The organism is Peribacillus sp. P4_D6 (assembly GCF_056401795.1).
The window spans coordinates 1-85703 of the sequence record NZ_JBFUIQ010000007.1; the positions used below are offsets into that span (position 1 = coordinate 1).

At 41.6% G+C, this 85703-nt stretch carries 73 protein-coding genes, 3 pseudogenes and 2 riboswitches; of the genes and pseudogenes, 27 read left to right on the forward strand and 49 right to left on the reverse strand.

Going from position 1 to position 85703, the window contains the following annotated elements:
* On the reverse strand, window positions 1-1155 hold a 1155-nt coding region (locus AC1DVB_RS04440), incomplete at its 3' end, for an amino acid permease (RefSeq protein WP_477588304.1).
* A gap of 507 nt (window positions 1156-1662) precedes the next feature.
* Window positions 1663-1741: riboswitch (glycine riboswitch) on the forward strand.
* 187 nt (window positions 1742-1928) lie between these two features.
* Here AC1DVB_RS04440 and AC1DVB_RS04445 point away from each other — a divergent pair.
* From AC1DVB_RS04445 to AC1DVB_RS04455, 3 genes are all read left to right on the forward strand, one after another.
* Window positions 1929-3269 (forward strand): amino acid permease, encoded by a 1341-nt coding sequence (locus tag AC1DVB_RS04445; RefSeq protein WP_214806731.1) that lies wholly within the window; start codon window positions 1929-1931, stop codon window positions 3267-3269.
* Between the two features lie 277 nt (window positions 3270-3546).
* The gene (locus AC1DVB_RS04450) at window positions 3547-3747 is read left to right on the forward strand and encodes a DUF3311 domain-containing protein (RefSeq protein WP_048685209.1); all 201 of its coding nucleotides are present in this window, start codon (window positions 3547-3549) and stop codon (window positions 3745-3747) included.
* The gene (locus AC1DVB_RS04455) at window positions 3744-5222 is read left to right on the forward strand and encodes a sodium:solute symporter family protein (RefSeq protein ID WP_096338936.1); all 1479 of its coding nucleotides are present in this window, start codon (window positions 3744-3746) and stop codon (window positions 5220-5222) included. The genes AC1DVB_RS04450 and AC1DVB_RS04455 overlap by 4 nt, the downstream gene beginning before the upstream one ends.
* A 135-nt stretch (window positions 5223-5357) precedes the next feature.
* On the opposite strand, the gene AC1DVB_RS04460 is transcribed toward AC1DVB_RS04455, so the two are convergent.
* The 6 genes from AC1DVB_RS04460 to AC1DVB_RS04485 form a co-directional block, all read right to left on the reverse strand.
* Window positions 5358-5564: a hypothetical protein gene (locus tag AC1DVB_RS04460; RefSeq protein WP_318269823.1), complete on the reverse strand. Its 207-nt coding sequence runs from the start codon at window positions 5562-5564 to the stop codon at window positions 5358-5360.
* Between the two features lie 465 nt (window positions 5565-6029).
* Window positions 6030-7514: an argininosuccinate lyase gene (gene argH / locus AC1DVB_RS04465; protein ID WP_095678654.1), complete on the reverse strand. Its 1485-nt coding sequence runs from the start codon at window positions 7512-7514 to the stop codon at window positions 6030-6032.
* 15 nt (window positions 7515-7529) lie between these two features.
* The gene (locus AC1DVB_RS04470) at window positions 7530-9218 is read right to left on the reverse strand and encodes an ABC transporter permease (RefSeq protein ID WP_477588308.1); all 1689 of its coding nucleotides are present in this window, start codon (window positions 9216-9218) and stop codon (window positions 7530-7532) included.
* A complete protein-coding gene (locus AC1DVB_RS04475) occupies window positions 9215-10327 on the reverse strand; it encodes an ABC transporter ATP-binding protein (RefSeq protein WP_095678656.1) in 1113 nt (370 codons plus the stop codon). The genes AC1DVB_RS04470 and AC1DVB_RS04475 overlap by 4 nt, the downstream gene beginning before the upstream one ends.
* A gap of 15 nt (window positions 10328-10342) precedes the next feature.
* Entirely contained in the window at window positions 10343-11422 is a 1080-nt protein-coding gene (locus tag AC1DVB_RS04480; RefSeq protein ID WP_477588310.1) for an extracellular solute-binding protein, read from the reverse strand.
* Window positions 11422-12648, reverse strand: a complete 1227-nt coding sequence (locus AC1DVB_RS04485; protein ID WP_477588312.1) for an ROK family transcriptional regulator — start codon at window positions 12646-12648, stop codon at window positions 11422-11424. The genes AC1DVB_RS04480 and AC1DVB_RS04485 overlap by 1 nt, the downstream gene beginning before the upstream one ends.
* Before the next feature lie 255 nt (window positions 12649-12903).
* Here AC1DVB_RS04485 and AC1DVB_RS04490 point away from each other — a divergent pair, with 255 nt between their 5' ends.
* Window positions 12904-15411: an NEW3 domain-containing protein gene (locus tag AC1DVB_RS04490; RefSeq protein ID WP_477588314.1), complete on the forward strand. Its 2508-nt coding sequence runs from the start codon at window positions 12904-12906 to the stop codon at window positions 15409-15411.
* 243 nt (window positions 15412-15654) lie between these two features.
* Here AC1DVB_RS04490 and AC1DVB_RS04495 read toward each other — a convergent pair whose 3' ends face one another.
* The 4 genes and pseudogenes from AC1DVB_RS04495 to AC1DVB_RS04510 form a co-directional block, all read right to left on the reverse strand.
* On the reverse strand, window positions 15655-16389 hold the full coding sequence (locus AC1DVB_RS04495; RefSeq protein WP_477588316.1) for an amino acid ABC transporter ATP-binding protein: 735 nt from the start codon (window positions 16387-16389) through the stop codon (window positions 15655-15657).
* A complete protein-coding gene (locus AC1DVB_RS04500) occupies window positions 16386-17030 on the reverse strand; it encodes an amino acid ABC transporter permease (RefSeq protein WP_034305627.1) in 645 nt (214 codons plus the stop codon). The genes AC1DVB_RS04495 and AC1DVB_RS04500 overlap by 4 nt, the downstream gene beginning before the upstream one ends.
* 73 nt (window positions 17031-17103) lie before the next feature.
* Window positions 17104-17880: a transporter substrate-binding domain-containing protein gene (locus tag AC1DVB_RS04505; RefSeq protein WP_057278641.1), complete on the reverse strand. Its 777-nt coding sequence runs from the start codon at window positions 17878-17880 to the stop codon at window positions 17104-17106.
* Between the two features lie 521 nt (window positions 17881-18401).
* A pseudogene (locus tag AC1DVB_RS04510) lies at window positions 18402-19175 on the reverse strand (YjiH family protein); the annotation flags it as partial.
* A 17-nt stretch (window positions 19176-19192) separates the two neighbouring features.
* Here AC1DVB_RS04510 and AC1DVB_RS04515 point away from each other — a divergent pair.
* Window positions 19193-19357, forward strand: a pseudogene (locus AC1DVB_RS04515) (nucleoside recognition domain-containing protein); the annotation flags it as partial.
* A 151-nt stretch (window positions 19358-19508) separates the two neighbouring features.
* On the forward strand, window positions 19509-20561 hold the full coding sequence (locus AC1DVB_RS04520) for a potassium channel family protein (RefSeq protein WP_057278638.1): 1053 nt from the start codon (window positions 19509-19511) through the stop codon (window positions 20559-20561).
* Between the two features lie 263 nt (window positions 20562-20824).
* On the opposite strand, the gene AC1DVB_RS04525 is transcribed toward AC1DVB_RS04520, so the two are convergent.
* The 6 genes from AC1DVB_RS04525 to AC1DVB_RS04550 all read right to left on the reverse strand — a co-directional run bounded on the left by AC1DVB_RS04525 (window position 20825) and on the right by AC1DVB_RS04550 (window position 28313).
* Window positions 20825-22330, reverse strand: a complete 1506-nt coding sequence (locus AC1DVB_RS04525; RefSeq protein ID WP_034305633.1) for a malate:quinone oxidoreductase — start codon at window positions 22328-22330, stop codon at window positions 20825-20827.
* A 595-nt stretch (window positions 22331-22925) separates the two neighbouring features.
* Complete coding sequence (gene coaA, locus AC1DVB_RS04530) at window positions 22926-23846, reverse strand: type I pantothenate kinase (RefSeq protein WP_095678659.1); 921 nt, start codon at window positions 23844-23846, stop codon at window positions 22926-22928.
* A gap of 95 nt (window positions 23847-23941) precedes the next feature.
* Window positions 23942-24235, reverse strand: coding sequence for an RNA polymerase alpha subunit C-terminal domain-containing protein (locus tag AC1DVB_RS04535; protein ID WP_191929811.1), 294 nt, complete (start codon window positions 24233-24235; stop codon window positions 23942-23944).
* Between the two features lie 152 nt (window positions 24236-24387).
* A complete protein-coding gene (locus AC1DVB_RS04540) occupies window positions 24388-25785 on the reverse strand; it encodes an amino acid permease (RefSeq protein ID WP_057278635.1) in 1398 nt (465 codons plus the stop codon).
* Between the two features lie 332 nt (window positions 25786-26117).
* A complete protein-coding gene (locus AC1DVB_RS04545) occupies window positions 26118-27077 on the reverse strand; it encodes an L-threonine 3-dehydrogenase (RefSeq protein WP_053533708.1) in 960 nt (319 codons plus the stop codon).
* A gap of 45 nt (window positions 27078-27122) precedes the next feature.
* A complete protein-coding gene (locus tag AC1DVB_RS04550; protein ID WP_053533707.1) occupies window positions 27123-28313 on the reverse strand; it encodes a glycine C-acetyltransferase in 1191 nt (396 codons plus the stop codon).
* A 374-nt stretch (window positions 28314-28687) separates the two neighbouring features.
* Between AC1DVB_RS04550 and AC1DVB_RS04555 the strand changes: the two genes are divergently transcribed.
* Window positions 28688-28819 carry a hypothetical protein gene (locus tag AC1DVB_RS04555; protein WP_477588321.1) on the forward strand — a complete coding sequence of 44 codons (132 nt, stop codon included), beginning with the start codon at window positions 28688-28690 and terminating at the stop codon, window positions 28817-28819.
* 510 nt (window positions 28820-29329) lie between these two features.
* On the opposite strand, the gene AC1DVB_RS04560 is transcribed toward AC1DVB_RS04555, so the two are convergent.
* Window positions 29330-29596: an SDR family NAD(P)-dependent oxidoreductase gene (locus AC1DVB_RS04560; RefSeq protein ID WP_477588323.1), complete on the reverse strand. Its 267-nt coding sequence runs from the start codon at window positions 29594-29596 to the stop codon at window positions 29330-29332.
* Between the two features lie 191 nt (window positions 29597-29787).
* Between AC1DVB_RS04560 and AC1DVB_RS04565 the strand changes: the two genes are divergently transcribed.
* Window positions 29788-30687, forward strand: coding sequence for a 3-hydroxyacyl-CoA dehydrogenase (locus AC1DVB_RS04565; protein WP_477588325.1), 900 nt, complete (start codon window positions 29788-29790; stop codon window positions 30685-30687).
* Window positions 30688-30858: 171 nt separating this feature from the next.
* Here AC1DVB_RS04565 and AC1DVB_RS04570 read toward each other — a convergent pair whose 3' ends face one another.
* The 5 genes from AC1DVB_RS04570 to AC1DVB_RS04590 form a co-directional block, all read right to left on the reverse strand.
* On the reverse strand, window positions 30859-31386 hold the full coding sequence (locus tag AC1DVB_RS04570) for a YehS family protein (protein ID WP_477588327.1): 528 nt from the start codon (window positions 31384-31386) through the stop codon (window positions 30859-30861).
* Between the two features lie 117 nt (window positions 31387-31503).
* Entirely contained in the window at window positions 31504-32889 is a 1386-nt protein-coding gene (gene rlmD, locus AC1DVB_RS04575) for a 23S rRNA (uracil(1939)-C(5))-methyltransferase RlmD (RefSeq protein ID WP_057278632.1), read from the reverse strand.
* Window positions 32886-33770: a DNA-3-methyladenine glycosylase family protein gene (locus AC1DVB_RS04580; protein WP_057278631.1), complete on the reverse strand. Its 885-nt coding sequence runs from the start codon at window positions 33768-33770 to the stop codon at window positions 32886-32888. The genes rlmD and AC1DVB_RS04580 overlap by 4 nt, the downstream gene beginning before the upstream one ends.
* A gap of 122 nt (window positions 33771-33892) precedes the next feature.
* Complete coding sequence (pdaA, locus tag AC1DVB_RS04585; protein ID WP_057278630.1) at window positions 33893-34678, reverse strand: delta-lactam-biosynthetic de-N-acetylase; 786 nt, start codon at window positions 34676-34678, stop codon at window positions 33893-33895.
* Window positions 34679-34814: 136 nt separating this feature from the next.
* The gene (locus AC1DVB_RS04590) at window positions 34815-35000 is read right to left on the reverse strand and encodes a hypothetical protein (RefSeq protein ID WP_034306471.1); all 186 of its coding nucleotides are present in this window, start codon (window positions 34998-35000) and stop codon (window positions 34815-34817) included.
* A gap of 111 nt (window positions 35001-35111) precedes the next feature.
* Here AC1DVB_RS04590 and AC1DVB_RS04595 point away from each other — a divergent pair, with 111 nt between their 5' ends.
* Complete coding sequence (locus AC1DVB_RS04595; protein WP_164468808.1) at window positions 35112-35249, forward strand: hypothetical protein; 138 nt, start codon at window positions 35112-35114, stop codon at window positions 35247-35249.
* A gap of 49 nt (window positions 35250-35298) precedes the next feature.
* Here the strand turns inward: AC1DVB_RS04595 and AC1DVB_RS04600 are convergent, their stop codons facing one another.
* Together AC1DVB_RS04600 and AC1DVB_RS04605 are read right to left on the reverse strand one after the other, a co-directional pair.
* The gene (locus AC1DVB_RS04600; protein ID WP_034305659.1) at window positions 35299-36867 is read right to left on the reverse strand and encodes a fumarate hydratase; all 1569 of its coding nucleotides are present in this window, start codon (window positions 36865-36867) and stop codon (window positions 35299-35301) included.
* Window positions 36868-37158: 291 nt separating this feature from the next.
* Window positions 37159-37344: an SE1561 family protein gene (locus AC1DVB_RS04605; RefSeq protein ID WP_034305661.1), complete on the reverse strand. Its 186-nt coding sequence runs from the start codon at window positions 37342-37344 to the stop codon at window positions 37159-37161.
* Window positions 37345-37494: 150 nt separating this feature from the next.
* Here AC1DVB_RS04605 and yfkAB point away from each other — a divergent pair, with 150 nt between their 5' ends.
* On the forward strand, window positions 37495-38622 hold the full coding sequence (yfkAB, locus tag AC1DVB_RS04610) for a radical SAM/CxCxxxxC motif protein YfkAB (protein ID WP_095678661.1): 1128 nt from the start codon (window positions 37495-37497) through the stop codon (window positions 38620-38622).
* Between the two features lie 33 nt (window positions 38623-38655).
* Here the strand turns inward: yfkAB and AC1DVB_RS04615 are convergent, their stop codons facing one another.
* Together AC1DVB_RS04615 and cax are read right to left on the reverse strand one after the other, a co-directional pair.
* The gene (locus AC1DVB_RS04615) at window positions 38656-39468 is read right to left on the reverse strand and encodes a YfkD famly protein (protein WP_034305665.1); all 813 of its coding nucleotides are present in this window, start codon (window positions 39466-39468) and stop codon (window positions 38656-38658) included.
* Window positions 39469-39929: 461 nt separating this feature from the next.
* Window positions 39930-40988: a calcium/proton exchanger gene (gene cax / locus AC1DVB_RS04620; protein ID WP_057278739.1), complete on the reverse strand. Its 1059-nt coding sequence runs from the start codon at window positions 40986-40988 to the stop codon at window positions 39930-39932.
* A gap of 188 nt (window positions 40989-41176) precedes the next feature.
* Here cax and AC1DVB_RS04625 point away from each other — a divergent pair, with 188 nt between their 5' ends.
* Window positions 41177-42343: an MFS transporter gene (locus tag AC1DVB_RS04625; RefSeq protein WP_057278627.1), complete on the forward strand. Its 1167-nt coding sequence runs from the start codon at window positions 41177-41179 to the stop codon at window positions 42341-42343.
* A 331-nt stretch (window positions 42344-42674) separates the two neighbouring features.
* The gene (locus AC1DVB_RS04630; RefSeq protein WP_057278626.1) at window positions 42675-44594 is read left to right on the forward strand and encodes a heavy metal translocating P-type ATPase; all 1920 of its coding nucleotides are present in this window, start codon (window positions 42675-42677) and stop codon (window positions 44592-44594) included.
* A gap of 229 nt (window positions 44595-44823) precedes the next feature.
* Here AC1DVB_RS04630 and AC1DVB_RS04635 read toward each other — a convergent pair whose 3' ends face one another.
* Both AC1DVB_RS04635 and AC1DVB_RS04640 read right to left on the reverse strand, forming a co-directional pair.
* The gene (locus tag AC1DVB_RS04635; RefSeq protein ID WP_057278625.1) at window positions 44824-45663 is read right to left on the reverse strand and encodes a YihY/virulence factor BrkB family protein; all 840 of its coding nucleotides are present in this window, start codon (window positions 45661-45663) and stop codon (window positions 44824-44826) included.
* Window positions 45664-45679: 16 nt separating this feature from the next.
* Complete coding sequence (locus AC1DVB_RS04640) at window positions 45680-46072, reverse strand: YtxH domain-containing protein (RefSeq protein ID WP_477588332.1); 393 nt, start codon at window positions 46070-46072, stop codon at window positions 45680-45682.
* A 231-nt stretch (window positions 46073-46303) separates the two neighbouring features.
* Here AC1DVB_RS04640 and AC1DVB_RS04645 point away from each other — a divergent pair, with 231 nt between their 5' ends.
* The 4 genes from AC1DVB_RS04645 (at window position 46304) to AC1DVB_RS04660 (ending at window position 48649) form a co-directional block, all read left to right on the forward strand.
* Window positions 46304-46528 carry a DUF1128 domain-containing protein gene (locus tag AC1DVB_RS04645; RefSeq protein ID WP_057278623.1) on the forward strand — a complete coding sequence of 75 codons (225 nt, stop codon included), beginning with the start codon at window positions 46304-46306 and terminating at the stop codon, window positions 46526-46528.
* Between the two features lie 97 nt (window positions 46529-46625).
* The gene (locus AC1DVB_RS04650) at window positions 46626-47891 is read left to right on the forward strand and encodes a molybdopterin molybdotransferase MoeA (protein ID WP_095678663.1); all 1266 of its coding nucleotides are present in this window, start codon (window positions 46626-46628) and stop codon (window positions 47889-47891) included.
* Complete coding sequence (mobB, locus tag AC1DVB_RS04655) at window positions 47879-48394, forward strand: molybdopterin-guanine dinucleotide biosynthesis protein B (RefSeq protein WP_477588335.1); 516 nt, start codon at window positions 47879-47881, stop codon at window positions 48392-48394. The genes AC1DVB_RS04650 and mobB overlap by 13 nt, the downstream gene beginning before the upstream one ends.
* Before the next feature lie 12 nt (window positions 48395-48406).
* Window positions 48407-48649, forward strand: a complete 243-nt coding sequence (locus AC1DVB_RS04660; protein WP_034305676.1) for a DUF2164 domain-containing protein — start codon at window positions 48407-48409, stop codon at window positions 48647-48649.
* Window positions 48650-48689: 40 nt separating this feature from the next.
* Here the strand turns inward: AC1DVB_RS04660 and map are convergent, their stop codons facing one another.
* The 6 genes from map to AC1DVB_RS04690 all read right to left on the reverse strand — a co-directional run bounded on the left by map (window position 48690) and on the right by AC1DVB_RS04690 (window position 53622).
* Window positions 48690-49436 carry a type I methionyl aminopeptidase gene (gene map / locus AC1DVB_RS04665; RefSeq protein WP_034305678.1) on the reverse strand — a complete coding sequence of 249 codons (747 nt, stop codon included), beginning with the start codon at window positions 49434-49436 and terminating at the stop codon, window positions 48690-48692.
* A 106-nt stretch (window positions 49437-49542) separates the two neighbouring features.
* Entirely contained in the window at window positions 49543-50058 is a 516-nt protein-coding gene (locus AC1DVB_RS04670) for a type 1 glutamine amidotransferase domain-containing protein (protein WP_230134649.1), read from the reverse strand.
* A gap of 127 nt (window positions 50059-50185) precedes the next feature.
* Window positions 50186-50461, reverse strand: a complete 276-nt coding sequence (locus AC1DVB_RS04675) for a late competence development ComFB family protein (protein WP_057278620.1) — start codon at window positions 50459-50461, stop codon at window positions 50186-50188.
* 45 nt (window positions 50462-50506) lie between these two features.
* The gene (motB, locus tag AC1DVB_RS04680) at window positions 50507-51262 is read right to left on the reverse strand and encodes a flagellar motor protein MotB (RefSeq protein ID WP_268564041.1); all 756 of its coding nucleotides are present in this window, start codon (window positions 51260-51262) and stop codon (window positions 50507-50509) included.
* Complete coding sequence (motA, locus tag AC1DVB_RS04685) at window positions 51255-52046, reverse strand: flagellar motor stator protein MotA (protein ID WP_239860165.1); 792 nt, start codon at window positions 52044-52046, stop codon at window positions 51255-51257. The genes motB and motA overlap by 8 nt, the downstream gene beginning before the upstream one ends.
* Before the next feature lie 478 nt (window positions 52047-52524).
* A complete protein-coding gene (locus AC1DVB_RS04690) occupies window positions 52525-53622 on the reverse strand; it encodes an AbrB family transcriptional regulator (RefSeq protein ID WP_454862351.1) in 1098 nt (365 codons plus the stop codon).
* Between the two features lie 276 nt (window positions 53623-53898).
* On the opposite strand from AC1DVB_RS04690, the gene mreBH reads away from it, so the two are divergent.
* From mreBH to AC1DVB_RS04715, 5 genes are all read left to right on the forward strand, one after another.
* The gene (gene mreBH, locus AC1DVB_RS04695; protein WP_057278618.1) at window positions 53899-54906 is read left to right on the forward strand and encodes a rod-share determining protein MreBH; all 1008 of its coding nucleotides are present in this window, start codon (window positions 53899-53901) and stop codon (window positions 54904-54906) included.
* A gap of 264 nt (window positions 54907-55170) precedes the next feature.
* Window positions 55171-55734: a tyrosine-type recombinase/integrase gene (locus AC1DVB_RS04700; protein ID WP_063577433.1), complete on the forward strand. Its 564-nt coding sequence runs from the start codon at window positions 55171-55173 to the stop codon at window positions 55732-55734.
* A gap of 52 nt (window positions 55735-55786) precedes the next feature.
* Window positions 55787-56284 (forward strand): cation:proton antiporter regulatory subunit, encoded by a 498-nt coding sequence (locus AC1DVB_RS04705; protein WP_034305691.1) that lies wholly within the window; start codon window positions 55787-55789, stop codon window positions 56282-56284.
* A 6-nt stretch (window positions 56285-56290) separates the two neighbouring features.
* Entirely contained in the window at window positions 56291-57517 is a 1227-nt protein-coding gene (locus tag AC1DVB_RS04710) for a cation:proton antiporter (protein WP_063577434.1), read from the forward strand.
* Window positions 57518-57884: 367 nt separating this feature from the next.
* A complete protein-coding gene (locus AC1DVB_RS04715) occupies window positions 57885-58751 on the forward strand; it encodes a YihY/virulence factor BrkB family protein (RefSeq protein WP_057278615.1) in 867 nt (288 codons plus the stop codon).
* Window positions 58752-58799: 48 nt separating this feature from the next.
* On the opposite strand, the gene AC1DVB_RS04720 is transcribed toward AC1DVB_RS04715, so the two are convergent.
* The 4 genes and pseudogenes from AC1DVB_RS04720 to ribE all read right to left on the reverse strand — a co-directional run bounded on the left by AC1DVB_RS04720 (window position 58800) and on the right by ribE (window position 62217).
* On the reverse strand, window positions 58800-59966 hold the full coding sequence (locus AC1DVB_RS04720) for a DHH family phosphoesterase (RefSeq protein WP_034305698.1): 1167 nt from the start codon (window positions 59964-59966) through the stop codon (window positions 58800-58802).
* 407 nt (window positions 59967-60373) lie between these two features.
* A complete protein-coding gene (ribH, locus tag AC1DVB_RS04725) occupies window positions 60374-60844 on the reverse strand; it encodes a 6,7-dimethyl-8-ribityllumazine synthase (protein ID WP_048685088.1) in 471 nt (156 codons plus the stop codon).
* 77 nt (window positions 60845-60921) lie between these two features.
* Window positions 60922-61560, reverse strand: a pseudogene (gene ribB, locus AC1DVB_RS04730) (3,4-dihydroxy-2-butanone-4-phosphate synthase); the annotation flags it as partial.
* Window positions 61561-61578: 18 nt separating this feature from the next.
* Window positions 61579-62217 (reverse strand): riboflavin synthase, encoded by a 639-nt coding sequence (gene ribE / locus AC1DVB_RS04735; protein ID WP_034305702.1) that lies wholly within the window; start codon window positions 62215-62217, stop codon window positions 61579-61581.
* Window positions 62218-62364: 147 nt separating this feature from the next.
* Window positions 62365-62496, reverse strand: a riboswitch (FMN riboswitch).
* A gap of 202 nt (window positions 62497-62698) precedes the next feature.
* Here ribE and AC1DVB_RS04740 point away from each other — a divergent pair.
* The gene (locus AC1DVB_RS04740; protein WP_328118857.1) at window positions 62699-63436 is read left to right on the forward strand and encodes a TspO/MBR family protein; all 738 of its coding nucleotides are present in this window, start codon (window positions 62699-62701) and stop codon (window positions 63434-63436) included.
* Here the strand turns inward: AC1DVB_RS04740 and megL are convergent.
* The 4 genes from megL to putP form a co-directional block, all read right to left on the reverse strand.
* Window positions 63433-64608 (reverse strand): methionine gamma-lyase, encoded by a 1176-nt coding sequence (megL, locus tag AC1DVB_RS04745; protein WP_477588340.1) that lies wholly within the window; start codon window positions 64606-64608, stop codon window positions 63433-63435. The two genes, AC1DVB_RS04740 and megL, sit on opposite strands and share 4 nt — an antisense overlap.
* A 226-nt stretch (window positions 64609-64834) precedes the next feature.
* Window positions 64835-65971, reverse strand: coding sequence for a DEAD/DEAH box helicase (locus tag AC1DVB_RS04750; protein ID WP_057278610.1), 1137 nt, complete (start codon window positions 65969-65971; stop codon window positions 64835-64837).
* 47 nt (window positions 65972-66018) lie between these two features.
* Window positions 66019-67086, reverse strand: a complete 1068-nt coding sequence (locus AC1DVB_RS04755) for an ATP-binding protein (protein WP_477588343.1) — start codon at window positions 67084-67086, stop codon at window positions 66019-66021.
* Between the two features lie 375 nt (window positions 67087-67461).
* Window positions 67462-68931, reverse strand: coding sequence for a sodium/proline symporter PutP (gene putP / locus AC1DVB_RS04760; RefSeq protein ID WP_057278608.1), 1470 nt, complete (start codon window positions 68929-68931; stop codon window positions 67462-67464).
* Window positions 68932-69088: 157 nt separating this feature from the next.
* Here putP and AC1DVB_RS04765 point away from each other — a divergent pair, with 157 nt between their 5' ends.
* Window positions 69089-71134 carry a molybdopterin oxidoreductase family protein gene (locus tag AC1DVB_RS04765; RefSeq protein ID WP_057278607.1) on the forward strand — a complete coding sequence of 682 codons (2046 nt, stop codon included), beginning with the start codon at window positions 69089-69091 and terminating at the stop codon, window positions 71132-71134.
* 271 nt (window positions 71135-71405) lie between these two features.
* Here the strand turns inward: AC1DVB_RS04765 and AC1DVB_RS04770 are convergent, their stop codons facing one another.
* The 3 genes from AC1DVB_RS04770 to AC1DVB_RS04780 form a co-directional block, all read right to left on the reverse strand.
* Entirely contained in the window at window positions 71406-72926 is a 1521-nt protein-coding gene (locus AC1DVB_RS04770; protein ID WP_063577441.1) for an aldehyde dehydrogenase family protein, read from the reverse strand.
* A 218-nt stretch (window positions 72927-73144) separates the two neighbouring features.
* Window positions 73145-74578 (reverse strand): aldehyde dehydrogenase family protein, encoded by a 1434-nt coding sequence (locus tag AC1DVB_RS04775; RefSeq protein ID WP_034306540.1) that lies wholly within the window; start codon window positions 74576-74578, stop codon window positions 73145-73147.
* Window positions 74579-74596: 18 nt separating this feature from the next.
* Window positions 74597-75922, reverse strand: coding sequence for an aminotransferase family protein (locus AC1DVB_RS04780; RefSeq protein WP_048685056.1), 1326 nt, complete (start codon window positions 75920-75922; stop codon window positions 74597-74599).
* 382 nt (window positions 75923-76304) lie between these two features.
* On the opposite strand from AC1DVB_RS04780, the gene rpoN reads away from it, so the two are divergent.
* Window positions 76305-77663: an RNA polymerase factor sigma-54 gene (gene rpoN / locus AC1DVB_RS04785; protein ID WP_454862348.1), complete on the forward strand. Its 1359-nt coding sequence runs from the start codon at window positions 76305-76307 to the stop codon at window positions 77661-77663.
* A 119-nt stretch (window positions 77664-77782) separates the two neighbouring features.
* Here rpoN and bluB read toward each other — a convergent pair whose 3' ends face one another.
* The 3 genes from bluB to dacB form a co-directional block, all read right to left on the reverse strand.
* Entirely contained in the window at window positions 77783-78424 is a 642-nt protein-coding gene (gene bluB, locus AC1DVB_RS04790; RefSeq protein ID WP_098186482.1) for a 5,6-dimethylbenzimidazole synthase, read from the reverse strand.
* 91 nt (window positions 78425-78515) lie between these two features.
* Window positions 78516-79121 carry a uridine kinase family protein gene (locus AC1DVB_RS04795; RefSeq protein WP_095678673.1) on the reverse strand — a complete coding sequence of 202 codons (606 nt, stop codon included), beginning with the start codon at window positions 79119-79121 and terminating at the stop codon, window positions 78516-78518.
* Window positions 79122-79591: 470 nt separating this feature from the next.
* Entirely contained in the window at window positions 79592-81013 is a 1422-nt protein-coding gene (dacB, locus tag AC1DVB_RS04800) for a D-alanyl-D-alanine carboxypeptidase/D-alanyl-D-alanine endopeptidase (RefSeq protein WP_477588353.1), read from the reverse strand.
* Window positions 81014-81316: 303 nt separating this feature from the next.
* Here dacB and AC1DVB_RS04805 point away from each other — a divergent pair, with 303 nt between their 5' ends.
* The 3 genes from AC1DVB_RS04805 (at window position 81317) to AC1DVB_RS04815 (ending at window position 85476) form a co-directional block, all read left to right on the forward strand.
* Window positions 81317-81811, forward strand: coding sequence for a PH domain-containing protein (locus tag AC1DVB_RS04805; protein ID WP_063577446.1), 495 nt, complete (start codon window positions 81317-81319; stop codon window positions 81809-81811).
* Complete coding sequence (locus tag AC1DVB_RS04810) at window positions 81811-83283, forward strand: PH domain-containing protein (protein WP_477588348.1); 1473 nt, start codon at window positions 81811-81813, stop codon at window positions 83281-83283. The genes AC1DVB_RS04805 and AC1DVB_RS04810 overlap by 1 nt, the downstream gene beginning before the upstream one ends.
* Before the next feature lie 198 nt (window positions 83284-83481).
* Window positions 83482-85476, forward strand: a complete 1995-nt coding sequence (locus AC1DVB_RS04815) for a methyl-accepting chemotaxis protein (RefSeq protein ID WP_477588350.1) — start codon at window positions 83482-83484, stop codon at window positions 85474-85476.
* Window positions 85477-85703 lie beyond the last annotated feature (227 nt).

Genomic DNA, 85703 nt, shown 5'->3' on the forward strand with positions numbered 1-85703 from the left:
ATTTACCTTTCTGAACTTAAGCTCACTGATAAGTAAGACAAACCATGGAATCATCCCAGGCAAAACACTCGCACTGTACACATAAAGGAATACTTGCGGCGGTGCAAGGTAATTCAGGATAACCCCGATGCCCAACCCTAATAGTACAGCGATCGTGCAATATGCCGGAACTCCATTTTTAGATACTTTAGCAAAGATTTTCGGAGCTTGGCCATTCAATGCCAGTGTGTAAAGCATACGACCTGCACTGAAAATCCCACTGTTGCATCCAGACATTGCCGCAGTGATTACCACAAAATTAATGATGCCTGCCGCTGCAGTGATACCTATTTTGGCAAAGGTCGAAACAAACGGACTGCCTAAGTCACCCAGTTGATCCCAAGGGAATACTGTCACGATGACGAAAATGGCACCAATATAGAAAATTAAAATGCGCCATATAATTGATTGGATCGCTTTTGTTACGGTCTTCGTTGGGTTTTTCGCTTCCCCGGCTGTGATGCCGATAAGCTCAACGCCTTGATAGGAAGCCACGACAAGTGAAAGAGCAAAGAAGAATCCTGTCCATCCTCCCGTAAAGAAGCCGCCATTTGCCCATAGATTCGATAATCCAAGCGCATCCCCGCCATTGCCTATTCCAAAGAAGATAAGGCCCAGGCCGGCAACGATCATCAATATAATCGTTATGATTTTTATAAGTGCAAACCAGAATTCAAATTCCCCGAATGATTTAACGGAAATGAGGTTGGCCGCCCCCAAGATGATCATGGCCACTACACCTGGTATCCATGCCGGTAACTCCGGGAACCAATATTGCATATACAGCCCAACCGCAATGATTTCGGACATTCCGACGATTACCCATTGAAACCAATTGCTCCAAGCAGTCATATAACCTGCCAAAGGATGTATATAACTGCTCGCAAAGGTTGCAAAAGAACCTGTAGTCGGTTCTAAATAAAGCATCTCACCCATGGAACGCATGATGAAAAATATAAAAATACCTGCAATGGCATAAGCAAGCATTACAGAGGGCCCGGTCCATTTGATCGTGCTCGCAGATCCCATGAATAACCCGACTCCGATGGTTCCGCCCAAAGCTATCATTTGAATGTGACGTGCTTCCAGCCCTCTCTTTAATTCCTTGTTCGACATGATTAACTCCTCCAGATGCAATATCGGTAATGCTTTTCTATCCTTACCACGAACTTATTAATTATTGCAGTTAGAAATGCTCTATCGAAAAAATATCAATAACACTTCATTTATGTTTTCTTATCTTATAATAGTAAATATTCTGTAAAAATACAATTGTATTTTTGAAATAAACAGTTACCAATAATATCTTGCTGATTTTTCTAATCTAAAAATATCATTTTAAAAAAATGATGTTCAGTATTTTATTATAGTGATCGTTCATAATGAGTAGAAAACAATCACTTCTGCTTAGACCTTAAGTTAAATGCGGACCACTATTAAACTACAGATAATGCCTGATTCACTTCAAAAAATTTGTTGACCTACCGAAAAATAGATGATAGAATTCCAATATTATTTTATAAGCATAATGAAATGATCAAGCAGTGGAAAATCATCACTGACTGACATTTCTTCACAACCGCATACAAGCAAGCGATGAATGCTATGGATGACACTATAGCAGGAGCAGCTTCTGGAGAGACTGTACAAGATGCAGCGCCGAAGGATTCACAATCTCAGGCAAAAGGACAGAAGAGTAACGAATGATATATTGTTATTCTGAGCCCTTTAAGAGATTGGTATTATCCAATCTCTTTTTTTATTGTCCATTTTGTGATTGGACTAAAACAACAAATGGGAAAGGCAAACTGGACGACAATCACGTCCCTCTCTCCAAGACCATGCAGGTAACATTCACTACCAAGACTATAAAAACGGGGGCGTACGAATTGGCTAAACAAGAATTAAAAAGAGATTTAAAAAATCGACATGTACAACTGATTGCAATAGGAGGAACCATTGGCACCGGTTTATTTTTAGGTTCCGGAAAAGCCATACAATTAGCAGGTCCTTCCATATTATTCTCTTATATGATAATAGGGATTGCCTTGTTTTTTGTGATGAGGGCCCTGGGGGAATTGCTTTTATCCAATGCAGGGTACACATCATTCACTGAATTCGCAACTGAATATGTCGGTCCATGGGCCGGCTTCGTGACCGGTTGGACATATTGGTTTTGTTGGATCATGACCGCAATGGCCGATATCATAGCTGTCGGTGTTTATATGCAATATTGGTTTGATGTCCCTCAATGGATTCCGGCTCTGCTTTGTCTGGTCATTCTGTTAGGATTGAACCTATTGACCGTTAAGATCTTTGGCGAATTGGAATTCTGGTTTGCCATCATTAAAGTAATCACGATCATCGCCTTGATCATCGTAGGAATTTTCCTTCTGATCCTCGGCTTCAATACCAATACCGGAACGGTTTCCCTAACGAACCTTTGGAATCATGGCGGCATGTTCCCCAATGGCATTTCCGGATTCCTGTTATCTTTACAGTTGGTCGTCTTCTCATTTGTCGGTGTCGAATTGGTCGGGGTTTCTGCAGCAGAAACGGCGAACCCGCGAAAGAACATTCCATCTGCCATCAATAAAATCCCTGTCCGGATTTTGCTTTTCTACGTTGGTGCACTATTCGTCATTCTCTGCGTCAACCCATGGACACAACTGGATGCCACAAGCAGTCCATTTGTAGAGGTCTTTGCGTTAATCGGCATTCCAGTCGCTGCAGGGATCATCAACTTCGTCGTTTTGACATCCGCTGCTTCTGCATGCAACAGCGGTTTATTTTCAACGAGCCGAATACTTTATACGTTAAGCAGGAATGGTGAAGCCCCAGCTAAGCTGGAAAAATTAAATAAACAGGCTGTTCCGGGCAATGCCTTATTCACATCCACAATCGTTGTATCAATAGGGGCATTATTAAGCAAGCTGATACCAGAACAGGCATTTACTGTCGTGACTACCATCAGTGCCATCTGTTTCATATGGGTATGGAGCATTATCTTGATCTCCCATATCAAATATTCGAAAACAAGGCCTGACCTAAGAGCCGAATCGACTTTCAAGGCTCCTTTTACACCTTTTGTCAATTACGTCATTTTAGGCTTATTCCTGTTCATCCTTATTGTTATGCTATTCGCTGAAGCTACACGGCTATCACTGCTCTTGACCCCAATCTGGTTCATCCTCTTGGTGATACTATATAATTATCGAAAAAAAAGATAGCTAAAGGAAATAAAGCCTTGAACGCAATATGAATTCAAGGCTTTATCTGCATATGAACATATTAGGCCTTCGGCTTTCTGCACACTTTTGCTAAAATATATCAGGCAACTGCATTAAATTTTATATCAAAATAGTGTAAGCTAATATATATTATCGGACCTTTCCCGTCATGTATGAATTTTCCATCCGGTTTGGTTCACCCATCCATCAGTGGCATTGAAGAATAAACCCCCATTGGTGGGCGTTTCACTTTATTTAAAACGGAGGGGGTTGTTTAATGAAGATTATATATATTCTTACACTAGTTCCTTTTATAGGCATACTGGGATTTCTACCTTTTGTTAATAAAATAGAACCATATGTATTAGGGATGCCTTTCAATATGTTCTGGATGGCTATGTGGGTGGTCCTTACCTCTGCCATACTCGGCATCATGTATAAGCTGGATCCCAGGAATCGGGAAGGTGACCAGGAATGAATATTGCTCTCTTAATCATTTTAGCATTTTTACTTCTATCGATATTTTTAGGAATACGCTCTTCAAAAGGAAAAGATATGGACTTGGAACAATGGACGGTGGGCGGACGCGGTTTTGGTGCGATATTCGTCTTTCTGCTGATGGCCGGGGAAATCTATACGACCTTCTCCTTCCTTGGCGGCAGCGGCTGGGCTTATGGCAAGGGCGCACCCGCTCTATATGTTCTAATTTACATTACTTTGTCTTACGTATTATCCTATTGGCTCCTGCCGGAAATATGGAGATATGCCAAAGAAAATAAACTGATGTCTCAATCCGATTTCTTTGTAAGCAAATATAAGAGTCCCAGTTTAGGAATTTTGGCTGCACTTGTCGGTGTGGTGTCGATGATTCCAGTGATCGTCGTGCAGCTGAAAGGATTGGGGATCATTGTCTCGGAAGCATCTTATGGTGCCATCTCAATGTCTGAGGCAGTTTGGATGGGGGCGATCAGCCTTACCATTTATGTGATGATCTCCGGTATCCACGGTTCAGTTTGGACCGCGGTCATTAAAGATATCATGATGGTCGCCATAATAGGATTTTTGGGGATTTATCTGCCGATTCATTACTTTGGCGGATTTCAGCCGATGTTTGAAGCGGTTGATGCCGCCAAGCCTGGTTTTCTAAAGTTCCCTGATCAGGGGCTTAGCGTATCATGGTTCATCTCCACGGTAATATTGCTCGTATTCGGTTTCTATATGTGGCCGCAAGTTTTCAGCGCTGTTTATTCAGCACGCAGCGGCAAGGTATTTCGAAAGAACGCCATCATCAGTCCTTTATATACACTCATGCTGTTATTCGTCTTTTTCGTTGGGTTTACAGCTATATTGAAAGTGCCCGGACTCGTTGGGGCAGATGCGGACCTCTCATTGCTGCGCCTTTCGATCGAGACCTTTGATCCATGGTTTATAGGCATAATCGGCGGCGCTGGATTGTTGACCGCATTGGTGCCGGGATCCATGCTTTTGATGAGCGTCGCTACACTGCTCGCGAAAAACGTTTATAAGGAATTTGCACCTGACGTATCCGATCGCCATATTGTACGATTGGCAAAGTTCCTTGTGCCAATCATTGCCCTTATAGCCGTCTACTTCACCTTAAACGGCGGCGAAACGATGTCGGCATTAATTCTTATGGGATACAGTCTCATCACACAGCTCTTCCCATCCCTTCTCTTTAGTCTGAAAAGGAATAATCCGATCAATAAATTTGGCGCAATCGCCGGCATCATTACCGGATTGGCCATCGTAATCTGCATTACACTCAGTCAATCGACAATAGGGACCTTGTTTCCATCCTTGCCGCAAGCAGCAAAAGATTTGAATGTGGGAATCATTGCATTGGCAGTCAATTTCATTGTGATGATCACGGTGAGTATTGCTTTCAGAAAGCACGCGGTTCAGTTGGAACCTAAATCCGTTAACGATATATGAAGCAAATTTTGAAACTGGTTATGGATCAATAAACATTGGAGGCTCAGTCAAAAGACTGAGCCTTCCTTATTCTCGGCTTCCAAGCATAGTGTCCTTTATCTCAATATTGTTTATGGGAAACCTCATTTTAGACTATTAATCTTTTCTGTTTATAAACAAATCCCCTATTTTAACTAATAAATACAACGAAAAAATAATCATCAAGGTTCTGGATACTACCAGGCCATCAATAGCTAAATCATATCCACCTCTTAATAAGACTTCCGGATTCAAACAAAAAGCAATCGATATTACGAAAGCTATTAAAATCAGGATAACACCGAACTGAGATCTATTTGACATTAACATTCCCTCACATTATATATTTTCCAAATAACAGCATTGTTTTTAGGAATAATCTACATTCATGGTCACTGGGGATGACTCAGTTGCATTAAAAATCCAAAATAAATAGCCACCCTGATAAAGAATGACTATATATCATAAAATATGAAGCTTTCTCAGTAAAATGCATCGTATTGCTTCCGAGCCAACAAAAAATACTCTCTTCAGAAGGTTCGGGCTTTTATTCGTGAGTTAGGAGCAAATACTCGTGAGTTTTATGCTTTTACTCGTGAGTTTGGAGCAAATACTCGGGAATTTCATGCTTTTACTCGTGAGTTTGAAGCAAATACTCGTGAGTTTCATGCTTTTACTCGTGAGTTTGGAGCAAATACTCGGGAATTTCATGCTTTTACTCGTGAGCTTGGAGCAAATACTCGGGAATTTCATGCCCGTTAAAGCTCATTTTCTTTTTAGCCCATACCTTCAGTAATCCACTAAAGCCTTCCTGCCATCATTCAATTCTTTGATCACTTTCTTATATTTCTGCAACTCTTGTTCCAGTTTTTGTTTTCTATTTAAAATCATTCTCGTAACCTCTTTCGGGGAGGGCCCGCCTTGAATGCTTCTGATTTCCACAAAATATTCGGGAGAGATTATTTTTTTCCATTCATCTTCTGCTATGTTCACTGATACGAATTCATTGATGATCTTATTGATTTCTTGTGTGTCCCAATCATATAGCTCTTTCCCTTCACTAATCGATTTTTTTGCAATATGACTGGCTATGGAATGGGCTTTTCTAAAGGATATGTCGTAATCTCTTGAAAGGGTATCCGCTAATTCAGTAATCGTTATACTGGATTTTGCGGCCATTTTCTTTGTATGTTCTTCATTTACTTTCAAAGTCGACATGACGGCATACATTAGTTTCATGACACGGCCTGCATTCGAAAAAGCCCGATATAAATGTGGCTGTAAATCATCTTCCGTATCGACGATATCACCAAATGGTGTATTGTGAATCATATTCATTGCAGCAAGTGCATCACCATACGCACTGCTTGCAATCGAACGGGAATGTTCAATGGAGACAGGATTCCTTTTTTGCGGCATGATGCTGCTCACTTGAACATAAGGGTCCGCCACGTGAAATGTACCAAACTCCCTTGTCACATGCTGCAGGAAATCTTGGATCCACCTTCCGGTATTGACCATGCACGTCATGATGGCAGTTGCGGTTTCCAATAAATAATCTGCCCCGCCAATCGAGTCATAGGAATTTTCAATCACCGAATCAAACCCAAGCAGTTCAGCCGTACGGTTCCGACTGATCGGAAAACCGGTGGTCGTTAACGCGGCTGCACCCAAAGGGGATTGGTTAACCGTTTCATAGGCTGCCCATAACCGGCCAATATCCCTTTGAAGTACATCATAAATGGCTAAAAAGTAATGTCCTATTGTAGTCGGCTGAGCCGGTTGGGTATGCGTGTAACCTGTAATATAGGTTTCTGTATGTTTTTCAGCCTGCACCAAGAATGCTTCACTCAATTGGTTTGCATAGTTAATCAATTGGAGCAGATGACCTCTCAAAACAAGCCGGTACATTGCAACTCCCATATCATTACGACTGCGGCCGATATGAATCTTCCCTGCAAGTTCATGGCCGATTTCCTCACCGATCTTTGCCTCCATCATGAAGAATAAGTCCTCGAATTGGGGCTGATAGGTCAACTGCGCGAGATCTGTTTGGGCCACTTTCCGAATCCCATCAAGCATGGTTTTCGCCTCTTCATCTTTAATGATCTTTTGTTCCGAAAGCATGATGACATGTGCCCGATGAATATCGAACATTGCATCAAATAAGTAATCTCTTTGATCATTAAAAACAGGCATCAGAAGCTCTCTAACATAGGTTTTTCCGGGAAAGACACTACCTTCATTTTTGATAAATTGTTCAAGCCTGCTCATCTTTGAACCTCCGATTTATAAAGCTTTTTCCGCTTTGATTCCAAAAAACTTGTTCGAAATAAAGAGAACGATTACAATCAGCGTGATTTGAATCATCCCATAGGCAGCGGCCTGCCCCATATTGAACATCCGAAGCTGATTCATGATTTCAATGGATATGGGCCTGTTTGAAATCGTGTACAACAGGACCGAGGTCGGGAATTCCCCCACAGATTCGATAAATGCCAATAATGTCCCTGATAAAACACCAGGCATAATAATAGGAAATATGACTTTTCTGAAGGTATAAAACCACTTTGCCCCCAAGTTTCTGGCTGCTTCTTCAATCGAGTCATCCAGCTGCTCCAGAACGGCATTAGTCGAACGGACAACGAGCGGAATATGCCTGATGAAATAGGCAAGCGGCAAAATCCAAAATGTTCCTACCAAAATTTGACCAAAGGAAAAAACGCTAGGTTCATTGAATGCAAATATCAAGTTCATCCCTATGACCGTTGCAGGCAACGCCCAAGGAATCATGACTAGAATATCGACAAAGCTTTTCCCGACGAATTTCCGTTTGACAAGTACATAGGACGCTATGACCCCAAACACCAGATTTGCCAACGTAGCAATAAACGCCATCAGTAAACTATTTCTTAACGGCTTGAAGATATTAGGGTCTTCAAACAAAAGCCTGTAATTTTCAACATTAAATACTGTGGGATACGTTTGAAATGTCCAGGTTCCATCCGGCACAAGTGAAAGCAAAAGAATCGTAAAGTGCGGTAAAAGCAGAATAATTACGCCGATGACCCCAGTTACGACCATCACCCATTTCATAACCGGGTTCTTCACTTCACTCCTGTGTGCCCCAATCCCTTTCGAGGCCATTCGATAATCCTTCCTATTCTGATACCAACGCATGAATAATAGAAATGAAATCGAAACGATGGATAGAATGACCGATTGGGTAGCGGCAATTTCCATATCACCATTGATTTTTGAAAAATAAATTTGCAGGCTCAACACCCTGTATCCGCCAGCCAATAAAAACGGGGCACTGAAAGAAGCCATCGATATCATGAAAACAAGTAAAGAGGCGGCAACGATTGCAGGTGTCAATAATGGAAATGTCACCTTCCAAAAAACCTTTATTTTATTTGCTCCTAAGTTATAAGCGGCTTCTTCAAGTGAAGGATCTATTTTATTGATTGCAGCGGATACGGTCATATAAAAATAAACATACATCGTATAGGCATGCACGATAAGAATTCCCGGTACCCCGCCAATCTTGAATGGAACCTTATCGAGACCGAACAGGTCCTTGATGGCATTTGGAATCAATCCCGATTCTCCATATAAAAACATAAAGGCCATAACCCCTACCAATGATGGAAGGACAATCGGCAAAATCGCTGCTGATGAAAAGAAGCTTCTGCCGGGAAAATCGTAACGGTTAAAAATGAAAGCGAGCGGAATGCCAATCAAGGCACTGACCAATACACTCAAAAAGGATATATAAACAGAATTCCAAAGAGCCACTAAGTTCGTTTTCGATTCCTGTACGAAGAAGTCCTGATAATTTCCAAGGGATATCGTTCCGTCTTTTTGCAGACTTTCAATAAAGGTCCTCAATGACGGGTAGAGTACATATGCTATGAGAACCAATACAACTGGAATAAGGAGCCAAACCGTCAATCTCGTATCACGATTTTTAATCATGGCGCATCACCGCTTATGACAGGGATAAGACGCAGCTGTTTCTCGGGAAGCTGGACATACACTTCCTTTCCTTGATAAAAGTATCCAAAATCATGGGTGTTAAATACGTCGACCCTTAGTAACACGTCTTGAACATCCACCATGACATTCACAACAGACCCAAAGAATTGGACGGAATTTATATTACCTTTAAAGATATTCGTTCCTTCTTCGATCACATCCAGAATCCTGATTGCTTCAGGACGAATCGAAACAGCAAGGTCAGCATCACTCTGTATGATTGAAATTCCGTCCCTAGCTTGATTTTCCACCTTCAATTTAATCGGTTTTTCACTATTCTTAAGGACAAGCTCTATATTATCTTGTTGAACTTTTTCAACTTGAACGGGCAAAAGATTAATCTCGCCTATAAAACTCGCCACAAAATCATTGGCCGGCCGATTATAAATTTCTGTTGGCGTCCCGACCTGGTGACATACACCATAATTGAACACAGCGATTCGATCACTCATGGATAATGCCTCAGCCTGATCATGAGTGACATAAATGGTGGTAATCTTATAATCACGCTGCAGCCTTAAGATTTCCACTCTCATTTCATCACGAAGCTTGGCATCCAGATTACTTAATGGTTCATCCAGCAGTAATATTTCCGGTTCAATGACCAGTGCTCTCGCAAGGGCCACCCGCTGCTGCTGTCCTCCGCTTAACTGGCTCACTTGACGATCCGAGTAGCTCTCCAGCCTGACCTTTTGGAGGGCATCCAGCACTCTCTTCTTTAAGTCAGCAGAAGAAACCTTTCTCACACGCAAGCCAAACGCTACATTTTCAAAAACAGTCATATGGGGAAAGAGGGCATAGTTTTGAAAAACCATGCCTGTATTTCTTTTCTCCGGAGGTACACGCGTCATATCTTTGTCGCCAAATCGGACGACACCTTTAGTTGGATAATAAAAACCGGCAATCATCCGAAGTGTTGTCGTTTTACCGCAGCCGCTTGGACCAAGAAAGGTAAAAAACTCACCTTCTTTGATGTCCAGATTTAACTGGTCAACAGCTATCGTTTTCCCGAAGGCTTTTTGGACATTCTCTATTTTTATTGACGCCATCCAAACGACACTTCCTTATTCTTTAATTTCTTTATCTCCGCTTTTAATATTTTCATCCCAGTATTTCATCCACTCGTCACCTTTTTCCTGGAATGCATTCCAATCAATATCCATCGCTTTAATTTCCGTTTCCGTGATCCATTCAGGTAAACCCTTCACATCACTTCTGGTCGGAATCCTGTAAAATTCTTCTGCTAATGTTTTCGCGGCTTCTTGTGAATTCACGAACTCATAAAAGGCTTCAGCCGCTTTTGGATGCTTGGCACCTTCAACGATGGCGATACCTTCTGTCAATACTGGCGTTCCGCTTTCTGGAATGACGAACTCAAATGGATAATTTTTATTTTCTTTCAGCATGACGACATCCGGCATTGCCCAAACGGAAAGTGAGCCCTCTCCTTTGGCTACCTTGTTATACATCATTTCCGGATTCGCTGAATATTCCTTCGTGTTTTGGTCGAGCTTCTTTAACCAGTCATACCCTTCTTTCGGATCATTTGTATCCTTATACGTACGATAGATCATCGCAGAAAAAATTGTCCTCATCGTTCCGGAGGCTAACGGATAGCGGATGATGATTTCGTCTTTCCATTTCGGATCAAGCAGCTCATCCCAATCTTTCGGTACCTCGTCTTTTGATAATTCTTTGCTGTTATACATGATGACTTCCGGTGTCTGGCTCGTTCCTGTCCAATACCATTCCGGATCGCGGAATCCTTCATCGAGACTATCGGAATAGCTAGGCTTATAAGCGGCCAGCAGCCCATCATCCTTTGCTTGATTGAAGTTCGTGGAAGGTGCACCCCACCAAACGTCTGCCTGCGGATTACTTTTCTCAGAACGAACACGGTCAAGGATTTCCTGAGACCCCATATCAAGCCACTCAACATCAATACCATACTGATCTTCGAACTGCTTTTCGAATTTTGATAAAATATCTTTGCCATGCGGTGAATAAACAACGATTTTATCTTCGAGCTCACCCTTTTCGCCAGCATCCGAATTCGTTTTCGTATCTGTACCGTTACATCCCGAAATTAATAGTGCTGCCGAAAAGGTCAGTACTGAAACAAGCGACTTTTTCCTATTTTTCATTAATATTCCCCCTCATCGCGAAAATTCAAAATGCCATCATGTTCCCTTAAAAATAGGGAAACCGCTCCAAGCACCCCTGCGTCTTCTCCCAGTTGTGAAGTTTTCATTTCTACTAAACTTGGAAGATATCGATCAACGACCTCCCGAATTCTAGGTAAAATGTATTCAGCAGAATTTAATACACCACCTCCTAAAATGATCACTTCCGGATTTAGCAAACTAGCCGCATTGACAATTCCGCAGGCTAAATGTTCGATGGCTTCATTTATGATGGCCATAGCTGCAGTGTCTCCTTTTTTTGCTGCCAAAAAAGCATCCTCCCCCGATAGTTCGGAAGATTTGGCCCGTTCGAATAAAAAATGGTGAGGATCCTTGAGGACCTCCCTGGTGAAGTGACCGCCAATCGACTTGCCTCCAGCGACACTTTCCAAATAGCCGTATCTATGGAAAATCGGCTTGAATTCACGTTTTATATCCTCTTTGTCCGTCACCATATATCCCATTTCCCCAGCGGCACTGGAAGCTCCTCTGTATAACTGGTTATTCAAGATGATGCCGCTTCCGATTCCCGTGCCAACCGCAATGAACAGTAAATTCCGCTTATTTTGTGCATTACCCAGCCACTGTTCACCTAGTGCAGCCGCGTTTACATCATTGTCCAGAAAGATGGGGAAATCAAAATAACGCTTCGCTTCTGCTATAAATGGATATTGTACCCAGCCTAAACTCGGTGCCTCTATTACTAATCCGCTTGCCGTTTGCGTAATGCCAGGGATCCCGACTCCCATCCCCAATATCCTTTCCTTCGCAATCTGATTCTTTGCAACTAACCGCTCCGTTTCAATCGCCATTTGTTTAAGCAGCCCTGAATTTAAATAAGTGTTTGTTGAAAAACTAGTGTCAGCAAGGATGTTGCCGCTTAAATCGCTTAAAACGATTTTCACTTTCGTCCCGCCTATATCGACACCGATGATATAGGCAGCCTTTTCATTAAAAAAGAGCTGGATGGGCCTCCTCCCGCCTTGAGATGAGGATACTCCTATTCCTTTCTCGAATACCCATTTCTCCTGTATAAGTTCATCCACAGCCTGTGAAACAGTTGGTTTACTTAGCTGAAGCTTAACGGCGATTTCAGCTCTTGAAATGGGTGAACATTCTTGGATGCATTGAATGATTCTTTTTTTATTTACATATTTTTGATGACTGGGTGTCCTTTTAAAACTCATCACATCACGGCCTTACATTATTTAGTTAGTAAATCTTCCTAATTAAGTAAAAATATAACTTAAATAATTTCAACGCACAAGTTTTTTTCGGAACATTTAAAATGTTCAACTTTTAATAGTTACTTCGAATTATTTACATTTATAACCATTGGTGCTATTTATTAGATAGGTTTTTTTATCTGGTTAGTTAGAAAACATTACTAACCTACATTTTTTTTAGGTGTTTTATAAAAGTTGAAGGGGGTTAAAAGAAGAATGAAAAAAGCTTTGTTATCGTTGTTTTCCCTTTTGTTGGTTCTTGCATCATTGCCACTTGGAGGCAGCGCTGCAAATCCTGATGATACCAACGTCGAATTATGGAATGCGGTCAAGCCGCTCGAAACGACTGTGACATTCTTGAACAGCGGTGCCCATCCCGATGATGAACGCAGTGACTTTCTCGCTTATCTATCGAGAGGGTTAGGGGTGAAAACATCCAGCCTGATTGCAAACCGTGGTGAGGGAGGACAAAATGAAATTGGGGATGAACTGGACAACGCTCTTGGAATCATCCGTTCGAGGGAAATGATAGAAGCTGCAAAAATCACCGGGGTTAAAGCCTATCATCTAAGCGAAACGACCTCTGATCCCATTTATGATTTCGGTTTCTCTAAAACACCAGAGGAAACATTACAAAAATGGGGCGAGGAACTCACATATGAACGGCTTATCCGCTTTATTCGGACGTATCAGCCAGATATATTGATGCCATCCTTTCAAAATGATGATACCCAGCATGGACATCATCGAACAATGACAATCCTAAGTGAACGTGCCTTTACGGATGCCGCCGACCCAACTGTGTTTCCACAACAATTGAAACAAGGTCTATCGGTATGGCAAGTGAAAAAGTTATATTTGCCCGTTTCCTCGGCAGATCAAGCAACCACTTCGATAGAAATCGGTAAATATGACCCAATATACAAAATGACTTACCCACAGCTTGGAGAACAATCCCGCTATCTGCACAAAAGCCAAGGCATGGGTTCTGATATCCCTGCAGCACCGCGCCAGATCCATTTGGATTTGAAGCAAAGCGCGGTTGATACAAAAAGCGAGTCGGACCTTTTTGCAGGTGTACCTTACAATTTTACTGAATGGGCTGAAAAACTCCCCCGCTCAGCTTCAAAATTAAAAGGTGAATTTAGGTACCTGCAACGGAATCTGGACGCTGTTATTGAGTCTTATCCCCATGCTAAACGTGTTTTTTCAACATCCCAAAAAGCTCTTTCCAATGTTCGTTCAATGACTGCGCAAGTCAAAAAGGCAAAGCTAAGCCCTGCCATCAAAAACGACTTGCTTCATAAGCTCTCATTAAAAGAAGAGCAATTGGAAAACGTCAGTTATGTTTCCTCAGGGCTCGAGGTTCAAGCTGAAGCAGCTTCAAAGATTCTTACTAAAGGTCAAAATACGTACGTAACCATAACCATGAAGAATAACGGGAAACAAACATTGAAAAAAGTCGCTGCTGCATTGAACGTGCCTAAAGGATGGAAGACAAAAATAAAATCAAAAGATGTCAATCTGGCACCTAATAAATCAGTGACAATGACCTACCTGGTTGAAGTCCCTGAAGATGCAGCTTATTACCATGCCTATGATGAATCAACCATTACGACCAGCATTTCTTATAAATACGGGAGCACAAAAACTTCCATCAAGGAAGAATTGGATGGAACGATCGCCGTCCTTCCCGACGTTGCCCTTACCTTATCTCCTGAAGATATCGTCGTAAATACAGCAGATGTAAAAGAGGAAATCCCAGTGGCGGTGACCTTGAAAAACTATACAGAAGGAAAAGCATCAGCAAAGGTCGCTTTAAAAGTCCCTGAAAATTGGGGAGTTCATCCCCAAAATGCCACTGTATCATTTAATGAAAAATCAGAAGAAAAACAAGTGAAGTTCACCCTCATACCGCCTAAGGCCATCCAAAATGGTGAATATCAGGTGAAGGCAGCTGCCACTGTCAATGGGAAAACCTTTGATTCGACCATTCAGGAAATTTCCTATGACCATATCGGAACATTCTATTACCAATACCCAGCAGCTATCAATACCGTTGCATTTGAGCTTTTGAAGCCAGCTTCATTAAAAGTGGGGTACATTGAAAGCGGATTCGATAAAGTGGCAGATTACTTAAGCAATGCAGGGCTGAACATTACGAAGTTAACTGAAGCTGATTTAGCTGAAGGTGATTTAAGTCAATATGACACGATCGTTACAGGCATCCGTGCCTATCTATCAAGGGAAGATTTAAAGGCAAATAACGCGCGCTTACTTGAGTATGTGGAAAACGGCGGACATCTCGTCGTGCAATACCATAAACCGGGTGATGGATGGGATGCATTGAAGACGGCTCCATATCCTCTTACCCTCGGGAATCCTTCGATTCGCTGGCGGGTAACCGATGAAAGAGCCACAGTAAACGTGTCGAAACCAGAATCGGCGCTTTTTACCTATCCAAATAAAATAACAAGTGATGACTGGAGCAATTGGGTCCAAGAAAGAGGATTGTATTTCCCAATGGAATGGGATGAACGGTATGAAACATTCATTTCCATGGCTGATCCGAATGAAGAACCATTTGATGGCGGTATCCTTATGGCTAAATACGGTAATGGCACCTACCTCTATACCAACCTTGTCCTATACAGGCAAATTCAAGGCCAGGTCCCAGGCGGATATCGAATCATGACGAACTTGATTAGTTACGGTGCCAAATAAATAAAAAGAAACCTATGCATGTGTTAAATGCATAGGTTTCTTTTCTGTGACGTTTGCCCGATTGAAGCTGATATGAATAAAAACATCTCCTGACTGATAGGTTCCTGCTCTAAAAACAAAAAAAGTTATGCACAAAGATGAGGGAAAGGCTATGCGTTTGGGGTTTCCCCTCATTTCCCGCATTGCTTTGTCCACACTTTATGCACAACTTCATTCATGACTTACGATCTTAAAAAAATCCCGTTAAAGCACTTTGCTCAAGAATGCTTTGGTTCTTTCGTGCTGAGGGTTACCGAATAATTCATTCGGCTCATTTTCTTCCACGATATACCCTCCATCCATGAATATCACCCGGTCCCCGACTTCCCGGGCAAAGCCCATTTCATGCGTAACGACGACCATTGTCATTCCTTCTTTAGCAAGTTGTTTCATTACCTCCAAAACATCACCGACCATTTCAGGGTCAAGGGCAGAAGTCGGTTCATCAAATAGCATGATCTTCGGATTCATCGCCAATGCCCTTGCGATGGCGACCCGCTGTTTTTGTCCGCCGGAAAGTTCCCCCGGATAGCTACTTGCTTTTTCCTTTAGACCAACCTTATCCAATAACTCAAGCGCTAATCTTCCTGCTTCCGCTTTATCGGTGGCACGAATTTTAATAGGGCCCAAGGTTATGTTCTCCAAAACGGTCTTATGTGGAAATAGATTGAAATGTTGAAAAACCATTCCAACTTCTTGCCGGACTTTGTTTATATTGATTTTCCTTTTAGGATCGGTAATATCATGTCCGTTAATGACCACCTCGCCGCCGGTAACTTCCTCAAGGAGGTTCAGGCAACGCAGGAATGTACTCTTTCCAGATCCAGAAGGGCCTATTACGCAAATTACTTCCTTTTCCTGCACTTCTGCATTTATATCTTTTAAAACCTCGACAATTCCAAATGATTTTCTTAGGTTTTTTACTGTAATGATGCTCATCGAACTTGTACCCTCCTTTCTATGAAATTAGCAATTAGGGTTAACAAATAGATGATGATAAAGTAAATTACACCCACGGCCAGCCAAACCTTGAATGCTTCAAAGGTTGCCGAAGCTTGAATCTGACCTTGCTGGGTTAAATCGGCTATACCAATTACGGATAATAGAGAAGTGTCCTTCAAGCTGATGATCGATTGATTCGTAATGGTAGGGAGCATCCTTCTAAAGGCTTGCGGAAGTACGACATATCTCATTGTTTGAGCTCCAGTGAACCCGATGGATCTTGCCGCCTCCGTTTGCCCTTTATCGATTGATTGTATCCCCGCCCTTATTATTTCAGCAAAATATGCTCCTGCATTGATTGCAACGGTGATTATTCCGGCTGTTGTACTGTCCAAAGAAATCAAATTCAATGAATTCACACCAAAATAGATAAAAAATAACTGAACGATGAACGGTGTCCCTCGTATTGCATCCACATAAACCTTTGCAATCCAGTTCAAGATTTTGATGGGGGCAAGTCGCAGCAAAGCGACAAGTAAACCAATCAAAAAACCTAGGATAATGGCAATCACAAAGATATAAAGTGTCACCTGAAGTCCTTTTAATAAAAGAGGCAACGCCGCAACAATTATATCCATTTCTTTCACCCCTTTGAAAAAGAAAGCGCGCCATAAGCGCGCCTAATGAGCTTTAATCTATTGTTTATTAACCTTATTCACCAAGATACGTTTTTATTATTTCATCATATGTGCCGTCTTTTTTAAGATTGGCAAGACCATCATTTATTTTTTTCAATAAATCCCCGTTTTGCCCTTTCAATACAGCAATTCCATATTGGTCACCATTCAAACGGTCACCTACGATTTTCAACCCAAGATCTTTTTGGGCGATTGCATATGAGATGACAGGATAATCTTCTATAAGGGCATCCGCATTACCGTTGGCCACTTCCTGGAACATCGCTGGACTATCATTGAATTGAACAACTTTGATTCCTAGTTTCGTAGCATTATCCTGTGCATATTTAGCACCTGTTGTTCCTTTTTTCACTGCTATGGTTTTTCCTTTAAGATCCTTAACGGTTTTAGTGCTTGTATTATCTTTCTTAACAACTATTGTTAACCCTGCATCAAAATACGGTGTTGAGAAATCCACTACCTTTTTTCTTTCCTCTGTAATGCTCATTCCTGCAATGGCCACATCAAGCTGATTGGCTTGCATAGCCGGAATGATTCCACCGAAATCCATTGGAGACAATTTGATTTTGAAATCCTGGTCTTTCGCGATTGCATTGATCAATTCGATATCGATACCTTTATAGTCGTTCCCCTCTTTAAATTCAAAAGGAGGATAAGTCGTATCCACACCAACTTTATATACCTTTTCAGGTTTCTTTTCCTCACCTGCATTTTTTCCTTCATTGGTTCCACAAGCCGAGATAAAGATAGTTAAAATCAAAAACATACTCAATAAACCAAGTTTCTTCATTTAAATCACTCCAATTCTTAATTATACGTGATAATAAATAATTCTCCCTATAATATAGCATAAGAATAAAGTATTATAATATGAATTTTTAGAATAAATATTATTTTCTTTAAATAATTTTTATGGACGTTTTTCCTAATATTGTTACAGTGATGGAAAACACAAAAAGGCTATGGGATCCTTCTCGATAAAAATAGCCGATCATGTCATCAATACCTGTAAAACAAGACCATTGAAGGGTGGTATTCACAAGGGTTCCTTTGGTCTTCCCTAATAGGAGATGCCTCATTAGTTGGATAAGAAAAAAACTAAATCAATTAACTTTTGGATCCTTTTAAACTAGAATATAGGAATTGTTTTTTTTTCGCCTCCACTCCCCCTGATTCAAATGTCCCGCACAACCGTGAGTCCTACCATGTCTACTTCTATCAAAAAGGCCAACCAGTAATTTTTACTGGTCGACCTTATAATACGAACGCATCCGTTCGATTTGTGATCGAATTAAGATTCATTGATTTGCACTAAAGCAGCAATATTGCGATGGGTGCCGTAATAATTAACGTGATGAGTGTCCGTTCAAACCAGATAACAATCAACTTCGTAATGCTGATCGGGATTTCGGTTGATAGGATACAAGGTATCGCCGCTGAAAAGAACAATATGGATGAAACAGAAACCACGGCAATGATGAACTTAGTTACCAGTGGTGCATCAACTACAAGAAGCGCCGGCAGGAACATTTCTGCAATTCCTATAGCTGAAGCTTTTGCAGCCAAAAATGGTTCAGGTATTTGCAATGCCCAGGTAAATGGGTAAAAAAGATAGCCAAGTAAATTAAATACTGAAGTGTACTCCGCTAATACAAGGCTGATGAGACCAACGGATAAAATGGACGGCAGAATGCTCATTGTCATAAGAAAACCGTCCTTTAAGTTTTTCCATAAATTTCTGCCAAGACTTACTTAATTATTTGCTCCTACCATCGCACTGTTCCAGACACTTCGGAAAAGTCCTTGTTTGAAAACTTCTTCTGGGTCCGCATTATCCGAATAATATTCGTCGCTCATTTTATTTATTGGACAAAAACGTACGGTAATGGCAAGGTACGTGATCGCTAAAGAAACCCAAAAGAAAAGCGACCAGAGGTCCATAAGCCCGAGGGTTTTTGCTACAACGATCATAAACGACGTTGCTGAAACCGTTGAAAAGGCAGTTGCAATAATAGCTGCTTCTACAAGGGTGTATTTTCCTTCTTTATATAGTCGATTCGTAATAAGCATACCAATGGAATAGCTCATACCTGTAGGTCTTGTCGTTCCTTTTGGCGCTGCTCATTGGATACGGGCTTCTCGAATTTTTAGGTGTACTGATGCAGCCGATCATGAGGCCGATATTTAAAACGCCAGGGCGTTCAGCTGTTGATATGGTTGCTGATTTAGCAGGAGTGTTCCTGCCCCTTTTGTGCATAAGAAACAGAGCTAAACGTCACACATCCAACCAAACTTTCTTTTATATGCTTTTTTGCTCCCAACTTGGGAATAAATAGTTCATACACTTACGTTTAATTATCTGTTAAATTGGGGAAATATAATTCAATCGACGATGACTTTATAACTAGGATGGGTATGATGAGAATTAAGGTAAAAAAAATAATATATTACCTGATTAAATTAAGAGGGAAAATCTTTATACCATTTGCCATTTTATACATATTAGTTGCAGCATATATTGCTTTTTCTATAGAGCCACAGACGTTCGAATCATATTTAACTTCAGTTTACTGGGTTCTTACAACGCTTGCTACGGTTGGTTTTGGTGACTATGCACCGGTCACAGATCTTGGAAAAGCATTTACCATCGGTCTATACATAACGGGTATTGGGCTTGTTAGTCTTTTTATTGGAAAAATCATTAAATCTGTATATCTTATCGAAAAACGTAAAGTTGGTGGAAAAATGAAATATACAGGTAAAAATCATATCATTCTGATTGGATGGAGTGAAAAGTCAAAATCAGCAATTCAAGAAATTTTTAAATCTGATGAAACCATTGATATTGTTATCATTGATAACCTGGAAAAATCACCCATGATGGAGGAGCGTCTGTTTTATGTTCGCGGGGATGCCACCGATGAAGAAACATTACTCCGTGCAAATCTGCCTAAAGCAAAAGGCGTTATCATTTTTGCTGACCAAATAACACAAGATAATTATGCTACAAAGGATCCGTTACTTGTCGATGGAAAGACATTATTAGTTGCCACTGCCATAACGTCCATTGAAGAAAAAACCAATACGCCAATACACGTCACCGCTGAGGTAATCAATCAAAAGCATATTCGTTTATTTGAGCGTGTAAAGGTGGATGAGTTTATTCCTACACAAGAAATGATCTCCCACGCAGCAGTACGATCATTATTTTCTCATGGAGTCACTCACATGTATTCAGAACTCATGAGCTCAAAGTATGAAGAGGCGATGTATGAGATTTCTAAACAAGATGAATGGCGAACCTATCGTGATGCATTCATGGACCTTCTAAATAAAGGGGCCACACTGGTAGCAGATCGTGGTGATCTTAACATAAACCAAAAATTAGATGCACGAATTCCTGATGATGCACAGCTTTTCATTATTTGCGATAAAGAGACCATTTCCAAAATAAATTCAAAAATACATTAGAATCAGGAATCTTTAGGGATGCTATAATAGCATCCCTCAGTTTGTAGGCAAAAGGGTTTTATCTAAAGTTAAAACTAAGTTGATTGGAGCGGGTGTTCGGGCCTCCTGCTTAGAAAAGCGAGTGCATCTCGTTCCCAATCAACTTGCCTGCAAATATGCATCCTTAAATGAATAAGCTTTTAAAACAAAAAAAGAACCTTCAATCAAAGATCGATTAAAGGTTCTGTTATTTTTAATTTCAATGATGCTTCGATATCCAAAAATTAACTATAAACTAGCTCTTTTTTTTTGCTCAGACCAAGCGTCTCTGATGTTGAAGTTTGAATTTCGTGCAAAAGCTCTGTATTTTCCATTAGTGACTCTCCATAAGAAGGAATCATTTCTTTAATTTTCGGTTCCCACTCTTTCATGCGTTGCGGGAAGCATTTATTAATTACCTCAAGCATAACGTGAACAGCAGTAGAAGCCCCTGGAGAAGCACCTAGCAATGCTGCAATAGAGCCATCGGATGCACTTACAACTTCCGTACCAAATTGAAGTGTACCTTTGCCGCCTTCAGCAGTATCTTTGATAACTTGTACACGTTGGCCAGCTACTACTAAATCCCAATCCTCGCTCTTAGCGTTCGGGATGAACTCTCGTAACTCTTCCATGCGCTGTTCTTTCGATAACATAACTTGCTGGATCAAGTATTTTGTCAATGGCATCTCTTTTGCACCTGCCGCCAACATAGTTAAAACATTATTCGGTTTTACGGAAGTTATTAAATCGAACATTGAACCTGTTTTTAAGAACTTCGGTGAGAAGCCTGCAAATGGTCCAAATAGCAACGATTTTTTATTGTCGATAAAACGTGTATCAAGATGCGGAACAGACATTGGTGGTGCACCAACTTTAGCTTTTCCGTATACTTTCCCATGATGCTGTGCAACAACTTCCGGATTATTACATACCATGAAGTATCCACTTACCGGGAATCCTCCGATATGTTTCCCTTCAGGAATGCCGGATTTTTGCAGTAAATGCAAGCTTCCGCCCCCGCCTCCGATAAAGACGAATTTAGCATTATGACGTTCTACGCTACCGGTATCGACATTACGCACTTTTAATTCCCATGAGCCATCACTGGCACGTTTAACATTATCAACACTATGTTTATATTTGATATCGACGTTTTGAGCCTTTAAGTGGTCAAACAACATGCGTGTCAGAGCACCGAAGTTAACGTCTGTACCGTAATCAATTTTTGTTGCCGCTATAGATTCATTCGATGGACGGTCTTGCATAATAAGTGGAATCCATTCCATCAGTTTTGCTGGGTCATCGGAATACTCCATACCTTGGAACAGAGGATTTTTGGACAGCGCTTCAAAACGTTTCTTTAAGAACGCTACATTGTTATCCCCTTGCACCATACTCATATGAGGCAATGGCATGATAAAGTCTTGCGGATTATCAATCAGCTTACAGTTTACAAGATACGACCAAAACTGCAATGAAACTTGGAACTGTTCATTTATTTTAATTGCTTTGCTAATATCTATAGATCCGTCAGCTTTTTCGGATGTATAGTTAAGCTCGCACAGCGCAGAATGTCCCGTACCCGCATTATTCCATTCGTTAGAGCTTTCTTCTCCTGCGTTTGCAAGCTTCTCAAATACTTTGATTTCCCATTCCGGTGCTAACTCTTTCAGTAATGATCCCAAAGTCGCGCTCATGACTCCGCCGCCAATTAAGATAACGTCTGTTTGTTTCTGTATGTTGCTCATTATAACCTTCCTTATCCCCTATATTTGCAAAAAAGATGTAGGCGCTCCTGCTTAGGTGTCAAAAAAAGCCCGGCACGAACTAGGAACACACCTTTTCTGTCTCCTTATAACTATATCATAATCTATTATTATTATTTCATAGATTAAAATATTCTACTATTACTTTTTTTGTTAAAATGTTGATTTTGAAAAGAAATTAGCTTAAACTTATCCGCCCCGATAGTCGCATTAAAAGATTTCTTCAGCAACTCCCCATCATTGAAGGAAGAAACTGTTAGTGAAATAATATTGACAGATTCAAAAAAGCCAGGAAAATACACATTTATTGACAAAAACAGAAGGAAAATTAGAACTTTCTGTAACCATTTCCCTAAAAAACTAGGGCCTTCCTGAAATTGCTAAACTCTTAACTTTTTAACTAGTATCATAAATTCCACCCAATTATTAGATATTATAACAATACCAATAATTACTGAAAATTAAACCAGTATAAGGTAATATCACCGGTAATATTCTTAATTTTAAGACTTATCTCATAGTCCCTCATTAATATAATTTCTTAACTTATTGCTATTACAAAAAAACATTATTTCTCTTATTTTCGCAAAAAGATATTTTCAACTTTATGTTCCGACCCTTTTTTCAAGATGAGTTTTGCCCGTCCTTTTGTCGGCAGTATATTTTCATGTAAATTTTTCAAATTAATTTCTTCCCAAATTTGAGTCGCTTTTTTTATGGCCTGTTCTTTAGAAAAGTCAATATAACGATGGAAATAGGATTCGGGACTTTGAAATGCAGTCTTTTGAAGTAAAAGGAACCTTTCGACATACCACCGCTCTATGTCGTTAACATCTGCATCTACATAGAGTGAGAAATCAAAAAAGTCACTGACGAATACTTGATTTTCCTTGTCAACTTGAAGAACATTAACACCTTCCACTATTAAAATATCCGGATTACAGATCGTCTGCACTTCATTTGGCAAAATGTCATACTTCAAATGTGAGTAGATTGGAACTTCCACTTTATTTTTTCCCGCTTTTACATCTCCGATAAGATTGATTAATTCTTGGGTATCATAACTTTCAGGAAACCCTTTTCTTTTCATCAATCCTTTTTCTTCCAAAAGATCATTTGGGTACAAAAAACCGTCGGTAGTGACAAGACCTACGTTTCTGTGATTATCCCATCTGGATAATAAAGTCTGAAGCAACCTTGCAGTCGTACTCTTTCCTACAGCAACACTCCCTGCAATCCCAATGATATAAGGTACTTTTTTAGCATCAGTTTTTAGAAATGAAGAAGTGGCTGTGTTAAGCTGCTGAGATGCCTCAACATGTAAATTGATCAAACGGGTCAAGGGCAAATAAACCTCTTCCACTTCCTGAATGGATATTTCTTCATTTATTCCTTTTAAGTTATCCAATTCTTCTTCAGTTAAAGGAAGAGGGGTATGGTTTCGCAAAGATGCCCACTTTTTTCGATTGAATTCAAAATAGGGAGTATAGGAACTCATGATTTTTCGTTACCTCACTTTTTAGAGTTACTATCAGTTTAACAAGGATGATGTCCATAAAAAAGAAGTTCCTGATCCCTTATTCACTAAATTGATTAAGCTTTGAATGATAACCCACCTGTCTCCAAAGCTTCCCTAAGTTTCGGTAAAGAAGCTGGTCCCATACCGTGGAATTTCAAAATCTCTTTTTCACTATATGCTGATAGCTGTTGTAAAGAGGTTACCCCATTGCTTTCCAATGCACGTCTGGCAGGTGCCGAGAGCACTGAAAGGAATCCTGTATCAGGTTTTCGTTCCTGCTCACATACAGGGCAGGTCGGACAATCGCTGGATTTATAGTATTTGTGCCCCTTTTCGCAAGTCCTCAAATTCTTCTTTGAAGTGGTCATTGTCAATTTCTCCTTTTCTTAAGAATTTTAAGTACAAACATAAAAAGTTCACCATTCACAATGAAGCAACCATTTTAATCCATTTTATCATTAATTTCATTGGAAAAGGGCTGCCGCAGCAACCCTTTGCAAAACGCAAAGTGAATGATGGATTAACCCACTTTGTCCTCCTTCTTAGCCTCCGTTTGAGCATTTGCTTGTACACGCTTGTCTATTCCAAAAGCGAAATAACTGATTGCTACGATAGCCAGAAAACCTATTCCAACCATAAGAGATATACGTGTGTCATCATTAAACCACATACCGATCAATACCATGATCAAGAAAGCGATGGTCAGGTAGTTTGTAACAGGTGCAAACGGCATCTTGAATGGATGATTGTGCATTTCAGCTTTTTTGACCTTCCTGAATTTAATTTGACTGATCAGAATGACAAACCATGGAATCATTCCAGGAAGTACACTCGCACTGTATACATGCACAAATAAATTTTCTGGTGCAATATAACTTAAAACAACCCCAATCGCTAAACCGACGATCACTCCGAACGTACCGAATAAAGGGACACCGCTATTAGATACTTTTGCAAAGAACTTTGGCGCTTGTCCATTCACCCCTAATGTGTAAAGCATGCGTCCTGCACTGTAAATACCACTATTGCAGCCAGACATTGCAGCCGTAATTACGACAAAATTAATGATTCCGGCTGCTGCCGTGATACCAACCTTCGCAAAGGTCGCAACAAATGGACTGCCAATCGAACTTAATTGATCCCAAGGGTAAACGGTTACAATAATGAAGATCGCACCGATATAGAAGATTAAAATACGCCAAATGGTACTTTGAATCGCTTTGGTTATCGTTTTTTGCGGATCTTTTGCTTCACCAGCCGTAATCCCGATTAATTCTACACCTTGATAAGCGGCAACCACCAGTGAGAGAGCAAAGAAGAAGCCCTTCCAGCCACCTGTAAATAAACCGCCATGTTCCCAAAGATTCGATAACCCTAAGGCTTCCCCACCGTTACCGATCCCAAAGAAAATCAGTCCAAACCCTGCAACGATCATTAAAATAATCGTTACGATTTTAATCAGTGCAAACCAAAATTCAATTTCCCCAAAGGACTTAACGGAAATCAAGTTCGCTGCTCCAAGAATCACCATTGCAATTAAACCTGGAATCCAAGCAGGGAGATCAGGGTACCAATACTGCATGTACGTCCCCACTGCAATAATTTCTGCCATCCCGACGATAACCCACTGGAACCAGTTACTCCAAGCTGTCATATACCCTGCCAATGGATGAATGTACTTATAACCAAATGTTGCAAATGAACCTGTACTTGGCTCTAAGTACAACATTTCCCCCATTGCGCGCATGATCAAGAATATAAATAAACCAGAGATCGCATAAGCTAACATTACAGACGGACCTGTCCATTGAATCGTGCTGGCTGAACCCATGAATAAACCGACACCAATCGTTCCGCCCAAAGCGATCATCTGAATATGACGACCTTTCAAGTCCCTATTCAAATCTTTGTTTGCCATTCCATTTCCCCCTACACTACTAATAGTCGAAATTTTATGCAAGATGCTTATTACACTCCCTAATTAGTATAGAAATGATATAGCAGGCACCACTTTATTTAATCTTTCTTAAAGCCGCCTCATAAAATCACTCTTCACTTTTAAGCATTCCTGACAGTTGGAAAGATTACTATCCATTTTCATGTTAATTCTTTCTTCTGTCCGAGGTGCCATAGAAAGCGCTTACTTTTTACCGGTTATAACAAGTTCACCCCTTAAACGTAAAAATTCCCCTGTATAAAATAACTCGAATAAAAGAGTTTTGCAACTCTTTTATTCGGCTGGCAGGTTTATTACGCTGTTACCAAAAGGGACTTTAATCTCAGCTTTAACAACATATCATTGGTCATTTTCTCCAAATCATATTCCGCCTTGAATCCCCACTCTTCCTTTGCACATGTTGAATCAATTGTATTTGGCCAACTGTCTGCAATGGATTGTCTTACAGGGTCGACTTCATAATTCATGACAAATTCCGGTATATGCTTTTTAATTTCGGCAGCAATTTGCTCCGGATCAAAGCTCATGGCAGAAACATTGAAAGAATTCCGATGTTTCAATTTTGATGCATCTGCCTCCATTAAAGCAATGATGGCAGCTAAAGCGTCCGGCATATACATCATGTCCATATACGTTCCCTTATCAATGTAAGAAGTATATCGCTTGTTTTTAATCGCTTCATAGTAAATTTCAACTGCATAGTCGGTAGTTCCGCCGCCAGGAGGCGTGACATACGAAATCAGTCCCGGGAATCGAAGCCCCCTCGTATCAACACCAAATTTATGATGATAATAATCACATAATAACTCTCCGGATACTTTATTCACGCCGTACATCGTATTCGGCCGTTGAATGATGTCTTGCGGTGTCCAATCTTTAGGAGTGGTTGGACCAAACGCACCAATGGAACTAGGTGTGAATAATTGGCAATCGAGTTCTCGTGCCGTTTCCAAAGCATTGACCAATCCGCCCATGTTTAAATGCCAAGCTAAAAGCGGCTTCTTTTCAGCTGTTGCCGACAATAAAGCGGCCAAATGTATAATCGTATCCACTTCATGTTTTTTTGCCATGTTAAACATCGCTTTTTCATCCGTAACATCCAAAACTTCAAATGGACCTGATTGAGCAACATCGCTGTCCGTTTTTCGGATATCTGTCGCAATGATATTGTCAGCTCCATAAACCTCTCTCATTTTTAGCGTCAGTTCTGAACCAATTTGACCTAAAGCTCCCGTTACCAAGACCTTTTTCATCAAAAATCCCTCCCCATGTTTTAAACTCTGAAACAAGCAATCTACTTATATGATCGACATCTCTTTTCCTACTTTTTCATAAATGGCCAATGCGCTATCCAACATCTCTTTTGTATGAGCCGCAGTAGGCATATTCCTCACTCTTCCTGTACCTTTTGGAACGGTAGGGAATACGATGGATTTAGCATACACACCTTCTTCATTCAGCCTCTTGCTGAATTGCTGCGTTTTTGCTTCATCACCTATAATGCAAGGCGTAATCGGTGTTTCACTCTCCCCGATATCAAACCCTAATTCTTTTAGGCCTTTTTTCAAGTAATCGCTATTTTCCCAAAGCTTATTTTGAAGTTCTGAGCTATTCATCAAAATATTGATGGCTTCTATGCTAGCTGCAACTGCTCCCGGTGTGGCAGCCGTTGAAAATAAAAATGGACGGCTTCTCACCTTTAACCAATCAATCAAATCTTTCTTTCCTGCTACATAGCCCCCCACAACACCAATGGCTTTGGATAATGTTCCAATTTGGAAATCCACTTTATCCGACAACCCAAAATGCTTAACCGTTCCTGCACCATTACCTAATACACCCGAACCATGCGCATCATCAACATACGTAATTAAGTCGAACTCTTCGGCAATCTTCACAATTTCAGGAAGTTTGGCTATATCCCCATCCATCGAGAACACTCCGTCGGTAATGATCATGATCTTGTTATACAATCCGGACTCCTTTGCTTGACGTGCTTTTGTCCGTAAATCGTCCATGTCGGAATGGATAAAGGGAATGATTTTTGCCTTGGATAGTCGGCATCCATCAATGATTGAAGCATGATTCAGTTCATCTGAAAGAATGGCATCATTTTTATCCATCACTCCTGAAATCGCTGCCATATTACAGTTAAATCCAGATTGATAAGCAATGGCTGCTTCTGTATGCTTAAACTCGGCGAGCTTTTCTTCCAATTTGACATGAATATCTAACGTTCCGTTGATCGTACGAACGGCACCTGCACCGACACCATATGTTTTCGTCGCTTCTATGCAAGCCTCTATTAATCGTCTATCTGTTGCTAAACCTAAATAATTATTGGATGATAAATTAATTAGCTCCCTGCCCGCAATCGTGATAACCGGACCATTAGCACCTTCCACTGGATCAATAACGTTGTAAAGTCCCTTTTCTTTTAAATCTTCCAAATTTTCTTTCAAAAATTCATTTAATATTTCACTTGACATTTAATATACCCCCTTATTGATGGTTGGAATAAATGCAGGATTTTTTTATGTTTTACACCTATTTTAAAAATATTGTATTTTTTCCCTTTTTTCCAAAAATACACGTGTCTTCTCCAAAAACACACACAGTATTAGTGCAAATCCCTTTATACTAAGTGTTATAACACTCATAATAATGGATAATTTTAATGTTGTCCATATTGTGTGGACAAAAAAATTTGAATTTTTGTAGTTCTTACAATCAACATCCGCCTAAAATGCGTTTATATCAATGAAAACACGAAGAGAATTTCATCAATTTTCCAAGGCAAACGATGTTATATCTACTGGTTTTTTGGAGACCTTAACCATTAACCTAATTAAGGAGGGGTATAGTGAAAACGGAAGATGAAAAAACCGCAGAAGGTCTAAATGAGATTTTTGAGATTATCAATGCAAAAGGTGACATTGGAGAATTAAAAGAAATCATCCAAAAACCTGATGAACAAACAAATGAAGACAAGTAAACCAAGGGGAGACCTTTCAGTTTGTTGACAAAAGGAAGTTCAGAATGGTTCATTCCTGATCATGAACTGTTTTTGGGGCTTTTTTCCCTCCCCAGGCAATCGCTTTCCTCGGGGGGCTTTGCGCCTGAGGGGTCGCTTTTTTAAGCAGGAGTCCCGTTCACCCGCTCCAATCAACTGGATTGTTTTTTAAAGATAAAAACCGCAGGCAAACCCGAGTTCTTCCAATTCGTCCATAGTCAGCAAGGGGATTAATTATCCTCTTTTTTGTCTGTTTTACATTGTACTAATGGACGCTTAAGTCCATTACAACAATACAAAATGAGCTGATGATCAGCTCGGATATTGAATTGAATCACACGTCCAAAAAACAAAAAAGTCATGCAAAAGAATGGGATAAAGGGGCTAAGAATAAGGATTTTCCCTATTTCTCTTCCTTGTCCACAATCGATGCATAACTAACAAAATTACTCCTCTACTGCACTAATCCTATGACAATAATGCTCCCATAAATCAGATTTCCATGTCCCACCGTTCCGCATTTGCAACAAATACATCAAAGTCATGATTATCAATTCTTGCTCGATCACGTTCATTTGTAATATCCAATTTGAAGACTTCTATATCCAAGCCCCGTTCCCGCACCTCCCTCATAAGATCCGTTTTCTGGGAAGTGATTTCCGTTGTGGCAATTACACGGTGCCCCTGCTTTGCTAACCCGAGTGCAGCTCCTCTTCCAAGCCCGCTGCCCGCTCCAGTAATGAAAATTGTTTTACCCATCTTTCATTCATCAAGCTTCTCTATGTCTCTTCTTCCCATAAACGAATGGTAAAAACCATTTAAAATGGTCTGCGTGTTTATCCATTCTTTTAAAAGGAAAAAAACTATATCAAGTTTATTCCTGCATCTATATTCAAGTTAAGCGCATAATTAACAAGTAGAGATATCCAGAGAAATAAAGGAGAATGACTATGAATTATCAGAATATCACGATTGCCGGCAGCGGCGTTTTAGGTAGTCAGATCGCATTTCAAACTGCAGTCAAAGGGTTCAACGTGTCAGTTTATGACATCAATGATGAAGCATTAGAACGTGCAAAAGATAGGATCATTAATTTGAAGCCCTACTATAAAGAAGACCTTGGAGCTGCGGAGGAAGATCTTAATGCTGCTTATGCCCGCATATCTTTCCACAGTGATTTATCTGCGGCAGTTGCCAAAGCTGACCTTGTGATTGAAGCGATTCCGGAAGTGGTTCAAATCAAAACGGATTTTTACACAGAGTTAGGAAAAGTCGCTCCTGAAAAAACAATTTTCGCTACAAACTCTTCTACATTATTACCAAGCCAATTTGCCGAAGCGACAGGCCGCCCAAAAAAATTCCTGGCTTTACACTTCGCTAATGAAATCTGGAAAAACAATACCGCAGAAATCATGAAACATCCTGGAACGGATAATGAAGTGTTCGAGGAAGTGATCGAATTTGCAAAAGCGATTGGAATGGTTCCTCTGCCTTTACATAAAGAGCAGCCAGGCTATATATTGAATTCCTTATTGGTTCCTCTTTTGGATGCTGCCCAAATGCTCTTATTAAAAGGAGTGGCTGATACGGAAACCATCGATAAAACGTGGATGGTCGCAACAGGAGCACCTCTTGGACCTTTCGCCATTTTAGATGTGGTAGGAATCAATACCGCTTATAATATTTCACTTGCAAAAGCGAAAGCGACAGGTGATCCAGAAGTTGAAAAGCTGGCTAACCTATTGAAAACGGAGTATATCGATAAAGGGAAAATCGGAAGAGAAGCAGGAGAAGGCTTCTATAAATATCCTAACCCCAATTTCGCAAAACCAGACTTTTTAAGAGGCTAATGAACTCGTATTTACTATGCAGAGGGTGTCCTGGGGGTGCCTTCTGTTTTTAAATGATTTCTCACTTCCTAATGTCTTCGAATAGAAAAAGACCCTGAAATCGGAAAAGTACTTTTCACGAAATCAAGGCCTAAATATCATGATGTGCACCATAAAAACAGTACCGAACCCTTATCCCCTATATCTCAAAGTTAATCCTTTTAAGAAATTCCTGGCGTATCGATCTCCGCACTCTTTATAATTCCTATGACCCACTTTTCTTAATATAGCGCTTAATTCCCCTTTGGTTATCATGACTCCTGCTTCTTCCAAAATATCAATCATATCCTCACTGGTTAATGATAATGCTATTTTCAGTTTCTTCAGAAGGATATTATTTACACTTTCCTTATGCTTTACAGCCAGTGCCTGACTTTGAGGCTGACCAGGTTTTGGCTCTTGTCTCCCTCTTTTAAAAATGATCAAACCATTTAAAAAGGACTCTAGCATCATGTTATTGCAGTTTACCCCATCATCAGCTTCATCCAAATCATCATATTCTTCATATTCATCATAATAATCATCTTTTGGTTTTGTGAGCATCTGCATGACTTCTTCCATTGTCACTTCGATCTCCCCAAGTTTAAATATCTCAACCATATCTTTATTTTTAATATCCAACGCATATCTTAATCGAATTAATATATCATGATTATGCATCCAAAACCCTCCTATGTATTTCTCGATTTTCACAGTACTTTCATTATTTCACAAATGGTTGGAAATAAACGCAGATTAAAATCCGAGAACCTTTTACAGATTCCCGGATCACTCTGCTTATTCTTTAATCAGCTTCAATGAGGTTACTACTTCCACATGGCTCGTTTGCGGGAACATGTCCACGGGCTGCATGGCCTCCACTCGATATGATGAGCCCAGTTCTTGTAAGTCCTTCGCCAATGTGGACGGGTTGCATGATACGTACACTATGGTTTTCGGTTTAACTTTCAAGATTGTCTGCAGTAAAGATTGGTCACAGCCGGATCTTGGCGGGTCGACGACCAGTACGTCCGGTTTCCAGCCTTCTTTGGTCCAGCGTGGAAGGATATTCTCGGCTTTGCCTGTTTCATAGTATACATTGTTGCGTTTATGTTTTTTGGCATTTTTCTTGGCGTCCTCAATGGATTCTTTGATGACGTCCATTCCTCTGACTTCCTTGGCGTTTTCAGATAGCCATAGCCCAATGGTTCCAACACCGCAATAAGCGTCAACCACTTTTTCCGTGCCGGTTAAGGCTGCTGCTTTTTTCACTTCATCATATAAGCGAACAGTTTGAACCGGGTTAAGCTGGAAGAATGTACGGGCCGATAGTTCGTATGATAGGTCACCCAATGTTTCGTTGATGACTTTTTCGCCTGCCAGGTGAATCGTTTTTTCGCCAAAGATCAGTGATGTGTCCCGGTTGTTGATGTTTTGTACGACCGATTTCACTTCTGGCAATTGGTCACGAATTTGTTTTAGCAACTGATCTTTTTGTGGAATTTCCTCCGCTCCCGTAACAAGGACAACCTGGACTTCACCTGTTTCAAATCCTACCCGTGTAATGACAGTACGGATGACACCTTTTCTTTTTCTTTCGTTATAAATCGAGATGTTCAGGTTCTTCAGTATCTTTTTCACTGTACGTGTTACCTTATTCGTTGCCTTATGCTGTACAAGGCAATTCGGGATATCGATCAGTGTATGGGAATTCATGCCATAAAGGCCTGCAATCAACTTGCCATCTTTTTGGCCAACTTGGTACTGACTTTTATTGCGATAATTCCAAGGATCTTCCATGCCGATCGTTTCTTTTATATTTAATGAAGAAACTGGGAATTTTGAATGACGTTCCATCGCTTGAATGACGATATCGCGTTTTTCAACAAGCTGCTGGTCATAGCTCAAATGCTGCAACTGACAACCACCGCATTCAGCGTAAACTGGACATGGCGCAGCAATGCGATGCGGTGATTCTTTACGGATGGTTTTTATTTTCGCCTCGGTGAAGTTTGGCTGAACCTTTGTAACCAAAGCTACAATTTCCTCACCAGGTAATGCTCCTGGGACGAAGACGACTTTCTTTTTGAAATAACCGACTCCCTCTCCGTTAATTCCCAGCCGTTTAATCGTAAGGGGAAGGGTTTGATTCACTTCTAGTTTTGTATCTTGAATGTTTGTCATTTCTTTTCACTCCGTTTTTCAATGCTTCTCCACAAATAGAGGGAAGCGTAGCTTAGATATGGAGCCCATTTCACACTATAGGACTCCATTTCTTCTTGGGTTGGCTTTTGCGGTAAGCCATATAATATTTTCAAGGCATTTTGAATGCCAATGTCGGCTTTAGGAAATAGGTTCGGCCGGCCAATTCCAAAAAGCAGGAAGTTTTCAGCCGTCCATCTACCGATACCGCGTATTTTTATTAGTGTATCCATAACCTCTTGATCGGATAGCTTTTCCATTATATCAAGGTTGAGATGGCCCTGAATGATCTGCTCGGAAAGTCCGATGACGTATTCCGCTTTCCGGCCACTGAATTGAATGGCTCTTAATTGCTCGATTTGTAGTTGGGCGGTTGTTTCCGGTGTCGGATAAAACCAGGCGCCTTCCATCTGGAAGCCGAAGGTTTTAACGAATCGTTCCGTGAGCGTATGGGCAAAAGATAAGTTCAATTGCTGATGTATGATGCATTTCACGAGGCAACTGTAGTAATCGAAGTCCAAGACGATGGCAGTACCGCGGTGCTCTTCGAAGATTTCCCGCAAATCGGATTCCCGGAAGTGCCGGGAAACGCCTTCCAATGGCTCATGCCAATGAAAAACCTTTTTTAACCGTTCGATTGCTTTTGACTTGTACACCTCTGATTGACCTTTGATGATAAAAGATGGTTCATCGATATTTCCTATTGCCTGAACCTGCAAAACGATCGGTTCTTTTTCTATATATAGCGGAACTTTTACCGTCCTGTTAGTAAAATCAACTACCTGAAGTGGGTCTAACGATAATCGTTCGAGAACAAGATCGAAATTATAGGGTCCTTGAACCTGTAATTTTTCTGTCCACACAAGCGATCCATCCTTTAGCAGTTTTCCACGTATTATAGCATGTTTCCTGAAATATTACTTGAAATTGAGAAGAATGGATAAAAGCGGGACCTGAAATATCACGACAGGACCCGCTTCTCATTTTAATAAAGCATTCGGTTCGGCAACTGTTTCTCAATCATTAATTCATCAAGGCTACCAAAAGTGTACCCCTGTTTTTCAAGATCCGTCAGAATCGAGTCCAATGCTTCCGCATTATCCTTCGATACGGTATGCAATAATAAAATCGCGCCGGGATGAATCTGCTTAAGCACTTCATCATGTGCAAAAGCAGCACCCTTTTGTTGATCTACAATCCAGTCCCTATATGCCAGTGACCAGAAGATGTGGTAATACCCTTCTTTTTTTGCGACCCTCATTGTTCTCTCATTAAATACGCCACGAGGCGGCCTTAAATAGTTCATTCCCTTTTGCCCCGTTAATTTTTCCGTTGCTTCTTTTACCCGCTCAAGTTCGGTGCGGATCACATCGTCCGTCACGCTGGTCATATCCGGATGGTTCCATGAATGGTTTCCTACGATATGCCCCTCATTGGCCATACGGACAACAAGCTCAGGTGCCGTTTTTAAGTAATGACCCGTGACAAAAAAAGCTCCAGGAGCACCATGTTTCTTCAGAACATCTAAAATCTGGGCCGTATAGCCATTTTCATAACCGTTATCAAAGGTTAAATAAACGACTTTTTTCTTTGTATCCCCCTTATAAATCGCTTCATATTCAGGCAGCATTTCATTGAATTTTTTTCCGGCATCGGCAGGTGTACCATTTTTCCCTTTATTGAACCCCCAATTATAGGATTCTGCAAAAGCTGGACTGGCCAAAGAGCATATCAAGCATATAAAAGCGGATAAAATCACCATTTTTTTCATTGGAACATCCCCCATGTCTTTTTTCTTATTGTTTGGAACATGGAGATTTATATGCATGATATTGTGAAGGTCGAATTCCTTCCGCAAAACAAAAAAAAGGCCCTTCCTCCGAAAAGGATAGGCCTCCATGTTCTGTTTATCCTTTAAATAACGCTTGTGCCGCCTTCCAAATAATGGCGATAGCGAAAATGAGAACGATTACAATTCCGACTACGTCAAGGAATGTTTCAAGACCGGAGAAAATCGTGTTTGCCACAGGAAGTTGGATGAAAGCAAAACCAGTTATCATGGCGAAAAAGAATAAGATGTAGTTATTCTGCATGAAAATCCCTCCTTTCTCTTCTAATGTATGTGCAACCATTCCAAAAGATTGTACTTTTCTGAGGTAATTTTCGCCTTTTTTTTCATATACATGTACCAAGGGGGGAATGTAATGCTGGAATGGGTTATCACTCTTGGCTTTGTTGGTTGTCTTGGTTTAAGTGGTGGAGTGTTTGTTCATTTTGTGAAAAGCGGATTGAATTTGGAGGATTCATCAAGGATCGATCCACTGCCGGAAATCAAAGAGTAAGATATGCAAAAGACGCTCAACCTTTTGGTGAGCGTCTTTTGCCAAACATTTATTTAAATACCGGTTCTTTGAATTGTGCCAATTTTTCCAATGAAGATTGCTGAACGTCTTTATGCAGGCTGTTTCCATGTGAATCCATGGTAACTACTGCAGTGAATCCTTCAACATTCAGATGCCACATTGCTTCTGGAATACCAAATTCAGTGAAGTTCACACCCTCGACGGATTTGATGCAGTCTGCATAATATTGAGCAGCCCCGCCGATTGCATTTAGATAAACGCCGCCGTGTTCACTTAATGCTTCTAGTGTTTTTGGTCCCATTCCGCCTTTACCGATAACTGCACGGATGCCGAATCGCTTCATGATATCGCCTTGGTATGGTTCTTCACGAATACTTGTTGTAGGTCCGGCGGCYTTCACATGCCATTTGCCCTCTTCATCCTTCAGCATAACTGGTCCACAGTGATAGATGATTTGTCCATCCAGGTCGATTGGTGCAGGATTTTCAGATAAGTGCTTGTGGATGGCGTCACGGCCTGTATACATTCTGCCATTAATATGAACTACGTCACCCACTTTTAATTCACGGATTTGTTCTTCCGTGATTGGTGCTTGCAGGGTGATTTCACGGGAAGCTTCAACGTCCGATTCTGCAGCGGCTGCCACTTCATCCTTCGCTGCTTTTTCTGCTTCCAGAGCAAAGTCGATTTTCTCGCCTTCTTGATACAACCACTCATTGATTTCGCCTGTTTCAGGATTGACTTTCACTCCTAAACGGCGGAACGCCCAGCAGTTGTAAGCAACGGATACGAAAAAGCTTGCCGGAATACGGTGCATGACACCGATTTTACATCCAAGCAGTGTAGTTTCGCCGCCAAAGCCCATCGTGCCGATGCCCAATTCATTAGCAGTCTTCATGATGTAATCTTCAAGTTGACGAAGATCTTCATTCGGATTCACATCTTCATTACTGCGGAAAAGTTGAGCCTTAGCCAGATCATATCCGGATGAACGGTCCCCTCCGATACCCACGCCGATGAAGCCGGCACTGCAGCCTTGTCCTTGTGCTTGGTAGACAGAGTGAAGGATACATTTACGGATTCCGTCCAAATCACGGCCCGCTTTTCCCAATCCTTCAAGTTCCATAGGCAGACTGTATTGGATGTTTTTATTTTCACAGCCGCCGCCTTTTAAGATGAGACGAACATCAATATAGTCTTTTTCCCATTGATCGAATTTAATGACAGGAAGACCTTCCCCAAGGTTATCCCCGCTATTTTCACCCGATAAAGAATCAACTGCGTTTGGACGAAGTTTTCCGCCTTTTGTCGCTAAAATGATTGCATTTCGAATTGCTTTTTTTATTTCAAGTTGGTTCACGCCAACTGGAGTTTTTATTTTGAAAGTCGGCAGACCCGTATCCTGGCAAATCGGTGATACATTGTCGTCAGCCATTGTAATATTATTCGTGATGGTGGTCAGGCTCAATGCAGAACGAGTACCTGCATTTTCACGTTGTTTTGCACTTTTGACCGCACGACGAACATCCTTTGGAAGATTCGTTGAAGTTTCAACGATAAGACTGTACATACTTTCTTGGAATTTTTGAATATCCAAATTTCTCTTCCCCCTCTTATTTCCCCTAGATTAGATTTAATCATTTCCCTGCTTCTCTATAAATAGTGAATGATTCACACCCGTTTTATTATACATCTAACATAATCTTTCGAAAACAAGTAATTATTTTTCTTAATGAACAGCAATTTAGAGAGAAATGAGTAAAGCGCCAGAAATAGCCCATATGTTAAATTTCATCACCAAACATTTCCATCAAAAAAGGACGACGAAGTTTCTCGTCATCCCTTCATGAATATTAACATTGAAAAAATCATACTATCGAAACAGATATTAGTCTTCGCGGGTTTTGAATTGTTCCACTTTGCCTTCCAAATCATCTATCATGCCGATTAAACGGTCTATATCTTCCAACTCCGTATTTTCCGGTTCGATATGATCAAGAACTTCCATGAACATCGTGAGGCGTTCTTTTAAGTATGTTAATTGTTCGTTTTTACCTGTAATGGATTTTCCCATGAGGCACTCTCCTTCCGTTCTTCTTTCATCGTAACGAAATCTGCTTGAAAGTGCAATGGCAAGCTATAAATGCAGCTCTCCGCCATTTGACAATTTTTGTCCCCATTGTTCATAATGGGTTAGTGCATTATTACGTAAGGAGTTTTAAATATGTCAATAATCAAGCAAGATCTTTTAACACCAATTACACCCAAGTATGATCCTTGGGAAGCATATATGGACGTTGAACAATATGGAAAACTCAGCCTTACCAATGTGGAGTTCACCACCACCACCCTTTGCAATATGCGTTGTGAGCATTGTGCCGTCGGTTACACACTCCAGACCAAGGACCCGGATGCACTGCCTCTGGAATTACTGATCCAGCGCCTTGATGAGATCCCTTTGCTTCGCTCGCTCAGCATTACTGGCGGGGAACCGATGCTTTCAAGAAAACAAGTGAAGAATTATGTTTTGCCTCTATTGAAATATGCCCGTAGTCGCGGGGTCCGGACACAAATCAATTCCAATTTGACCCTTGACTTGGAACGGTATGAGGAAATCATTCCTTATTTGGATGTTCTCCACATTTCCCATAATTGGGGAACGATCGATGAATTCATTGATATCGGCTTTGCCATGATGGACCGAAAACCATCCCGGGAACAGCGAAAGAAATTATTTGATAAAATGATCGAAAATTCCCGTGCGCTGACAAAGGCTGGTGTACTGGTATCTGCGGAAACGATGCTTAATAAACGTACATTGCCTCATCTTGAGCATATACACAGGCAGATCGTCGATGAAATGGGATGTCAAAGGCATGAAATTCATCCGATGTATCCAAGCGATTTCGCTTCGGCACTTGAAACTTTATCACTGGACAAAATGCGTGAAGCGATTCATCATTTGCTTGATATCCGAGATGAAAATGTTTGGATGCTTTTCGGTACCCTGCCATTTTATCCTTGCAATAACAGTATAGAGGATATTAAGCTGCTTCAACGCCTTTATGGTTCACATAAAGTGACTGTGCGAAATGATCCTGATGGACGATCACGGTTGAACATCAATATTTTCACCGGGGAAGTGATCGTGACCGATTTTGGGGACGCGCCTACATTAGGGAATATCAAAGATCAGCCCTTGACCGAATCCTATGAAACATGGATGAATTCGAAACTGGCCAATGAATTGAATTGCCACTGCCCGGCAGTCAAATGTCTAGGCCCGAATGTACTCGTCAAAAATGCATACTACCCGAAAGAGGACTTCAGGATCAGAAAGTCAACCATATGAAGAAAAACTCGCCAATCCGGCGAGTTTTTCAATTTACCTGGGTTGCTGTGAGACTGTAAAACTGAAGGAAACATGGTCCTGAACCGGTATCCATGCACCGATGCCTTGGGAAGTGATGTTCTTTATCGTAATGGTTCTTTTATTTCCTTTTAGGTTCAAATACACTTCCCCATATGTGACCTTGCCTTTTTCATTTACGGCGGAAGCAAAACTGGATAAGTAACCAATCCTATTTGACGCAACATTGTATACTTGATCTTTTTTCGTACCAGCTCCAATGATCGTTTCAAAAGCCAAAGGCAAATTCGTTTTCTCGGTGGCTTTTAACAGCATCATCTTTTGAACATCCTCAGCCTTAGGAATTTTCGCCGTCAGACCGCCACTCACTGCCTTCTGACTTTCCTGGACATAACGGATCTTATATGGAACTTCACCGCCGCGATTATCATAGTAATTCGTATTGATTTTTTGGTATTCCCAGTTTGGTGCCGTTTCCGAAGACTCATAATTCAAGGCCCAATGACCAAGGTAAATGGTCGCCCTGTATCCAAAGGCAAGCGGGGCCTTTGCAATTGCGGATTCATTCAACATTTGGATGAGTTCTGGATTTTCAATCTTGATATCCGACGATTCGATCAATTGTTCGGCAAGATTACTTGGCTGCAGCATCGGAAGATCCTGGGTCGGGTTCGGATACGTATTCTCCTTTGCAATATTCAATACGGAAGGAGGAATATTCACCTTATTCGGATTTGCTTTGACTTCTGGTATATCTGCTGCAAAACTTACATTCGCCTGTATGAAGGCAATTAGGGCAATCATCGTAATAAGAATAGTTCTTCTCATGCTGTCGCACTCCTTTTGAGGGGTTCAATCATTTGTTTATAGATTTTGTTTTTAGCCAACATTCTATACATTTCATTCAGATTTCAACTTTGTAATGAATTTGTAAAGTTCAGAATATTTACTTTTCTTTTCAAATCGGTTATACTTAATTTACATTATAAAAAGGAGGCGAAATCGTTCATACCTATTAAACCTTCAGGAGGTATGCTTATCGAACAATCCATGACACCCTTTTAAAGGATGACAGAAAACGAATTCGCCAATACTTAAATCTGATGTAAAAGGATGGTGTGACACTCTAGAATATTTTCTCAACTTTTACAAAAGCATGATGAAAAATTTTGGAATAACTTATGAATGGTAATTTACTAATATAGAAATGACTCTGCTAAATCTAACCTGAGCAGAGTCATTTTTATTTTATTAAAAGAAAGACCTTCCACATCGGAAGGCCTGCATTCTTATAATAAATAAAATCCAATTCCCATAATGAAGTAAGCGGCCAATAAGGTAAGGCCTTCAAACCAGTTCGTTTCCCCGTCATTGGAAATCATGATCATCAAGAAGACTGCTGTAACCATGGAAATCAGTTCTGGCAGTGTGAAGACGAGCGGCATATGCGTTGGATACATTAACGAAATAAGTACGAGTACAGGAGCTACGAACATCGCTACTTGAAGCGTGGAACCGACGGCTATCTCCACTGCGACATCCATTTTGTTTTTATAGGCCATCATGACGGCGGACGCATGCTCTGCCGCGTTACCTACGATTGCAACGATAATGACACCGATGAATAACTCCGACCATCCGAAGGTTTCCCCCACTTCGCTGAACGTATGGACGAGTTTTTCCGATACGTACGCAACGGCCAATGTAGCGGCAGCAAGTATTATAATTGCCTTTTTCCTGCTCCACTCCGGTACCTCCTTTTCATGTTCCTCGGGTTTCTCCGTATGCTGATATACCCCGCGGTGAGTAACCAACTTAAAGAATAATGCAGCAAGGTATAATAAGATCAATATAATGGAAATTCCTACACTTAACGACATCGTGCTTGATTCACTCATGTCTTGTGTGAATACTTCCGGTATGACAAAGGCTACAATAACCGCAAAAATCAATAGACCGGCATTATGCCTCGCATCGAATACATTAAACTTCTGCCGTTTGTATTTAGTCCCTCCGACAAAGAATGAAAGACCGGCCACCAACAATAAGTTCCCTAATACCGAACCAGTCAAAGAAGCCAACACGACCCCAACAAGCCCCGCCTTTAATGAAAAGATGGATATGATCAATTCCACCGCATTCCCAAAGGTTGCATTCAAAAGACCGCCAATCCTTGGTCCCATGACGATCGCTAAGCTTTCAGTCGCCCGGCCCATGAAGCCTGCAAGCGCGACGATTGTTAAGCAATATACGATGAACATGATCACACTCGGCCAATGCAATAATGACCCGATGACTGATATAGGGACGCCCAGCAGGACAAGTCCCAAAAATATTTTATTCACGATACTTCTCCTCACAATCTATAGTTCTTTTTATGTAACAAAAACTATCATACAAAATCTTCGGGCGATGACAAAGGAAAATTTTATCATCTTCTCTCTTCTTGTCAATATTTACCCAAATTTCTATTGCTTAATCCTCTTCCTAAGATGTAACATCAAGAAGGTATACATTTCTTAGGAGACATGATTTTATGAATAACAAATTGCTTTTTAGCGTTTTAATCTTAATTGTCGGCATATCGGGGTTTTCTCAAGGGATGCTTCTGCCGATCATTGCCATCATTTTTGAAAATGACGGAATTAGCTCATCACTGAACGGGTTTCATGCAGCCTCGCTTTATATTGGAATTCTGTTGATTTCCCCTTTTATGGAAGCACCGCTCCGCAAATACGGATATAAGCCATTGATCATATTTGGCGGGATAACGGTCATTCTATCGCTTGCCTTATTTCCAGTTTGGAAATCATTCTGGTTTTGGTTTGTCCTTCGTTTCTTCATTGGTATCGGGGATCATACACTTCACTTTGCTACCCAGACATGGATTACTGCCATTTCACCAATAAAGAAGCGCGGAAGGAATCTTGCCATTTATGGACTTTTCTTCAGTCTTGGCTTCATGGTAGGCCCGCTGATGACGAAGCTTCTCGAGATTAATCAGTCTTTGCCTTTCATCATCACATCCATACTTAGCCTTCTCGCCTGGTCTGCTGTTTTCCTTATTAGAAATGAACTTCCTGAACAGGATGATTCTGAAAGCACATCATTCCTGGGCACACTCCAAAGGTTTACGAAAGTAAGCCGCATAGCTTGGGTCGCATTTTTACTTCCGTTCACATTTGGCGTGCTTGAGGCATCATTGAATAGCAATTTCCCTGTATTCGCCCTGCGCTCCGGAATCGATTTAACGGCAGTTTCCATCATCATTCCGGCATTTTCCGCAGGGACCCTGCTTACCCAGATTCCCTTAGGGATGATCAGTGACCGTTTTGGCCGGCGAAAGACCTTGCTGACGATCCTTTTTTCAGGGTTTGCGATATTCACGCTTGCAGGGATTTATTCCGATTCAGTGCTTGGTCTATTCATCTGCTTTATGTTTGGCGGAATGATGGTTGGTTCGACTTTCTCGCTGGGAATCAGTTATATGGCAGATCTTTTGCCTCGAAACCTATTACCTGCAGGAAATTTATTATGCAGTATTTTCTTTAGTCTCGGCAGCATCGGCGGTCCATTTTTTGGCGGTCTGGTCATTGAACATATCAAAGGCGGGAATTTTTTCTACATGATCAGCATCATGCTTATCCTTGTCTTCATTTCATTGGCCATGTTTAAGGAGAAAATGCCTGCTTCAGTAATGTAATATAGTTTATTATCTGGACTACTTCTTTTATTATTCAATTTGAACGGATTTATCAAAAGTGCCTGTATATTGGAGATTCGATACTTTATATTTTTTACTAGATTAGAATCATTCTTCTTTATTTCTGAATAGGATATGTGGTAATATAATATTAACAAAAGGGACATCACCTTAATAAACCTTTGAAAACATTGCTGTCATCGCAATTACGGTGGCAGCTTTCATATTTTATCCAGAGAAATGACGTTGATTATCTTTCTCAATTAGATATAAAGTAAATGATAATCTATATCATTTACACAAAATAGAGAAGAATGTGGGAGGGAATCTTATGACTACAGATACTAAACATTTAACCCAACCGGCTACATGCAAAAACACTTGGTTGGAAAAAGCAAAACCTCATTTAGAACTTATTGCTGCATTATTCAGCGGTTTATTAATAGTTTTGGGCTGGGCCCTTTCAAAGAACGGAATGGAGTCCGCTTCCATCGTCATTTACTTAGCCTCTTTCTTGATTGGCGGATATGCCAAGGCAAAAGAAGGCATAGAAGATACGATTGCCGACCGGGAGTTGAATGTTGAGATGCTGATGATTTTTGCGGCCATCGGTTCTGCTGTCATCGGATATTGGACGGAAGGTGCCATATTGATTTTCATCTTCGCTTTAAGCGGCGCCCTTGAGACATACACGATGAATAAGAGCCATAAAGAAATTTCGGCACTTATGGACTTGCAGCCTGAAGAAGCACTGCGCGTAACTAACGGATATGAAGAAACCGTGTCCGTTTCCCAACTGCATGTCGGGGATCTGATTTTAGTGAAACCAGGAGAAAGAGTTCCTTCAGATGGAAAAATCACGGACGGACGTACCAATATCGATGAAGCCGCCATTACAGGCGAATCCATACCAGTCAGTAAATCATTGGATGATGAAGTTTTCGCTGGAACGGTTAATCTCCGTGGTACGATTACCGTGGAAATCACAAAACCGGCAAGTGAAACTTTATTTCAAAAAATAATCACTCTCGTTCAATCCGCACAAAGTGAAAAGTCGCCTTCCCAGCTGTTCATTGAACGGTTTGAAGGAACTTATGTAAAAGTGGTATTGACGGTCGTCGGTTTGATGATGTTCGTACCCCATTTCCTATTGGAGTGGAGCTGGACCGAAACATTCTACAGAGCGATGATCCTGCTCGTTGTCGCTTCTCCTTGCGCCCTTGTGGCCTCTATTATGCCTGCTACACTTTCAGCCATTTCAAATGGTGCTCGTCATGGCATTTTGTTTAAAGGCGGCATCCATCTTGAGAATCTAGGTAACCTGCAGGCAATTGCTTTGGATAAAACCGGTACATTGACAAAAGGAAAACCAGAGGTAACGGATGTCATTATCCGCGAAGGTTTAAACGAAGAAGATTTCTTATTTCACATTGCATCTGTTGAAAATTATTCGAACCACCCTTTGGCAACTTCGATCGTTCGTTATGCCAAAACAAAATTGCAAAGAGATATCATTAAACCGGTTAACATGGAAGATATCTCCGGTAATGGGGTTCAAGCATACATCAATGGCGTGCTTTGGCAAGTCGGAAAAGCTGATTTCGTCGGTCGCAGTGAAGCAGAACGATTCCAAAATGGCATTTCGCAGACATTGGCTGAACAAGGTAAGACAATTGTGTATGCTAAAGATGATCACGGAATTGCCGGTATACTCACTTTGAAAGATGTCGTGCGTGATGAAACCGTGACAGCCATCGATGCTTTGAGGAATGAGGGCATCCATACCGTCATGCTGACAGGCGATGGTGAAAAAACGGCTAAAGCGATTGCCTCGGAGAGCCATATTGATGCATATATTGCCGAATGCCTGCCAGAAACGAAAGTGACTGAAGTGAAAAAGCTTAAAGAACATTTTGGCACTGTAGCGATGGTTGGGGATGGAATCAATGATGCACCTGCTCTGGCAACAGCATCTGTTGGAATTGCAATGGGTGAAGGAACGGATGTTGCCTTGGAAACAGCGGATGTCGTTCTGATGAAGAATGACCTGCCGCGCATCGCGGAAGCAGTCAAATTATCCAAGAAGATGAATCGGATCATCAAACAAAACGTCATCTTTTCCATTTCGGTCATCATGATCCTGATAGCATCCAATTTCCTTCAATTCCTGGACCTCCCATATGGCGTCATTGGCCATGAAGGAAGCACAATCCTCGTTATACTGAACAGCTTAAGACTTTTAAGAAACTAAACCATGAAAAAGGAGCCATCCAAGGCTCCCTTTTTTATGTTCATTTAATGATATCCGTTCTTACCGTTTGCAGAACCTGATGTTTTATGGTTCGAACCTTTATTTTTTCCTTTTTGTTTTGTGCCGCCATCCTTTTTACTCATGAAAGAACTCCTCCTCTTTAAAAGTTGTCATTTCTTGAATAGTATCCGCAGCATGATAATCCGCTATTACGGAAACTCCAGGAAGCTCATGCACATTCTGGCTTTTTCCTTTCACTAATGAGCGCATTTATTTCCCCGCCCAGTATGATGATAAGGCCCGATAAATAAAACCAGACCATTAATACGATTATCCCTCCAAGACTTCCATATGTTGCGGAATAATTAGCGAAGTTCTCCACATAAAATGAAAACAAAAAAGAAGCCAGGCTCCATCCTGCCGTTGCAAAGATTGCACCAGGCAGTACGGTTATGCACTTTAGCTGAATGTTGGGCGCAATCCAATAAAGGATGGTGAACACAATTAAAAATACAAGCGTACTGACCACCCAGCGAAGTTGGTTCCAAATCGTAAGAAACTCATCGGATTGTCCAATTTCGGCAAATAGGAACACTCCAATCTGTTTTCCGAATACCGGCAGCAATAAAACGACAATAAAAACAAAAATCATCGCTAAAGTGAGAAGAATCGACATTCCCCGGGAAATAAAGAAAGTTCGACTTTCTTTTACACCATATGCATGGTTAAATGCTTTAATGATTGCATTCATCCCATTCGATGCCGACCATATCGTTCCTATAACACCAAACGACAATAAAGTCCCATTCGCTTCCAACACTTCCGATAGGTTAGCTTCAATAATTTTCATCGAATCGTCTGGTGCATATGTACGGACGGTATTTAATATATCTTCTTGTGAAAATGGCAGATAGGCCAATAAAGTGAATAAAAAAATAAGCAACGGAAACAGGGAAAGTAAGAAGAAATAAGACAGCTGTGCGGCAAGCCCCGACACATCATCGACCTGTAACCGTTTTACCAAAGTCTTGAAGAATGAGCCTTTCAGCCATTCTTTTTTATTGGCCATACCCCCACCCCATTTTCTAATTTAAGGAAATTCGTTCGTGGTTTCTAGAAGACGGCTCTTCTTCCTCTGCTGTAAAAACTTCCTTCGTCTCCATCACCACTTGGGCAACTTGTGATGGAATATCTTTCATTTCCTCAACCTTTTGGGAAATGAAGGATACATCTTCGGAAATTTTTTCAACAGTGGAACGGACCTTGAATGATGTTTCACGTACTTGTGTAAGCACCCCATTGGGATTCTTCACGAATTMCTTCATATTACTCATGCAGCTTTTGCTGTTTTCCAATACAGAATAACGCGTTTGCTTGTCAAAAAGGCTTATTGCCGCCCCAGCTAACGCCCCAATAAAGACCGCTTGCATAAACTTACTTTTCTTGGCACACTTATATTCTTCTCGAATGTTGCTCATATATTCTCCTCCTCGTCATATATTAGTTGATGGATAATGGTAGCTCTCTCCATTATACAATGTTTAAAAAAGTTTTTTCCTATCTTTTCCCAAACTCTCTCACTTTAAAACGCAAAGATCACCAAGATTATCGGGGGTCAAGCTTCATATCCCACCCGAATACTCATTGACTTCCAGCGGTAATCATGCAAAGATGAAAATAATTTAGGAACGTATGAAAGGATGAAGGAAATGGATTTAAGACAAAACACAGCCGAAAGTGTCGAGTTTATGATCGAGGCAATCAAGGATAAATTAAAAGTAATGAACTTCGGTGCAATCAAATCAACTCATTTTGATATTGAAATGTACGAAGAACTGCACGATATTTATACAATGGTGATGAAAAAAACGAATTTCAGCGTCCGTGAAATGGAAGCGATCGCTGAAGAACTTGGAAGACTGCGTAATAAGTAACATTCAAATCCTCCCATACCGGTGAGGATTTTTTTCATTTTCAAAAAAATTCTGCTACATTTGATATAGAAATTGAAAACGGACAGGAGTTGTAGGCATGGTAGAAAGAAGAACGCCCATCAGCATCGCAGAAGCAGTGGAAAAAGTGATGAAGCATAAATTAACAGGACATGTGGAACTGATTCCCATCGAGGAAAGCCAAGACCGCTTTTTGGCTCAGGATATTGTAGCTACAAATGATGTTCCGCATTTTAACCGCTCCCCATATGATGGATTCGCCCTCAGGTCCAAGGATACTTCTGAAGGTTCCATAAATAACCCCCTCGAGTTCGAAGTGGTGGAAGAGTTGGCTGCGGGTATGGTATCGACTATTCCCGTTCAAAAAAATCAAGTGGCAAGAATCATGACTGGAGCCCAAATGCCAGCTGAGTGTGATGCCGTAATCATGCTTGAACTTACGAAGGAATTCGAAAAGGACGGAAAGAAGTACATATCATTTAAACGCTCACTTAAGGAAGGCGAAAACGTTTCTTTTCAAGGCGAGGATGCAAAGAAAGGCGATGTTCTTGTAAAAAAAGGAACAGCGATCAATCCAGGGATCATCGGCTTGCTGGCAACATTCGGTTATGCCGAAGTGCCAGTTGCCAGGAAGCCTGTCGTCGGATTATTCGCTACGGGATCGGAACTGCTTGATGTTCATGAACCGTTGCAGCCTGGGAAAATCCGCAACAGCAACTCACATGCCATCTCCGCCCAAATTCGGAGGGCCGGGGGGGAAGTCCGTTTTTATGGAAAGCTTAAGGACGAATTCGAATTAAGCTACGAGGCCATTTCAACTGCGTTGGAGGAAGTGGATTTGCTCATTACAACAGGAGGAGTTTCTGTCGGTGATTTTGACCTTCTCCCGGATATTTATCAAAAGATTGGCGCCGATGTATTATTCAACAAAGTGGCCATGCGCCCCGGCAGCGTGACGACCGTAGCGGTATATAATGACAAATTTTTATTCGGTTTATCCGGCAATCCATCCGCCAGTTATGTCGGCTTTGAACTATTTGCAAGACCGATCATCCGCACCATGCTGTTCTCGGAATATCCGCATTTAAGAAAAGAGACGGCCCAATTGGCAGAGGACTTCTTAAAACCCAATCCATTCTCACGTCTGCTTCGCACCCGATTATTTTATGAATCCGGCCAGTTGAAGGTAATTCCAAGCGGTGTGGATAAATCGAATATTACAACAAGCTTGGCAGGTGCCAATTCACTGACCGTTTTACCTGGGGGGACACGTGGTTTCCAAACGGGAGACTTCGTGGACATCCTGCTCCTCGATGATCAGGAAGGTTCCAAATGGCCTTGGTGAAGCCCTTTATTTTTCAGGTGGTTGGCTACCAAAATAGAGGAAAAACGACCTTCATAACGAATTTAATCAAAAAGCTGCGCGAAGTAAAATTAGAGACAGCCGTTTTAAAACATCATGGACATGGCGGAAAACCAGATGTTACAGGCACGAAGGATTCCAATAAACACTTTCTTGCCGGGGCGGCCGCTTCACTTGTTGAAGGAGATGGAACAATCGAGCTGCTCGGCAAATTCAGGGGGAGCGCCCCTATCACTGAGCTGATTCAATTACTTTGTCTATTTCTCCCTGATGTGATTTTAATTGAAGGGTATAAGCAAGAGGATTTTCCCAAGGTCATTTTAATCAAGGAAGAAAGTGACCTCCCGTTATTGGAACGGCTTACCAATGTCAAGGCAGCGGTGGCTTGGCCCGAATGTCTTGAGCGAACCAGGAATCATGCTTCAGTACCTGTCTTCCCTTTGGATTCGGATCAATTCATTACATGGTTTTTAGAACAAATATGAAGGAGTGGGACAATGTTCATTCAATTCCCCATAGAAAAACGCCGTAAAATGATCGAAAGTATCCAAGAATATGTTTATCAGGAACATGGGAAGGAAATCGGTGAAATTGCTGCAGAAAATCACTTGCAGTTCATTTTCGAAAATATCGCTCCCTTTATTTACAATGAAGGGATCAAAGATGCTAAAAAAGTCATGGAGGACAGATTAGGAAATATCGAAGAGGATTTGTATTCATTGGAACGCCCCATTGATTAAAATGAAAAACAGCATCATAAACGATGCTGTTTTTTAATGTTCATTGTTCGGTTAGAATCAACGGACCGTTTTTCGTTATGGCAATCGTATGCTCATATTGAGCCGAGTATTTCCCATCTGCTGTGGATGCCGTCCATCCATTCGGATTCCGGCTTGCTTTATATGTACCTACGTTTACCATTGGCTCGATGGTGAATACCATTCCTTCCTTAAGACGCGGACCTTTATTCGGCAGTCCATAATGCGGAACCTGAGGCTCTTCATGAATGACATTCCCTATCCCGTGTCCGATGAAATCACGAACGACAGAGAAGCCTTCCGCTTCGACATATGTTTGTATGGCATGACCTATATCTCCAATCCGATTGCCTTCCACACATACTTCAATTGCCTTATATAAAGATTCCTTCGTCACATTCACTAAATGTTCGGTTTCCTTTGAAACCTTACCGACCGTATACGTCCAAGCAGAGTCAGCAAGGGCCCCATTATAATTGACGACCATATCAATCGTTACGATATCTCCGTTTTTCAAAGGGGTCTTACGAGGGAAACCATGACAGATTTCTTCATTTATGCTGGCACATGTCGCATACTCATACCCTTTGTAACCCTTTTGTTCCGGCTTCGCACCATGTTTTTTTAAGAATCCTTCAACAAATTCTTCTATTTCCCATGTTGTCACACCAGGAACAATCAACTTTGCAATCTCCCTATGACAAGCTGCCAAAATTTTACCCGATTCATGCATCGCTTGAATTTCACGTGCAGATTTTAATACGATCAATCGTGACACTTCCTTTTTTATTCGTCTCTCCTTTTATTTTACTGCAAAGATTGAAGTATATGAATCCTTTAAAATGAAAAATCCCGGCAGCCGCCGGGAATTTTCATTATTTCAATAGATTGAGCGATTCCCGGTTAAATGCCGCTAGATCTTCAGGAGTCCTGCTGGTTACAAGCTGGTTGCCGCAAACCACAACCTCTTTGTCCAAATATGTGGCACCTGCATACTCCATATCGACTTTAATGGATGTATACCCTGTTGCGTGGCGTCCTTCAAGTGTTTTGGCCGTAATCAGCAACTGCGGTCCATGACAGATCGCAAATACAGGCTTTTTATCATCCATGAACGATTTTGCGAAAGATACGAAGCGTTCGTCAGCACGCAGTTGATCAGGCGAGAACCCACCGGGGATGAATAACGCATCGAAACTTTCCGGTTTCACCGAGTCAATGCTTTCATCAATTTCGACTTCCACCTCCCCTTGTTTCCCTTTAACCGTTTTCCCTTTCACCATTTCAATCGTCGTTACCTTATGGCCAGCTTCTTCAAATGCTTTTGCCGGTTCACTATACTCCGAGTCCTCAAACATATTCGTTACTACACATGCGATTTTTTTACCCATAATCATTCATCTCCTCAATTTTTGATCGAATGAACCTACTTTGCACTTTATTTATGTTCCCTCTTACACTATAAATAAAACACATAATTAATAGTTGACCCTTTGTCCATGAATAAAATACCGCGAATCAATGTTTAGGATACTGGCCAACAACGTGTATCGCATTGATGATTCTTTTATTGATCCATTTCCTGTTTTCTTCTGTATTCAAATTCCCAAATATCCTAATCCGACCTACTTCCGTGGTTACATAGTAATTAGGCAGGTTATTCAATGATAATGTGATGATGTCATTTTTACATTTCCTGCACGAACAAAATGTTTGGTATTCTATACCTGACATTAAAACCTGCACCCATGTCACAACGATTTCTTCCATCACATTTGTGTATTCTCTTTCCATATATTCTCCTTCAAAAAGAAAAACCCATCCATTCCTGACAGGTTTTCACTCATTTATCACTGTCCGTGGAACAATTAGGATTTCAACTCTCCGGTTTTTCGCCCTTCCTTTTTTCGTTTCATTGGAAGCAACCGGCTTGAATTCCCCATGTCCTTTAGCACTGAACATTTCGGGATCCAAATCCTTATTTTCGAGGAGAAGTTTCATAAAATTCACAGATCGCATCACACTCAGGTCCCAGTTGGATTCATACTTGGAATTTTTGATAGGAATATTATCGGTATGTCCGCTTACGATGATGTTTCTGGGTAAGTCCATGACCAGTAACCCCGAGATTTCTTTAGCCATTTTACGGTTTTCACTCCTCACCTCGGCCACACCCGATTCGAACAGCACGTTTTCCCTAATTGAAATCAACATACCTTCATCCGTAAGGTTCGTTCCCAATTTATCCGTTAAATCATTTTTTTCGATATAGGCATTTACGCGCTCCTGAACTTCCGTAAGTTCTTCCTGCTCGTTTTTCCCTAGCTTCTCAAGATCTTCTGCACCTGTTCTTTGTTCGGGTGACGTCGGCTCATTGCTGGGGGAATCACTTGGAAAATCCATAAAACCCGTTCCGCTTGTAAAAACCTGGTTAAATACATTGGACAACTGCTGGAACCTTACTGCATCAACCGAACTTGAAGCGAACAAGACGATAAAAAGCGCAAGAAGCAATGTTAAGATATCGGCATAGGGAACCAGCCATGATTCATCGATATGCTCTTCATGCCTTTGTTTCTTTTTGCGCCTAGCCATTATCTCTCACATCGCCTTCCAACCACTTTTTACGATCTCCAGCAGGCAAATATGATGTTAATTTCTGTTCGATCGTTCTCGGCGCTTCCCCTTCGATGATCGATAAAATCCCTTCAATCATCATTTCTTTGATCCTGACTTCCTGCTGCGATTTCCGTTTGAGCTTATTGGCAAATGGATGCCATAACACATACCCCGTGTAAATCCCCATCAAGGTCGCGACGAACGCTGCAGATATGGCATGTCCCAATGCCTCTGTGTCAGCCATATTCCCCAATGCAGCAATCAGCCCGATTACGGCACCCAATACGCCAAGCGTCGGTGCGTATGTACCGGCTTGACTGAAAATCGCCGCCGCACTTAAATGACGTTCTTCCATCGCGTCTATTTCCTCTGCTAAAATATCACGAATATAATCGGCACTCTGACCTTCGACTGCAAGGTTCAGGCCATTTTTCAAAAAGGCATTATCCACCTGATCCGAAATGCTTTCCAAGGCTAATAAGCCTTCCTTCCTGGCAATGACCGCCCATTCCGAAAAGGTCTTTATTAAATCTTCCGGCTTTGTCAATTTTTGTTCAAAGAATAAAATCTTGAATATTTTTGGCAGTCTTTTTAATTCCGACAAAGGGAAAGCCGTTACGACAGCAGCTATCGTCCCTACAATGATGATCAAAATAGCCGCCGGATTAATCAGCGCCGTTACACTAACACCTTTCAACACCATTCCGACTAAGATGGCCACTATACCAAGAACTACGCCCAAAACTGATGTTATATCCATAATACTCACCCATTCATTTAAAGTCTCTTCTCCTCCTTATATCGGATGAAGTCAAAAAAAGTGAGGATTATTTTACTATTCAGTTTCAATTTTCATTTAAATCCACCACCTTATTGCCTGCATGAGCTTATCAACAGCACAAAATATTCCTTCAAGAATGGAACCTCAAGCATGTTCCGTACATGATTTTCTCATAACATCTGGAATATACTCATTTACTCGTTGTTTTCACGCTTTTATTCGTGAGTTTCACACTTTTACTCGTGGGTTTCGTGCTTTTACTCGTGAATTTCATGCTTGTACTCGTGAGTTTCATGCTTTACTCGTGAGTTTCACGCTTTTACTCGTGAGTTTCACACTTTTACTCGTGGGTTTCGTGCTTTTACTCGTGAGTTTCATGCTTTTACTCGTGAATTCCGCATATCGCTGACATTTTTTCTCACTCTTCAGTTTTTCCGCAAGAAAAGGACAAAGCCTGTCAGCTTTGTCCCTGTTCTTGTTTTCCATGATTTCTTCCGGCCAGCCATTTTATGATGGGGGACAGAAAAAATAAAATGAATAAGATCCTGAATAAATGAAAGCTTGTGACAACGGATAAATCCACATGCACAGACATGGCTGTGACTGCCATTTCGGCGACGCCGCCTGGGGCCATGCTCAAAAAAAGTTCATTCGCCTGTAAAGATAGGGTCGGGGCAAACTGAATGGAAAGATAATAGCAAAATCCAATCAATAGGACATTACTGACGAATACGGCTCCGAACATCTTTCTGAAAAGTCGGGGATTATCTACCTTCAGTGTGTAGCCTAAATGTGCGCCGATCAACAATTGCGACAGGTTCAACCAAAAGTCAGGAATCTGAGGGGCACCTGGGCCTGCTAAATTGAATAGTGCTGCGGCCATGAGAGGTCCTAGCAAAAAAGGCAGCGGAAAATTGGCTTTCTTTGTGATGAAAATGAACACTATCAAGGTTAACAACATCATGATGGCTAATTTCCCATCATATTCAAAAAAGAAAAACGGCCGCTCCGTTACGGCCATTACCGCACCTGGTTCAACTGACATTACATGAGTCACAATCCAAGGGACAATGGAAATTACCAGGATGACCCGCAGTGTTTGCATGAAACCTACAACCGTTTCATCACTATCCTTCATTTCCTCACTTAAGACCACCATCTGGGAAAGACCTCCCGGGAAACTGCCAAGCATGGATGTGCTCAAGGATAAGTTCATTCGTTTTCCGATAAACCAGCCAGTCAACACTGTAAATGAAATGATTGCGATTGTCGTAAAAAGCATTACAGGCAGATATTCAATCATCTCATTTAACGATTGTTTCGTGAATGAACTGCCCAATTGTAAACCTAGAATGACCAATCCCGTACTTCTAAAGGTTTTAGACCAATATAAGTACTTCCTTAACTTCACTTTCGCAATCATCACGACGAATAATGGTCCTAGCATCCATGGCAGGTATATGCCAAGGCTATTAAACGCGTAACCACCCAGGAATGCTAGAAAAGCAGTAAAAATGATTCTAAAACTCTTACTCTCGATTAAATTTGCACTCACAAAATTACCTTCTTTATCTAAGCGGTTTTTCATCTATATCTTAACATAAAATAAGTTGGTTCAAAGCTGTCATCCACGCTTGTTTTCGACTGAAGCGAGGAGCGCAGCAGTGATACCTTCTTCAGTGCACTTTTTTATATTTAATCATGTTTTCGCTCCATGAAAAGAATCAGCATGGCACTTCCACCATTTACTAGATTTCCCACCCCCACAAACTCGCAATAAAAGGTAGAATAATATATATAGGGGGTCAAACTCTTATGGAGGGGTGACTAGATGTTATCAAATACAGAAATAGGCATTGACTTAGGAACTGCAAATACGCTAGTTTACAGTAAAAATAAAGGAATCGTATTTAATGAGCCATCTGTGGTGGCCATTGATATAGAGACTAATAAAGTATTGGCAGTCGGTGTTGATGCAAAAAACATGATCGGGAAAACACCCGGCAATATCGTGGCAATCCGTCCGCTTAAGGATGGTGTCATTGCGGATTTTAATGTGACCGCGCAAATGCTTAAGGAAATCATGAAAAAAGCAAGCAAGGCCCTAGGTTTATCGATTCGCAAACCTAGTGTAGTGGTCTGTACACCATCAGGTTCCACTTCGGTTGAGAGAAGGGCCATTCAGGATGCAGTCAAAAGCTGCGGAGCGAAACAGGTCCACCTTATCGAGGAACCGGTAGCGGCAGCAATAGGTGCAGGCCTGCCTGTCGAAGAGCCCGTTGCCAATGTCATCGTTGATATCGGCGGCGGAACGACTGAAGTCGCAATCATTTCTTATGGCGGCGTCGTTTCCTGCAATTCAATCAGAATTGGCGGAGATCAATTGGATGAAGATATCAGCCAATATGTCAGGAAAAAACATAATGTGCTGATTGGGGAAAGAACAGCCGAGGAAATAAAAAAAGAAATCGGCTACGCACTCGTTGAACATTCCGTGATCACCATGGAAGTCAGGGGCCGCGATCTTGTAACAGGGCTACCAAAACCGATTACAATATCATCCACTGACGTCCAGGAAGCCATCCAGGAATCGCTTCTTCATATACTGGAAGCAATAAGGGCCACTTTGGAAGATTGTCCTCCTGAATTGAGCGGCGATATCGTCGATCAAGGAGTCATCTTATCCGGCGGGGGTGCACTTCTCAACGGGGTACAGGAATGGCTGACGAATGAAATCGTCGTCCCTGTCAAACTTGCGGATAACCCGCTTGAATCAGTTGCCATCGGAACCGGGCTTTCACTTGAGGTCATTCACAAATTACAAAAAGCCGTGTACTAAAAAGATTAGGAAACCCCAACTTGGGGTTTCTTTTTTTATCATTCCAGACCGATTCCCCCCCATGATGCAAACACAATCTCCACATTAAATAACTTCCCGGAAATATTTTACCTCGTTTGAGCAGAGAATAAGGAAAAGGATTTTTTACGTTCGAAAGCAAGCATTACTGATTGGGTAGGCATCACGTGCAGAACTAATTGCATGCAATGTTACATAACTTGTGTTATAATATAATTATGTTACATTGGTAAGAGGAGAAGATCTATGGAATATGTAGAAGCCTTTAAGGATATCAATCAAATCAGCAAAATAAAAACATACTTACGCGCTCACTCCAGTCGGGATTATTTATTGTTTGTACTCGGCATCAATACAGGTATGAAGATAAATGAAATGCTCGAAATCACCGTCGCCAGCGTTCTGGATGAAACGGGCAAAATCAAGGAGTTCTATGAGCAACGGACGGAAACTGACGAAGTCAACCAAATTTATTTGAACCTGAAAGTCCGTACCGCCCTACAAGAATACCTTAAAGGCTCGAAGGTTATCGAAGGTCAGTTTTTATTTCTTTCCCCTAAGACAAAAAAGCCGATTACACGTCAACAGGCGCACCGAATCATCCATGATGCTGTGGAAGGTGCAGGGCTTACAGGCAAATTCGGAGCAAGTTCGATGCGTAAGACTTTTGGCTACCATGCCTATAAACAAGGCGTGTCTCTGGCCTTGATACAGAAGCATTACCATCATTCCAGTCCATCGGAGACATTAAAATACATCGGTTTATCCAAGGAGAAGAAATTCAAGACGAATATTGACGTTAACTTATAAACATTCTGCTATCTTCTATTAACTCTAACCAACATTTTAAGGAGGAATTCCAGTGAAAATTAGAGAAAGTGAACTTCCTGGTATTGGCCAAAAATTCGAAATCATAACGAGAAATGATGAAAAGTTAGTAATCGTCATTCACGATGATGGCCGTCGGGAATTATACCATTTTGATAATGAACATGAGGACGTCATATCGAGCATCACCCTTAATGATCAGGAATCCCGGCAACTGGCTTCCATCATAGGCGGCATGGTCTATAAACCACAAGCACTTGAAACAATTGAAATGTCCTTGGGTGACTTGGTGATCGAATGGTTCAAAGTCGAACCCGGTTCAAAGGCCATCAATCAAACGATCGGTTCGATTGATATCAGGAGCAATTATAACGTGACCGTCATCGCCCATTCTAAAAAAGGCAAAAAACAACTGAATAATCCTGGTCCAGACTCCATCATCGAAACAGGCGACACCCTTGTAATATCCGGTGAAAGAAAAGATATTCGTAACCTGATAAGAGAATTATTGACCGACGAAAGGAGTGACTAAGCTCATATGGATCATTTAGTCTTTGAAGTGGGAACTGCCCTACTTCTAGTGGCATTAGCCGCTCTCGTTGCAGGTAAATTCAAAATATCAAATGTTCCGTTATTAATTATCATCGGGATGCTCGTTGGACCCCATGCCCCGCACTTCGGATTAATTGACCTGCGTTTCATTGAAAGTGATGAAATCATAGCATTCCTCGGTCGTGTCGGTATTTTATTCCTTCTGTTTTACCTTGGGCTTGAATTTTCCGTCAAAAAGCTTATGAAGTCAGGGAAAAATATCGTGACCGGCGGAACCTATTACATTTTAATCAACGTGGGAATGGCCTTGCTGTATGGTTTCCTGCTCGGTCTTCCATTAAAAGAGGTCCTGATATTAACCGGGATCATCAGTTTTTCTTCAAGTGCCATCGTGGCAAAGGTACTTGTGGACCTTAAAAGGACCGGTAACAATGAAACGGAGTTAATCCTTGGCATCATCATGTTTGAAGATATCTTCCTCGCTGTTTATTTATCAGTCGTATCTGGATTGGTATTAAGCTCTTCTGGTTCCGTTTGGGGAACATTACTTTCTACATTTATCGCGATTGGGTATATGCTGATATTTTTCGTTATCGCCCGGAAAGCATCTGGGGTCCTTAACAAATTATTCAATATAACCTCCGATGAGATTTTTATCATCGTCGTGTTCGCATTACTATTCTTCATCGCCGGTTTCTCGGAAACGATTCATGTTGCGGAAGCCATTGGTGCTTTACTGCTCGGCCTGGTCTTTTCTGAAACGGAGCATAGCGACAGGATCGAGAAACTTGTCATTCCCTTCAGAGACTTCTTCGGGGCCATATTTTTCTTCAGCTTTGGCTTGAGTATCGATCCGACGACCCTTGGCGGAGCTGTCTGGATGGTTCTTGGTGCCGTCATCATCACCATAATCGGTAACTTTGCAGCTGGTATGATTGCCGGACGCAAATCCGGTTTATCTCACAGAGCTTCCGCAAACATCGGTTTAACGATCGTTTCACGCGGCGAATTCTCCATCATTTTAGCCAACTTAGGCATTGCAGGAGGTTTAATGCCTATACTAACCCCGTTTGCAGCACTTTATGTTTTAACCTTAGCGATTCTTGGGCCCATCCTTACAAAAGAATCCAAACACATCTATAATATCCTAAATAAAGTATTCAAATGGACCCCTCCGAAGGTTCAAAAGAAACAGGAAAAAGAAGTCCAATAGAAGAAAAAGGCCGGAAATTGCTTTCTGGCCTTTTTTCTGCTTACCTTTCATAACTCACTAACATGATAATACTTGTAAGAAAGCGGGCATAAAATCATACCTAGTAGTAGTATGGTTGCCGTACTTGAAGTTTCAACAGCACCTATTCACAGTTATTCTAGAAATTTTCGAGATTGAGGGATATTTCTTTACTGAGGATTTAAAACTTGCCTCTCTCCAAATTTGTTTTACGGGCTATGCCATTGTCACAAGCTTCTACAAGTGCCCGGATTAGAGGTTTCAATTTCTTTTCTTTTGAGGATTAACTTACATGAACAAAGGGAATAGAAGCAGATAACCTAAGTAACTATTCAGGAGTGATGCCCAGATGAATAAGTCGATCCAATTTTCAAAGAAACTTATTAAAGAAATAAAGGAAGATCGTGTGACCGGGCTGGCAGCAGAACAAGCTTATTACTATTTACTGGCACTATTCCCTTTGCTCATATTACTGCTGTCCATATTACCTTATCTGAATATCGATATTCAGACAGCCCTCGACACGATAAAAACCTTCATGCCTGCGGAAACGATGGAAGTCATCGAGAAAAATATCATCAACATATTATCTGAACGGAACGGCGGCTTACTGACCTTTGGTATCCTTGGAACGATATGGTCCGCATCCAACGGAATGAACGCGTTCATCCATTCCATGAATATCGCCTATGATGTGGAAGAAACAAGGAATTTTATTAAAGCCCGCTTCATTTCCATTATACTGACATTAGGCCTGGTTGTAGCATTCATCGTCATGTTAGGTCTCCCCGTCTTTGGAAAGGTCATCATCGAATTATTACAGCAGGTCATTCCGATCCCAGAAGAAACGCAAATCTTATTCAGCTTATTACGGTGGGTCATCGCGGTTGTGGTCATCTCACTTGTCCTGGCCTTTTTATATCGCTTTGCACCTAATAAAAGTTTTCCCATTAAACATGTCATCCCTGGCGCAGTTACCGCAACTGTACTTTGGCTGGGAATATCACTTGGATTTTCATTCTATGTCAGTAACTTTGCCAACTACTCTTCCACTTACGGCAGTTTAGGAGGCGTCATCATCTTGATGCTATGGCTGTATTTGAGTGGTCTGATTTTTGTGATTGGCGGAGAAATCAATGCAATTCTCCATCGCCAAAATTCCATTCCAAAAAAACAGTCACGCACGATCGTTCATCCTGTCCCGCTTAAAAGATAAAATCAAGATTGAAAAGCGGCTGTCCCATTCGGACAGCCGCCTTTCTAATTAACCCTTATTGACAAACTCTTCATATCTTTCATCATGGGCCAGCCATGCAGCGTATTTCCGCTTCATGTATTTTTCCGCTTCCGCAAATGTATCGAATGTTTTTTTCTGTTGTTTTCCGTTGATTTCAACAATCCATTCCTCTTCTTCATCTTCATAGATGAATATATCCTGTTTGTCTCTTGTTGAATATAGGCAACCCTCTGGGGATCCTTTTACATTCAATTGATTCTTATGTGCGTCTCGTTTAAGGGGCTCGGCATAGAAGGTCTTTTCGACATATTGGCTATATGCCTTTTCGGACATCGTACAACCGGCGGCTTTTTGGTGGCCGCCACCATCGTACTTGCCAGCAACTTCAGAAACATCTATATCATCGTGGATTGTCCGGAAGCTGATTCTTTTGCTTCCTACCATCAGGATGGCTATATAATCCAGATGTGAGAACTCTTTCGACAATTCATTTCCCAATTCCGAGTGGTATGACTCTGCATGGACCACACCAGCTGTATGGGGACCGACCGTAGCTTGATAAACTTCTCTTTTTTTCCTGTTTATGTACCGATCCACTCGACTCTCTTCAACATTCAGAAGCGTTTGCTCCACTTCGTCAAAAGTGAAACTTTCAGCCGTGGACAGCTTATTTGCGATTTTCATTTCGAATTCCTCTATCGGAATCATGAAAAACAGGTCATTCAATCGCTTTGCCGTTGTATTTTTATTGACTTCCCATTCCCAAGTATCATATTGACGGACCAATTCAACGAATTCAGCGACAATGGTTGAAGGTTCCAGCAATTTATTTTCAACTGCATACTGATAGAATAATGATGTGGCTGCCGTCTGTTTACCATCTTCCTGTTCGACAGTTACAGATGCCCAATCATGTTCGTTCAAATGCAGTGCTGACTTATGATGATCGATTAGCAGCGCCTTGCCTCCATCTTCCACAAACTGAGTAATCATTTTTTCATTATCTTCATCAACCGATAGATCAGTAACGATTAATGTATCTTCAATCTTGGCCTGTTCAAGAAATGCGCCTACATTCTGATTAAGGCGACCAATTGAATTATAACTAACCACTACTTCATCTCCGAATGCCAGCTTTGCTACAATGCCGCACCCGACTCCATCCAAATCATTATGTGTAAAGAGATGGTACACACAAACCCCTCCTAATAACTAATAAATTTACTTTTCCCTAAAGACATGAATTTCAATTGCAATCTTTACAATTGTAGCATAATCATATCTGCATATTTTATCATGCTTCCATTACGTGACGCTTTTGTTCGTTTTTTTTTCCGATGAATTACCTAATGATTCCTTATTCCCCATAATTTATAATAATAAATAATGAAAAAACACATTACTTTGAAATCAGGGTATTTCCAGTGAAGGAGTTTCGGTGAGTGTCGAAGAGCAGCATTAGCTAATCGATCAATGGCTAACTTTACGAACTTTAAAGAATAGCCAGATGGTTGAAGAAAGTTGACTCAATCAAACCACGATCCGGCACATCAAAAAAAAAGCCGCAGGAATGTTATTCCCCGCGGCTTCCTTATGTGAAATCACTGTTCAATCAATTTTCCAAGGTTGGCCATTTCAATTGCACTAACGGCCGCTTCATAGCCTTTGTTACCTGATTTTGTTCCAGCACGCTCAATGGCTTGTTCAATATTCTCAGTTGTCAGCAAACCGAAGATAACCGGTACACCTGTTTCCAAAGAAACGGAAGCCATGCCTTTAGCTGCTTCATTGCAGACATAATCATAATGTGAAGTAGCACCCCTGATTACCGTTCCAAGACCGATTACCGCATCATATTTACCTGTATTCACAAGTTTCTTAGCAATTAAAGGAAGTTCAAAAGCTCCCGGGACCCACGCGATGTCAACATCATTCTCATCAACGCCATGACGCTTAAGACCATCCAATGCCCCTCCTAAAAGCTTGCTTGTGATAAACTCATTAAATCTTCCTACCACGATTCCTACTTTCAATCCTGATCCGATTAATTGTGCTTCAATAGTTTTCCCCATGTCTAATTCCTCCTAATTTTTAATAACAATAATTTTTTCATGTTAAGATTTCATACCTTAAAAATCTTTCAAGCTTTCGGGAAGTTCATTTCAAGTTCCTGTTTCCCGATTGGATCATTATGTTGAAGATACCGAACCAAATCGGCTATCGTAATGAACTTCAGGTTGAATTTATCAGCGATGACTTCTAAATCGGATACGCGGGCCATCGATCCATCTTCATTCATGATCTCACAAATTACACCGGCTGGAGCGGCACCGCATAACTTCGCCAAGTCCACCGATGCCTCCGTATGTCCTGCCCTTCTTAATACGCCGCCTTCTTTAGCGACTATCGGAAAAGTGTGACCAGGCCTTTGGAAATCTTCTGCGACCGAATCTTCATTAAGAAGCTCAAGGATGGTCAAGGACCGTTCAAAAGCACTGATTCCTGTAGAGGTGCTTTTATGATCGACACTTACCGTAAAAGCAGTGCCATGATGATCGGTATTTTCGCCTACCATAGGATGCAGTTTCAATTTTGCTGCCAGTTGTTCAGTGATGGTCGTACAAATCAAACCACGTCCATGAGTCGCCATGAAATTAATCGTTTCCGGTGTCGCCTTTTCGGCCAACACTACAAAATCCCCTTCATTTTCACGGTCTTCATCATCGGACACGATAACTACCTTGCCAGCCTTCAAATCTTCTATTGCTTCTTCTATTGTATGGAACATCATTACACCGCCCTTTTATTAGAATCCATGCTCTGCCAAAAACTCTAAATTCAGTCCTGGTTTTGGATTGCCATTTTTCATTTGATGTATTATATATTTCCCTATCATGTCGTTTTCGATGTTAACGATATCGCCAGCCGCTTTTTGTCCCAATATGGTGTCCTGATGAGTCAATGGAATCAATGAAACCGTCAAAAGGTTCCTTTCGATCCCAAATATCGTCAAGCTTGTTCCATCAATGGCCACGGAACCTTTTGGAATGCAAAAGGCACTAAGCCCTTCTTCCAGTTGGATTACATAATATACGGCATTTTCTTTCCGTTCTTTTTTTATGATCGTTCCGGTTCCGTCGATATGACCTGAAACAAAATGACCGCCAAACCTTCCCTGTGCACTCATGGCTCGTTCGAGATTAACAGGTGATCCCAATTTTAACGTCCGGATCGAGGAAGCTTTGACCGTTTCCGGCATCACGTCGACCGTAAATAAACTTTTCGTGAAGGACGTTACCGTTAAGCAGACCCCGTTGACTGAAATACTATCCCCCAGATGCACATCTTCAAGGATTTTTTCAGAACGAATCGATAACTCCATACTGCTTTTTCCTTTTTTCAAGGAATGTACGGTACCGATATCCTCAATGATTCCCGTAAACATGTTTTTCCCCCTTTTATAAAATATAAAAAACCCCTTAGGATGACCTAAAGGGTTAGCAGGAGAAATGAGTGAAAAAAATTGTATACCTAAAAAGCCCAATATTTTCATTTTTTGAAAAATTAGGCGTACGTATACACTTGGGTTCCACACGTCCTTCTCCCATCCAGACTGTACTGTCGGCTTTGGAATCTCACCAAATCCTGCCTTTTAACAGGCTCGCGGGCTTAGAATTTCTTCATCACCGCCGGTTGGGATTTTCACCCGACCCCGAAGGACTAAAATAATATGAATCTTTGAATATTTTATCACCATAAAGTGAAGATGTAAAATTTCTAACCTTAAATGGTTCAATTGTTACAGGAACTTCCTATCTTTATGTAAAAATGATCCCCATTAACCCCGATGTGCTCCAAAAAGGTTAGGCAGGCTAAATATGTGGAATAGGATTAGAGAGTCACACTTCATATAAGGAGGAAGCTTAATGCTTATTTTCATCATCAACCTGATTTTCTATCTGTTCGTCGTCACGATGAATTTTTTAGCCAATTTCCTGCCATTGAACGGCCAGACATCAGGAGAGATTTCCGATAAACTTCATGTCGTTTTCACTCCTGCCGGATATGTATTTTCCATATGGGGCTTAATCTATTTCCTGCTCGCCATCTGGGTATTCAGGCAGTTTTTAAGTAAACATCAAAACAGCCCTGCTTATAAGGCATCCTTCCCTTGGTTCGCTTTTAGCTGTGTCCTGAATGGCGCTTGGCTTTTAGCTTGGCACTATGAACACTTTTTGTTATCCGTATTCATCATCATTGCTTTGTTGGTTACTTTAATGGTCATTTATACAAGCATAAAAAAAGCGGGACACACTACTTTCGACCTATTTCCGTTTTCCGTCTATACAGGCTGGGTAAGTGTTGCAACGATCGCTGACATTTCTTATTACCTAACCTATATCAAATGGGACGGTTTTGGGGTTTCCAATTTAACCTGGACGATCGTCCTGCTGATTGCAGCAACAATCCTGGCCTTTGTCTTCGCAGGTAAAAACCGGGATTGGTGCTATCCTCTCGTATTCGTTTGGGCGTTCATAGGCATCGGGATACGAAATAGCTCCGCCTATCCTGTAATCACGGACATTTCTTATATCCTCGCTGCCATCACTTTTATCATATCCATAACCATCTTCATAAAAAGTAGAAGGAATAGGGTAGCCTAAAATGCTTGCTGAAGATCTTGCCATACATCCTGCCAAGCTTCTAGGCCAACTGAGAGACGGACCAGCTGGTCACTGATGCCCATTTGTTCCCGTGAATCTTCAGGAACGGCAGAGTGCGTCATGGTAGCGGGATGCTGGATCAATGTTTCGGCATCCCCAAGACTTACGGCAATTTTAATTAGATTCAATTTATTGAGGAATTCCTGTGCATCCTGTTTTGTGCCATGCAATTCGAAAGAGATAAGGCCGCCGCCATGTTTCATCTGTTTTTGCATGATATAATGATCCGGGGAAGCTTCATCACCTGGATAATATACCTTTTTCACCTTTGGATGTTTCTTAAGTTCATGAAAGATTGCCATTGCATTGGCCGAATGACGGTCCATCCTGACGGGCAAGGTCTTTAACCCCCGCAATAGTAGCCAGGCGTCGAATGGTGAAATGATTCCACCGATATCTTTCTGTGTAGTCCCAGCTATATGATTCATGAATTCCTTTTTACCGACGACAAGTCCCGCAACGACATCCCCATGCCCGCAAAGATATTTCGTAGCGCTATGAAGGACGATATCACAGCCATACTCAAGCGGTCTCTGTAGGTAGGGCGTCGAAAATGTATTATCGACTACGACCGTCACATTATTTTCCTTCGCAACTTTCACCACCATCTGTAAGTCAATCATTTTCATCGTCGGATTGATCGGGGTTTCTACATAGATGCAGGTCGTTTCCGGCCGGATCATTTTCCTAAGCTGTTCTTCAGTATCCATTTCACAAAAATCATGAGTGATCCGGTATTTATTTTTCATTAGCTGCAGAAGGCCAAATGTACAACCATATACCCCCTGTGAGCAGAGGATGTGATCATCTGTTTTAGTTAACGCAAAAAGTACTGCTGAAACGGCAGCCATACCTGAACCGAAAGCAAGGCCAGCTTCCCCGCCTTCCAGTGCGGCAATCTTTTCTTCAAGCACTTGTACCGTTGGATTTCCAAGGCGAGAATAAATATATCCATCTTCGATACCGGCAAAACGCCTCTCCCCTTGCTCGGCATTTTCGAAAGTGAATGTTGAGGTTTGGAATAAAGGTGTTGCCAAGCTTCCCAAATGCTTCTTCGAGTCATATCCTTCATGGATGACTGCCGTTTCAAATTGTTTATACTTTCTTGTCATACCGTTTCCCCCTAACCTATGTCTATTGCTATCATATGTCAAAAACCCATATAAAGGAAGCGTTTTCATTCATGATTATTACCCATAAATGAACCCTGAATTTAGTAAAAATAAGCTTCATTCTGTTCAGTTGGATCCTGCAAATTGAGCACCTCTTTTAATTTTTAATTCTAACTTGAACTCCCAAAAAAAGGGACAGCCGCCATGGCCGTCCCTTTTTTGCGAATCATTCATCGACTACGATGTTTCCACCATAGAAGGTTACTCTCGTTAATGGTAACTCCAGTTCACGAGCCATTTTTTTCAACTCTCGCTCTTCTCTTTCCGTTACGATTGAAATGACCGTGCCATCTGCACCTGCACGCCCAGTTCTCCCGGATCTATGGATATATTGTTCGATATTGTCAGCCATATCAATATGAACGACCGCAGTAAGGCCTTTAATATCGAGCCCCCTTGCCGCTACATCCGTTGCTATCAGCATCGGGGATTTTCCGGAACGAAGCTTGCGCAGTGCTTTCTCCCTGTCGACTTTATTGGATTCACCGTGAAGCACGCCCATTTCAATACCTTTATAACTCAGCTTTTCATGTAAGACGCTAAGCTCCGCAATATCATTCAGGAAGGCAAGTGCCTTCACATCTTTAAGTCTTGTGATTTTCTCGAGAATCTTGGACTTCTCCCGTCTCTCAACAACAAAGTAAAGATGGTCCACCTTGGATTCCATTTTTTCATTTTTATCGACCTTGATCATTTCGGGTTCATTCATGAATCCCCTGGCCGCTTTTTCCGTTTCCTCTGGCAGGGTTGCTGAAAATACCATGATTTGTCGATCTTTTAGTGTTGTTTTGATAATATTATTGATCGTTCCCATATGCTCTGGAATGATCAATTGGTCTCCTTCATCAAGTACTATCGTCTTAACTTCATGCATCTTCAGTTTCTTTTGGGCAATCAATTCGTAAATCCGCCCCGGTGTTCCAGCAATCACCTGTGGACGCTTCTTCAGTTTGTCCAACTGCCTTTTCACATTAGCACCGCCGATGAATGCTGCACCCATTATGCCGCTTCCCTCTGACCAAATGCGAATTTCTTCATTGATCTGCATGACCAGTTCCCGTGATGATGCCAGGATCAAAGCTTGGGGCGATTTTTTTTCAGGATCAATCTTTTCCAGCAATGGCAGTAAATATGCCAATGTTTTTCCTGTACCTGTCGGTGATTCGGCCATGATATCCTTTCCCTCGACAATCACGGGGATCGCTTTCGTTTGTATCGGGGTAAGTTGTCCGAATCCGGACTTTTTCCAGGCTTCTTGTATATATGGTTTTCTATCGTTTATTAATGCAGGTAATTCGCTCATATCGTTCTCCTTTAATATAAAACTTTTCCTATCTTTCATAGTACCATTTATTCTTGTCCAGTAGCCAACGGAATACGAATTGTAACCGTCGTCCCTTTGTTTATCTCACTTTCAAAATCCATTTCCCCGTGAAGGCGATGAACGATTTTCCGGCAAATTGCAAGCCCGATCCCTGAACCTTTTTCCTTCGTCGAGTAAAAAGGTTCACCAATCCGTTCAAGGCGCTCGGGTCCCATTCCCATGCCATTGTCACTCACGCTGACTACAGCATGTCCATCGATGATTTGCAGCGATATATCAATTTCCCCATTATCTTCGATCGCTTCAATGCTATTCTTGACGATATTGATTACCAACTGTTTAAGTTCAATTGAATCAGCCATAATATAAATCGGTTCGGCGGTTTTAATCCTTAGCCCCATTTCGATATTATTCAAATTCGTTTCTGCTTTCATCAACGTGAATACCTGTTGTAAACTGTCGGCAAGATCGATCCTGCAGAATGCGACATCCTGTTTCTTCCCGAGAACCAAAAGTTCACTTGAAATAATATTGATTCGGTCAATTTCCTTCAACATGATATCAGAATGCAGCGGGTTCACTTCCTGGGTCATATCCATTAACTGTACGAATCCTTTTAAAGATGTCAGCGGATTCCTTATCTCATGTGCGACGGCTGCAGCCAGATGTCCGATAACAGATAGTTTTTCAGACATGATCATTAATTCCTCTTCGCGCCGCAATTCGGTGATATCCCTTACGATGGCATATACTCCAAGCATTTCCGAGTGGACGATGATCGGTAAAAAAGTTACACGGATTATCCGTTGTTCATCACTGCTATTCTGTATGGTCGTTTCGAATTTTACAGCCTCCCCTTGAAGGGACTGTAGAAAGAATTCAGCTACTTTATCACTTTCATTCCAGTTGATGAGATGATTCGCATTCTCGCCTTTCAAATTTTCACTATGATGACCTAACAGTTTTTCTGCTTCCGGGTTTATCGAAACGACATTTCCTTCGAGATTCAGCTCAAGGACACAATCCGGGTTATGCTTGAACAGCGACCGATACTGTTCATCCTTCAGAATGAATTCCTGTTGGGACCTCAGCATTTTCCCCGTCCAATACCTGATTATGAAGTATAGGAAAAGTCCGGTTATGAATATGAACATCCACCCTTTGGAATGTTGAAACATTGCATATATCTGAACATCTGACCTTGCCTGCGTCATAGAGATGTAATCCGTAATGATAATCCATAAGACCCCAATGAATATATATATAAAAGCCACTTTACATGCAATTTTATGAGATTGGTTCATATTTTTTCCTTTGTATTGTTTTTTGGTTTATTATTCCCAAATCACTCAAAAAAAGCCCTCATGTTTTCAACATAAGGACTCTATCGATATTGTAACATATATATAGTAATCATTGTTTTATATCGTTAAAAAATCCAGCAGCATTACTACTGGATTTTCAATAAATCAAGAGAGGTCTTTAATGGCTTGATTGAATTCTTCTTCGATATCTTTTGTAGGCTTGGCCGATAGTAAGCTGAAAACGACCACCGCTATTGAACCTGCGATGAAACCAGGAATGATTTCGTATATTTCAGCAAACCTATCAATCATATCCCAGACGATCACGGTTGCCGTACCGACAATCATTCCCGCCAAGGCTCCCCATTTCGTCATCCGTTTCCAGTACAGGCTTAACAAAATGACAGGACCGAATGCCGCTCCAAAACCAGCCCATGCATAACCAACCAATTTAAGGATCGTACCGCTTGGATTAAAAGCCAATAATAGGGCAATGGCAGATATCGCCAATACACCAAACCGACCTACCAGCACTAATTCCTTATCAGATGCGTTCGGCCGAATGAACTGCTTATAGAAATCATCTGTCAGAGCACTTGCCGATACTAACAGCTGTGATGCAATCGTACTCATGACCGCTGCTAAAATCGCAGCCAACAAGAAGCCTGTAACTAAAGATGGAAACAGTTCTTTAGCTAATATGATGAAGACGGACTCAGCATTCCTATCCCCTAAAGGACTATTTGTCAGGTTAAAATATGCTATCCCTACCAATCCGGTGAACATCGCTCCAACAATAGCAAAAATCATCCATCCCATGCCGATTCGCCGTGCACTTTTCAATTCTTTAACAGATGAGACCGCCATGAAGCGGACGATTATATGAGGCTGCCCGAAATAACCAAGCCCCCATGCCAGAAGAGATATGATGCCAATGGTTGATGTTCCCTCAAAAACATGCAATAAATTCGGGTTAATCGATTTTATTTCATTGAAGGTAGGATCCCAGCCCCCAATATTTACAATCGTGACAACTGGTACTAGAATTAAGGCAATGAACATGATTGTACCTTGTACGAAGTCCGTCCAGCTGACAGCCAGGAATCCGCCAAATAATGTATAAAGAATAACAACGCTTGCCGTCAGCCAGATACCCCACCGGTAATCTAAATTGAAAGCCGTACGGAAAAGCTCACCGCCTGCCACCATGCCTGAAGAGGTATAAAAGGTGAAGAAAATTAAAATGACCGATGCTGATACCACTTTTAAGACGCGGGAGCCATCTTTAAACCGATTTCCCAAAAAGTCGGGAATCGTAATCGAATTGCCGGCAATTTCCGTATATGTCCGAAGCCTTGGTGCCACAAATAACCAGTTTAAATAAGAGCCTGCACACAGGCCGATGACAATCCAGCCTGCACTCAACCCGCTTATGTACATCGCACCAGGAAGACCCATCAACAGCCAGCCACTCATATCGGAAGCCCCTGCACTCAATGCCGTTACAGCCGGCCCCAAGTTCCGGCCGCCAAGCATGTAATCGGTTAAGTTAGCCGTTTTCCGATAGGCCAAATAACCAATTAAAAGCATACCTGCCATGTATATTGCAATTGATATTATAATTCCATATTCCAAAAATGAATCCTCCTATTTATAGGTTAATTTTCATCTTGTAAGCTTATCAGAAAAAAAAACATATGTTAAGAAGTTCTTGCACCTTTCAACGATTTCACTTTCAATATAAGTAAGAAAATTCATTTTATTAGAATAAATCATTTAGGAGGAATACGCCATGCAATCCTATATCAATCAGCCAGATGGAGTCTTTCCCTCTGTTTGTTCTCTTGACTGTCCTGATCAATGCGGTTTACTGCTGCACAAAAAAGATGGGAAAATCATTAAAGTTCAAGGAGACCCTGATCATCCAGTCACAAAAGGGAATATTTGCAACAAAGTCCGCAACATGACTGCCCGCCTATATGACCCCAATCGCTTAAAACAGCCCTTAAAGCGCATCGGTCCGAAAGGAAAAGGGAATTTCGTTCCAATCAGCTGGGAAGAGGCCATTGACACAATCACTTCCAAATGGAAAGACTTGATCGAAATGCATGGACCGGAAAGCATACTTCCTTACAGCTTTTACGGAAACATGGGCAACCTCAGCGCCGAGGGGATGGATCGCCGCTTTTTCCACAAACTCGGCGCAAGCATGCTCGAGCGTTCCATCTGTAATGCGGCAGGCTCAGTCGGATACAGCTATACAATGGGTGGTTCATTCGGCATCGATCCAGAAGAAACGATCCATACGAAGCTATTCATCATGTGGGGCATCAACGCTGTGAGCACAAATATGCACCAAGTGACGCTTGCCCAGCAAGCCCGAAAAAACGGGGCCAAAGTAGTTGTCATTGACGTTCATAAAAACCAAACTGGCAAGTGGGCAGATTGGTTCATTCCGATTCTGCCTGGCACCGATAGTGCACTTGCCCTCGGATTAATGCATATTCTTTATGCCGAGAATCTAGTCGACCAGCCCTTTCTCGATGAATACACAGTGGGTGCTGCTGAATTGCGCGAACATGTCCGCCAATATGACCCTGCCACCGTCTCCGCGATAACTGGCGTTCCCATTGATGACTTATATGAACTTGCCAGGATGTATGGCACCACAAGCCCATCATTCGTTCGGATAGGCAATGGCCTGCAGCACCATGACAATGGAGGCATGGCGGTACGTACCATTGCCTGCCTGCCTGCCCTTACCGGCCAATGGATGGAGGAAGGCGGCGGAGCCATCAAAGGGAATTCAGGATATCTGGCATTTAATATAAATGCCTTAAGACGTCCTGATTTATTGCGAAATAAAGCTACCCGGACCATTAATATGAACCAAATCGGCCAAGCTCTTATGGAAAAAGAAAACCCGATTCGCTCTATGTTTGTATACGGCTCCAACCCAGCACTTGTCGCTCCGAATGCAAATAAGGTGCAGGAAGGTCTAATGCGGGAAGATCTATTCACAGTGGTACATGATCTATTCTTAACCGAAACGGCCATGTTTGCCGACCTCGTCCTTCCTGCCACGTCATCTTATGAAACGGAGGATTTTTATAATTCATATTGGCATAATTACGTCCAAATACAAAAACCTGTAGTCGAAAAATATGGCGAATCGAAATCGAATGTTGAATTGTTCAAACTGTTGGCTGCTGGAATGGGATTTGGGGAACAAGCATTTGGAGATTCAGAGGAAGATATGATACGGCAGGCTCTGGATTTTCCCGACAACCCGCATTTGGAAGGCATCACCTATGACTCCCTTTCAAGGAATCAATTTGTCAAAGCCAAAATGCAGCCGATGTTCCCAGGCAAACTCCCGACACCAAGCGGTAAAATCGAACTTTATTCCGAACGGATGAAGCGGGATGGATTCGAGCCATTGCCCACATATACGCCTATCATAAAAGACAGCGACCTGCCATTTTTATTCATTCCGGCACCTAATCACAATTTCTTGAATTCAACCTTTTCTAATAATGCCAAACATATCTCCATGGAAAAGGAACCGAAACTGCACATGAATGCCGCTGATGCCAAAACAATGGGGATAGCCGCCGGAGATATGGTTAGAATCTGGAACGGTCGCGGTGAATGCTTGCTTACCGCTGCTCCCGGTGAAAATGTGTTACCAGGCGTTCTTGTCAGCCAAGGCTTGTGGCAGAATACGCCCGAAACAAAGCAACACATCAATTCCCTTACCCCAGATCGCCTCGCGGATATGGGTAATGGCGCCGTTTTCTTTTCAGGACGGGTTGATCTTGAAAAAGTCCAACAATAGTAAAGAAATATTTAGCAATCTTTGAATATATCTGCGGTTTTCGGATTATATCTCCGATTTTCGGCTTTTTATCTGCGTTTCTGGGATTATATCTCCGATTTCGGATTTTTATCTGCGATTCTCGGATTATATCTCCGATTTCGGATTTTTATCTACGATTCTCGGATTATATCTCCGATTTCGGATTTTTATCTCCGATTCTCGGATTATATCTCCGATTCCATAGAAAAAAGGCTGTTCCCCAAGGAACAGCCTTTTTTCGTCAAGCTATTTACTCTTCATCAAACCAGCCTGTTGGCTGGATATCCAAGTTATTATTGATTTGCTTCACTTCAGTGTAAGCTTCGTAACCGAAAGTTCCCAGTTCGCGTCCATTTCCACTTTGCTTGAACCCTCCCCAAGGAGCTTCGTTATAAGTCGGATGATATGAGTTTATCCACGTGATGCCGGCACGCACTTTTTTAATGACACGGTACGCTTTTGAGATATCATTCGTGAACACCGCTCCCGCTAAACCATATTTCGTATCATTGGCAAGTCGAAGAGCTTCCGCTTCATCCTTGAACTTTTGAACGACAAGCACCGGTCCAAAAATTTCTTCCTGTACAATCCGCATATCCGGTGTCGTATCAACAAAAATAGTAGGTTCGACAAAGTAACCTTTATCCATGCCTTCTTCTTTAATTCGATTTCCACCGACGATTAATTTGGCACCTTCTTCTTTTCCGATTTGGATATATGATAATATTTTGTTCATATGGGCTTCTGAAACGATAGGTCCCATCTGGCTGTTTTCATCAGAACCTGAACCTACTTTGATTTTTTTCGCCTTCGCAGTAAGACTTGCAATGAACTGATCGTAAATGGACTCTTCCAATAGTAAACGGGAGCCTGCTGAGCACACTTGTCCTTGATTACAGAAAATCCCGTATAGAGCATAATCAACTGCGGTCTCAAAGTCAGAATCCGCAAATACGATATTAGGCGATTTGCCGCCGAGCTCCAATGTGACTTTCTTTAGGTTACCCAGCGAAGCCTCCATGATCTTACGTCCTGTTGCCGTGCCTCCTGTAAAGGCTACTTTATCGATTTCCTCATGCTCTGCAATGGCTTGTCCGACAACTGGCCCCGCTCCTAACACAAGATTCGCAACACCTTTTGGCAATCCTACCTCATCCATGATTTCAAATAGTTTGACCGCCGTCACCGGAGTGACCTCAGATGGTTTGAACACAACGGAATTTCCTGCAGCAAGCGCCGGAGCAAGTTTCCAGGCTGACATCATTAGTGGGAAATTCCAAGGAACGATCTGCCCGCATACACCGATCGGTTCCCTTACGACCATCGCTTGCTGGCCGTCAGGAACTTCAAAAGTCTGACCTGTCGGTTTTGTGGCCAACCCTGCATAATATCTAAAACATGCTGCCGAATCAGCTATATCAAAACGAGCCTCACGCAATGGTTTCCCATTATCCAATGTTTCCAACGCAGCTAGTTCTTCAGCTTTTTCTTCTATTTTGTCGGCTATTTTGAATAAAATGCGAGCTCTTTCGACGGCAGGAGTTCCCCACCAACCACCTTCATAGAAAGCATATTTTGCTGCCTCGACCGCTGCATCCACATCTTCCTGTGTTCCTTCCGCTGCTTTGGCAATAACTTCCCCCGTGGCCGGATTCAATACATCCCTCTTCTCACCCGAAGTCGAATTCACCCATTCCCCATTGATGAACATCTTTAAGTCCAATGCTCCCGTTCCTTCTTTTTTCGTATTATTTTGCAAAGTTTCCTGCATGTAATTTCCTCCTCTGTTTTAAGTTATCTACCTATATATAAATATGAGCAAGATTCATGCCAGTTTGAAATTTTAGGTAACTCACGTTTTATTGCCCTTTCCAGTCATATTTAAATTCAGTCGTGAATTACCTATTCATTTTTGCATAATTCATAGGCAAAACTTCTTCCAAGTTTCACAGAAAAAAAGAGATGAGCAGCTGCTCACCTCTCTTCTGATTAATTCCGATTAATAATGACCAATTTCATTTCCGTCATTTCTTCAATGGCATATTTCAATCCTTCGCGCCCAGTCCCGCTTTTTTTGACTCCGCCATATGGCATGTTGTCAACACGGTAAGTTGGGATATCATTAATAATGACACCGCCGACTTCCAATTTTTCTGCGGCAGAAAGAGCTAGATTGATATTTTCTGTGTAAATCCCGGCCTGCAATCCGAATTCGGAATCATTGACAAAGTCAATCGCTTCCTCCACGGAAGAAACCTTATTGATCAAAACTATTGGAGCGAAGACCTCCTGGCAAGATACCTTAAGCATGGCATCCACTTCCAGCAACACAGTGGGATGCAGGATATTACCTTCAGATTTACCTCCTGCTGCAACTATCGCCCCGTGTTGTTTAGCTTCACCGATCCAATCTAGGCTTCTCTGTACATCCCCGGCGCTGATCAATGCTGAAATATCCACAGACGGGTCCAAAGAATCTCCCAGTTTCAAGCCATTCGTTGCTTCCGTGAATTTTTTGACGAACTCATCATACACCTCTTCATGAACATAAGCGCGCTGTAAGGAAATGCAGACCTGTCCTTGAAAAGCGAATGCTGCCGATACACAGCGTTGGATGATTTTATCAATATCGATCCCTTTATCCACGATGACAGCCGCATTCGAACCTAGTTCAAGACTCACTTTCTTTAACCCGGCCTTATTACGGATCCCGATTCCTACAGCCGGACTTCCTGTAAATGAGATGCTCTTCACCCGTGAATCGGTGACTAATTTATCACCGATTACCGAACCGCTTCCAGTAACTAAATTAAACGCACCTGCCGGCAAATCCGTTTCGGCCAATAATTCAGCAAGAAATAGTGAAGATAGCGGTGTTTGGCTCGCAGGTTTCAGGACGAGTGTATTTCCGGCAGCAATGGCCGGGCCCACCTTATGGGCAACCAGGTTCATCGGAAAATTAAATGGCGTAATCGCACCCACAACGCCTAGAGGCTCACGGACCGTGTATCCTATCCTTCCTTCTCCGTCAGCTGTGGCATCCATCGTCAATGTTTCTCCATGAATCCTTTTTGCTTCCTCTGCTGCAAATTTATATGTGGCAATCGTCCGGGATACTTCAACCATTGCCGTTTTAATCGGTTTCGCTGCCTCTTTTGCAATAATTTCAGCTGCCTCATCTTTGCGGCTTTCCAAAAGGCTCGCAAGCTTTTCAAGTATGGCAGCGCGTTTATGACTAGGTAAAGCTGCCATCGTTTTTCTAGCTTGATAGGCTGATTCTATGGCCAACTCGACATCTTCAAGGCTTGCCGAGGGAATCTCCGCTAGGACCTCCCCGCTATAAGGGGACTTTAGTGTCGTGAACTTTTCAGCTTCTTGCCATTTACCATTAATGTATAATTTCTTTTTCAGCGTTTCCGTCATGACCATCACTTTCACCTCTTATAAAATTTCTTTTTCGACTGCAGTAAATGTCTCATCAAGGATTTCAATCATTCTTTCGACTTCTGCTTTAGTAATGATTAAAGGCGGTGCGAATACGAGTGTATCTTGATCAAACGTAACTGAACGGCAAATCAAACCATTCTTCGCAGCTTCAGCAACAAGTCTTGGAGCAAGCTGTGTCTCAAAGCCTTCACCTGTTTGTTTGTCCTTTACGATGGAGATGCCCCCAATTAGTCCAAGTGCCCTCACATCACCAACAATCGGATGTTTGCTTTGGAGCTTCTTAAAGCCGGCAAGCAACTCTTCACCACGCTGTTTCGAGTTTTCTATAAGGTTTTCACGTTCAATTATTTCAATATTTTTCAAAGCAACCGCACATGCCATCGGATGGCCACTGTATGTGTAGCCGTGTAAAAGCGTACCTTTTGAAAGGGCAATGAAATCCTGATGCATCTTATCATTCAGGACGACCCCGCCTAACTGTGCATATCCGCTCGTCACACCTTTTGCAAAGCACATCATGTCAGGCACAACACCAAAGTGTTCAATCCCAAAATAAGTCCCTGTTCTTCCGAAACCTGTAATGACTTCATCCGTCACCATCAAAATGCCGTATTCATCACAAATTTCCCTTACTTCCTTAAAATAGCCTTCAGGAGGAAGGTTCACGCCACCGGCCCCTTGAATCGGTTCAGCGATAAAGGCCGCAATCGTTTCCGGTCCTTCCTGTTCTATGACCTTACGCAACTCCTCAATGGAGGAACCGTCCACATGATAAAAATCAGGTGCGATTGAATTCGTGAAATCCCGGAACGGCTTCAGGCCAGTCGCACTTGTAGCTCCCATTGCCACTCCATGATAGGATTTCGAGCGGGAAATGATTTTTTGACGATTAGGCTGCCCTTTCAAAAGCCAGTAATGACGAGCAAGTTTGATCGCCGTATCATTCGACTCCGATCCACCTGAAGTGAAGAAAACTGCATTCAAATCCCCAGGCGCGATGGATGCGATTTTGGCCGCCAAACGGATTGCCGGCTCATTGCTGAAAGTGGCGAAACTTGAGGTGAAAGCTAATTTGGCCATTTGTTCCTTCGCGACTTCAGCCATCTCTTCTTGTCCATGTCCAATATTCACATTCCAAAGTGAAGCCATGCCATCAATGACAGTCCTGCCCGTGACATCCGTAAGATATATTCCCTTCCCTTCCTTAAAGATGAAACTTGGACCATCTGCCTGCTGCTGTTCGATTGCCGTGGTCGGATGAATAAAATGCTTTTTATCCAAATCGATTAATTCCTGAATACTCGTAGTCTCTTTAATCATGTAAAAAACACCCTTCTCATGTAATGGATTTTTTCAAGCTAGTTTATTTTTATATTTATAGATGTAGCAAGATGCATGCCAAATTATATGAGCCTGATATTAAAGGTATTCAAGTTAAAACGATTCATATATAAATCAATAGGAGTATGTGTTGATTCATATATAAATCATTTGATTCACATCCGAATCGTTCAACTCCCATTCATTTGATTAACTACTGAATGACAAGCATTTTTTTGAATCCCCCTCTTTATTTCTAATTGATGTTACAAAACCTGACACACAATATTGAATTTTCGGAAGATTTGTATTATTATCATGTTAATATTTTTTCATTCCTTTTGAGCCGCTATGTTAATCTAAATGAAAGAAGTTGATATATATGCAGGTAGGATTTGAACTGTACCAAAAACAAACCTTGAAGTTGTCATTAACCCCTGAATTACAGCAATCGATCAATATCCTTCAATATTCCACCCATGAACTGATAGATTTCCTGAACCGACAGGCTTACGAAAATCCCGTTCTCGAAATTAGCTTTAAAGAACCCCCCTCATCGCACAGTATTCGTACAAATAAAATAAATTCTCAGATACGCGGTTCTTCCTCTAAAAGTAAAGGTTTCAACGGAGACAATGATTACAACCCTATCAACAATCATTCAGTCAGCACAGAAACACTTGAAAGGCATTTACTGGAACAATTGAGTTTACTAAGTTCATTGAATGCATTTGAAAAGAAGATTCTCCAATTTTTGATTGGTAACTTAAATGATTATGGATTTCTAGAATTGGATGTCCATTGGACTGCTTCGCATTTTTCCGTACCCGTGGAAGAAATCGAAAATATGATTCAAATATTGCAATCCCTTGACCCAATTGGAGTCGGTGCTAAAGATCTGACCGAATGTTTACTCATTCAGCTGCGTGAGCATGAGAATCACAATGAATTGGCGTATAAGATCGTTAAAAAGCACTTAGAAGATTTAGCAGAAAAACGCTACAGAAAAATTGCCGCCCTTCACCAAGTGACCGTTCAGGAAGTACAAGAGGCCTCGGATTTCATCCGTACGTTAAACCCGCGTCCTGTCAGTCACTTTTCCGTTGATATGACTCATTACATCGTTCCGGACGTTTACGTGGAAAAAGATAAAGAAGGTTTTCTGATAACGGTCAACGATAGCTGTACACCTAAACTTTCCATCAATCCTTACTACAAGAACCACGTCGCCATCAATTCTGTTAATCCAGCTAAAGATTATATAAAAGGGCACATAAATGATGCCCAATTACTGTTAAAAGGGATCGAACAAAGGCAAATGACGCTTTACAAAGTGACCGCGTCAATCGTGGAGGAGCAGCATGAGTTTTTCATGAAGGGAATTACAGGATTAAAACCTATGACACTGAAGGATATTTCGGGAAAACTTCAGCTTCATGAATCAACGATCAGCAGGGCGACGAGCAATAAATATATCCAGACGCCGCATGGCCTCTTTAAACTAAGGAACTTCTTTACTAGAGGGTTACACCGCGTGAACAGCCCAGCAACCGAATCAACGGCCACCATCAAAGAAAAAATAAAGGTCCTGATTGCCGATGAAGATAAAATAAAGCCTTTTTCAGATCAGAAACTTTGTCAAATATTCGAAAATGAAGGGACGAAGATCTCCCGCCGCACTATTGCAAAATACCGTGAAGACCTCGGTATACCGGGATCTTCAAAACGGCGCAGATTTTAAAATCAAACCGAATTTTTAAGAAGACTCTTACAAATGAGAATCCATTGTAAGAGTCTTCTATATTTTCCACCCCTGAACCAGGGGCTTAATAAACAGTTTTGGAATCATAATATATCGGTTTATTTATTCCCCCATTTATCCTCGAAAATAAGTTCATCCATCAGCCTTCTTTTTTCCCAATTAGCAAGTTCAAGAATCGGTTTATCCGGATATTGATCCGTATAGCCAACCGACAGGAGTGCAACAGGTTCTATATGCGGCGGAATCTCCAAAATATCACGAATATCATTTTTCTTATAAAAGCTTACCCATCCCATTGCCAACCCTTCCGCATAGGCAGCCAGCCACATATTTTGAATGGCGCAGGCAGTGGATAGGATATCGGTTTCCGGAATGGAGTTCCTCCCTAAAACATGGGAGCCCCCCCGTGTCGGGTCGCATGTAACACAAATGGTATATGGTGCTTCTTTTAACCCTTCCACTTTCAAACTAAGAAACTTATTTTCTTTACCTCCTTCATAATGAATGGCGAGGGCCCTTCTTTCTTTATCCGCTGCCCATGCCAAACTGTTCTTGGTTTCCTGAGACGAAATCACGATGAAACTCCAAGGCTGCATGAATCCTACAGACGGCGCATGATGTGCAGCATCCAAAATTCTGCGGAGTATATCCTTTGAAATGGGCTTTGACAAAAAACTCCTGATATCCCTACGGTTATAAATGGCTTTATATACGGCAGCTTGTTCTTCATTAGTAAACATAGTTTCCCCCCTATTTCCGGCTCCCCGGAAATTTATCTAAACATACAATATATTTTATAGGTAAACCCTTACAATTAAAATATCCTCTGGCTCAGCTCATTCCGTCCACAACAAGATCCGCTCTTTCTTGAGGCCTTTGCACACCCACATAGAGATCTTCATGAACCATCCAATTATCCTCCCACATTTGACGCGCATCTTCACCATCCCGCTCAAGGCCACGTTTCAAACGCTGATCACGGGGACATTCCACCCAAATCGTGAAATCATGGTACCCTGCCAATTCTTTACGGATTGAATACGTTCCTTCTATAATCACAAGGCCCCCAGCAGGAACTTCATGCCATTCGGCCATAGTGTCCGTTTCCCAATCATACCTTTGATATCTTGCTTCCTTCCCCTTTGTAAGCGGTTTTAGGATTTGGTTACAAACCCGTTCCCAATCATAATCCGCCCCGATAGGCTTTTGGGATGGAGGCAGTTGAACCCTTTCCGATGACGGCAAATAAAAATCATCCATATGAACGGCCACGCTACCTGGACATTCTGCTTGGATACGGGCAGCGAGTGTACTTTTTCCAGATCCGCCCCGGCCATCTATGGCCAATATATAGAGTGAGCGTTTTTTGGAAATTTCGTGAATTTCAGCTATAAGACTGCTGATCGTATACTGTCCATTAAGTGTTGGAAAGTTCATAAGCATTCCCCCCTATATACTTATTTCTATTAATCCTCCCTTAAACTCCTTCCTTGAGGGGGATAATTTAAAAAAATAAGAAGAAGGTGCTGACATTGAATAAAAACCAATTTGCCCCCAGCTTCATGTCTGATTAAAGAAACAGAGGAGGAAAAGGGCCCCTTTCCCTCCACTTATGGAGAAACTGTCTACGATCAAACGGCTAGGACTTTCCATGTAATGGAATTGAAAACTTCTTGTTATAGACATATACATCGGAGAAAGGCCTTCGAATGTTCGAATGCCGTCTTGATTCAATGTTATATAATGACCATCGAATTGAATACTCCATTCGGATCTTCGTTTGAAACCTGATCGGGTCAGCAAATAAAATGGCTTAGCGGCATTATGCTGCCAATTGGGACTTGCCGAAGAAAATGATTTGGCTTTTTCTCGCAGATCCTGAACTTCAACTTAGCCTTCCATGGATACTAATGGCCGCTTCCCAATAGGTTTTCCTGTTCTGCGAGCATTACGGCTATCTTATCCTGGATTGCCGTAATGCCTTTTTCTTCTACAAAATTATTCAAGATGATTGAAAATATGATTTTTTCCCCTCTTTTGGTCGTCACATAACCTGATAAGGAGCTCGTACCTGAAATTGTCCCTGTTTTCGCGCGGACATTCCCGGCTGCAAGTGTCCCTTTCATCCTCTTTCTAAGAGTACCGCCCACCATCCGATTTTCGTTTCCTGCAATCGGTAAAGCATTCAAGTAAGCAGGAAACCACGTTTTTTCCTGAATGGCATACAGCAGCTTCGTTATTTCATTCGCTGGAATCATATTGACTTGGGAAATTCCAGACCCATCACGCATCATGATCGTTTGCATATCGAGACCCATACTCTTCAGCTGATTTCGAGCAACCTTCAAACCATCCTTCCAGCTTCCCTCCCCATCTGCCTCTTTGCCCATTTCCTTCACCAAAACCTCGGCATGGCTGTTATTGCTCAATTTCATGAAAGGAATAAGCAGCTGTGAAAGCTGCATGGACTGATGAGCGGCAATCATATGTGCTCCTACTGGCGTTTTCCCTTTTTTCCTTTTTCCCAACACTTTAATTCCATATTTCTTCATTGATTTTTCAAATAGGCTCAAGGCATATTCTGTGGGATCTTCCACCGAGACCCACTCTTTGGTCACCCCGGCATCTTCCGGAATGGTCCCGGTCACCGTAATGACTTGTGTGCCATGAGACCGTTCGATTTCAATCTTATTATTAGCATCTGCCGATACAGTTTTCGTTTTGTTGATGACCTTCACGTGATCGGTTTCAGGCTCCAGCTTTACCGTTGCCCTCTTTCCAGCCTTTTCCCCAGGAGCTAACTCCACGATGATGGTACCGGTATCGTAATCTTCATTCGGGGAAGCAGTTAAAGCCGAAACGGCTGCACCGTAATATTCCTGTTCATCGCCCCAAACTAAGTCTTGAGAATAACGAACATCATCATACCAAGAATCGTCCCCTATAAGATCCCCGTGAACGAACTTGACTTGCCTTTGCTTCAGTGAAGCTGCCAGCGCATCAAAATCCTTTTCCAATAATGTGGGATCCCCTTTTCCCTTCAGGTATACATTGCCCTGCAGAACATGGCCAACCTGCACTCCTTTTATGTATAGTTCCGTTTGAAAAGTATGATCTTCCCCTAAAGTTTCCAGCGCAGCTGCTGCTGTCAAAAGCTTAAGATTCGAAGCAGGCCGCAATCTCGTTTGCGATCCCCGTTCATAAATCATTTCCCCCGTTTCAGCTGAACGGATGGAAATTCCCGTCAACGCCCCAGCCAATCCTGGCGATTGCTCCAATATTCGTTGAATTTCCTGCCCTAGGTTTCCATCATCATTCGCAGCCTGCATCGACTCTCCATTAAAAAAACAAATCAAAAACAGGAAGAATATAAAACTCAACTTCCTTTTATACGTCAAACCTATCACTCCCACTCTAGAAACTCACCACTTCTATCTTGTCCATTTTTCGGTCATATAAAAAGAAAAGATCCACTAGAAAACTCCTTATTTATACATACTCGGGAAACTGCAGGATTATTCGCCCGCCACTCCATGGCATGGGCTGCATAATTTCTATACATATACCTATCATAGGGAACTTTTTTGCAAGATAATCCGTATAAGTATATAGACATAGTAAGGAGTGAATATATGTATTCCAAGATACAGCCACCAACGAAGAAAATATCCAAAGAATCAGTGAAGGTGTGGCGGATAACTGAAGCCATTACCAATCTCATTATCCTCGCCGTCCTTGGCCTCCTATTATTTGTTGATGATTATTTCACTTGGAAAGAATGGATTGGATGGATTTTAAACGGACTTATCGTATTATCTTTTTTCCATGCTATCTGGTCCATCTTCATTGAACCGATACTTTTGCAAAAGTATTGGCGATACGACGTGAACGAAGAATTCATTCAAACAAAACGTGGAGCCTGGAATGAAACGCATGAACTCATTCCGATGACGAAGGTTCAATCCGTCAAATTGAACCAAGGACCGTTTTTGCGAAAATACAACCTTTATTCCCTAAGCATCGGAACAATGGGCGACTCTCATGACATACCGGCCATCCCCGAGAAAGAGGCGTATGAATTACGAGATAAAATTGCCCATTTCGCAAAAATTAAGGAAGTGGATTAATGATGGAAGAACACGTAAAACGATTACACCCTTTCAAAATCCCTTTCGAATTTTGGAAATTGCTGAAAGGAAATGTATTTTTCATAATCATGCTTTATGTCCTGAATTTCGGTTCTGAAAAGATGTATATGAAGGTACTCCAAATCGGCTTTCTAGTTTATTTGGTTTGGAAAGTCATTTCTGTCATCCTTAGATGGTATACATACAAATACCAAATCAAAGAAGGTACCTTATACATCACTTCAGGGCTTGTCTCGAAATCGTATCGAACTGTCCCGCTTCATAAGGTTCAGAATGTCCAGCAACGCACGACGTTATTTCATAAGATTTTCAGATTGACCTCTTTAACATTTGAAACGGGGATGACTGGTGATCAGGGTAGCGTACCTTTCGAGATGATTTCCCGAAAAGAAGCCGAACGGCTTGAGGGGGAATATGCCTCAAAACAGGAACTTCCGGTTATTGAAGCGGATATTTCCGAAGAACGAATTGCTGAGGATATGGAACCAGCCATTGAAAAAACGATCCATTTCACTCCAAGCAAACATGATGTGCTGAAAGCTTCCTTTACATCACTCAGTTTCCTGGCTCTTATTCCGATATTGGCTACGTTATATAATACACTCGATGATTTTATTGATTTGGAGAATGCCGAAGGGTTACTTGCCAAGTTATTGGATACATGGTGGATCATTACCATCGTTATTGCAGGCCTCATATGTTTCGCCGTTGCCTTCGGAATCGTTTCCACATTCATTAAATATGGAAAATATGAAATTTCATCCGATCACGAGCGCATATATATCAAGAAAGGTGTACTGGACGAATCCGCTTTTTCCATTCGGAAAGAAAAAGTACAAGCAGTCGAAATCACCCAATCAATCATTAAAAGAGTGCTGGGGTTGGCAGAAGTGAAACTGATCAGTGCAGGAAGCACCGGTGATGAAGAGCTGGAAACGAACACCCTCTATCCTTTTTTATCAATTGAACGGGCATACGGGATGGTAGAAGAGATTTTACCAGCTTACAAAGTGGAACGATCAATGAGGTCACTATCGAAACAGGCCTTCAAAATCCGAATGCTGCGGCCTAGCTTTTTCTGGATTCTCACAACATTGGCGATTTATTATTTCAAACCCTCCCTATGGTATATCTCGCTGATTCTACTCGTCCTCATTTATACATTGAGAATAATGGATTACAAAAATAGCCGTTACTTGTTAAATGATGAGTTCATTCAGTTCAAATCCGGAAGTTTGGAAACATCACTATTCATTACCAAAAGAAGCAAGGTCATTCAAATTGAGGTGGAACGTTCGAAGCTGCAAAAGTTTTTCGGGCTTGCCACAATTGAAACGATCAACCGCTCCAAGCCTGTACACCATACAAAGCTCCAAGATGTATCCGTTGAATATGCAGACGAGTTTTACACATGGTATATGGACAGGACAAAAAATATCCAATTCGAATAGTATTCAATGAATGAAAGAGTTGACCATGGCAGTCAGCTCTTTTTTTATCCACTATATTCCCCCCCTTCCCACCTTTGCACTTCACGACAAAATTAATATTGGAATTTTCTAACTTGTCCCTTCAAAAAAAGCGAAAGAAGACCGAAATATCAAATAGAAGTCAAAATTAATTAGAAGTATATAAGGAGAATTTTACAGATGAAAAGACTGACAGACTGGTATTTTAATTCGCTAAAAAAACAAATATTGATTCCCTTTTTAGCTTTCATCATGATAAGCGGAATGGCCATTTCCTACATGAGCTATAAAAATAGTATCGAGTTGACGACCCAGGAAATTACCGGATCGACGGAAGAACAAGTCAAGTCAATGAACGATTCTTTCGAGACCTTCTTTCAAAAAACGGAAAACCAATTGGATAGAATCAGTAAATATCCTATTATGGTTTCTTATGATAAGAACCTCGAATCCATAATGGATGAATTTTCTTATACGCAAACCAGTAACTCTGAAATAAATGGTATATATCTCGGCACAGAGAAGGATGGAAAAGCATTTATATTCCCAGAAACTGAATTGCCGGCTGACTACGACCCAAGACAGAGGGATTGGTATCAATCCGCATTAAAACAAAAAAACAAGACCATTTGGACGGAACCTTATACTGATCAGGCTACGAATGAACTTGTCATTACGGCAGCAAAGGCCATATATGATGATCGAGATGAATTAATAGGCGTGCTAGGTGTCGACATCTCGATCGATACATTGATCACGATGGTCAATCAAACGAAATTCGGCGAAACGGGCTATACGGTTTTGCTTGATCAGAAAGGGGCATTCGTTACACATCCAGACAAGGAAAAAATTCAACAGGATATATCAAAGGAAAATATTTTCAAAAAAATGAAAGGTGAATCCGGATCAATGATCGAGGAATTTGAAGGGAAGAGCCGGATCGTCGGATACGCCACAAATCCTACCACCGGATGGAGAATAGCAGGGGTAATGGAGGAAAATGAAGTGAAAGTACGGGCAAGCCCGATGATAGTCGAAAATGTCATCACACTGTTGATTGTCTTTACCGTCACTGCACTATCTGCCATCTTCATCACCCGTTCTTTAACGAATCCCATTAAAAAGCTGCAGGAATCCATACGGAAAATGGCTGACGGCGATTTCACCTCCTGGAATTCCATTTCCAGAAAAGATGAGCTTGGCCAACTTGCAGAAGACATCAGCTTAATGACCAGGAATATGAGTCATATGTTAGGGGTTGTCAACAACCTTTCCGATAAAGTATCGGATTCCTCCATGACGCTAGTGGCCAGTGCCGATGAAAATTCAGCGGCAGCTAACGAAGTGGCCATGACGATGGAACAAATAGCAGCCGGTGCCATAGACCAAATCGAAGTCGGGCAGAATAACGAAATGGCCGTAAAGCTATTGGCTGACAAAATCAATGATCTTGAAGCGCAAACGGGAAAAATGGCCACGGAATCCGAAAATATGTTCAAGGCTTCCGAAAACGGAATCACTCAAGTACAAGGCCTGAAACAACAATTCAATGAAACGTCCCAGATATCCAATAAGATGAGCACGGCAGTCAAATCATTGGATGCACGATCCAATGATATCAGTGCGATCGTAAAAATCATAAGCGGAATTGCAGGACAAACGAATTTACTCGCCCTGAATGCTGCCATCGAAGCAGCGAGGGCTGGTGAACAAGGAAAAGGGTTTGCTGTTGTTGCCGATGAAGTGAAGAAATTGGCCGAACAAACGGAAAAATCACTGAAAGAAATCTCCGAAATCATTCAAGCCATGCAAACAGATACAACCAATACCGTTCATTTGATTGGTCAAGTCAATCAAAAAATCCATCTTCAGGATACTTCTGTAACGGATACGGAAAATGCTTTCAGTCACATTGCATCCATCATCACGACCACATTCAGCAATTTTGACGAAATAAAAGAGATGATGAACGATATGGTAAACGAGGTCACACGGATGGCGGGCAATGCAGAAAAATTAAATTCAATCAGTCAGGAAACTGCGGCAGGAACTGAAGAAGTATCAGCTTCCGCAGAACAAACGAATGCTTCCATGGAACAATTAAATGCCCTGGCTAGTGAATTGGATGCCCTATCCCAGGAAATGCACAAAGAAATAAAGAAATTCACATTCTAATCAAAAAAAGGACGGTCCCCTAAGGGATCCGTCCTTTCAGACTGTAGACAAACTCGATGAAAATCGAGTTTGTCTATTTTTTATGGCTTGTACAATTTGGACGTTGATTTCCACTCTAGGCACTCGCTTTCCGCGGGCGGTCGGGGAGCCTCCTCGGCTTTCGCCTGCGGGGTCTCCCCTAGACGCGCTTTTCCCGCAGGAGTCTCGTACCTTCCGTTCCAATCAAC

What these genes read in the sequence shown, in the direction of transcription:
- ribH (WP_048685088.1), bottom strand. Translation starts at nt 60,844, where the DNA reads ATGGGGAAAACTATTGAAGCACAATTAATCGGATCAGGATTGAAAGTA.
- AC1DVB_RS04570 (WP_477588327.1), bottom strand. Translation starts at nt 31,386, where the DNA reads ATGCATAATCATGATATATTAATTCGATTAAGATATGCGTTGGATATT.
- AC1DVB_RS04505 (WP_057278641.1), bottom strand. Translation starts at nt 17,880, where the DNA reads ATGAAGAAACTTGGTTTATTGAGTATGTTTTTGATTTTAACTATCTTT.
- megL (WP_477588340.1), bottom strand. Translation starts at nt 64,608, where the DNA reads ATGACAAGAAAGTATAAACAATTTGAAACGGCAGTCATCCATGAAGGA.
- AC1DVB_RS04770 (WP_063577441.1), bottom strand. Translation starts at nt 72,926, where the DNA reads ATGCAGGAAACTTTGCAAAATAATACGAAAAAAGAAGGAACGGGAGCA.
- AC1DVB_RS04660 (WP_034305676.1), top strand. Translation starts at nt 48,407, where the DNA reads ATGTTCATTCAATTCCCCATAGAAAAACGCCGTAAAATGATCGAAAGT.
- AC1DVB_RS04545 (WP_053533708.1), bottom strand. Translation starts at nt 27,077, where the DNA reads ATGAAAAAGGTCTTGGTAACGGGAGCTTTAGGTCAAATTGGTTCAGAA.
- AC1DVB_RS04460 (WP_318269823.1), bottom strand. Translation starts at nt 5,564, where the DNA reads ATGTCAAATAGATCTCAGTTCGGTGTTATCCTGATTTTAATAGCTTTC.
- AC1DVB_RS04670 (WP_230134649.1), bottom strand. Translation starts at nt 50,058, where the DNA reads ATGGGTAAAAAAATCGCATGTGTAGTAACGAATATGTTTGAGGACTCG.
- AC1DVB_RS04550 (WP_053533707.1), bottom strand. Translation starts at nt 28,313, where the DNA reads ATGTCAAGTGAAATATTAAATGAATTTTTGAAAGAAAATTTGGAAGAT.
- AC1DVB_RS04650 (WP_095678663.1), top strand. Translation starts at nt 46,626, where the DNA reads ATGGTAGAAAGAAGAACGCCCATCAGCATCGCAGAAGCAGTGGAAAAA.
- AC1DVB_RS04565 (WP_477588325.1), top strand. Translation starts at nt 29,788, where the DNA reads ATGAATTATCAGAATATCACGATTGCCGGCAGCGGCGTTTTAGGTAGT.
- yfkAB (WP_095678661.1), top strand. Translation starts at nt 37,495, where the DNA reads ATGTCAATAATCAAGCAAGATCTTTTAACACCAATTACACCCAAGTAT.
- AC1DVB_RS04815 (WP_477588350.1), top strand. Translation starts at nt 83,482, where the DNA reads ATGAAAAGACTGACAGACTGGTATTTTAATTCGCTAAAAAAACAAATA.
- motA (WP_239860165.1), bottom strand. Translation starts at nt 52,046, where the DNA reads ATGGATATAACATCAGTTTTGGGCGTAGTTCTTGGTATAGTGGCCATC.
- AC1DVB_RS04595 (WP_164468808.1), top strand. Translation starts at nt 35,112, where the DNA reads ATGCTGGAATGGGTTATCACTCTTGGCTTTGTTGGTTGTCTTGGTTTA.
- AC1DVB_RS04480 (WP_477588310.1), bottom strand. Translation starts at nt 11,422, where the DNA reads ATGAAAAATAGGAAAAAGTCGCTTGTTTCAGTACTGACCTTTTCGGCA.
- AC1DVB_RS04710 (WP_063577434.1), top strand. Translation starts at nt 56,291, where the DNA reads ATGGATCATTTAGTCTTTGAAGTGGGAACTGCCCTACTTCTAGTGGCA.
- motB (WP_268564041.1), bottom strand. Translation starts at nt 51,262, where the DNA reads ATGGCTAGGCGCAAAAAGAAACAAAGGCATGAAGAGCATATCGATGAA.
- AC1DVB_RS04495 (WP_477588316.1), bottom strand. Translation starts at nt 16,389, where the DNA reads ATGAGCATCATTACAGTAAAAAACCTAAGAAAATCATTTGGAATTGTC.
- AC1DVB_RS04475 (WP_095678656.1), bottom strand. Translation starts at nt 10,327, where the DNA reads ATGGCGTCAATAAAAATAGAGAATGTCCAAAAAGCCTTCGGGAAAACG.
- AC1DVB_RS04525 (WP_034305633.1), bottom strand. Translation starts at nt 22,330, where the DNA reads ATGAGCAACATACAGAAACAAACAGACGTTATCTTAATTGGCGGCGGA.
- AC1DVB_RS04485 (WP_477588312.1), bottom strand. Translation starts at nt 12,648, where the DNA reads ATGAGTTTTAAAAGGACACCCAGTCATCAAAAATATGTAAATAAAAAA.
- AC1DVB_RS04700 (WP_063577433.1), top strand. Translation starts at nt 55,171, where the DNA reads ATGGAATATGTAGAAGCCTTTAAGGATATCAATCAAATCAGCAAAATA.
- AC1DVB_RS04780 (WP_048685056.1), bottom strand. Translation starts at nt 75,922, where the DNA reads ATGATTAAAGAGACTACGAGTATTCAGGAATTAATCGATTTGGATAAA.
- AC1DVB_RS04795 (WP_095678673.1), bottom strand. Translation starts at nt 79,121, where the DNA reads ATGAACTTTCCAACACTTAATGGACAGTATACGATCAGCAGTCTTATA.
- AC1DVB_RS04455 (WP_096338936.1), top strand. Translation starts at nt 3,744, where the DNA reads ATGAATATTGCTCTCTTAATCATTTTAGCATTTTTACTTCTATCGATA.
- AC1DVB_RS04715 (WP_057278615.1), top strand. Translation starts at nt 57,885, where the DNA reads ATGAATAAGTCGATCCAATTTTCAAAGAAACTTATTAAAGAAATAAAG.
- AC1DVB_RS04645 (WP_057278623.1), top strand. Translation starts at nt 46,304, where the DNA reads ATGGATTTAAGACAAAACACAGCCGAAAGTGTCGAGTTTATGATCGAG.
- AC1DVB_RS04615 (WP_034305665.1), bottom strand. Translation starts at nt 39,468, where the DNA reads ATGAGAAGAACTATTCTTATTACGATGATTGCCCTAATTGCCTTCATA.
- dacB (WP_477588353.1), bottom strand. Translation starts at nt 81,013, where the DNA reads ATGCAGGCTGCGAATGATGATGGAAACCTAGGGCAGGAAATTCAACGA.
- AC1DVB_RS04470 (WP_477588308.1), bottom strand. Translation starts at nt 9,218, where the DNA reads ATGATTAAAAATCGTGATACGAGATTGACGGTTTGGCTCCTTATTCCA.
- mobB (WP_477588335.1), top strand. Translation starts at nt 47,879, where the DNA reads ATGGCCTTGGTGAAGCCCTTTATTTTTCAGGTGGTTGGCTACCAAAAT.
- ribE (WP_034305702.1), bottom strand. Translation starts at nt 62,217, where the DNA reads ATGTTTACGGGAATCATTGAGGATATCGGTACCGTACATTCCTTGAAA.
- AC1DVB_RS04750 (WP_057278610.1), bottom strand. Translation starts at nt 65,971, where the DNA reads ATGAGCGAATTACCTGCATTAATAAACGATAGAAAACCATATATACAA.
- pdaA (WP_057278630.1), bottom strand. Translation starts at nt 34,678, where the DNA reads ATGAAAAAAATGGTGATTTTATCCGCTTTTATATGCTTGATATGCTCT.
- AC1DVB_RS04630 (WP_057278626.1), top strand. Translation starts at nt 42,675, where the DNA reads ATGACTACAGATACTAAACATTTAACCCAACCGGCTACATGCAAAAAC.
- mreBH (WP_057278618.1), top strand. Translation starts at nt 53,899, where the DNA reads ATGTTATCAAATACAGAAATAGGCATTGACTTAGGAACTGCAAATACG.
- AC1DVB_RS04520 (WP_057278638.1), top strand. Translation starts at nt 19,509, where the DNA reads ATGAGAATTAAGGTAAAAAAAATAATATATTACCTGATTAAATTAAGA.
- bluB (WP_098186482.1), bottom strand. Translation starts at nt 78,424, where the DNA reads ATGTTTACTAATGAAGAACAAGCTGCCGTATATAAAGCCATTTATAAC.
- AC1DVB_RS04635 (WP_057278625.1), bottom strand. Translation starts at nt 45,663, where the DNA reads ATGGCCAATAAAAAAGAATGGCTGAAAGGCTCATTCTTCAAGACTTTG.
- AC1DVB_RS04540 (WP_057278635.1), bottom strand. Translation starts at nt 25,785, where the DNA reads ATGGCAAACAAAGATTTGAATAGGGACTTGAAAGGTCGTCATATTCAG.
- AC1DVB_RS04775 (WP_034306540.1), bottom strand. Translation starts at nt 74,578, where the DNA reads ATGACGGAAACGCTGAAAAAGAAATTATACATTAATGGTAAATGGCAA.
- AC1DVB_RS04675 (WP_057278620.1), bottom strand. Translation starts at nt 50,461, where the DNA reads ATGGAAAGAGAATACACAAATGTGATGGAAGAAATCGTTGTGACATGG.
- AC1DVB_RS04500 (WP_034305627.1), bottom strand. Translation starts at nt 17,030, where the DNA reads ATGGATATAATTGTTGCGGCGTTGCCTCTTTTATTAAAAGGACTTCAG.
- argH (WP_095678654.1), bottom strand. Translation starts at nt 7,514, where the DNA reads ATGAGCAGGCTTGAACAATTTATCAAAAATGAAGGTAGTGTCTTTCCC.
- AC1DVB_RS04590 (WP_034306471.1), bottom strand. Translation starts at nt 35,000, where the DNA reads ATGCAGAATAACTACATCTTATTCTTTTTCGCCATGATAACTGGTTTT.
- rpoN (WP_454862348.1), top strand. Translation starts at nt 76,305, where the DNA reads ATGCAGGTAGGATTTGAACTGTACCAAAAACAAACCTTGAAGTTGTCA.
- AC1DVB_RS04450 (WP_048685209.1), top strand. Translation starts at nt 3,547, where the DNA reads ATGAAGATTATATATATTCTTACACTAGTTCCTTTTATAGGCATACTG.
- coaA (WP_095678659.1), bottom strand. Translation starts at nt 23,846, where the DNA reads ATGAGTTCCTATACTCCCTATTTTGAATTCAATCGAAAAAAGTGGGCA.
- AC1DVB_RS04625 (WP_057278627.1), top strand. Translation starts at nt 41,177, where the DNA reads ATGAATAACAAATTGCTTTTTAGCGTTTTAATCTTAATTGTCGGCATA.
- AC1DVB_RS04560 (WP_477588323.1), bottom strand. Translation starts at nt 29,596, where the DNA reads ATGGGTAAAACAATTTTCATTACTGGAGCGGGCAGCGGGCTTGGAAGA.
- AC1DVB_RS04755 (WP_477588343.1), bottom strand. Translation starts at nt 67,086, where the DNA reads ATGCTGAGGTCCCAACAGGAATTCATTCTGAAGGATGAACAGTATCGG.
- AC1DVB_RS04605 (WP_034305661.1), bottom strand. Translation starts at nt 37,344, where the DNA reads ATGGGAAAATCCATTACAGGTAAAAACGAACAATTAACATACTTAAAA.
- AC1DVB_RS04765 (WP_057278607.1), top strand. Translation starts at nt 69,089, where the DNA reads ATGCAATCCTATATCAATCAGCCAGATGGAGTCTTTCCCTCTGTTTGT.
- AC1DVB_RS04810 (WP_477588348.1), top strand. Translation starts at nt 81,811, where the DNA reads ATGATGGAAGAACACGTAAAACGATTACACCCTTTCAAAATCCCTTTC.
- AC1DVB_RS04740 (WP_328118857.1), top strand. Translation starts at nt 62,699, where the DNA reads ATGCTTATTTTCATCATCAACCTGATTTTCTATCTGTTCGTCGTCACG.
- rlmD (WP_057278632.1), bottom strand. Translation starts at nt 32,889, where the DNA reads ATGACAAACATTCAAGATACAAAACTAGAAGTGAATCAAACCCTTCCC.
- AC1DVB_RS04490 (WP_477588314.1), top strand. Translation starts at nt 12,904, where the DNA reads ATGAAAAAAGCTTTGTTATCGTTGTTTTCCCTTTTGTTGGTTCTTGCA.
- AC1DVB_RS04805 (WP_063577446.1), top strand. Translation starts at nt 81,317, where the DNA reads ATGTATTCCAAGATACAGCCACCAACGAAGAAAATATCCAAAGAATCA.
- AC1DVB_RS04535 (WP_191929811.1), bottom strand. Translation starts at nt 24,235, where the DNA reads ATGACCACTTCAAAGAAGAATTTGAGGACTTGCGAAAAGGGGCACAAA.